This window comes from Nocardia sp. PE-7 (assembly GCF_030486425.1).
GTDB classification, from domain to species: domain Bacteria; phylum Actinomycetota; class Actinomycetes; order Mycobacteriales; family Mycobacteriaceae; genus Nocardia; species Nocardia salmonicida_A.
This window is the reverse complement of sequence record NZ_CP129614.1, coordinates 7,159,704-7,275,046: the sequence shown is the minus strand read 5'-3', so window position 1 is coordinate 7,275,046 and position 115,343 is coordinate 7,159,704. Positions and strand designations below refer to the sequence as shown.

The 115,343-nt window shown below is 67.5% G+C and carries 96 protein-coding genes, 2 tRNA genes and 1 pseudogene (2 of these 99 cut by a window edge); 42 read left to right on the top strand and 57 right to left on the bottom strand.

Translation table 11 applies throughout. The annotated features are described in order from the left end of the window. Nucleotides 1-143, bottom strand: partial view of a hypothetical protein gene (locus tag QX204_RS33960; protein WP_301904552.1) — the 5' portion only. The gene continues 43 nt to the left of window position 1, outside the view; the window shows 143 of its 186 coding nt (coding positions 1-143); it begins with the start codon at nucleotides 141-143; its stop codon lies off the left edge, out of view. A gap of 38 nt (nucleotides 144-181) precedes the next feature. Beyond that, nucleotides 182-646 (bottom strand): DUF2752 domain-containing protein, encoded by a 465-nt coding sequence (locus QX204_RS33955; protein ID WP_301904551.1) that lies wholly within the window; start codon nucleotides 644-646, stop codon nucleotides 182-184. Between the two features lie 224 nt (nucleotides 647-870). Here QX204_RS33955 and QX204_RS33950 point away from each other — a divergent pair, with 224 nt between their 5' ends. Next, a complete protein-coding gene (locus tag QX204_RS33950; protein WP_301904550.1) occupies nucleotides 871-1,959 on the top strand; it encodes an alpha/beta fold hydrolase in 1,089 nt (362 codons plus the stop codon). Nucleotides 1,960-2,054: 95 nt separating this feature from the next. On the opposite strand, the gene QX204_RS33945 is transcribed toward QX204_RS33950, so the two are convergent. From QX204_RS33945 to QX204_RS33920, 6 genes are all read right to left on the bottom strand, one after another. Continuing rightward, entirely contained in the window at nucleotides 2,055-3,428 is a 1,374-nt protein-coding gene (locus tag QX204_RS33945; protein WP_301904549.1) for an alpha/beta hydrolase family protein, read from the bottom strand. Between the two features lie 8 nt (nucleotides 3,429-3,436). Next, the gene (locus tag QX204_RS33940) at nucleotides 3,437-4,018 is read right to left on the bottom strand and encodes an ArsR/SmtB family transcription factor (protein ID WP_301904548.1); all 582 of its coding nucleotides are present in this window, start codon (nucleotides 4,016-4,018) and stop codon (nucleotides 3,437-3,439) included. Nucleotides 4,019-4,150: 132 nt separating this feature from the next. Then, nucleotides 4,151-4,223, bottom strand: a tRNA-Thr gene (locus tag QX204_RS33935). A gap of 58 nt (nucleotides 4,224-4,281) precedes the next feature. Further along, a complete protein-coding gene (locus QX204_RS33930; protein WP_301904546.1) occupies nucleotides 4,282-5,481 on the bottom strand; it encodes a DNA polymerase III subunit delta' in 1,200 nt (399 codons plus the stop codon). A 90-nt stretch (nucleotides 5,482-5,571) separates the two neighbouring features. Continuing rightward, on the bottom strand, nucleotides 5,572-8,508 hold the full coding sequence (gene topA, locus QX204_RS33925; RefSeq protein ID WP_301904545.1) for a type I DNA topoisomerase: 2,937 nt from the start codon (nucleotides 8,506-8,508) through the stop codon (nucleotides 5,572-5,574). Nucleotides 8,509-8,745: 237 nt separating this feature from the next. Then, nucleotides 8,746-8,952 (bottom strand): cold-shock protein, encoded by a 207-nt coding sequence (locus QX204_RS33920; protein ID WP_019044597.1) that lies wholly within the window; start codon nucleotides 8,950-8,952, stop codon nucleotides 8,746-8,748. A gap of 435 nt (nucleotides 8,953-9,387) precedes the next feature. Here QX204_RS33920 and QX204_RS33915 point away from each other — a divergent pair, with 435 nt between their 5' ends. After that, entirely contained in the window at nucleotides 9,388-11,778 is a 2,391-nt protein-coding gene (locus QX204_RS33915) for a DNA 3'-5' helicase SftH (RefSeq protein ID WP_301904543.1), read from the top strand. A 301-nt stretch (nucleotides 11,779-12,079) separates the two neighbouring features. On the opposite strand, the gene QX204_RS33910 is transcribed toward QX204_RS33915, so the two are convergent. The 7 genes from QX204_RS33910 to ssd form a co-directional block, all read right to left on the bottom strand. Further along, a complete protein-coding gene (locus QX204_RS33910; RefSeq protein WP_301904542.1) occupies nucleotides 12,080-12,460 on the bottom strand; it encodes an Rv3654c family TadE-like protein in 381 nt (126 codons plus the stop codon). Nucleotides 12,461-12,528: 68 nt separating this feature from the next. Next, nucleotides 12,529-12,843 carry a TadE family type IV pilus minor pilin gene (locus QX204_RS33905; RefSeq protein WP_301904540.1) on the bottom strand — a complete coding sequence of 105 codons (315 nt, stop codon included), beginning with the start codon at nucleotides 12,841-12,843 and terminating at the stop codon, nucleotides 12,529-12,531. Nucleotides 12,844-12,884: 41 nt separating this feature from the next. Then, nucleotides 12,885-13,094 (bottom strand): DUF4244 domain-containing protein, encoded by a 210-nt coding sequence (locus QX204_RS33900; RefSeq protein ID WP_056819118.1) that lies wholly within the window; start codon nucleotides 13,092-13,094, stop codon nucleotides 12,885-12,887. Nucleotides 13,095-13,166: 72 nt separating this feature from the next. Continuing rightward, a complete protein-coding gene (locus QX204_RS33895) occupies nucleotides 13,167-13,787 on the bottom strand; it encodes a type II secretion system F family protein (protein ID WP_301904539.1) in 621 nt (206 codons plus the stop codon). A 169-nt stretch (nucleotides 13,788-13,956) separates the two neighbouring features. After that, a complete protein-coding gene (locus QX204_RS33890; protein WP_301904538.1) occupies nucleotides 13,957-14,712 on the bottom strand; it encodes a hypothetical protein in 756 nt (251 codons plus the stop codon). Between the two features lie 94 nt (nucleotides 14,713-14,806). Then, a complete protein-coding gene (locus tag QX204_RS33885; RefSeq protein WP_301904537.1) occupies nucleotides 14,807-15,988 on the bottom strand; it encodes a TadA family conjugal transfer-associated ATPase in 1,182 nt (393 codons plus the stop codon). Nucleotides 15,989-16,007: 19 nt separating this feature from the next. Continuing rightward, a complete protein-coding gene (gene ssd / locus QX204_RS33880; RefSeq protein ID WP_301904536.1) occupies nucleotides 16,008-17,177 on the bottom strand; it encodes a septum site-determining protein Ssd in 1,170 nt (389 codons plus the stop codon). A gap of 426 nt (nucleotides 17,178-17,603) precedes the next feature. Between ssd and QX204_RS33875 the strand changes: the two are divergent. Beyond that, a pseudogene (locus QX204_RS33875) lies at nucleotides 17,604-18,386 on the top strand (HAD-IB family hydrolase); the annotation flags it as partial. Between the two features lie 422 nt (nucleotides 18,387-18,808). Here QX204_RS33875 and QX204_RS33870 read toward each other — a convergent pair. The 6 genes from QX204_RS33870 to QX204_RS33845 form a co-directional block, all read right to left on the bottom strand. Continuing rightward, nucleotides 18,809-19,555, bottom strand: coding sequence for a Fic family protein (locus tag QX204_RS33870; protein ID WP_301904535.1), 747 nt, complete (start codon nucleotides 19,553-19,555; stop codon nucleotides 18,809-18,811). A gap of 10 nt (nucleotides 19,556-19,565) precedes the next feature. Next, complete coding sequence (locus tag QX204_RS33865) at nucleotides 19,566-19,781, bottom strand: hypothetical protein (protein WP_301904534.1); 216 nt, start codon at nucleotides 19,779-19,781, stop codon at nucleotides 19,566-19,568. 184 nt (nucleotides 19,782-19,965) lie between these two features. After that, nucleotides 19,966-21,633: an ABC transporter ATP-binding protein gene (locus tag QX204_RS33860; protein ID WP_301904533.1), complete on the bottom strand. Its 1,668-nt coding sequence runs from the start codon at nucleotides 21,631-21,633 to the stop codon at nucleotides 19,966-19,968. Continuing rightward, complete coding sequence (locus QX204_RS33855) at nucleotides 21,630-22,559, bottom strand: ABC transporter permease (RefSeq protein WP_301904532.1); 930 nt, start codon at nucleotides 22,557-22,559, stop codon at nucleotides 21,630-21,632. Before QX204_RS33855 ends, QX204_RS33860 begins: the two co-directional genes overlap by 4 nt. Further along, nucleotides 22,552-23,478 (bottom strand): ABC transporter permease, encoded by a 927-nt coding sequence (locus tag QX204_RS33850; protein WP_301904531.1) that lies wholly within the window; start codon nucleotides 23,476-23,478, stop codon nucleotides 22,552-22,554. Before QX204_RS33850 ends, QX204_RS33855 begins: the two co-directional genes overlap by 8 nt. Before the next feature lie 63 nt (nucleotides 23,479-23,541). After that, on the bottom strand, nucleotides 23,542-25,140 hold the full coding sequence (locus tag QX204_RS33845) for a peptide ABC transporter substrate-binding protein (RefSeq protein WP_301904529.1): 1,599 nt from the start codon (nucleotides 25,138-25,140) through the stop codon (nucleotides 23,542-23,544). Nucleotides 25,141-25,527: 387 nt separating this feature from the next. On the opposite strand from QX204_RS33845, the gene acs reads away from it, so the two are divergent. The 4 genes from acs to QX204_RS33825 all read left to right on the top strand — a co-directional run bounded on the left by acs (nucleotide 25,528) and on the right by QX204_RS33825 (nucleotide 30,429). Continuing rightward, the gene (gene acs / locus QX204_RS33840) at nucleotides 25,528-27,486 is read left to right on the top strand and encodes an acetate--CoA ligase (protein WP_301904528.1); all 1,959 of its coding nucleotides are present in this window, start codon (nucleotides 25,528-25,530) and stop codon (nucleotides 27,484-27,486) included. Between the two features lie 147 nt (nucleotides 27,487-27,633). Continuing rightward, entirely contained in the window at nucleotides 27,634-28,863 is a 1,230-nt protein-coding gene (gene nhaA, locus QX204_RS33835; protein ID WP_301904527.1) for a Na+/H+ antiporter NhaA, read from the top strand. Further along, nucleotides 28,860-29,387: a phage holin family protein gene (locus tag QX204_RS33830; protein WP_301904526.1), complete on the top strand. Its 528-nt coding sequence runs from the start codon at nucleotides 28,860-28,862 to the stop codon at nucleotides 29,385-29,387. The genes nhaA and QX204_RS33830 overlap by 4 nt, the downstream gene beginning before the upstream one ends. Before the next feature lie 55 nt (nucleotides 29,388-29,442). Beyond that, nucleotides 29,443-30,429 carry an alpha/beta fold hydrolase gene (locus QX204_RS33825; RefSeq protein WP_301904524.1) on the top strand — a complete coding sequence of 329 codons (987 nt, stop codon included), beginning with the start codon at nucleotides 29,443-29,445 and terminating at the stop codon, nucleotides 30,427-30,429. 237 nt (nucleotides 30,430-30,666) lie between these two features. On the opposite strand, the gene QX204_RS33820 is transcribed toward QX204_RS33825, so the two are convergent. From QX204_RS33820 to nth, 4 genes are read right to left on the bottom strand one after another with little or no spacing between them, the layout of a single operon-like run. Next, complete coding sequence (locus QX204_RS33820; protein ID WP_301904523.1) at nucleotides 30,667-31,860, bottom strand: MarP family serine protease; 1,194 nt, start codon at nucleotides 31,858-31,860, stop codon at nucleotides 30,667-30,669. Next, nucleotides 31,857-32,585, bottom strand: coding sequence for an NUDIX hydrolase (locus QX204_RS33815; RefSeq protein ID WP_301904522.1), 729 nt, complete (start codon nucleotides 32,583-32,585; stop codon nucleotides 31,857-31,859). The genes QX204_RS33820 and QX204_RS33815 overlap by 4 nt, the downstream gene beginning before the upstream one ends. Nucleotides 32,586-32,625: 40 nt before the next feature. Further along, nucleotides 32,626-33,285, bottom strand: coding sequence for a TlpA family protein disulfide reductase (locus tag QX204_RS33810; protein ID WP_301904521.1), 660 nt, complete (start codon nucleotides 33,283-33,285; stop codon nucleotides 32,626-32,628). Beyond that, nucleotides 33,282-34,007 carry an endonuclease III gene (gene nth, locus QX204_RS33805; RefSeq protein WP_301908205.1) on the bottom strand — a complete coding sequence of 242 codons (726 nt, stop codon included), beginning with the start codon at nucleotides 34,005-34,007 and terminating at the stop codon, nucleotides 33,282-33,284. The genes QX204_RS33810 and nth overlap by 4 nt, the downstream gene beginning before the upstream one ends. A 200-nt stretch (nucleotides 34,008-34,207) precedes the next feature. On the opposite strand from nth, the gene QX204_RS33800 reads away from it, so the two are divergent. Both QX204_RS33800 and QX204_RS33795 read left to right on the top strand, forming a co-directional pair. Continuing rightward, nucleotides 34,208-34,450 carry a hypothetical protein gene (locus QX204_RS33800; protein WP_056821920.1) on the top strand — a complete coding sequence of 81 codons (243 nt, stop codon included), beginning with the start codon at nucleotides 34,208-34,210 and terminating at the stop codon, nucleotides 34,448-34,450. Between the two features lie 145 nt (nucleotides 34,451-34,595). Then, nucleotides 34,596-35,270 carry a Crp/Fnr family transcriptional regulator gene (locus tag QX204_RS33795; RefSeq protein WP_040703546.1) on the top strand — a complete coding sequence of 225 codons (675 nt, stop codon included), beginning with the start codon at nucleotides 34,596-34,598 and terminating at the stop codon, nucleotides 35,268-35,270. Between the two features lie 170 nt (nucleotides 35,271-35,440). On the opposite strand, the gene QX204_RS33790 is transcribed toward QX204_RS33795, so the two are convergent. From QX204_RS33790 to QX204_RS33780, 3 genes are read right to left on the bottom strand one after another with little or no spacing between them, the layout of a single operon-like run. Next, complete coding sequence (locus QX204_RS33790; RefSeq protein ID WP_301904519.1) at nucleotides 35,441-36,235, bottom strand: MBL fold metallo-hydrolase; 795 nt, start codon at nucleotides 36,233-36,235, stop codon at nucleotides 35,441-35,443. A gap of 9 nt (nucleotides 36,236-36,244) precedes the next feature. After that, nucleotides 36,245-36,706: a RidA family protein gene (locus tag QX204_RS33785; RefSeq protein ID WP_301904518.1), complete on the bottom strand. Its 462-nt coding sequence runs from the start codon at nucleotides 36,704-36,706 to the stop codon at nucleotides 36,245-36,247. Between the two features lie 2 nt (nucleotides 36,707-36,708). Further along, nucleotides 36,709-36,870, bottom strand: a complete 162-nt coding sequence (locus QX204_RS33780; protein WP_301904517.1) for a Sp36 family protein — start codon at nucleotides 36,868-36,870, stop codon at nucleotides 36,709-36,711. A gap of 59 nt (nucleotides 36,871-36,929) precedes the next feature. Between QX204_RS33780 and QX204_RS33775 the strand changes: the two genes are divergently transcribed. Both QX204_RS33775 and QX204_RS33770 read left to right on the top strand, forming a co-directional pair. Continuing rightward, nucleotides 36,930-37,967, top strand: coding sequence for an ATPase BagA (locus QX204_RS33775; protein WP_301904515.1), 1,038 nt, complete (start codon nucleotides 36,930-36,932; stop codon nucleotides 37,965-37,967). After that, entirely contained in the window at nucleotides 37,964-39,097 is a 1,134-nt protein-coding gene (locus tag QX204_RS33770; RefSeq protein ID WP_301904514.1) for an ATPase BagB, read from the top strand. The genes QX204_RS33775 and QX204_RS33770 overlap by 4 nt, the downstream gene beginning before the upstream one ends. A gap of 113 nt (nucleotides 39,098-39,210) precedes the next feature. Here QX204_RS33770 and QX204_RS33765 read toward each other — a convergent pair whose 3' ends face one another. Next, nucleotides 39,211-39,534, bottom strand: coding sequence for a WhiB family transcriptional regulator (locus QX204_RS33765; RefSeq protein ID WP_056821932.1), 324 nt, complete (start codon nucleotides 39,532-39,534; stop codon nucleotides 39,211-39,213). Nucleotides 39,535-39,906: 372 nt separating this feature from the next. Between QX204_RS33765 and QX204_RS33760 the strand changes: the two genes are divergently transcribed. After that, nucleotides 39,907-42,285 carry a penicillin-binding protein gene (locus tag QX204_RS33760; RefSeq protein WP_301904512.1) on the top strand — a complete coding sequence of 793 codons (2,379 nt, stop codon included), beginning with the start codon at nucleotides 39,907-39,909 and terminating at the stop codon, nucleotides 42,283-42,285. A gap of 49 nt (nucleotides 42,286-42,334) precedes the next feature. Here the strand turns inward: QX204_RS33760 and QX204_RS33755 are convergent, their stop codons facing one another. Next, nucleotides 42,335-42,799 (bottom strand): GatB/YqeY domain-containing protein, encoded by a 465-nt coding sequence (locus tag QX204_RS33755; protein ID WP_056821934.1) that lies wholly within the window; start codon nucleotides 42,797-42,799, stop codon nucleotides 42,335-42,337. A 122-nt stretch (nucleotides 42,800-42,921) separates the two neighbouring features. Here QX204_RS33755 and QX204_RS33750 point away from each other — a divergent pair, with 122 nt between their 5' ends. From QX204_RS33750 to atzF, 6 genes are all read left to right on the top strand, one after another. Beyond that, nucleotides 42,922-43,884 carry a metallophosphoesterase gene (locus tag QX204_RS33750; RefSeq protein ID WP_056821935.1) on the top strand — a complete coding sequence of 321 codons (963 nt, stop codon included), beginning with the start codon at nucleotides 42,922-42,924 and terminating at the stop codon, nucleotides 43,882-43,884. 49 nt (nucleotides 43,885-43,933) lie between these two features. Beyond that, nucleotides 43,934-45,478, top strand: coding sequence for a DUF8017 domain-containing protein (locus tag QX204_RS33745; RefSeq protein WP_301904511.1), 1,545 nt, complete (start codon nucleotides 43,934-43,936; stop codon nucleotides 45,476-45,478). A gap of 67 nt (nucleotides 45,479-45,545) precedes the next feature. Beyond that, a tRNA-Pro gene (locus tag QX204_RS33740) sits at nucleotides 45,546-45,619 on the top strand. A 226-nt stretch (nucleotides 45,620-45,845) separates the two neighbouring features. Beyond that, nucleotides 45,846-46,544: a YrhK family protein gene (locus tag QX204_RS33735; protein WP_301904509.1), complete on the top strand. Its 699-nt coding sequence runs from the start codon at nucleotides 45,846-45,848 to the stop codon at nucleotides 46,542-46,544. Between the two features lie 434 nt (nucleotides 46,545-46,978). Continuing rightward, nucleotides 46,979-47,683 (top strand): GntR family transcriptional regulator, encoded by a 705-nt coding sequence (locus QX204_RS33730; protein ID WP_301904508.1) that lies wholly within the window; start codon nucleotides 46,979-46,981, stop codon nucleotides 47,681-47,683. A gap of 26 nt (nucleotides 47,684-47,709) precedes the next feature. Continuing rightward, the gene (atzF, locus tag QX204_RS33725) at nucleotides 47,710-49,407 is read left to right on the top strand and encodes an allophanate hydrolase (protein WP_301904507.1); all 1,698 of its coding nucleotides are present in this window, start codon (nucleotides 47,710-47,712) and stop codon (nucleotides 49,405-49,407) included. On the opposite strand, the gene QX204_RS33720 is transcribed toward atzF, so the two are convergent. Then, on the bottom strand, nucleotides 49,364-50,032 hold the full coding sequence (locus tag QX204_RS33720) for an arsenate reductase ArsC (RefSeq protein WP_301904506.1): 669 nt from the start codon (nucleotides 50,030-50,032) through the stop codon (nucleotides 49,364-49,366). The two genes, atzF and QX204_RS33720, sit on opposite strands and share 44 nt — an antisense overlap. 729 nt (nucleotides 50,033-50,761) lie before the next feature. Here QX204_RS33720 and QX204_RS33715 point away from each other — a divergent pair. Continuing rightward, the gene (locus tag QX204_RS33715) at nucleotides 50,762-52,000 is read left to right on the top strand and encodes an APC family permease (protein WP_301904505.1); all 1,239 of its coding nucleotides are present in this window, start codon (nucleotides 50,762-50,764) and stop codon (nucleotides 51,998-52,000) included. A 75-nt stretch (nucleotides 52,001-52,075) separates the two neighbouring features. Further along, nucleotides 52,076-53,419, top strand: a complete 1,344-nt coding sequence (locus tag QX204_RS33710) for a serine hydrolase domain-containing protein (protein WP_301904503.1) — start codon at nucleotides 52,076-52,078, stop codon at nucleotides 53,417-53,419. A gap of 77 nt (nucleotides 53,420-53,496) precedes the next feature. On the opposite strand, the gene QX204_RS33705 is transcribed toward QX204_RS33710, so the two are convergent. From QX204_RS33705 to QX204_RS33695, 3 genes are all read right to left on the bottom strand, one after another. Then, nucleotides 53,497-54,531 (bottom strand): aspartate-semialdehyde dehydrogenase, encoded by a 1,035-nt coding sequence (locus tag QX204_RS33705; protein ID WP_301904502.1) that lies wholly within the window; start codon nucleotides 54,529-54,531, stop codon nucleotides 53,497-53,499. A 3-nt stretch (nucleotides 54,532-54,534) separates the two neighbouring features. After that, complete coding sequence (locus QX204_RS33700) at nucleotides 54,535-55,800, bottom strand: aspartate kinase (protein ID WP_301904500.1); 1,266 nt, start codon at nucleotides 55,798-55,800, stop codon at nucleotides 54,535-54,537. A 135-nt stretch (nucleotides 55,801-55,935) separates the two neighbouring features. After that, nucleotides 55,936-56,511 (bottom strand): dihydrofolate reductase family protein, encoded by a 576-nt coding sequence (locus QX204_RS33695; RefSeq protein ID WP_301904499.1) that lies wholly within the window; start codon nucleotides 56,509-56,511, stop codon nucleotides 55,936-55,938. A gap of 71 nt (nucleotides 56,512-56,582) precedes the next feature. Between QX204_RS33695 and QX204_RS33690 the strand changes: the two genes are divergently transcribed. The 3 genes from QX204_RS33690 (at nucleotide 56,583) to QX204_RS33680 (ending at nucleotide 59,022) form a co-directional block, all read left to right on the top strand. Further along, on the top strand, nucleotides 56,583-57,155 hold the full coding sequence (locus QX204_RS33690; protein WP_301904498.1) for a TetR/AcrR family transcriptional regulator: 573 nt from the start codon (nucleotides 56,583-56,585) through the stop codon (nucleotides 57,153-57,155). A gap of 98 nt (nucleotides 57,156-57,253) precedes the next feature. Beyond that, entirely contained in the window at nucleotides 57,254-57,712 is a 459-nt protein-coding gene (locus QX204_RS33685; RefSeq protein ID WP_301904496.1) for an SRPBCC family protein, read from the top strand. Between the two features lie 107 nt (nucleotides 57,713-57,819). Then, entirely contained in the window at nucleotides 57,820-59,022 is a 1,203-nt protein-coding gene (locus QX204_RS33680; protein WP_301904495.1) for a low temperature requirement protein A, read from the top strand. On the opposite strand, the gene QX204_RS33675 is transcribed toward QX204_RS33680, so the two are convergent. The 3 genes from QX204_RS33675 to QX204_RS33665 all read right to left on the bottom strand — a co-directional run bounded on the left by QX204_RS33675 (nucleotide 59,009) and on the right by QX204_RS33665 (nucleotide 62,453). Then, nucleotides 59,009-59,842: an ion transporter gene (locus QX204_RS33675; RefSeq protein WP_301904494.1), complete on the bottom strand. Its 834-nt coding sequence runs from the start codon at nucleotides 59,840-59,842 to the stop codon at nucleotides 59,009-59,011. The two genes, QX204_RS33680 and QX204_RS33675, sit on opposite strands and share 14 nt — an antisense overlap. A 114-nt stretch (nucleotides 59,843-59,956) precedes the next feature. Then, nucleotides 59,957-61,567 (bottom strand): GMC oxidoreductase, encoded by a 1,611-nt coding sequence (locus QX204_RS33670; RefSeq protein WP_301904492.1) that lies wholly within the window; start codon nucleotides 61,565-61,567, stop codon nucleotides 59,957-59,959. A 118-nt stretch (nucleotides 61,568-61,685) separates the two neighbouring features. Continuing rightward, nucleotides 61,686-62,453: a sulfite exporter TauE/SafE family protein gene (locus tag QX204_RS33665; RefSeq protein WP_301904491.1), complete on the bottom strand. Its 768-nt coding sequence runs from the start codon at nucleotides 62,451-62,453 to the stop codon at nucleotides 61,686-61,688. 299 nt (nucleotides 62,454-62,752) lie between these two features. On the opposite strand from QX204_RS33665, the gene leuA reads away from it, so the two are divergent. Both leuA and QX204_RS33655 read left to right on the top strand, forming a co-directional pair. Further along, nucleotides 62,753-64,549, top strand: a complete 1,797-nt coding sequence (leuA, locus tag QX204_RS33660) for a 2-isopropylmalate synthase (RefSeq protein ID WP_301904490.1) — start codon at nucleotides 62,753-62,755, stop codon at nucleotides 64,547-64,549. 345 nt (nucleotides 64,550-64,894) lie between these two features. After that, nucleotides 64,895-66,556, top strand: a complete 1,662-nt coding sequence (locus QX204_RS33655) for a MinD/ParA family ATP-binding protein (protein ID WP_301908204.1) — start codon at nucleotides 64,895-64,897, stop codon at nucleotides 66,554-66,556. A gap of 30 nt (nucleotides 66,557-66,586) precedes the next feature. Here the strand turns inward: QX204_RS33655 and QX204_RS33650 are convergent, their stop codons facing one another. Continuing rightward, nucleotides 66,587-67,486, bottom strand: a complete 900-nt coding sequence (locus tag QX204_RS33650) for a LysR family transcriptional regulator (protein WP_301904489.1) — start codon at nucleotides 67,484-67,486, stop codon at nucleotides 66,587-66,589. A gap of 71 nt (nucleotides 67,487-67,557) precedes the next feature. Between QX204_RS33650 and QX204_RS33645 the strand changes: the two genes are divergently transcribed. The 7 genes from QX204_RS33645 to QX204_RS33615 all read left to right on the top strand — a co-directional run bounded on the left by QX204_RS33645 (nucleotide 67,558) and on the right by QX204_RS33615 (nucleotide 75,278). After that, nucleotides 67,558-68,484: an EamA family transporter gene (locus tag QX204_RS33645; RefSeq protein ID WP_301904488.1), complete on the top strand. Its 927-nt coding sequence runs from the start codon at nucleotides 67,558-67,560 to the stop codon at nucleotides 68,482-68,484. Nucleotides 68,485-68,670: 186 nt separating this feature from the next. Beyond that, on the top strand, nucleotides 68,671-70,425 hold the full coding sequence (locus QX204_RS33640) for a hydroxysqualene dehydroxylase (RefSeq protein WP_301904486.1): 1,755 nt from the start codon (nucleotides 68,671-68,673) through the stop codon (nucleotides 70,423-70,425). A 63-nt stretch (nucleotides 70,426-70,488) separates the two neighbouring features. Beyond that, on the top strand, nucleotides 70,489-71,724 hold the full coding sequence (locus QX204_RS33635) for a MurT ligase domain-containing protein (protein ID WP_301904485.1): 1,236 nt from the start codon (nucleotides 70,489-70,491) through the stop codon (nucleotides 71,722-71,724). After that, complete coding sequence (locus tag QX204_RS33630) at nucleotides 71,721-72,437, top strand: type 1 glutamine amidotransferase (protein WP_301904484.1); 717 nt, start codon at nucleotides 71,721-71,723, stop codon at nucleotides 72,435-72,437. Before QX204_RS33635 ends, QX204_RS33630 begins: the two co-directional genes overlap by 4 nt. Nucleotides 72,438-72,649: 212 nt before the next feature. Next, nucleotides 72,650-73,435, top strand: a complete 786-nt coding sequence (locus QX204_RS33625; RefSeq protein WP_301908203.1) for an ABC transporter permease — start codon at nucleotides 72,650-72,652, stop codon at nucleotides 73,433-73,435. After that, nucleotides 73,432-74,490 carry a taurine ABC transporter substrate-binding protein gene (locus QX204_RS33620; protein WP_301904483.1) on the top strand — a complete coding sequence of 353 codons (1,059 nt, stop codon included), beginning with the start codon at nucleotides 73,432-73,434 and terminating at the stop codon, nucleotides 74,488-74,490. The genes QX204_RS33625 and QX204_RS33620 overlap by 4 nt, the downstream gene beginning before the upstream one ends. Beyond that, nucleotides 74,487-75,278 (top strand): ABC transporter ATP-binding protein, encoded by a 792-nt coding sequence (locus QX204_RS33615; protein ID WP_301904482.1) that lies wholly within the window; start codon nucleotides 74,487-74,489, stop codon nucleotides 75,276-75,278. The genes QX204_RS33620 and QX204_RS33615 overlap by 4 nt, the downstream gene beginning before the upstream one ends. A 1-nt stretch (nucleotide 75,279) precedes the next feature. On the opposite strand, the gene QX204_RS33610 is transcribed toward QX204_RS33615, so the two are convergent. The 5 genes from QX204_RS33610 to QX204_RS33590 form a co-directional block, all read right to left on the bottom strand. Then, the gene (locus tag QX204_RS33610; protein ID WP_301904481.1) at nucleotides 75,280-76,161 is read right to left on the bottom strand and encodes a bile acid:sodium symporter family protein; all 882 of its coding nucleotides are present in this window, start codon (nucleotides 76,159-76,161) and stop codon (nucleotides 75,280-75,282) included. 127 nt (nucleotides 76,162-76,288) lie between these two features. After that, entirely contained in the window at nucleotides 76,289-77,347 is a 1,059-nt protein-coding gene (locus tag QX204_RS33605) for a zinc-binding metallopeptidase family protein (protein ID WP_301904480.1), read from the bottom strand. 3 nt (nucleotides 77,348-77,350) lie between these two features. After that, entirely contained in the window at nucleotides 77,351-78,247 is an 897-nt protein-coding gene (locus QX204_RS33600) for a transglutaminase family protein (protein WP_301904478.1), read from the bottom strand. Beyond that, a complete protein-coding gene (locus QX204_RS33595) occupies nucleotides 78,244-81,369 on the bottom strand; it encodes a circularly permuted type 2 ATP-grasp protein (RefSeq protein WP_301904477.1) in 3,126 nt (1,041 codons plus the stop codon). The genes QX204_RS33600 and QX204_RS33595 overlap by 4 nt, the downstream gene beginning before the upstream one ends. A gap of 42 nt (nucleotides 81,370-81,411) precedes the next feature. Next, complete coding sequence (locus QX204_RS33590) at nucleotides 81,412-85,509, bottom strand: transglutaminase family protein (RefSeq protein ID WP_301904476.1); 4,098 nt, start codon at nucleotides 85,507-85,509, stop codon at nucleotides 81,412-81,414. Between the two features lie 131 nt (nucleotides 85,510-85,640). Here QX204_RS33590 and QX204_RS33585 point away from each other — a divergent pair, with 131 nt between their 5' ends. Beyond that, a complete protein-coding gene (locus tag QX204_RS33585; protein WP_301904475.1) occupies nucleotides 85,641-86,282 on the top strand; it encodes a hypothetical protein in 642 nt (213 codons plus the stop codon). Between the two features lie 6 nt (nucleotides 86,283-86,288). Here the strand turns inward: QX204_RS33585 and recR are convergent, their stop codons facing one another. Both recR and QX204_RS33575 read right to left on the bottom strand, forming a co-directional pair. Then, on the bottom strand, nucleotides 86,289-86,897 hold the full coding sequence (gene recR / locus QX204_RS33580; protein WP_056822003.1) for a recombination mediator RecR: 609 nt from the start codon (nucleotides 86,895-86,897) through the stop codon (nucleotides 86,289-86,291). After that, nucleotides 86,897-87,241, bottom strand: coding sequence for a YbaB/EbfC family nucleoid-associated protein (locus QX204_RS33575; protein ID WP_194825477.1), 345 nt, complete (start codon nucleotides 87,239-87,241; stop codon nucleotides 86,897-86,899). Before QX204_RS33575 ends, recR begins: the two co-directional genes overlap by 1 nt. 272 nt (nucleotides 87,242-87,513) lie before the next feature. On the opposite strand from QX204_RS33575, the gene QX204_RS33570 reads away from it, so the two are divergent. The 3 genes from QX204_RS33570 to QX204_RS33560 are packed head-to-tail and all read left to right on the top strand — an operon-like array spanning nucleotide 87,514 to nucleotide 89,311. After that, complete coding sequence (locus QX204_RS33570) at nucleotides 87,514-88,089, top strand: hypothetical protein (RefSeq protein ID WP_301904472.1); 576 nt, start codon at nucleotides 87,514-87,516, stop codon at nucleotides 88,087-88,089. A 44-nt stretch (nucleotides 88,090-88,133) separates the two neighbouring features. After that, complete coding sequence (locus QX204_RS33565; RefSeq protein ID WP_301904471.1) at nucleotides 88,134-88,961, top strand: MerR family transcriptional regulator; 828 nt, start codon at nucleotides 88,134-88,136, stop codon at nucleotides 88,959-88,961. Beyond that, nucleotides 88,961-89,311, top strand: coding sequence for a VOC family protein (locus QX204_RS33560; RefSeq protein WP_301904470.1), 351 nt, complete (start codon nucleotides 88,961-88,963; stop codon nucleotides 89,309-89,311). Before QX204_RS33565 ends, QX204_RS33560 begins: the two co-directional genes overlap by 1 nt. A 15-nt stretch (nucleotides 89,312-89,326) precedes the next feature. Here the strand turns inward: QX204_RS33560 and QX204_RS33555 are convergent, their stop codons facing one another. Further along, on the bottom strand, nucleotides 89,327-89,761 hold the full coding sequence (locus QX204_RS33555; RefSeq protein ID WP_301904469.1) for an SRPBCC family protein: 435 nt from the start codon (nucleotides 89,759-89,761) through the stop codon (nucleotides 89,327-89,329). A 180-nt stretch (nucleotides 89,762-89,941) separates the two neighbouring features. Here QX204_RS33555 and QX204_RS33550 point away from each other — a divergent pair, with 180 nt between their 5' ends. Both QX204_RS33550 and QX204_RS33545 read left to right on the top strand, forming a co-directional pair. Then, complete coding sequence (locus tag QX204_RS33550) at nucleotides 89,942-91,384, top strand: FAD-binding oxidoreductase (protein ID WP_301908202.1); 1,443 nt, start codon at nucleotides 89,942-89,944, stop codon at nucleotides 91,382-91,384. After that, nucleotides 91,381-92,697 carry a class I SAM-dependent methyltransferase gene (locus QX204_RS33545; RefSeq protein ID WP_301904468.1) on the top strand — a complete coding sequence of 439 codons (1,317 nt, stop codon included), beginning with the start codon at nucleotides 91,381-91,383 and terminating at the stop codon, nucleotides 92,695-92,697. Before QX204_RS33550 ends, QX204_RS33545 begins: the two co-directional genes overlap by 4 nt. Before the next feature lie 32 nt (nucleotides 92,698-92,729). Here QX204_RS33545 and QX204_RS33540 read toward each other — a convergent pair whose 3' ends face one another. The 5 genes from QX204_RS33540 to QX204_RS33520 all read right to left on the bottom strand — a co-directional run bounded on the left by QX204_RS33540 (nucleotide 92,730) and on the right by QX204_RS33520 (nucleotide 103,906). After that, nucleotides 92,730-96,266, bottom strand: coding sequence for a serine/threonine-protein kinase (locus tag QX204_RS33540; protein WP_301904467.1), 3,537 nt, complete (start codon nucleotides 96,264-96,266; stop codon nucleotides 92,730-92,732). Between the two features lie 149 nt (nucleotides 96,267-96,415). Continuing rightward, nucleotides 96,416-97,501, bottom strand: coding sequence for an esterase-like activity of phytase family protein (locus tag QX204_RS33535; RefSeq protein ID WP_301904466.1), 1,086 nt, complete (start codon nucleotides 97,499-97,501; stop codon nucleotides 96,416-96,418). Nucleotides 97,502-97,657: 156 nt separating this feature from the next. Then, nucleotides 97,658-99,814: a 3-hydroxyacyl-CoA dehydrogenase NAD-binding domain-containing protein gene (locus QX204_RS33530; protein WP_301904465.1), complete on the bottom strand. Its 2,157-nt coding sequence runs from the start codon at nucleotides 99,812-99,814 to the stop codon at nucleotides 97,658-97,660. Between the two features lie 39 nt (nucleotides 99,815-99,853). Next, on the bottom strand, nucleotides 99,854-101,068 hold the full coding sequence (locus QX204_RS33525) for an acetyl-CoA C-acetyltransferase (protein ID WP_301904464.1): 1,215 nt from the start codon (nucleotides 101,066-101,068) through the stop codon (nucleotides 99,854-99,856). A 189-nt stretch (nucleotides 101,069-101,257) separates the two neighbouring features. Continuing rightward, the gene (locus QX204_RS33520) at nucleotides 101,258-103,906 is read right to left on the bottom strand and encodes a DNA polymerase III subunit gamma and tau (RefSeq protein ID WP_301904463.1); all 2,649 of its coding nucleotides are present in this window, start codon (nucleotides 103,904-103,906) and stop codon (nucleotides 101,258-101,260) included. Between the two features lie 445 nt (nucleotides 103,907-104,351). Here QX204_RS33520 and QX204_RS33515 point away from each other — a divergent pair, with 445 nt between their 5' ends. Then, nucleotides 104,352-105,176: a hypothetical protein gene (locus tag QX204_RS33515; RefSeq protein ID WP_301904462.1), complete on the top strand. Its 825-nt coding sequence runs from the start codon at nucleotides 104,352-104,354 to the stop codon at nucleotides 105,174-105,176. 156 nt (nucleotides 105,177-105,332) lie between these two features. Then, complete coding sequence (locus QX204_RS33510; protein WP_301908201.1) at nucleotides 105,333-106,556, top strand: ammonium transporter; 1,224 nt, start codon at nucleotides 105,333-105,335, stop codon at nucleotides 106,554-106,556. Here QX204_RS33510 and QX204_RS33505 read toward each other — a convergent pair. Further along, on the bottom strand, nucleotides 106,553-107,602 hold the full coding sequence (locus QX204_RS33505; RefSeq protein ID WP_301904461.1) for a neutral zinc metallopeptidase: 1,050 nt from the start codon (nucleotides 107,600-107,602) through the stop codon (nucleotides 106,553-106,555). The two genes, QX204_RS33510 and QX204_RS33505, sit on opposite strands and share 4 nt — an antisense overlap. Nucleotides 107,603-107,830: 228 nt before the next feature. Beyond that, the gene (locus QX204_RS33500) at nucleotides 107,831-108,742 is read right to left on the bottom strand and encodes a neutral zinc metallopeptidase (RefSeq protein ID WP_301904460.1); all 912 of its coding nucleotides are present in this window, start codon (nucleotides 108,740-108,742) and stop codon (nucleotides 107,831-107,833) included. Between the two features lie 279 nt (nucleotides 108,743-109,021). On the opposite strand from QX204_RS33500, the gene QX204_RS33495 reads away from it, so the two are divergent. Further along, nucleotides 109,022-110,644, top strand: a complete 1,623-nt coding sequence (locus tag QX204_RS33495; RefSeq protein WP_301904459.1) for a DUF2207 family protein — start codon at nucleotides 109,022-109,024, stop codon at nucleotides 110,642-110,644. 64 nt (nucleotides 110,645-110,708) lie between these two features. Here the strand turns inward: QX204_RS33495 and QX204_RS33490 are convergent, their stop codons facing one another. From QX204_RS33490 to QX204_RS33480, 3 genes are all read right to left on the bottom strand, one after another. Next, a complete protein-coding gene (locus tag QX204_RS33490) occupies nucleotides 110,709-111,989 on the bottom strand; it encodes an ROK family transcriptional regulator (RefSeq protein ID WP_301904458.1) in 1,281 nt (426 codons plus the stop codon). A 366-nt stretch (nucleotides 111,990-112,355) separates the two neighbouring features. Further along, on the bottom strand, nucleotides 112,356-113,060 hold the full coding sequence (locus QX204_RS33485) for a DUF8020 domain-containing protein (RefSeq protein WP_301904457.1): 705 nt from the start codon (nucleotides 113,058-113,060) through the stop codon (nucleotides 112,356-112,358). Between the two features lie 105 nt (nucleotides 113,061-113,165). Beyond that, a complete protein-coding gene (locus QX204_RS33480; RefSeq protein ID WP_062990223.1) occupies nucleotides 113,166-113,744 on the bottom strand; it encodes an HhH-GPD-type base excision DNA repair protein in 579 nt (192 codons plus the stop codon). A 76-nt stretch (nucleotides 113,745-113,820) separates the two neighbouring features. Between QX204_RS33480 and QX204_RS33475 the strand changes: the two genes are divergently transcribed. After that, on the top strand, nucleotides 113,821-114,627 hold the full coding sequence (locus tag QX204_RS33475; RefSeq protein WP_301904454.1) for a methyltransferase domain-containing protein: 807 nt from the start codon (nucleotides 113,821-113,823) through the stop codon (nucleotides 114,625-114,627). A gap of 167 nt (nucleotides 114,628-114,794) precedes the next feature. On the opposite strand, the gene QX204_RS33470 is transcribed toward QX204_RS33475, so the two are convergent. Then, on the bottom strand, nucleotides 114,795-115,343 hold the 3' portion of the coding sequence (locus tag QX204_RS33470; RefSeq protein ID WP_062990227.1) for an aspartate aminotransferase type Ic. It continues 738 nt past the right edge of the window; only the last 549 of its 1,287 coding nucleotides appear in the window; its start codon lies off the right edge, out of view; it ends in the stop codon at nucleotides 114,795-114,797.

The window sequence follows — 115,343 nt, the reverse complement described above, 5'->3', positions numbered from 1 at the left end:
TCCTCGGCCTGCACCATCTCCAGTGCCTCGAGGTCGTCGGCCACCGAAATGGTCCTGGCGTCGTCGTGCTCGGGATCCGGCCCGTCCTGGGCGAGCTGGCGTTGCAATTTCGCTCGGACTCTGTCTTTCAGTGAATCGCCCATAGGTCCAGCTTGCCCGGTATTCGGGTCACGAACCACTCTCAGACGGGCGTGAGCCAGGTTCCCCACGGCGTGTTACGGAGCACGGAATAGACGGCGAGCAGCCCGAAGAAGGACCACACGGTCACCGGGCTCAGGCTGGGCAGACGCCACCGTTGGCCGCGGCGAGCGCGCAGGATCCAGTCGATGACGAAGACCGCGAACGCGACGGTCAGCGGCACGGCGAGCAGATTGCTGTGCAGCGAGTCGATGATGTTGCCGTCGGTGAGGTTGTGCATCGCGCGCATGCCGCCGCAGCCGGGGCAGTACACCCCGAACAGCACGTAGACCGGGCACAGGCCGTAGGAACCCTCGACGTGCGGGTCACGGAAATGCAGCAGGGCCAGCGTGCCGATGCCGAGACCGGCGGCGATCACCGGGGGCGTCATCCGCTGCCAGGTCGAGCGCGGGGCACCCCGGTTCGGGTCTGCGCCGGAAAACTCGGCCGTGACGTGCGTTTTGTCCACTCCCCTACGGTAGCGGCGGCCGATCACCGCCGCCAGCAGACGCCTGGCGCGAACGATGCCTGATCGTGCTCTTTCCGTGTAATTTTTCGCCGATTTCTGGCGATTTCACAATGCCGACACACCCGGTGACTCAGTTCACAACAAGTGGGACACTGTGACCCGCTAACACTAGCTAGCACCCCAGCTCGCACTGTACGGTGGCCTACGACACAAAGGAGTGCCACATGCTTGCGAAGTCGATGATGACGCTCGCGGCAGCGCGAACCATGGTCTCTCACCTCGAGACCGGCGCACTGACCGCACAGTTCCGTGCCGGGCTGCGTACCCGCAGTTTCGCCACCGCGAAACTCAACGCTCCCACCGCCGAGCACCGGGTCGTCCCGGTGACCACCGCGGACGGCGCGCAGCTCCGGGTCCACGTCTACGGTCCCGATACCGCCCCCACCCTGGTCCTCATCCATGGCTGGGCCTGCAGTATCGAATACTGGAACCCGCAGATCACCGCCTTCGCCGGCGAGTACCGCGTGGTCAGCTACGACCAGCGCGGCCACGGCGAGTCCACCCTCGGCACCGCCGTCCCCAGCGAGCACACCCTCGCCGACGATCTGTCCACCGTCCTCGACGCGACGCTGCGCGGGGACGAGAAGGCCGTCCTGGCCGGGCACAGCATGGGCGGGCTCACCATTCAGGCCTGGGCCAAGCATCACCCCGAGCAGGTCTCGCAGCGCGCGTCCGCCGTGCTGCTGGCCAACACCGCCAATGCCGCGATCCGCTGGGAAACCGACATGGTGCCGGTGCTGAACAAGCAGCTCACCGTCGGTCAGTACCCGGTCACCCTGCTCGGCGCGCCGGTGCGGATGCCGCAGCCGGTGAGCGAGTCGCTGCTGTTCGCGCCGCTGCCGATCCCCGGCGGCTGGCTCACCCAGCAGATTCTCCGCAGTCGCGTGCTCACCGCCGAGGCCACCGCCGACGAGGTCGACTTCGCGATGGGCATCGTCCGCTCCTGCCGTCCGATCGCGCGTGCCCGCCACGCCGCCGCCATGGCCGACATGGATCTGTCCGCAGGCACCGCCAACCTGACCGTGCCGACCACCGTGATCGCCAGCGCCAGGGACCGGCTGCTCCCGCAGCGCCTTTCGCGCCCGATCGTCGACATCCTGCGCCGCACCGGCCACCTGGCCGATTTCCATGTGCTGCCGCATGGTCACCTCAGCAATGTCGAAGACACCGACGCCTTCGACGCCGTGGTGCACCAGATCCTGCGCAGCTCCTCGAACTCTCGGGCCACCCGCCGCAACGTCGCTGCCCGCTGACCCGAGCCAGTTCTCCTGAGACCGATCAACGGCGATCGGCTCAGGAGTAACCGCGAAGAAGGCCCCCGACCTCGTCGGGGGCCTTTGTCGTCGGGTCAGGGGAGCAGCAGACCCCAATACAGTGCCCAGAGCACGAAACCTGTTCCACCGCAGACCAACAGGGCCCATCGGATCCGCGCACCAGCGCTTGCTTCGCCCAGGGTGTGCCGGGCGCGGACGAGCACGACCCCGAGGGCGACCACCGCACCGAGCGCGACCAGCTGCAATGCCAGCCACGGCAGGGTGCGGCCGAACAACAGGGGGCCGAACGAGGTCGCGCGGGTGGTGAGAATGTAGCCGAGCTGGACCACAGTGCCCACGATGCCGATCGCTGTCGCGCACACCAATACTCGGGCGGGTCGCGGATCGGGCAGCCGCCAACGCCCGACCAACCCGGTGAACGCGTAGCCGCTCAGTGCCAGGATCGTGCCGAACAACAGGGTCAGTTGCACCGCGGTCGATTCCCACCAGGAGGCCGGGGTCAACGCTCGCACCGGATGCCCCTGTGCCGCAGGCTGATCCGCGGCCGGAGGTGTTGCCGAACCGGGAAGACCGTTGACCCAATCACCCATGAGCTCGCCGTATCCCGGCGCCAACCCGGGAAGTTTGTCGAAGCCGTCGGTGGTCGGCTGTCCGGCGTGCTGAGCGTTCGGGAGAGTGCGCAGCGTGTAGTTCGTTTTTCCGATGTGGTCGAAGGCGGCCTGGAAGCCGCGCAGACTGTCGCCGGGCGGGGTGAGACGGTCCTGGTCACCCCAGATCGCGAGGACCGGCTGCGTGATCTTCTTCAGGACCGGGATCGGGTCGTAGTCGGCCTGTGCGAATTGATCGGCGGCTACCAGCTGGCGAATACCGTTGCGGGCCAATACATCCACCATCGACCCGCGGACGCCTGCCGCACCGAACCTGGTCTCGTTGGCCCACGCCTGTTGCGCGGCGGGCTGTGCCGAGTTGGCGGCGACCGTGATCAAGAAGGCGGCCTCGGTGGATCGTGAAGCAGCCAGTGGCGCGACCCATCCGCCCTCCGACAGTCCCCACAGACCGACTCGAGCCGGATCGACTTCGGGCCGATTCCGCAGCGCGGCAAGCCCTGCCAGCGCATCGTCGGCCAGGAGCGCATAGTCGCGGTGCGCAGGCGTGTATCCCTCGGTGCGCTTGTCGTAGCGCAACGCGACGACACCCGCTCGGGCGAACGCCTCGGCGATCAGGTCGTAGTGCTCACCGCTGCCGTTGCCCGAGCCGTGGACGAGCACGACGCCCGGCCTACCGGTCGCTCCCGCCGGGGCGTGCACTGTGCCGGAGGTGGTTGTGCCGTCTGTGCGGGTGAACGTGATGTCGACGGCGACGGTGTTCTGCGCGTGCGCCGCCGGAAATCCGGCGACGGCGGCGATCATGACGGTGAGCAGGATGATTCGTCGGAGGGTCGAGAGCACGCCATGTCCTAGTCTGCGGTGTTCGTGCGAGGTGCGGGAAAGGCGAGAAAGCGCGTCAGCACGCGGCGGGCGCCGGGGCGATCCTGCGGGTGAGACTGCTGAAAACGCTTGAGCAGCACCATGTAGTCCTCGAAGAATTCCTCGAGTTCGGCAGGCGTCGCGTAGATCGCGCCGCGCGAGAAGGGCATCATGTCGGCCCACTCACCCAACTCGGCACGCTCGGCCTGAAAACGCTGGAACATCTCGATGTCCTCGGTGATGTGCTGGGCGACAAGACCTTCCATCAGCTCACGCAACTCCGGCGACTGTTCGCGATCCATCCGGTAGCGCAGATCTTTCGGCGGCGAACGCCACCACCGTTCCTTACCCTTGGCCAGTTCGGGCGCCTCTTCGATGAAGCCGTGTTCGGCGAGCTGACGCAGGTGATAACTGGTCGCGCCGGTGTTCTCGCCCAGCCGAGTCCCCAGCGCTGTCGCGGTCGCCGGCCCGTTCTCGGCGAGCGCGCGCAGGATGCGCTGACGCAAGGGATGCGCGAGCGCCCGCAGCGCCGCGGGATCGGTGATCTCTCTGGGCGGTACCTCGTCGACCATAGTTACAACGTACTCTTTGCACAGACTTGTTTGCAAAGAACTTTATGCAACATGGAACCGCCCGAGGCACGATCGTCCCTGAATACAGCAAAAGACCCTCCCCGGTTTCCCGGAAAGGGTCTTCGACCTCAGAGCCGCCTGGGGGAATCGAACCCCCGACCTTTTCATTACGAGTGAAGCGCTCTACCGACTGAGCTAAGGCGGCGTGCCATTTAGGCGACGCGAGTCTATCGCGGGAACCGGTAGAACGCGAAAACGGGTGGTCAGGTGGTGCGGACGGCGATGAGGGTGGCGACCATGGCGGCGATGGCGAAGCGGGGTTTGACGTTGAGGTCGAGGGCTTCGCGGCAGGCCAGGACGGCGTCGATGCTGCGCAGGAGGCCTTCGGGGCGGACATGGGTGGCGAGGTCGGTGATCTCGCTTGCCATGTCGGGGTGGGTGAGGGTGATGGGGGTGCCGCGACCCGCGAAACGCATGGCCAGGGCGTCGCGGTACATGCCCGCGATGTCGATGAGGGCGCGGTCGAGTGCGTCGCGGCCGGTGCGGGTGGCACGGGATTTCTGGCGGCGCTCCAGGTCTTTGAGGACACCGGCCGAACCGCGGGTGGCCGAGGCGGAGCCCTTGCCGGTACCGCCTGCGCCGAGGGCGGTGGCGAGTTCGTCGCGTTCGCGGTCGTCGCGGTCGGCGCTCATCAACTTGGCTTCGTCGTCGGCGGATTTCACCAGTTCGTCGGCGGCGGCGTAGGCGGCGCCGGGGCGCTCGGTCGCGATGACCAGGGCGAGGGCGCGCTTGCGTCGCTGGCGGGAATCTTCGTCGGTGGCGAGGCGGCGAGCGCGGCCGACGTGGCCGCCGCTGACCGAAGCCGCCCAGTCGGCGGTCTTCGCGTCGAGTTGGTCGCGCTCGCGCAGGACCTGTGCGATAGCGGGGACGGTCGGGGTCACCAGGTGGACGTGTCTGCAGCGCGAGCGCAGGGTGACGGAGATGTCCTCGGGGTCGACGGTGGGGGCGCACAGCAGGAAGACGGTGCGGTCCGGTGGTTCTTCGACGACCTTGAGCAAGGCATTGGCGGCGCCCTCGGTCAGGCGGTCGGCGTCTTCGACGACCACGACCTGCCATCGACCGGTACTCGGGCGACGGGCCGCGATCTGCACGATCGCCCGCATCTCCTTGGTACTGATGCTCAGACCCTCGGGGATGATGCGCCGCACGTCGCCGTGGGTACCGGCCACCGTGGTGGTGCAGGCGTGGCACTTCCCGCAGCCGACGATGTCGGGATCGGTGCACTCCAGCGCCGCCGCGAAACACAGCGCCGCGACCGACCGCCCCGACCCGGGCGGCCCGGTGAACAGCCACGAATGCGTCATCGCCCCGGTGACCACCCCGGCCCGCGCCGCCTTCGCGGCAGCGGCCAGCTCGGCCTCGACCACGTCCTGGCCGACCAGTCGATCGAAGACACCTGCCACGCGCTACACCCTAGCCACGGGGTCCGACAGCCTTCCGGACGCCTGGTTCATCGACAATCAGCGGATGCGGTAGCCGGCTTCGCCGATAGCTCAACCGTCTTCTGTCCCAGCGGATTTCGCTGTGGCCTTCTTCGCCGGAGCCTTCTTGGCGGCGGTCTTCTTCGCGGTCGTCTTCTTGGCCGTGGTCTTGGTGGCCGTCTTGGTGGCGGTCGACTTCGCCGCGGCCTTCTTGGCCGGCGCCTTCTTGGCCGCCTTCTTCGCGGTGGTCTTCTTCGCCGCCTTCTTCACCGGACCACGCGCCCGGCGATCGGCGAGCAGTTCGGAGGCGCGCTCGTCGGTGATCGACTCGACCTCGTCGCCCTTGCGCAGGCTGGCGTTGGTCTCGCCGTCGGTGACGTACGGACCGAAGCGGCCGTCTTTGATCACCATCGGCTTGTCGGTGGCGGAGTCGTTGCCCAGCTCACGCAGCGGTGCCGCGGCCGAGGCCTGACGCCCGCGACGCTTGGGCTCGGCGTAGAGCTTCAGCGCCTCCTCGAGGGTGACCGAGAACAGCTGATCCTCGGTCGCCAGCGAACGGGAATCGGTGCCCTTCTTCAGATACGGGCCGTAGCGGCCGTTCTGCGCGGTGATCTCCTCGCCCGAGGTGGGGTCGTTGCCGACCACGCGGGGCAACGACAGCAGCATCAGCGCGTCGTCGAGGGTGATCTCGGCCAGGTCCATCGACTTGAACAGCGAACCGGTGCGCGGCTTGACCTCCGCGGCCTTCTTGGTCTTCTTCGCGGGCGCGGCGTCCGGGTCGGGTGCGGGCGGTTCCGGCAGTACCTCGGTGACGTACGGGCCGAAACGTCCTTCCTTGGCGACGATTTCGTGCCCCGACACCGGGTCGACGCCGAGCGAACGCCCCTCCTGCGGCGTCGAGAACAGCTTCTCGGCGACCTCGGGAGTCAGCTCGTCGGGCGGCAGATCGTCGGGCAGGTTCGCCCGCTGCGAGATCCGATCACCTTCGGGGTCATCGGGATTGATGATCATCCGCTCGAGATACGGACCGAAGCGGCCGACGCGGACCACGACATCGCGGCCCTCTTCGTCGACGAACATCTTGATCGAGTTCACTTCGCGCGCGTCGATGTCGTCGAGCTGCACGGAGACCATCTTCTTCAGGCCACCCGAGCGCGCGACCGAACCCTCGGCGCCGGATTCGCCGCCGAAGTAGAAGCTGGACAACCAGTTTCCGCGCTGCTCGCGTCCACCGGCGATCGCGTCGAGGTCGTCTTCCATCGCGGCGGTGAAGTCGAAGTCCACGAGCCGACCGAAGTAGGCCTCGAGCAGTCCCACCACCGCGAACGCCACCCAGGCCGGGGCCAGCGCGCTACCGCGCTTGTAGACGTATCCGCGATCGAGGATCGTCTTGATGATCGAGGAGTAGGTCGACGGGCGGCCGATGCCGAGGTCTTCCAGCGTCTTGATCAGCGAGGCTTCGGTGTAGCGGGCGGGCGGGTTGGTGCTGTGGCCGTCGGGGGTGAGTTCGACGGCGGTGACGCTCTGGCCCTCTTCCAGTGCGGGCAAACGAGATTCGGCGTCGTCGGACTGGCCGCCCGCCTCCTCGTCCACACTCTCGACGTAGGCCTTGAGGAACCCGGCGAAGGTGATGGTGCGACCCGAGGACGAGAACACGCACTCCTCGCCGGTTCGCGCGGTGCCGGTGATGCGCAGCGTCAGCGTGGTGCCGCGGGCGTCGACCATCTGCGAGGCGACCGTGCGCTGCCAGATCATCTCGTAGAGCTTGAACTCGTCGTTGTCGACCTTGGAGGCCAGCTGACCGGGCGTCATGAACGTGTCACCCGAGGGACGAATCGCCTCGTGTGCCTCCTGCGCGTTCTTGACCTTGCGGGTGTACTGACGCGGCGACGGCGAGACATACTCCGCGCCGTAGAGCTGGGTCGCCTGCGAGCGTGCTGCCGCGATGGCCGACTCCGACAGCGTCGTGGAGTCGGTACGCATATAGGTGATGTAGCCGTTTTCATACAGCCGCTGCGCGACCCGCATCGTGCGCTCGGAGGTGAACCGCAGCTTGCGACCCGCTTCCTGCTGCAACGTGGAGGTCATGAACGGCGGATACGGCTTGCGCGTGTAGGGCTTGGCCTCGGCCGAGCTGACTTCGAGCGCGGCGCCGTCGAGCGCCTCGGCCAGCCTGCGGGCGTAGGCCTCGTCGAGCACGACGACACCGGTGGCCGACTTGAGCTGACCGTCGGAGCCGAAATCGCGACCGGAGGCGACGCGGTCGCCGGAGACCTGAACCAGGCGCGCGCCGAACGTGCGCGGGTTGGTCGAATCGGACTTCTCGTCGGGACCCGCGTCGAGCTTTGCGGCGATATCCCAGTACCCGGCGGAGCGGAACGCGATGCGCTCACGCTCACGCTGGACGATCACCCGGGTGGCGACGGACTGCACGCGACCGGCGGAAAGCCGCGGCATGACCTTCTTCCACAGCACCGGAGAGACCTCGTAGCCGTAGAGGCGGTCCAGGATGCGGCGGGTCTCCTGGGCGTCTACCAGGTCGTTATCGAGCTCGCGCGTGTCGGCGGCGGCGGCGAGGATGGCCGGCTCGGTGATCTCGTGGAAGACCATCCGGCGAACCGGGACCTTCGGCTTGAGCGTTTCGAGCAGGTGCCAGGCGATCGCCTCGCCCTCACGGTCGGGGTCGGTGGCGAGATAGAGCTCGTCGGCGTCGGCCAGCAAGCTCTTGAGCTCGGCGACCTTGGCCTTCTTATCCGGGTTCACCACATAGATCGGCTCGAAGTCGTGGTCGACGTCGACACCGAGGCGAGCCCACGGTTGCCCTTTATATTTGGCAGGCACGTCGGCGGCACCGCGCGGCAAGTCACGGATGTGGCCCACCGAGGCCTCGACCGTGTAGTTGCGACCCAGATAGGGCGCGATCTTGCGGGCCTTGGTCGGCGACTCGACGATCACGAGACGACGCAGGGGTCGGCCCTGATCGGCTGAACTGCGGTCTCGTGTTGCCACCGGCGAACACCTTCCTTCTAGATCCGCGCGTCGGGAGGTCCGCTCGGTGCGCGGCTGGGGCAGACGGCGACGTTCGGACATCACCACCAGTGACGTTTATACCCTGCGCACTTGGGGTAGAGGCATTTGCGGCGTTTCACGTCGCGGGCGCTGTCCTGGGCGATGCTACCCGGAAATGACTCGTCCCCCTCCTCCGCATGCGGAGGAGGGGGACGAGGCGTTGTTGTGTTTCGCAGCTCAGGAGAGCGCGCGAACGCCGGTGGCCTGCGGGCCCTTGGTGCCCTGGCCGACCTCGAACTCGACCTTCTGGTTTTCCTCGAGGGTACGGAAGCCCGTGCCCTGGATCTCCGAGTAGTGGACGAAGACGTCAGCTGAGCCGTCCTCGGGCGCGATGAAGCCGAACCCCTTCTCCGCGTTGAACCACTTCACAGTTCCCTGTGCCATTCTGTTTCCTTCTCTTTCTACCGGAAACGGCGGACAACTGGGTTCGTCCACCGGGCCCGTTCCGACCGCTGTACCGTTGGTCCCCCTGCAAGGAAATCCTGAGCACGGCGTTCGCAACAACGATCCTGCTGATGGTTTGGACCTTGGATCCGTCCCTCGAACACAGAAGCTTGCGACCGAGACCCAGTGAACCATGTCTCTGAGCAATTCGACAGTCGAGTTACCGAGTATTTGCAAAATTCATGATCTTGCGAATGTGCAGGTAAGGGAGAGATTGGGTGTATCCGTACTTTTGGTCTGTTTGCTTCTTGATAACCGAGTGAGCTTCCAGCAAACATGCTGTGACCCAGATCGCTACTGGGTTACGAAATACCAGGTAGTGGTTGTCGCACACACACGTTTCACACTTCGCGTGTCGCGTGAGAGGAGGACTGGATGAATCCGGCAGACCGGACCGGCGTTCGGGAGCGCGATACGAGCGATAGCTACGGGCGATCGTTGCTGAATCGTGTCCTGACCGAAGCGGCCGCCGGCGGCGACCCGCTCACCCACGTGGCGGAGCTGCCCGCACAGCGCGCCGACACCACAGCGTGGCCGGACTGGGTGCCATCGGAGCTGGTCACAGCTCTGGACGCACAGGGAATCGAACTGCCGTGGGCACACCAGACCCGCACGGCCGACCTCGCGGCGACCGGAAACCACGTGGTGGTGAGCACCGGAACCGCGTCAGGGAAATCGCTCGGCTACCAGTTGCCGGTGCTCACCGCGCTGCTCGACGAGCCGCGCGCCACCGCGCTCTACCTCTCCCCCACCAAGGCGCTCGGCGCCGATCAGCTCCGCGCCGTCGGCAGCCTGATCCACGACAATCCCCTGCGTGAGGCCCACCCGGCGAGCTACGACGGCGACACTCCCGCCGAGGTCAGGCAGTGGGTACGGGCCAACGCACGCTGGATCTTCACCAATCCCGACATGCTGCACGTCGGGATTCTCCGCTCGCATCAGCGCTGGGCACGGGTGCTTCGCAACCTGCGGTATGTGGTCGTCGACGAATGCCATGCGTATAGAGGAGTGTTCGGTTCGCATGTCGCGCTGGTGCTGCGCAGGCTGCGTCGCCTCGCCCGGTTCTACGGCGCCGATCCGGTGTTCATCCTGTGCTCGGCCACCAGCGCCGATCCGGCCGCGGCGGCGAGCAGGCTGATCGGCGCGCAGGTCGTGGCTGTCACCGAGGACGGGTCGCCGCGCGGCGCCCGGACCGTCGCGCTCTGGGAGCCACCGCTGAGCGCCTCCCTGACCGGGGAGAACGGGGCGCCGGTGCGGCGGACCGCGACCAGCGAGGCAGCCAAGATCATGGCGGCGCTGGTGGCCGAGGGCGCTCGGACTCTCACCTTTGTCCGCTCGCGGCGCGGTGCTGAACTGATCGCGCTCGACACTCGTCGCGTTCTTGCCGAAACTGCCCCTGAGCTGCAAGAAAGAGTTGCCGCCTATCGGGCTGGCTATCTGGCCGAAGACCGGCGCGAACTCGAGCAGTCGCTGTCGCAGGGGACCTTGCTCGGCGCCGCCAGTACCAACGCGCTCGAACTCGGTGTCGACATCGCGGGCCTCGATGCCGTGGTCATCGCCGGTTTTCCCGGGACGGTCGCCTCGTTCTGGCAGCAGGCCGGGCGGGCGGGTAGGCGGTCACAAGGTTCGCTGGTGGTGCTCGTGGCTACCGACGACCCGCTCGACACCTACCTGGTTCACCACCCGGAAGCGCTGCTCGACCGGCCGATCGAGGCCACCATCACCGACCCGTACAACCCCTATATCCTCGGCCCCCAGCTGCTGTGCGCCGCGATGGAGCTGCCGCTCACCGACGAAGAGGTGAGCGAGCTCAGAGCCGATGAAGTGCTTGCTGACCTGGCTGAACAGGGGTTGATCCGGCGCAGGCCGAGTATCCGTGGCGTGGGTGCGCGCTGGCATGTCACCGCGCACACCCACCCACACGACGACGTGGATGTGCGCGGCGGGCTCGGTTCGCCGGTCGCGATCGTCGACGCCGAAACCGGACGACTGCTCGGCACCGCCGACGCGGGCCGAGCACCGGCCACCCTGCACACGGGGGCTGTATATCTGCACCAGGGCGAGACCTATCTCGTCGACGAGCTCGACCTCGAGGGCGGGGTCGCGTTCGTCAACGAGGTGGATCCCGGCTTCACCACCAGTTCCCGGCAGATCACCTCGATCACCGTCGAAGGGGTGATCGAGGAACGCGTGTTCGGCGCGGTGACCGCGGCGTCCGCGCAGGTCGCGGTCACCAATCAGGTCGTCGGTTACCTGCGGACGCTGGTGACCGGTGAGGTGCTCGACCAGGTGGAGCTCGATCTGCCCGCGCACACGCTGCACACCAAGGCTGTCCTCTATACCGTCACGCCCCGGCTGCTCGCCGCCGCGAACATCTCCGACGAGCAGCTACCCGGCGCGCTACACGCGGCCGAGCATGCCGCCATCGGCATGTTGCCGCTGGTCGCGGGCTGCGACCGCTGGGATATCGGCGGTGTCTCCATCGCCGAACATCCCGATACAGGCGCGCCGACGGTGTTCGTCTACGACGGGCAGCCCGGCGGCGCCGGCTTCGCCGAGCGGGGATTCGCCCAGCTCACGGACTGGTTGGCCGCCACCGCGAGTGTGATCGGCAGCTGTGCGTGCCAGGACGGGTGTCCCTCGTGCGTGCAGTCGCCCAAGTGCGGCAACGGCAACAACCCCCTGGACAAGGACGCTGCCGAACGCTTGCTGGCCGCTGTTCTCAGCGAACTTCGGACCCACCGCGACGGGCCTGCCGACACATGATGTGCACCAACCCACTACGTGACCGGCGATACACCTCACCCAAAGAATGTTGGTCACTCGTCCGAATTGGTGTTGACCAGCGAAGATATAGCGACAGGCACCCGGCCGCTGATTAAAAAGGACCACTCTTCTATTAACTGGTCCATAGCCAACCGGGATCACCGGGTGGGGCTACATCGTTCTTTTCATTTTTTTCAGGCCCAGATCAAAGAATGCGCATGAAATAGCGCAAATGCGCTTCCTGCAAATTCAGAATTGGTTCGGGGCGGAACAACCACCGACCAGTGATAACCCTTCCGAGTCACTCATTCTCTTCCACCGGACCCGCGCGTGCCGAAGCCCGCACAGTGCGCAAGCCGAACACTCCCGCCGATACATTCGCCTCGACCTCGACAACAACATCCCACTGCGCGACCGCGCACCGCCGCACCCGAACCCCCATCCGCCGAGCAATCTCCCCGGCCTCTCCACAACCCGACTCGGCGCCCTCCGCCAGCATCCCCGCCGCGGCCAACGCCCCCAGATCAGCGGCTCCCTGCGCCCGGTGCCGTGCCACCACCACCGCGCCCACTTGCCCCACCGACAATGTCAGGCAGATCAATCCCGCCAACGCCACGCAGACGAACACCGTCGCCCCGCCGGCATCCCCAGCCAGCCCACGCCACACCGAGCTCCGGGACACCGACCCGGACTCGTGCGTCAGCTTCGCCGCCCGGATCTGCGCATTTCCCGATCTATCGTGGCTTGCCGTCACGGTTCCACTCCCGGCTCGGTGACGGCTACGGCTTCGGCGCGCAGCCGCAGGCCGGGCAGGAGCGGAGTGCTCGCGGTGACGGTGGCTATTACTCGCTCTCCTTCGATCCGGAGTTCGACGCTCGCCCCGGACGGGGCTACGGTCTTGCCCGCGGTGATCGCGCGCGAAGTGTCGCCGCGAGCGGCCAGGCGGGCGGTCTCGCGGGCCGCGTCGGTGCAGCGCACCTGGGTGGATCCCGCGAGGAGGGCACCGACGCACAGGGCTACGGCGCACACCAGAGCCGCGAGGGCGATGGCGGCCTCGACCGTCACCGCACCCGCATCGGCACCGAGAGTGCTTGTGTCGCGGTGGTTTACACGCTCGTGTTGAGCGCCTTGTCGATGATGCCGGTCAGCGCGTTGACGATGCTGTCCCCGGTGACGACCCCATAGAGCACGGCCCCGAAGGCTGCGGCGGCGATCGTGCCGATTGCGTATTCCGCGGTGGACATGCCGTCGTCGTCGAGCAGCAGACGCGTGAATCGAGTGCGGGCCCCCAGGTATACGGCGTGGACGAACGTCATCGTGATCCCCTCTCTGGTTGCACCGCGCGGCTGGTCCGCGCGGTGAAGCGTCGGTGGCCTCGTCGAGGCCGGTCACAGCAGTCCTCCGTCGCCGAGCACGCTGTCCGCGAGGCCGATGACGACCGGGACGATGCCGAGACAGACGAAAGCGGGCAGGAAGCACAGGCCGAGCGGGCCGCCGATCAGCACGCCCGCGCGTTCGGCGCGTGCGACGGCAGCGTCCTCCACGGCCTCTCGGCGCTGGGTGGCCAGTTCGCCGACCGCCGTCGCCAGCGAGGCACCGGAGCGAGCCGAACGGCGGGCCATCCTGGCCAGCGACTCCACGTCATCGGCGCCGACAGACCCGGCGGCGTCGGTGGCCGCCCGCTCCCATGCCGTCGCCGGATCGGCGCCCAGCGCGAGAAGGTCTGCGGCCCTGAGCAATGCGGCCCGAAGAATCGGCGGTGCGGTCGGGGCGCTCGCTCGCGCGGCCGCGGCCATCGGCAGTCCCGCTCGTAGACACGCGGCCAGCAGATCGAATGCGGAGGCAGACCCGAGGGGGTCGACCTTCACAGCGTTTCCCTGTGCACCGGCAATGCCAACTGACGCCGGTCCGAGCGCACGTACCCGTCGACTGACGGCAACGCGCCCTGGTAACACCACGATCGCTAGCGCCGCGATCAGCAACGCCTCCGGTGAAGCAACTCCAGCCATCCCCTGCACTAGCAATCCCTCCTCGAAGTTTGATCCACACTTGTCCCCACCTGATCCGAGCCGACCTCCCGAACACCATGCGGTCAGCTCGCGGTCTGGTGGGACGCACATCTGTCCACAGGCATTCGAGTCCGCCACCTCCGCCAACCGTTCGGCAGCGATGGGCGAGTCAGGCTGTGCTCTTGCGGGTGATGACATCTGTCCACAGGAGTCCACAGCAGGCGAGGGCAGCACCCAGTGGAAGAAGTAGTTCGCCGGCTGAGGATGTGAACAGGATGGTGAGTGGAGCGGCGCCCATCAGCTGACCCAGGCCGATGCCGACCACCGGGAGGCCCGCGAGGACGGTGGCCGAGGCTCGGGCGCCGGCCAGTGCGGCTTCGGTGCGGTCTCGAAAGCGGATGCGACCGAGTAGGTCCGATCTGGCGGCCGAGAGCAGTTCCGCCAGGGCAAGGCCGTGGTCTTCGGCCACTCGCCAAGCGGCGGCGACCCTCGACAGTTCCTCGGCGACAACCGAATCCGGTTGAACCCAGCCGTCGGCGCCGGACCCGCCGAGGCGGCTGCGGCCCGCGCTGATCGCCAGTACGCGCGCGGCTTCGCCCCGCGATTCCCCTGCGGCGGATTCGGCCGCCGCGCTCGGGTGCGCACCGACACGGAGCTCGCCGACCACGGCTTCGAGTCCGGCCAGTAGATATCCACATTCGCGGCGTCGCTCGCGGTCACCTCGACCGCGCCGCCTCCGCACGGCCACAGTGGCTCCCAGCATGAGAGCCGCGAGGCCGACACCGGGGCCGAACGCGAATGCCGTACAACCGATTCCGATTCCTGCACACCACTCCACAGGCACCCGCTTCGGTGCACCGCGCCCGCCCGCGCCGAACAACCGCGTGAACCGCCGTTGCCCGCCCGCCACGGGAAGAACCAGCATCGCCACCGCACAACAGAGCAACGCGCTACCCACGAACTCACCCCCTTCTTTACGAAACCTGCTGTTCGGTCACCGATCCCCCGCTGCCGACTTCTCATCCGAGTCGCACCTCGAGTAGTCGCTGGAGTTCACCGACCGCGGGAGTCGGGTGGTTGTCCGATCGCCAGGCGGGGGCGATGTGGACGCCGTCGGAATCTCGTTGCAGGACCCCGATTTCGCGAAGCGCGCGGGTACCGTCTGATCGCCGGTGGACGTGCAGGACCACCTGAACCGCAGCCGCCAGTTGGCTGTGGAGGGCTGCGCGGTCCATACCGCCCAGGGCTGCCAGCGCTTCCAGCCGAGCGGGGACCTCCTGGGGCGAGTTGGCATGGACCGTCCCCGCGCCGCCGTCGTGACCGGTGTTGAGTGCGGTCAGCAGGTCGACGACTTCGGCGCCGCGCACCTCGCCGACGACTATGCGGTCCGGGCGCATGCGCAATGCCTGGCGGACCAGATCGCGGACCGTAACAGCGCCCACCCCTTCGACATTGGCGGTCCGAGCGACCAGGCGTACGACATGGGGATGGACCGGAGCGAGTTCGGCGGCGTCTTCGACGCACACGATTCGTTCCGCGGGATCTACGGCGGCGAGCAACGCCGAGAGCAGGGTGGTCTTCCCTGCGCCGGTACCGCCTACGACGAGGAAGGCGAGGCGGGCGCGGACGATGTCGCCGAGTAGTCGGCGGGCGTCCGGGGGAATCGAACCGGCGGCGGCGAGCGCGTCGAGGCCCTGGGTGGCCGGACGGAGTATGCGCAGGGAGAGGCAGGTGCCGTCATGGGCGACCGGTGCCAGCACCGCGTGCAGTCGCACGCCGAACGCGTCGCCGAGGGCCGCTTCGGTTCCGGCGAGTTTGCCGTCGACCCAGGGTTGGGCGTCGTCGAGTCGGCGGCCCGCTGCCAGAGCCAGGCGCTGGGCGAGGCGGCGAACAGCGGCTTCGTCGGCGAAGCGGACATCGGTCAGCTCCAGCCCGCGCCCACGGTCTACCCAGACCGAATCCGGCGCTGTGACAAGCACATCGGCGACCCGAGGATCGTGCAGCAACGGTTCGAGCAGCCCCGCCCCGGTCATCTCGGTTTGCAGCAGACGCAGAGCTCGGAGCAGGTCGGTGTCGGCGAGCACACCGCCCGCTTCGGTACGGATCGCGGCCGCGAGTTGTGCGGCGTCAGGAACACCCGGATGTTCGGCAAGTCGCTCACGGACGCGTTCGAGGAGATCGACGGTGACGAAGGTGGTCATAGCGCGCTCGCGGAAGTAATCACGAGGCCTCAGCTCCGACCATCGCCAGGACGGCGTCGGCGGCGTCGCGTAGCGGGCCACGACGACGCACACTCAGCCCTCCGCGTTCGAGGCGCGATGCCAGCCCGGCTTGTCCGCGAACCGCGGCCAGGAGCGGCAACCCGAGCAGCTCCGCCACTTCCGTGCCACGCAGACCGCCCGGCGCCGGCCCACGAACAATCAAGCCTCGGTTGGGGTTTCGTTCGCCCAGATATGCCGAGACGACTTCCGCCGCGGCGATGGAGCGCAGCCGCGCCGGCACGATGAGGACGACCAGGTCGGCGGCGTCGAGCATCGCGTCGGCCGCGGGGCCGCGCTCGGACGAGACATCGCAGACGACGAGATCGCCCGCATCCCTGCCGGATTCGATGACCGCGCGCACTGCCGCCGGCGACAGCTCGGTCGATGAGCTGCCGATCCGCGAGTGCTCGGCCGCGGCAGCAGAGACAGTCGGTGACCTACCCTGGCCTGCGACATCGGGGCGCGCTCGCCCGCAGGACAGCACCGCCAAGCCCGCAGACGCGGCGGGCAACGCATTGTGCAGTGCCGCGGCCGACACCCGGCCGTCCTCGATGATCAGGTCGGGCCATCGCAGCCCTGGCACGTTCTCCATGCCCAACACCAGATCTATCCCGCCGTCGAGCGGGGCGCCGTCGATCAGCACCGTGTCGCGACGGATCCGGCGGGCGGCCCCGCGCAGCGCGGTGGCCGCGGCGAGCGTGGATGCCCCGGCGCCGCCACCCGCGCCTACCACCGCGACGACTATCCCTTCCCCCGTGCGGGATTCAGCGTGTTCGGCGAACTGTTCGACCAGTGCGACAGCGCCCGAGGGCAACGCGACGACACGCTCGGCGCCCACCGCGGTCGCCGCCTGCCAGTCGGGCACGGCGGGCTCCCCCTCGGTGACCAGGACCACGCCCGACCGGCGCGGACAGCCGGCGACTGTGGCCGAAACAGCGGCGGCGGTATCGAGGATCACCATCCCGGCCCCTGCCCACGCGTGTCTGCCGACCGGCATCACCCGTTCGTCGGTGACACGCTCGGCGGCCGCCGCGACTCGGCGTACCTCCGCACGCAACCGATCGTCACGCACGAGCACGAGAGCGGGCGCGATGGGTGGGGAGCCACTGCGTATCGGGGCTGGGTTCATGCGACTCAGCGTCGCCGAGCGAGGAGGTTATCAACACCCCGAAAAGGGCGATTGTGGATAACTCGGGGGTGTGGAGAACTTTGACGATCGTCCCGGAAATAGAGGACGGCCCCAGCCGGGGGGGAGGAGGCTGGGGCCGTCGGGTTCAGCCCCGGGGGGTCGGGCTGAACGCGCCTGGACTAAGTCCAGGTGCCAGCAATACTACACCCACCCCCTGCTTCGGGCGCAAGTAGCATTCGCCGACATTCTTCGGCGATTCGCGCCGCCGGGCGTCCTCGGGGCAAACCCTTTTCCACGGTGCGGACAGTCGAATCTGCGGTGAGCGCAGGTCGTGCCTATTCTGTTGACGTGACGCCAGAACGCGACCAGACCTCGCCTACGGACACAAGACTCGGCAAATCGGGCTCGGGCCCGGTGCCGGGTGGGCGGGTGGCCGCGTTCTTCGATCTCGACAAAACGGTGATCGCGAAGTCGAGCGCGTTCGTGTTCAGCAAACCCTTCTACGCACAGGGTCTGCTCAACCGCAGAGCCGTGCTGGAGAGCAGCTACGCACACTTTTTGTTCCTCCTTTCCGGTGCCGATCACGACCAGATGGAACGGATGCGGGCAAACCTCGCGAACATGTGCGCGGGGTGGGATGTGGAGCAGGTGAAAAGCATTGTCGCCGAGACACTTCACGATCTGGTCGACCCGCTGATCTACGCCGAGGCCGCCGATCTGATCGCCGATCACAAGATCCGCGGACATGATGTGGTGATCGTCTCGGCCTCCGGCGAGGAGATCGTCGGGCCGATCGCGGAGGTGCTCGGCGCCTCGCACACCGAGGCGACCCGGATGGTGGTCGAGGACGGCAAGTACACCGGCGACATCGAGTTCTACTGCTACGGCGAGGGCAAGGTCGCCGCGATCGAGAAACTCGCCGCCGAACAGGGCTACGACCTGTCGCGGTGCTACGCCTACTCCGACTCCGTGACCGATGTCCCGATGCTGAGCGCCGTCGGGCATCCGACCGCGGTGAACCCCGATCGCGCGCTGCGCAAGGAAGCGGCGAGCCGTGGCTGGCCGGTGCTCACGTTCTCCAATCCGGTCTCGCTGTGGTCGCGATTCCAGGCGCCGTCGACCACCACCGTCGCCGCGACGGCCGCCGTCGGACTGAGCGCGATCATCGCCGGAGCGATCAGCTACCGATTGCTCCGCAAACGGCGCTGACCGGCTCTCGCCAGCATGAATCTCCGAGCGACACGCCGAATTCACCGGGATTCGGTAATGCTCTCGAAACCCTTGATGTGAGTGCCGTCACAGTGTAAGAATGGAGGCACGGAAGGACGGAAGGCCAAGACGGAGCCGGAAGAGAAGGTTTCGCCTCCCATCCCACCCTTCCCAGCACGGACACCAGGCACCCACGCGGAGCGCGCCGCGACAAGGCCGAAAGAGTTGTGGGCCTGCGAAATTCGAGCCGACGTCGGCGAAGGCCTCGCACAGGTTGCGGGGATGAACCGGCGGGGTTGGGATGATCGCCGAGGCCACCGAACACAACCCACCCTGCACGCTTGGTAACCGGGTGTTCCGTGCTAGCGGGCGGTGAGGTCGAGCAATCGACAACGCCGCCCGTTTCGATGTGTGCGGCCGGCTCAGCCCGCCGCCGCGTCGGCGATCGAGTTCGCTTCGCGGGCACCGTCTTCCAGCGCCCCCGCGCAGAACAGCACCCAGCCGCCGACGCCCTCCGCGGTGCCCATGCCGAATCCGGCGGCCGCGTCGAGGTAGGCCTGACGGCGGCGCAACCAGAACACCTCGGGCACGCCGAGGCTGTGCGGATCCAATCCGCTGGCCACCGCGACCAGGCGCGAGGCAGCGCGCGCGACCACACCGTCGCCGGTGCCGAACGGACGCAGCGACAGCAGCTCGCCGTGCACGATCGCGGCGACCACCGGGGCGGGCGCCTTACTCGACTGGACGGTTTGTGCGAGCATGTCCAGCCGTTCGGCGACGCCGGGAGCCGAACGCGGGCGGCCGAGCTCCTGCTCATCGGTCACCATGTCGGCGGCGGCGAGCAGGTGCAGCCGTGCCAGCGCTTGCAGCGGCGCGCGCCGCCAGGTCCCGACGAGGTTGGTGAGCGCGTCACCGTCGAGCGCCTGACCCACCCGCAACGCGCCGGCCAGCACCGGATCGCTGACCTGGCCGTCGGCGGGCAGGTCGGTGCTCGCGCCTTCGATGGCCGCCGAGGAACGGGCGGCCCGGACGGCGGCTTCGGCGGCGGTGGTCGCCCAGCCGCGTCGGTTCGACTTGTGCCGATGCACGGCCGCGAGCGCGTCGCGCGCCTTGTCGGCGGCCTCGCGCACGCCGGGCAGGTCGACCAGGGGCTGCAGCGGATCAGTCACGGCATGGAGGTTACCGCTCGTACAGTGCGGCCCCCACGGTCACGTATAGCCCGCGCACCGTCGGCCAGCTGCGATCGGGCCACGGCACCTCGGCGAGCCGCTTGGCCGCCGGGGTCACCGCCCTGCGCCGCCGCGCTTCCCGCTCGGCCAGCCGTTCCGCGTCGATCCGATCCACCGGCGTCTCCAACCCCTGCGATCCACACCGCACCACCTCGGACGAGCCCACGGTACGCCGCCGTGTGGGCTCTCGAAGAGGTTTCAAGAGCCCGACTACCCCCACCGTCTAGAACTCGGCGAACAACGCGCACATGTCGGTGTCGAGCAGGTCGACCCGACCGATGGCCACCAGACTGTCCCGACTTCTCCACACCCCGGCCACCGCACTCCTGACCCCCAAGGGCCGAACACCTCTACCCCGTGAGCAGCTCCCGCCCCGGAATCGCCTCGAGCAACGCCCGCGTGTACTCCTCGCGCGGCGACGCGAACACCTCGTCGGTCGTCGCCGCCTCGACCACTTTCCCTTCCCGCATGACCAGTACGTTGTCCGCGATCTGCCGCACGACCGCGAGGTCGTGGGTGATGAACAGGTACGTCAGCCCCAGCTCGGCCTGCAGGTCGTTGAGCAACGTGAGGATCTGAGCCTGGACCAGCACGTCCAGGGCCGAGACCGCCTCGTCACAGACCACCATTTCCGGCGAGAGGGCCAGTGCGCGGGCGATCGCCACCCGCTGACGTTGCCCACCCGACAACTCGTTGGGATAGCGCCGCAGCACCGTCGTCGGCAGCGACACCTTGTCGAGCAGATCGCGCACCACCGCTTCGCGCTCGGCGGCGGTCCCGATCTTGTGCACCCGCAGCGGTTCCTCGATCGTGCGGAAGATCGAGTACATCGGGTCGAGCGAGCCGTACGGGTTCTGGAAGATCGGCTGTACCCGGCGACGGAAAGCGAACGCGCCCTTGCTGTCCAGCTTCGCGACGTCCTTGCCATCGAAAGCCACGGTGCCCGAGGTCGGTTCGAGCAGGCCGAGCACCATCTGCGCGATGGTCGACTTGCCCGAGCCCGACTCGCCGACGATCGCGGTGGTGGTACCTCGGTCGACGGTGAAACTCACGTCGTCGACGGCCACGAAGTCGGCCGACTGCCACGGCCGCTTGCCGCGAATCTTGAACGCCTTGGACAGGTTTCGCACCTCGAGCACGGCGTCGGAACGATCGTCGGAGACCTTCTCCGCGACCTCGACGGCTCGAGTACGCACTGCGGCCCGCTGCCGCGACGACGACATTCGCGATGCCGCCAGCGACGGCGCGGAATTCACCAGCTTCTTGGTGTAGGCATGCTGCGGATCGCGCAGAATCTGCAGCGCGGGACCGGATTCCACCACCTTGCCGCGATACATCACCACCAGGTGCTCGGCCCGTTCCGCGGCGAGGCCGAGGTCGTGGGTGATCAGCAGCACCGCGGTACCGAGCTCGGTGGTGAGCTTTTCGAGATGACCGAGGATCTGGCGCTGCACCGTGACGTCGAGTGCCGAGGTCGGCTCGTCGGCGATCAGCAGTTTCGGCCTGCACGACAGGCCGATCGCGATGAGCGCGCGCTGGCGCATACCGCCGGAGAACTCGTGCGGGTACTGGTTCACCCTGCGTTCGGCATCGGACATCCCCGCCTCGGCCAGCAGTTCCACCGCGCGTTTGCGGGCGCCGTCGCCGGTGGCGATGCCGTTGGCCACCAGGGTTTCCCTGATCTGGAAGCCGATCTTCCACACCGGATTCAGGTTCGACATCGGATCCTGCGGGACCAGGCCGATGCCGTTGCCGCGAATCGCGACGATCTCCTTCTCCGACGCCTCGGTCAGGTCCTTGCCGTCGAACAGGATGGAACCGCCGGTCACCTTGCCGGTGCCGGGCAGCAGGTTGATGATCGCGTGCGCGGTCGTCGACTTGCCGGAGCCGGATTCGCCGACGATGGCGACGGTCTGGCCGGGATAGACGGTGAGGTTCACCCCGCGCACGGCGGGAATCCGGTTGCCGTCGGAGGTGAAACTGACGTCCAGGTCGCGGATTTCGAGCAGCGGCTTCATCGGGTGCGCTCCTTCGGATCGAGCGCGTCGCGTACCGCGTCGCCGAGCATGATGAAGCTCAGCACCGTGATGGCCAGCGCGGTCGCCGGATAGAACAGGATCGGCGAGGTACGGATCTCGGTCTTGGCGCGGTCGATATCGGCGCCCCACGACACGATGCTCGGCGGCAGTCCGACGCCGAGGTAGGACAGCGTCGCCTCGGTGACGATGAAGACGCCGAGCCAGATCGTGGCGACCACGATCAGCGGACTCGCCGAGTTCGGCAGCACGTGCTTCATCAGTTGGCCGAGCCGTGAGACACCCAGCGCCTTGGCCGCGGTGACATATTCGCTGTTCTTGGCCTCGATCACCGCGCCACGCGTGATACGCGCGGCCTGCGGCCAGGTGAAGGCCACCAGGATCGCGACGACCGTCATGATCCCCGCGGGCCGCAGCAGCTGCAGCAGCACGATCGCGGCCAGCACCATCGGAATGGCGTAGAAGATCTCGGCGATGCGCGAGACGATCGTGTCGAGCAGACCGCCGTAGAAGCCGGAAACCGCGCCGAGGATGCCGCCCACCAGCAGAAACAGCATCGCCGATGCGATGCCGACGCTCACCGACGCACGCGCGCCGTAGATGGTGCGGGCGTAGACGTCGCAGCCCTGCTTGTCGAAGCCGAACGGATGACCCTCGCGCGGGCCGTCCATGCCGAACTCGCCGAGGCACAACCGCGGGTCCTGATCGGTGAACAGCGCGGGCCACACCACCACGAGCATGACGAACACGATCAACACCACCGAGACCGCGAACACCGGGTTGCGGCGCAGTCGCCGCCACGCGTCGCCCCAGATGCTGGTCGGGGTGCCCTTGTCCAGGACACGGTCGGTGGCGAGCACCTCCACCTCTTCGGCAGGGGCCACGAAATGCTGTTGTTTGTCATGCATAGCGGATCCTCGGGTCCAGGACGGCGTAGAGCAGGTCGATCACGAGGTTGACGATCAGGAACACCACCACCAGCACCGTCACGAACGACACCACGGTGGGCGGCTCGCCACGGATGATCGCCTGGTACATGGTGCCGCCGACGCCGGGGATGTTGAAGATGCCCTCGGTGACGATCGCCCCCGCCATCAGCGCACCGAAATCGGCGCCGAGAAAGGTGACGACCGGGATCATCGAATTCCGCAGAATGTGCACCGACACCACGCGGCGACGGCCGAGCCCCTTGGCCGTCGCCGTGCGAACGAAATCGGCGGTTTTGTTCTCCGCCACCGAGTTCCGGGTCAATCGCAGCACATAGGCGAAGGACAGCGACCCGAGCACGAACGCGGGGACGATCAACTCGCTCAGGCTCGCTTTACCCGTGACCGTGACCGGGGCGATCCCCCATTTGACGCCGAGAAAGAATTGCGCGAGATAACCGACGACGAACACCGGCAGCGCGATGATGATCAGGCTCGCGATGAGCATCGTCGAATCGAAGAGCTTGCCCTTGCGCAGCCCGGCGATCATGCCGAAGACGATGCCGAACAAACCTTCGATGAATACGGCGAGAAACGCCAGTCTGATAGTGATCGGAAAGGCGCGTTCGAGTTCTTCGCGGACCGGCCTGCCCGAGAACGAGGTGCCGAAATCTAAAGTGAGAATCCCTTTCAAATAATGCAGATATTGCACGATAAAGGGCTGATCGAGGTGATATCGGGCGCGCAGTACCGCCTCGGCCGCCGGCGTCAACTGTTTCTCGCCGGCCAACGCCTTGATGGGGTCGCCCGGAATCAGAAAGACCATTGCATAGATGAGCAGCGTCGCGCCCAGGAATACCGGGATCATCTGGAGCAGACGCCGAACTACGTACCAAGCCATCGCTTCCTCCGAAAACGACTGGGGCCGAGCCACCTCGCAGTGACCCGGCCCAGCTGTCGAGTTCTATTTCTCGATGTTCTCGAAGTCGAACAGGCCGTTCCAGGTGAGCTCGGCCTTGGTGACCTTGTCCGAGCGGCCCGCGTTGGCGACGTAGTCGAACACTGGGATGTCTGCCATCTCCTTGATCATGATCGCCTGCGCCTGCGCGATCAGCTTGTAGGAATCCGCCTGTGTGGGGGCGGCGAGGGCGGCGTCGAACAGCCGGTCCACCTCGGGATTGTTGTAGTCGACGTTGTTGGTCTCGGAGAAGCTGTAGTACTGCGAACTGAGGAACTGCATCATCGTCGGGTAGTCGCCCTGCCAGCCGTAGCGGAACGCGGTACCGATCGTCTTGGCGTTCACCGCGTCACGGATGTTCTTGAACGTCGGCATCGGGTTGGCGACCGCGTCGATGCCGAGGGTGTTCTTCACGCTGTTGGCGACCGCTTCGATCCAGGCCTGGTGACCGCCGTCGCTGTTGTAGGTGATCTGGTACTGACCCGACCACGGCGCGATCGCGTCGGCCTGCGCCCACAGCTTCTTGGCCTGATCGGGGTTGTAATCGAACACTTCCGCACCGGGCAGGTTCGCGTCGTAGCCGGGCAGGGTCGCGGCGGTGAAGTCACGCGACGGCGTGCGCGTGCCGTTGAAGATCTTGTCGATGATCTGCGGGCGGTTGATCGCCATCGAGATGGCCTTGCGCCGCAGAATGCCTTCCTCGCCACCGAAATGCGGCACGGTGGTCTGGATACCGATGTGCTGGTTCTGCGCGGTCGGCTTGGTGATCGCGCGGTCACCGAGGTCGCTCTGGTACGTGGTGATCGCGCTGTCGGGAATGGTGTCGAGGGTGTCGAGATTTCCGGCCTGCAGGTCCGCGTACGCGGTATCGAAGGACTGGTACATCACGAACCGGAGGCCCTTGTTCTTGGCAGGCCTGCCACCGGGATAGTCCGGGTTGGGCGTGAGATCGATCTTGACGTTGTGCTCCCACGAACCGAATGCGTAGGGGCCGTTGCCGATCGGCTTCTCACCGAACGCCTTCATATCCTTGAAGGCGGCATCGGGCAGCGGATAGAACGGCGCGTAGCCGAGCGCGCTCTCGAAGTCGATCGAGGGCGACTTCAACTCGACGGTGAACGTGCGGTCGTCGACGACTTTCAAGCCCGACATCGTCTTGACGGTGGGCTTCTCGGCGCTTACGTCGTCGAATCCGACAATCGGGCTGTACACATAACTTTGCAGCTGCGCGTTGTCGGCGAGTGCGCCGTAGTTCCACGCGTCGACGAACGATTTCGCGGTCACCGTGGTGCCGTCGGTGAACTTCCAATTCGGCTTGATGGTGATCTTGTACGATTTCCGATCAGCCGTCTCGATCTTCTCGGCCACCTCGTCGTGGGCCACACCGTTGGCGTCGTAGTACTTCAGCCCGGCGAACAAGCGATCGACAACGCGACCACCCATGTTCTCGTTGGTATTACTCGGTACCAACGGATTCTGCGGCTCGCCGGCATTGGTGGTGACAATGCTCGAATCAACACTGTCCTCGGACGAGCACGCGGTGAGACCGAGGCTTGTGGCCACCAGTCCCGCCGCGACCAGCGCGGTCGCTTTGATGAATCTCAACGCTCTCTCCCGGTTCGATTCCGTGGCTAACGGTCGGAGGTTAGCGGCTCCGGCTGGATTTTTCAGCGATCCGAGCCATTTTCACTTCACATGTATCAGTACGGTTACTCGCTGGAAACTCAGGAAGAATTGCCGAGCCCCTCGCCCTCGGCAGAAAAATATGAACAATAATCGGAAACCATCAGCTGAACCGTTGAGTAAAAACGATAGCCCGCGACCGGCCGGTCTGTCCGCGAAGTCATCGGATGAACCAGCCCTGTTGACCACCGCGAAACATCGCCGGGGACAACGGTCCACCTCGGTGGGGTCAGTTGACTAGTGTCGAGACAGCCGGGCCGCACCCCGGCGACCGACCCGACCGCACCAGGCATGTGAGGCTGAAACGACGTGACCGAAACCGCTGCAGGACACCAGGATTCGTTTCCGCCGAGTGCGGAATTCGCCGCCGCCGCCAACGCGGACGCCGCGCTCTACCAGCGAGGCGAGACCGACCGCGACGGCTTCTGGGCCGAACAGGCCAACCGGTTGCACTGGCACAAGCCCTTCACCGAGGTGCTCGACTGGACCGACGCGCCGGTCGCGCGCTGGTTCGGCGACGGCGAGCTCAACGTCTCCTACAACTGCGTCGACCGCCACGTCATCGACGGACACGGCGACCAGGTCGCCATCCACTGGGAAGGCGAACCGGGCGACTCGCGCGACATCACCTACGCCGAACTGCTGGCGGAAGTCTCGCGGGCGGCGAACTACCTGACCGAACTCGGGCTGGAGGCAGGCGATCGCGTTGCCGTCTACATGCCGATGGTGCCCGAGGCCATCGTGGCGATGCTGGCGTGCGCGCGGCTGGGGCTCACGCACTCGGTGGTGTTCGCGGGATTCTCGCCCAGCGCGCTGCGTCAGCGGGTCGACGATGCCGAAGCCCGGTTGATCATCACCACCGACGGCCAGTGGCGGCGGGGCAAGCCCGCACCGCTCAAGGAGGCCGTCGACGAGGCGCTGGCGGCCAAGGGTGACGTGCCGTCGTCGGTGGAGCACGTGCTCGTGGTGCGCCGGGTCGGCACGGAGGTGCCGTGGACCGACGGGCGCGATCTGTGGTGGCACGAGACCGTCGCGGTCGCTTCGCCTTCGCACGAGGCACAACCCTTCCCCGCCGAACACCCACTGTTCATCCTCTACACCTCCGGCACCACCGGAAAGCCCAAGGGAATCCTGCACACCACCGGCGGCTACCTCACCCAAACCGCCTACACCCACCACAACGTCTTCGACCACAAACCAGGAAACGACGTCTACTGGTGCACCGCCGACATCGGCTGGGTCACCGGCCACAGCTACATCGTCTACGGACCACTCGCCAACCGCGCCACCCAGGTCGTCTACGAAGGCACCCCCAACTCCCCCGACGAACACCGACACTTCCAGATCATCGAAAAATACGGCGTCACCATCTACTACACCGCACCCACCCTGATCCGCACCTTCATGAAATGGGGCCGCGAAATCCCCGACGCACACGATCTGAGCACCCTGCGCGTACTCGGCTCCGTCGGCGAACCGATCAACCCCGAAGCATGGCGCTGGTACCGAGAAGTATTCGGCGCGAACAAGACCCCGATCGTCGATACCTGGTGGCAGACCGAGACCGGCGCCATCATGATCTCCCCGCTGCCGGGCGTCACCGCGACCAAGCCCGGCGCGGCGATGGGTCCGTTGCCCGGGATCTCCGCGACGGTCGTCGACGAAGAGGGCAACCCGGTGCAGCTCGGGGAGACCGAGGCCAACGGATACCTCGTGCTGGACAAGCCGTGGCCGTCGATGCTGCGCGGCATCTGGGGCGACATGGATCGCTACCGGGCCACCTACTGGGAGCGCTACGCCGAGCAGGGGTGGTACTTCGCGGGCGACGGCGCCAAGCTCGACGCCGACGGTGACCTGTGGGTGCTCGGCCGGGTCGACGACGTCATGAACGTCTCCGGGCATCGCATCTCCACCGCCGAGGTCGAATCCGCGCTGGTGGGGCATCCGGCCGTCGCCGAGGCCGCGGTGGTCGGCGCCACGGACGCGACCACCGGGCAGGGGATCGTCGCGTTCGTCATCCTCACCGGTGAGGCGTCGGGGTCGGCCGGGCCCGACCTGGTCGCCGAACTGAAGGCACAGGTGTCCAAGGAGATCAGCCCCATCGCCAGGCCGCGTGAGATCCACATCGTGCCGGAGCTGCCGAAAACTCGCAGCGGCAAGATCATGCGCAGGCTGCTGCGCGATGTGGCCGAGGGGCGCGAGCTCGGCGACACCTCGACCCTGGTCGATCCGGGCGTCTTCGAGGCCATCCGCGCCGAGAGCAAGTGACGTGCGCCCGGCCGGCGACACCCGATGTCGCCGGCCGGGTCCGTTAGGATCACATCAAGGTGTGCCGGGAAGTCTGGTCGGCATGCGGTCGTGCATCGAGTTGATGAGCGTCCGCAGCTCAGTCGACCCCTGCCGGAAGGCTTGCCCTTGATCACGCGCGTTCGCTCGGAGCTCACCCGCTATCTCCGCACCGAGACGGTCGGCGGTGCGCTACTCCTCGTGGCCGCCGCGGTGGCCCTGATCTGGGTGAACTCGCCGTGGGGCGCGAGCTATCAGACGATGATCGACACCCAGCTCGACATTCCCGCGCTGCACCTGGACCTCACCCTGGCCGACTGGTCCAAGGACGGGTTGCTCGCGATCTTCTTCTTCGTCGCCGGGCTCGAGCTCAAACGCGAGTTCGCCGTCGGTGAGCTGGCCGACCCGAAACGGGCCGCGCTGCCGATCGTCGCCGCGGTGGGCGGTGTGATCACCCCGGCCCTGATCGCGCTGGTGGTGGGCCACGGCGTGCCCGGTATGGACAAGGGCTGGGCCATTCCCGTCGCCACCGATATCGCCTTCGCCCTCGCGATCCTCGCGATGACCGGTTCGCGGATTCCCGCCAGCGCGCGGGTGTTCCTGCTGAGCCTGGCCGTGGTCGACGACCTGCTCGCCATCATTCTCATCGCGGTGCTGTTCACCGCCTCGCTGTCGCTGCTGTGGCTGGTCGCCGCCATCGCCTGCTGCGGTGCCTGGGCGCTGGCCCAGAAGCTGCGACTGCACACGCCGCTGTTCTACCTTCCGGTCGCGCTGGTGTGCTGGTACTCGCTACACGAGGCGGGCATCCATCCGACGCTGGCCGGTGTCGCGCTGGGGCTGCTCACCAGGGTCCGCAAGGATCCCGGCGAGAAAACCGCGCCCGCGACGCATCTCGAGCATGTGGTGCAACCGATCTCGGCCGGGTTCTGTGTGCCGGTGTTCGCACTGTTCGCCTCCGGTGTGCCACTCGACAGCGCGGTGTTCGGATCACTGTTCACCGACCGGCTCTCACTGGCGATCATCCTCGGGCTGTTGTTCGGCAAGACAATCGGGATCTTCGGTGTGAGCTGGGTGGTTATCAAGCTCGGCTGGGCGAAACGCCCAGGCGGACTGGAGTATCGCGACATGTTCGCCCTGTCGGTACTCGGCGCGATCGGGTTCACCGTTAGCCTTCTCGTGGCGGAACTCGCGCTCGCCGACGTCGGCACCGATGCAGTCGATCTTGCCAAGGCCGCCGTTCTGGTGACCTCGATGGCAGCATCGCTGATCGGATCGGCGCTACTGTTGCGCCGAGGACGTGTGCACCAGGCGCGCCGCGATGCAGACCAGTTACCACAGGGAGAAGGGTCGACGAAGTGAGTTACACCCAAGGCGGAAATGACGGTCGGACGGTCACTTCGATCCCGTTGACCGACGCCAATCCGCCCGGATCGGCGAGCATCGGCAGCCTCGTGCGCGATGCCACCGAGCAGATGTCGACACTGGTTCGCGCCGAGGTGGCGCTGGCCAAGGCCGAGGTCACCGGTGAGATCAAGAAGGGCCTCACCGGCAGCGTCTTCTTCATCCTCGCGCTGACAGTGCTGCTGTTCAGCTCGTTCTTTTTCTTCTTCTTCCTCGCCGAGCTGCTCGACATGTGGCTGTGGCGCTGGGCCGCGTTCCTGATCGTGTTCCTGCTGATGGTGCTCACCACTGTCTTGCTGGCATTGCTCGGGTGGCTCAAGGTACGGAAGGTACGCGCGCCGGAGAAGACGATCGGCTCGCTCAAGCAGGCCGCCGAGGTGCTGCCTGCGGCGTTCACTCACCGCGATCCGGCCGACGCGCATGCGGCCATCGGATCTCGTGGTGCGGGCGCCACTTCGCTGGACAAGTCGAGCAACCGATGACGCGCCGGGCGGGCCCGGTCGCAACAGCCGGACCCGCCCACTAGGCTCGATCGGCGTGTCGGCTAACTCATTCCCGGATCCCTCCAGCGTCCGTTTCGACGGACCGTGGACCCACCGGGACGTGCACGCCAACGGAATCAGATTCCATGTCGTCGAAGCCGACGGTACGGACCGCTCCGAGGCGCCCCTGGTGCTGCTGCTGCACGGTTTCGCCGACTTCTGGTGGTCGTGGCGGCATCAGCTGACCGCGCTCGCCGACCACGGGTATCGCACCGTCGCGGTGGACCTGCGCGGCTACGGCGACACCGACAAACCACCGCGCGGCTACGACGGGTGGACCCTCGCCGGCGACATCGCCGGACTGATCCGGGCACTCGGACACACCGAGGCCACGCTCGTCGGGCACGCCGAAGGCGGACTGGTCTGCTGGGCCACCGCGGTGCTGCATCCGCGGCTGGTCCGCTCGATCGCACTCGTCAGCTCGCCGCATCCCGCCGCGCTGAAGAGCGCTGTCCTGCGCGATCCGGCGCAACGCGCCACCTGGCTCCCCGATTTCCTGCGGTATCAGCTGCCCCGCTATCCCGAGAACCTGCTCACCCGGCGTGGCGGAGCCGAGGTCGAACGGCTGCTGCACGATCGGGTCGGTGAGCCCTGGTCACGCACTGCCGAATTCGTCGAGACCGCGTCTCGGATGCGCCATGCCATCCGGATCCCGGGGGCGGCGCACAGTGCGCTGGAATATCAGCGCTGGGCGTTTCGCAGTCAGTGGCGGCCCGACGGTAAGCGGTTCATGGCCACGATGCGCACGCCGATCGACATTCCGGTACTGATGCTGCGCGGCGAGCACGATCGGTATCTGCTCGACGCCACGTTCCAGCGTGGGGAGCAGTGGTCTCCTCATCGGACGCTGGTGTCGATTCCCGATGCCGGGCATTACGCGCACCAGGAGAACCCGGGCAGGGTGAACGAGGTGCTGACGACGCGCTGGCGCGAACAGAATGGGGTGAACGGGTCGCCGCACGACGACCTGGTCTCTCCGTAATTTGGAGCTGACGGGCTCGGAGTCGCTCAAAGGCATATCGGGTTCGACCGGGTCCGGGTTGCTGGGGGCTGTGTTTTTGGAGCGCTGGCGCGCTCGAGCGGGGCCCTGGAGGCCCCGATCTTCCCTCCCTACAGGTACTCCTTCGTCGCACCCTTCGGTCAGTCCAGATCGGGGCGGGCCCCTTTGGGTAGGGACATACGGGGTGAACCCTGGCCCCGGGGGGAAGGGAGGGGGTGGTCAGCTCAGGACGCAGGCGCCGGTGTTCACCGGGGCGCGGCTCGGGGCTGCTGCGGTCAGTTCCGAGGCGACTTCGTTCAGGGTGAGCACGTAGCCCGTGTCGTCGTCGGTGACGGCCGCGCCGAAGACCACGCCGAGTAGCTGTCCCTCGGCGTCGACCAGTGGTCCGCCCGAGTTGCCCGCGCGGACCTGGCCGCGGACGGTGTACACCTCACGCTCGACGGTGCCGTCGCGGTGGATGGTCGGGCCGGTGAGGTCGAGGGTCTCGCGGACGCGGGCGGCGCTGGCCGTGTACGGCCCGCCACCGGGGTAACCGAGCACGATCGCGCTCTCGCCCGAACTCGCGGGCTCGGGGGCCTGTTTCAGGACCGGAGCGGTGAGCCCCGGTACCGCGAGGACCGCGATGTCCTTGGACGGATCGAACAGCACCACGGTGGCATCGAGCGGGCCACGGGCGGTATCGACCGACACGGTGTTGGTGCCGGCGACGACGTGCGCGTTGGTCATCACACGTTCCGGCGCGACCACGAAGCCCGAGCCCTCGAGCGCCCGCTGGCAACTCGGCGCCGTGCCGCGGATGCGCAGCACGCTCTGCTGCAACGAGGCCGCTACCGGGCTCGCCAGTACGGAAGGATCCGGCGGTTCGACGGCGGCGATCGGCGCACGGCCGAACGGGCCGATCACATCGGGCAGCCCCGACGTGTCGAGCAGCCTGGAGAATTCGTTGGGTACCTTGCGCAACCAGTCCGGCGCGACGGAGTTCACGTCGGCGAGAACCTTCGACCCGTTGATCGCGGCGGCGACCGCGGGTTGGGACGCGGTAGCCAGCGGCAACGCGAGCAGCCAGGCCGCGACCAGCACGGTCACCGCCTGCAACATCGCGCCGACGACGCTGTCCACACTGCGCGCGACCGGCTGACGGATGCTGGTGCGCGCGGCCCGGCCGAGCACCATGCCCGCGACCTCGCCCACGATCACCAGCAGCACGATCAGCAGGATGCCGCCGAGTACCCGACTGCGGCCCTCACTGAGGTGTTTGAGGATGTGCGGCGCGATCAGGATGCCCGCGACCGCGCCCAACGCGACGCCGAAGAACGCCAGCGCCGACGCCACCGCGCCTTGCCGCCAGCCGGTGGACGCCGCGACCAGCGCGATCAACACCACCACGATATCGAGCCATACCGAGGCGCTCACAGGGTCATTCCGACCGCAGCCAGCGAGCTCTCCAGGTCACGCACGTCGCCCCGATCCCAGTTTCTTTCCCACCCAGCGGATTTGATGATGCCGGCGAGGATACCGCCGGTGAGTCCCCACACCAGCATGCCGTCGACCTGGAACGCGGGGCTCTGGTAGCCGAGACTGCCACGCACCATGAATCTGTGTGCTGGATCGAGCAATTCGGCGAGCGGCACACGCACGACACGCTCGGTTTCGCCCTGATCGACGACGCGGACCGGGCTGGGTGCTCGCCAGTAGCCGAGCACCGGGGTGACGTCGAATTTCGACGGCGGCACGAACAGTTTCGGCAGCAGCGCGAACGGCTCGACGCCCGAGGGGTCGAGACCGGTTTCCTCGGCTGCCTCGCGCAACGCGGTGCCGACCGGGCCGTCGTCGCCGGGATCCTCGGCGCCGCCGGGGAAGGCGATCTGGCCGCGGTGCTGTCGCATGGTGGAAGCGCGCTGGGTGAGCAGGACGTCGGCGTCGGCGGGCACCCCGCCGGGCATCGACTCGTCGGCGTCGGGCGAACCGCCGAACAGCACGAGGACGGCGGCCTGGCGCGGTTTGCCGGTGATGGACATGGCCCGGCGCAGTGCGCGGGAGGTAGCGAGGGTGTCGTCGGCATCGGGGCCGCCGGTTCTGGTCGCGGTGCGCAACCAGGGCGGAATGCTGGAATCGTCGAGCCTCGCTACATCGTTCACGCCATCGCCTTCGATCCGCACGCCACCATTACGTCCTCTGTCATACCGTTACACCGAGCTTCGCGGCTACCGTATCCGCGATGTCGGCCACGTCGGCAAAGGTACGCACCTCCACGCTCGCGATGGTGCCATCGGCTCGCACCAGAACCGAAACGGGCAGGACCGCGGGCGCACCCACCGCGCTGCGGACGGCGGCCTGCGGATCCTCGACACCGGGCAGGGTGATGCCGAGTCCGCTCAGCCGCGACAGCGCCTTCGCCTCGTCGGGATCGCTGTGCACGGTCATGACCGTGAGTTGCGAGCCTGCCCGCTGCGCGAATTCCTGCAGGTGGGGCAGTTCGACGGCGCAGGGGCCACACCAGTAGGCCCAGAGATTGAGCAGCGCGGGCTTTCCGGCAAGGACGGCCGCGAGATCGATGGGCTTGCCATCGGCCAGACAGCTCAGCGTGAGACCGGCCAAGGGACCCGACCCGGTCGCCACCGCGGTCGCCGGTGCCGGGCACGGCGCCGACCCCGCCGCTGCTCGTTCCTCGGCCGACACGCCCGACGTCTGTGGCGATGTCTGCGAAACGGTGCCGGCGGTCTCGGCGGTCTCGGCGCTCTCACGTGGCCACAGCGCCACCGTGGCCGCCGCGAGCAAGATCACCGCGGCGAGCACCCAGCGCAACGCGGGCCGCCGCAGCAGCGAGGGTTCGCTCACAGGCCGACCATGTTCAGCAGGTGTTCACGCTCTGGCCCCTTCACCAACTCCGCGGCCACCGCGGGATCGGTCGGGCCGAGCCCGAACGACGGGCAGTCGTCAGCGAGCACACACGCGCCACAGGCCGGTTTGCGCGCATGGCACACCCGACGCCCCTGGAAGATCACCCGGTGCGAGAGCATCGTCCAGTCCTTGCGCTCGAACAGCGCGCCGACCGCATGCTCGACCTTGACCGGATCTTCCTCGTCGGTCCACTTCCAGCGGCGCACCAACCGGCCGAAGTGGGTGTCGACGGTGATGCCGGGAACATCGAACGCGTTGCCGAGGATGACGTTGGCGGTCTTGCGCCCGATCCCGGGCAATTTCACCAATTCGTCCAGAGTGTGAGGCAACTCACCGTCGTATTTTTCGATCAGCGCCTGACCGAGGCCGATCAGCGAACTGGTCTTGTTCCGGTAGAAGCCGGTGGGCCTGATGTATTCCTCCAGCTCCACCCGGTTGGCCTGCGCGTAGTCGTAGGCGCTGCGGTACTTCGCGAACAGGGCCGGAGTGGTGAGGTTCACCCGGACGTCGGTGCACTGGGCGGACAGGATCGTCGCGACGGCCAGTTCCAACGGAGTGGTGAAGTCGAGCTCGCAGTGCGCGTCGGGGAACGCCGCGGCGAGCGTGCGGTTGATCCGACGTGCGCGACGAACGAGTCCGATCCGCGTTTCCGCAGCTATCGCACGGTTCTTGCGCTTGCGCGCGGCGGTGAGACCGGTGGGCGCGGCGGCCGTTTCCACGGCCGGATCGGCATCGCCCGCGGCGGCGGGGGCAGGGGAAACGGGCACTGCTTCACCATACGGAACCACTACGACAACATTGCCCGGCCAGTTTGCCCGCTGTGTTCCATCTGAGACCTGGACCGTGTTTACTGCCAGTCATGCAAGGACTCGCTGTGGTGCTCTTCCCAGTGCTGTTGATGCTGTTCGCGCTGGGGATGGAGCGGGTCGAGAATCGGCTCCGAAAGCTTCTCGAACCCGACGAAGAGGTTCAGCAGTACCTGGACAACGCAAGCAACGCCGAAGTGAAAGAGCTGACGAAGCTCGGCCTGCCCGCCGCCGTGGCGCGCGTGCGCAAGCGCCGTTCCCGCACCTCCGAATTGGATGTGGCCAGGGCAAGCTGACCGATAGCTAAACGATAGATTCTCAACGCGCAATCCACTCTTTACGTGGTGTCTGTCACTGCGGTGCCGGAATGCCGCGTAGACTGCGCGGTTGGTCGATTCGCTCGACCAGGTTCGCAAGCCATATCCCATAAGGAGCACATTCGTGGACGAGGCCCTCGCCAGAGCAGGCATCTTCCAAGGCGTCGAGCCCACCGCGGTGGCCGCGCTCGCCAAGCAGCTGCAGCCGGTAGATTTTCCGCGCGGCCACGTCATCTTCAACGAGGGCGAACCCGGCGATCGGCTGTACATCATCACGACGGGCAAGGTGAAGATCGGCCGACGGTCCCCGGACGGCAGGGAGAACCTGCTGACCATCATGGGTCCGTCCGACATGTTCGGTGAACTGTCGATCTTCGACCCGGGCCCGCGTACCTCGACCGCCACCACGGTCACCGAGGTCCGCGCCGTGACGATGGACCGCGACGCTCTCAAGTCGTGGATCGATCAGCGCCCCGAGATCGCTGAGCAGCTGCTGCGCGTGCTGGCACGACGCCTTCGCCGCACCAACAACAACCTCGCCGACCTGATCTTCACCGACGTGCCAGGTCGCGTCGCCAAGGCGCTGCTGCAGCTCGCACAGCGTTTCGGCACCCAGGAAGCGGGCGCGCTGCGCGTGACCCACGACCTGACCCAGGAAGAGATCGCCCAGCTGGTCGGCGCTTCCCGGGAAACCGTCAACAAGGCGCTCGCCGACTTCGCTCATCGCGGGTGGCTGCGGCTCGAGGGCAAGAGCGTGCTGATCTCGGATTCCGAGCGTTTGGCACGTCGCGCTCGCTGACGTTCGAACACTAGGCCGTCCCGGTACGACGGGGCCGCGTCTGTGTGTGGGCTCATGAGGAGAGGGCCTCGTCCACACCAGCGCGGACTTGTCGTGCCGGGACGTCTGCGTTGTCGCCGTGATACGACTCGATCGCCGACGGAGCAAGCGCGTCGGCGATCGAGTCGGTATCAGTTCTGTTCGGCTCGCAGATATTCCAGCTGTGCCTGCACCGAACTGCGGGCAGCGGGCCACAGCCGTTTGTCCACATCGGCGTACACCTTGCGGACCACCGCGAGGGCGCCCGCGTCGGAACCCAGTTCCACCAGCGCGGCCCGCACCTGATCGAGCCGCTCACGCCGGTGGTCGAGGTAGTACTGCACCACCGGTACCGCATCGGGATGATCGGGCCCGTGCGCGGGCAGCAATGCCTTGCCCTCGCCCAGCTCACGGAGCTTTTCCAGGGACGCGAGGAAACTCGCCAGCGCACCCGGCGCGGATTCGAGCACGGTGGTGCCACGGCCGAGGACCGTGTCACCGGTGAGCACCGCGTCGTCGAGCAGCAGGCTCACCGAATCGGTGGTGTGCCCCGGCGTGCCGAGCACCGTGACCCGCAGGCCGGCGACCTCGATGACCTCGCCGTCGGCCAACGGCACGACCGCACCGCGCAGATACGCCGGATCCACCGAACGCACCGGCGTCCCGGTGGCCTTCACCAGGTGATCGATACCGCCGGTGTGATCGTGGTGGTGATGGGTGATCAGGGTCAGCGCGATCCGGCCGCCGGTGGCCTCGACGATGCCGGCGGTGTGTTTCTTGTCCTTCGGTCCCGGATCGACGACCACATAGGAATCGCTGTCCGGGCCGCGCAGCAGCCAGGTGTTGGTTCCGTCGAGCGTCATCTGACCGGGGTTGTCGGCCAGAAGTACCGATGCTGTCGGGGTGACCTGCCTGACCTGGCCGTACGCGGGATGTTCTGATGCCATGACGGCTACCTATCCGACCTCGACGATCAATTCCACCTCGACCGGCGTGTTCTTGGGCAGTTCCGAGACGCCGACCGCCGAGCGCGCGTGCACGCCCGCCTCGCCGAACACCTCACCGAGGAACTCCGACGCGCCGTTGATCACGATCGGCTGATCGCCGAATCCCGGCGCCGAGGCGACGAATCCGACGACCTTCACGACCCGCACCACCTGGTCGAGCCCGACCAGGTCGTGCACGGCGGCGAGCGCGTTCAACGCGCACAGCCGAGCTGCCTCCTTGGCCTGCTCCACATCCACCTCGGCCCCGACCTTGCCGACCGCCGACAATTCACCGTCGACGAAGGGCAACTGGCCGGAGGTGTACACCAGTGAACCGGTGCGCACAGCGGGGATGTAGGCCGCGACAGGAGGGGCGACCGGCGGCAGCGTGACACCGAGCCGGTCGAGCGCGTCCTTCCACGCGGTGGCCACGGTTACTTCTGCCGCTTCAGGTAGGCGACGTGCTGTTCTCCGGTCGGTCCCGGCAGCACCGAAACCAGCTCCCAGCCGTCGGACCCCCACTGGTCGAGGATCTGCTTTGTCGCGTGCGTCAACAGCGGCACGGTCGCGTACTCCCATTGGGTGACTTCACTCATGGGGTGAGTTTAGGGCTCACCCCGAACGTCTGGGAGAAACGGGTTATAGGCTCGGCGACGTGGGAGCACCAACAGTAGAGCCGGTTTCGTCGGTTCCCGGACCGTCGACCGGATGGCCACAGCGCGCGGCCAAGGCCCGCTTGCACTACGTGACCGGCAAGGGAGGCACCGGCAAGTCGACCGTTTCGGCCGCACTCGCACTCGCGCTCGCCGCAGGGGGGCGCAAAGTGCTGCTGGTCGAGGTCGAGAGTCGCCAGTCCATCGCGCAACTCTTCGACCGGCCACCGTTGCCGCCCACCGAGACCCTGATCGCCAGCGCCGACGGCGGTGGCGAAGTGACGGCCCTGGCGCTCGACATCGAGTACGCGTTCCTCGAATACCTCGACATGTTCTACAACCTCGGCTTCGCGGGGCGGGCGATGCGCCGGATGGGCGCCATCGAGTTCGTCACCACCATCGCGCCAGGTCTGCGCGACGTGATCCTCACCGGCAAGATCAAAGAGTGCGTGGTGCGGGTCGGCAAGGACGGCAAGCCCGCCTATGACGACATCGTCGTCGACGCGCCGCCGACCGGCCGGATCGCCGGTTTCCTCGACGTCACCACGGCCATGGCCGAGATCGCCAAGGGCGGTCCGATCGCCTCGCAGGCCGAGGGCGTGTCCAAGCTGCTGCACTCCGATCAGACGATGATCCACCTGGTGACGCTGCTCGAGGCGCTGCCGGTGCAGGAGACCGCCGACGCGATCGCCGAACTCACCGCCGACGATCTGCGGATCGGCACGGTGATCGTCAACCGAGCGGCCACCGCCGAACTCACCCCGGCCCAGCGTGACGCGGTCGTGGCGGGCGAACTCGACACCGCCGCCATCGCCGCCGACCTGGCGAAGGCAGGCATCGTCCTGTCCGAGTCGGACTTCGACGGCCTGATCGCCGAAACGGTCGACCACGCGACGGTGCTCACGGCACAGAACGTGAGTGCCGCCGAACTGGCGCAGATCGATGTCCCCCAGCTGTCACTGCCCGCCCTCGGCGACGGCATCGACCTGGGCGGCCTCTACGAACTGGCCGAACAGCTATCCGCGCAGGGAGTCCGATGAGCGAGCACGTTTCCACCCCGCCCTTATTGGACGTTTCGAAGATCATCGCCGATCCGAACGCCAAGGTGATCGTGTGCTGCGGGTCCGGCGGGGTCGGCAAGACCACCACCGCGGCCTCGATCGCGCTGCGCGCGGCGGAATCGGGTCGCAAGGTGGTGGTGCTGACCATCGATCCGGCACGCAGGCTGGCGCAGTCGCTCGGCGTGGCCGAGCTGGACAACAACCCGCAGCGCGTGGAACTCGGTCCCGAGGTGCCCGGCGAGCTGCACGCGATGATGCTGAACATGCGCCGCACCTTCGACGACATGGTGCTCGAGCACACCAGCCCGGACAAGGCCGAGCAGATCTTCGCCAATCCGATCTATCAGACGGTGGCGTCCTCGTTCGGCGGCACACAGGAATACATGGCGATGGAGAAGCTCGGCCAGCTGGCCGCGCGCAAGGAGTGGGACCTGATCGTGGTCGACACTCCGCCCTCGCGCAACGCGCTGGATTTCCTCGACGCGCCCAAGCGGCTCGGCACCTTCCTCAACGGCAAGATGATCCGGTTGATCATGGCGCCGGGGCGTGGCGTGGGCCGGCTCGTCACCGGGGCGATGAGCCTGGCGATGCGTGGCGTCTCGACCATCGTCGGTGGGCAGTTGCTCAAGGACGCCTCGACGTTCCTGCAGTCGCTGGAGTCGCTGTTCGGTGGGTTCCAGGATCGGGCCGAACGCACCTTCGCGATGCTGTCCAAGCCGGGCACCCATTTCCTGGTGGTCGCCGCGCCGGAGCCGGACGCGCTGCGCGAGGCGTCGTTCTTCGTCGACCGGCTGTCGACCGAGAAGATGCCGCTGGCCGGTCTGGTGCTGAACCGGACCCATCCCGCGCTGTCGGAGCTGTCCGGTGATCACGCGCTGACCGCTGCGGACCAGGTGGCCGATTCGGACCCGCTGATCGCCTCGGTGCTGCGCATCCACGCCGATCGGGTGTCGACAGCAGCACGGGAGCGGCGGCTGCTGCATCGGTTCACCGGAGCGCATCCGCACGTGCAGATCGTCTCCGTGACGGCGCTGCCGTTCGAGGTCTCGGACCTCGAAGCGTTGCGTGCGGTGGGCGATCAACTGACAGGTACTCCGGCTTCGGCCTGACTGATTCAGACAAATCCGCTATAGCTGACAATCCGGTAACACTCACGAACGGCGCCGATTCCGCAAACCATGCGGTCTCGGCGCCGTTTGTGATAACGGTCCGGTCTCGTCGGCTAGATGGCCACCTGGTGCTGCCGCTGGGCGTTGAAGAACTCCGCCCACGACGTCACGTCGGGATGCTGTTTGAGCAGCGCACGCCGCTGCCGCTCGGTCATCCCGCCCCACACTCCGAACTCGACCCGATTGTCGAGCGCGTCGGCACCACACTGCATCAGCACCGGGCAGTGACGGCAGATCGTTGCCGCCTTGCGCTGTGCCGCACCGCGAACGAACAGCTGATCAGGGTCCACTTCCTTGCATCGCGCCTGGGCAACCCAAGCGATCCTTGCCTCGGCCTGCTCTACATCCAGTCGAGCGATGGGGGTTGTGATGTGCATTTGATGTGCCCCTTTGCAGTCCGAACACCGTTGTGCGGCGCTCCAGAATCGCGAGCGCGGATCACAGCAACCCAACTACCGCTGCGTCCCGCACCACATTCCACTTTGAGTGTTAGCTCTATCACACTGGGTTCTCAATCTAGGTAAAGGTATGGCGGTTACGCAAGACCGCCCCCCGATTTTTTGGTACGGGCGTCCATTCAAATCGGGTCAGAACCGCGCAGTAGTGCTGATCACCGGCGTGGCCGGTCGCGACACGCCGATGTGATCATTTTGTTGACACGCCCGAGCAACCCCCCTGGCACCGCCCGGACATTCCCCGTCGAGCAGCACAGCCGTGAACCTCACCACCCCACCCTCTAGTCTGGGATCGTGCCGATCACTCAAACGCTCGCGAGGCTGGCCGGCAGCTGCGCGCTGGCCGCCGTGCTTGTCGCTGGGCTGTTGTTCCCCATGGCCGGTGGGTTCGGATTCATCTCCAACCGCGCCGCCGATGCCGTCGACAATGTCTCAGCCGAACTGGTGGAGGGCACCGTCCCCGCCGTTTCGACCATGGTCGACGCGAACGGGTCGCCCCTCGCGTGGCTCTACGAGCAACGCCGCTTCGAGGTGCCGAGCGATCGCATCTCCAACAACATGAAGCTGGCGATCGTGTCCATCGAGGACAAGCGCTTCGCCGACCACAAGGGCGTGGACTGGCAGGGCACGCTGCGCGCGTTCCTCACCAACACCTCCTCGGGTGCGGTGCAGCAGGGCGCGTCGACCCTGGACCAGCAGTACGTGAAGAACTTCAACCTGCTCGTGGTCGCCAAGACCGACGCCGAGCGTCGCGCCGCGATCGAGACGACACCGGCGCGCAAGCTGCGCGAGATCCGGATGGCGCTCACGCTCGACCGCGAACTGTCCAAGGACGAGATCCTCACCCGCTACCTGAACCTGGTGCCCTTCGGCAACGGCTCCTACGGCATCCAGGACGCCGCCCAGACCTACTTCGGCGTCGACGCGTCCGAGCTCACCATCACCCAGTCGGCGATGCTGGCGGGCATGGTGCAGTCCAGCTCCAAGCTGAACCCCTACACCAACGTCACCGGCGTCACCGACCGCCGCAACACCGTGCTCGACACGCTGATTCAGAACATCCCGCACCGCGCCGAGGAGTTCCGCAAGGCCAAGGCCGAACCGCTCGGCGTGCTGTCCGAGCCCAAGGGTCTGCCGCGCGGTTGCATCTCCGCCAACGACAAGGGCTTCTTCTGCGATTACGCGCTGCAGTACCTGGCCGAGGCCGGGATCAGCCGCGAGCAGATCGACAAGGGCGGCTATCTGATCAAGACCACGCTCGATCCGGTGCTGCAGGAATCGGTGAAGCGTTCGGTGAACGAGCAGGCCGACCCCAACCTCGACAACATCGCCGAGGTCATGTCGGTGGTCGCGCCCGGTCAGGATTCGCACCCTGTGCTCGCCATGGCCTCCAGCCGCACCTACGGCCTCAACCGCGACGCCAACGAGACGCTGCTCGGCCAGCCGTACTCGATGGCCGGTGACGGCGCGGGCTCGATCTTCAAGCTGTTCACCACCGCCGCCGCGATGGAGAAGGGTCTCGGTATCGCCGCCCAGGTGGATGTGCCGGGCACCTACGCCGCCAGGGGCATGGGCTACTCGAACTCGCCGGGTTGTCCGGCCGACTCGTGGTGTGTCAAGAACGCGGGCAACTACCCGGGGTCGATGTCGGTGACCGACGCGCTCGCGACCTCGCCCAACACCACGTTCGTGAAGATGATCCAGGACGTCGGCGTCTCCGCCGCGGTGGACATGGCGGTGCGCCTCGGCATGCGGTCCTACACCGATCCCGGCACCTCGGGGCACGGCAACGCGAGCCTGGCCGACCACATCAAGAACAACAACATGGGCTCGTTCACCCTCGGCCCGTTCGCGATCAACCCGCTCGAACTGTCGAATGTGGCCGCCACGCTCGGCTCCGGCGGCAAGTGGTGCCCGCCCTCGCCGATCAAGGAGGTCGTCGACCGCAGCGGCAAGGCCGTTCCGCTCACCCAGCAGGCCTGCGAGCAGGTCGTGGATCCGGGTCTGGCCAATACCCTCGCCAACGCGATGAGCAAGGACGACGTCAGCGGTACCGCCGCGGGCGCGGCGCGGGCCGCCGGGTGGGCGGCGCCGATGTCGGGCAAGACGGGTACCACCGAGAGCCACCGTTCCTCGGCGTTCCTCGGGTTCACCAACGCGCTGGCGTCGGCGGTCTACGTCTACGGCGACAGCCCGACCCCCGGCGAGATCTGCTCGTTCCCGCTGCGCAACTGTGGCGCCAGTGATGCCTCCGGCCTGTTCGGCGGTAACGAACCGGCCCGCACCTGGTTCAACGCCATCAAGCCGTTGATGGACCGGTTCCCGCCGCCGGGGCTGCCGCCGGTGGACGACAAGTACGTCCGTGGCGCGAACAACTCCCAGGTCCCCGATGTCGCGGGCAAGTCGCAGGGCGAGGCCACCTCGATCCTGTCCGGCGCGGGCTTCCAGGTCTCCGCGGTGACAGGCGCCGGCTCGCAGCCAAAGGGCACGGTGATGGGCAGTTCGCCGAACGGCTCGGCCATTCCGGGCTCGGTGGTCACGATCTACATCAGTGACGGGTCCGTGCGGGTGCCCGCGCCGACCACTCCCCCGCCCGCGGCGCCCGCACCGGTGCTTCCGGGGCTGCCGCAGATTCCGCGCCTGCCACCGATCCCCATCCCGGTGCCGCGCTAGTCACACGACGAAGGCCGCCGTCCGATTCGGACGGCGGCCTTCACGTTTCTCAGAGCCTGGCTTTGACCGCGGCGGACAGTCGCGAACCGTCGGCCTTGCCGTCGGCGAGCGCGGTGGCGGCCTTCATGACCTGGCCCATCTGCTTCATCCTCGGGCGCTCGCCGAGTTGCTCGGCGACCTCGGCGATCGCGGTGTCGGCGATCTGCGCCACCTCGGCGTCGTCGAGCTGAGTCGGCAGGTACTCCTCGATGATCTGTTCCTCGGCGCGCTCGTTCGCGGCCAGTTCACCGCGACCGTTCTGCTCGTAGATCACGGCCGCTTCGTTGCGCTTCTTCGCTTCCTTCTGCAACAGCGATACGACATCGGCATCGGAGAGTTCGTGCGCCTCCGTACCGGAGACCTCGGAAGTCTGGATAGCGGCGAGCAGCATCCGCAGGGTCGCGAGACGCAGTTTGTCCTTGGCTTTCATCGCGGTGGTCATATCCGCGCGCAGCTTGGCTTTCAGTTCCGACATGCGGTTTACCGTAGTCGTTCGCTGTGTGGAGTCCCATCACATTTTCGTCGCGACGGAAATTCCAGACCGTTTGTGCGGAAACACACGCGCCGATCCGGGAGGGGGTCGCCTATGCTGGGCAAATGCCCGTTATCTCGACGTCCGCTGTCCGCCGAACCGCGTTGGGAGCCGCAGGGGCCGCCGTCGCAGGCATCGGCTACGCCACGCTGATCGAACGGAACGCGTTCGTCCTGCGCGAAGCCACGATGCCGGTGCTCGCGCCCGGTTCGCCGACGTTGCGCATTCTGCACGTCAGCGACTTGCACATGATGCCGGGCCAGCAGCTCAAACAACAGTGGCTGCGCGAACTCGACCGCCTCGAACCCGACCTGGTCGTGAATACCGGCGACAATCTTTCCCATCCCAAGGCCGTGCCCGCCGTGGTGCAATCCCTCGGCGCACTGCTGGCTCGACCAGGCTTGTTCGTGTTCGGTTCGAATGACTATTTCGCGCCGGTGCCGAAGAATCCGCTGAAGTATTTCAAGAAAGATCACCGTCGCGTCTACGGCGATCCGCTGCCGTGGAAGGACCTGCGCGCGGCATTCACCGAACGCGGCTGGCTCGACCTGACCCACACCCGGCGCGACCTCGAGGTGGCAGGCATCCGCATCGCCAGCGCCGGAGTCGACGACCCGCACCTGCAGCGCGACCGCTACGACACCGTCGCGGGCGCACCGAACCAGCTGGCCCAGCTCAGCATCGGTGTCACGCACTCGCCCGAGCCGCGCGTGCTCGATCGCTTCGCCGAAGACGGCTACGACCTGGTGCTGGCCGGTCACACCCACGGTGGGCAGCTCGTCGTTCCCGGTTACGGCGCGCTGGTCACCAACTGCGGCATCGACAAGTCGCGTGTGAAGGGCGCCTCCCAGTGGGGCGCGCACACCCAGCTGCACGTCTCGGCGGGCATCGGTACCTCCCCGTGGGCGCCCTACCGCTTCTGCTGCCGCCCCGAGGCCACGCTGCTGACGTTGGTCGGCTCCCAGCCCAAGCGGCCCTCCGCCGATACCGGCTTCGGCATTTCCACCTCGGAGGCCGTAGCCCGCTAGGGTCTGGCTCCGAACGACATTGTCATTGAGGTGTCATCAGGAGACGACCGTGAGCAGTGGATCCGACGACAGGCGCGACGACCCGACCGTATTCGGCGGCCCCGGCGCAGCGAGCCAGCCCGATCAGCAGTGGCAGCGGCCCGGTTCGCCGGATCCGGCTACGGGACAGCCGAATCCGGGTACGCCCGATCCCACCGCGGTCTGGACGCCGGGCAGCACCGGCCTCCCGCCGACCCTGCGGTGGGACGGTTCCGGCCCGCCGCCCGGGCTCCCCGAACCGACGCAATGGGCACCGGCGGGTCCACAGGATTGGCAGGACTCCGGTAACCCCGCTGCGGGACAGCAGGTTCCGCAGCAAGGACAGGCCGATCCCACCCAGCTACGTCAGCCGATACCCTGGCCGGGCACGAATCCGCCTGTTGGGCAGCCGGGTTCGAATCACTCGTGGCAGCCCGGCATCAATCAACCCGGCCAGCAGTGGCCCCCCGGGGGCCCGCAATCGGGCGGTCCGGCAGCTCCCGGCGCCAATCTTCCAGGCGGACAACCTGTCTCGAACCAGCCGTGGCAATTGGGTATGAATCCGCCTGCCGGACAACAACCTCCGGGCCAGTGGGGCGTACCGGTACCTCCTGGTCAGCAGTGGGGTGCGCCCGCCGCCAGTGGACAGCAACCATGGGGTGCCGGCGGTCCGGCGAATCCGCCCGGTCAGCAGCAGTTCGGCGCACCGAGTTGGCAACAGCAGGCGCCGCAGCAATATGGCGAAATCCCCCCGCTCGATCACCGTGGCGTCCAGTCGTACGGCCAGCCCTTCCCGCCCGAGCGGAAATCCGGCAGCAAGGCGGCGATCTGGGCCGCGGCAGGCGTGGCGGCGCTGCTCCTGGTCGGCGGCACGATCACCGCGGTCGCGCTGACCCGAGGCGACGACGCACCGAACACCACCGCGGGCGCCACCCCGTCGATGGTCAGCGCCCTGTCCACCACCCCGGGACCGACCTCGTCGAGCAAGCCCAAACCCAGCACCACCACCCCCGCCCCCTCGGGCGCCGCGTCGAACCGCAAACCACTCATCGACGGCTACCAGGTCGTCGCCTCCCCCGACCGTGGCGCCGCCTACGACGTCCCGGCGGGCTGGAAGGTCGCCACCGAAACCACCATCGGCGGCGTCGGCGAGCCCCCCGGCGACTCCGTGGTCGGCAAGGGCTACGCCTCCGACGGCCGCGACTACTGCCCCAACTCCACCCGCACCATGTCGCTGCTCACCGGCTCCAAGAACGCCGACAACGCCGCAGCGGGCGCCGAACTCGGCACCAAGGCCGCCCCCCTCGCCTACCAGGGCTCCAAGGGAACCCCTGGCCCCGCCCAGCCTTTGAAGTCGATCGACGGCAGAACCGAGGGCATGTTCACCGAGACCACCGGCACCGTCCCCGCTCCCAAACCCGGCTGCGCCTCCACCTACTCCGTCTACACCTACGCCTTCAAAGGCGCCAAGGACGGCAGCTTCGTCATGGTGATGATCGCCGACACCGGCGTCCCCGGAGCCATCGACGCAGCCGAAGCCAAGCGCATCTTCAGCACCATCAGATCCCTCGACTAGCCCCCGCCTGACCAGCCAATTTAACGTTTCCCGACCCCGCGTTGTAAGCTACTTCAGGTTCGCCTCACGGGGTGTGGCGCAGCTTGGTAGCGCGCTTCGTTCGGGACGAAGAGGTCGCAGGTTCAAATCCTGTCACCCCGACGTGTTGGTTGAGACACAAAAGAACCCCTGACCTGGGATTCCTGGGTCAGGGGTTCTTTGCTATCCGCCCTCGGCGGCTGAATGTGTACGCAGTCGGTACGCAGCGCGTTTCCGAGGGGTTCGCGTACCTATCAGGGGTAGCGCCGCCGACCAATTCAGAAGTCCTGCCCGGCCTCACGCTGTGTACATGACGTTCCCCGGCCTCGGCCGGTCGTACGCTCGAAACATGACGCCAGAGCGCCGGGTGCGCCTCCGCCGGGAAGCGTGGGGCTTCGCGATCGGATCCGTGTTCTTCGCCGTCGGAGCGGTGCCGTTCTACGCCGACGCCGTGGGCGCCGTCGTCACCAACGCCACGTTCTTCGTCGGGGCGATCTTCTTCACGCTGGCAGCGTTCATCCAGCTGGCGCTCAGTGGTCGGCGGCCGGCTCGCCGAGGCTCCGATCGGGCGGTTCGGGCTGATTGGTGGGCAGCCGTGGTGCAGTTCGTCGGGACGCTGTTCTTCAACCTCAGCACGAGTGCGGCGCTCATCAGCGTGGTGAACGAGAACGCGCGCGTGGGATCGGGCTGGCGCCCGGACGCACGGGGATCGGTCTGCTTCCTGGTGGCCAGTGCGCTCGCGGTCGTCGCGACGACCGAGCGGGACCGCCTGTGGGACCCGAAAGCGCGGACGTGGCGCTGTACCTGGCTGAACATGGTGGGATCGGTGTACTTCGGGGTGTCCGCGGTCGGGGCGTACGTTGTCCCGACCACCTCCGATTTCGTCAGCCTGTTGTGGGCGAACCTCGGAACCTTCCTCGGCGCACTGTGCTTTCTCGCGGCGGCGCTGCTGAGCCGACGTGATATCCCCGCGGGTTACGCGCCTACCCCGACCGGGGCGAATTCCAGACTCCTCGACTATGTGCGACGGCGAGGTCCTCGTCGGTGAAGATCCGCGGGAGAGCTCCCGTGGTCGGTCGCAGGTTCAGATCCTGTCATCCCGACGTGCCGGTCGCGACGCAGAAGAGCCCCCGACCAGTTCACCGGTCAGGGGCTCCTCGCTGGTCTGTGAGGGTTTGCGGTCGAGAGGGTTCGGCCAGCAGATGGTGAGGGCCGTGAGGGAGAGCAAGCCGAGGATGAGGGCCAGAATGGTGGGGCACATAGGGGTCGCCCTTCCGGGATGAGCGCAGGTGGGAGGGTGGGCTCGTGGATCGAGTGTGGCCGTATCCATGGCAAGTGGGGTTGCCTGCGTGTTCGGGGTTGGTTGAAAAGTTCTCCCCACGCCGGGCTCCGCGTGGTGAGGACGCTGGTGTGAGCAAGGGATAACCTGGCGCTTACTTTCTGTCACTTGATAGAAATTCGCGGTCGATAGCGTATACACCCATGTCGACAAGGGTGGATGCACCGGGCGATGCCTCGGGAAGGCCGTTGCGCGACGTCGTCTATACGACGTTGCGTGGGGAGTTGATGAACGGCGACATCCGGTTCGGGGAGCGACTCACCGAGCCGAAGCTGTCGACCAGATTCGGGATCTCCCGCACACCCGTTCGGGAGGCGCTCACGATGCTCTGCTCGGACGGGCTGTTGCAGCGTGAGGAGTTCGGGTTCAGTCCGGTGCGGCCGAGTGTGTCGCGGATTCGCGATCTCTACGAGCTGCGGCTGACCCTGGAACTGGGCGGGATGACCCGGGTGCGGGTAGATCCGCGGATCACCCACGACACCGCGCTGCTGCGTGCCGAGCGACAGAAGTGGCTGACCCTGCAGGCCGACCCGCCTGCCCAGGAGCCGGGTTTCGTCGTCGTCGACGAGGAGTTCCATGTCGCGTTGCTCACCGCGGCGGGCAATGCCGAGATGGTGCGCGCCCTGGTGGCGGTGAACTCCCGGATCCGGCATGTGCGCATGTACGACTTCATGATCAACAACCGCATCGAGACCACGATCAGCGAGCACCTCGGCATCCTCGACGCCGTCCTCGCCGGTGACCTCACGCTGGCTCAGCAGCTCTTGCACACCCACATCGGCGATTCGCTGGATGTGGTGCTCGAGCGGATCTCGCGTGCCGTCGCCGCCATGTCTCTCAGCGAGTAGAGCCCGTAGTAATCAGAGGAGCGTCAATGTCTGTAACCCCGACCGCGCGGGTCGCCGCCGCCTACGCACGGATCGCCGAGGTGGATCGGCCGGAGGTCTGGATCACGCTGCGTTCGCAGGAGGTTCTGACGACCGAAGCCGTCGAGCTGGAACGCCGGGTCGCGGCGGGCGAGAAACTCCCGCTGGCGGGTCTGCTCCTCGCGGTGAAGGACAACGTCGACGTGGCGGGGTTGCCCACCACCGCCGCCTGCCCCGAATTCGCCTATGAGGCAACCGAAACCGCCGCCGCGGCACAGCGGCTGGTCGCGGCGGGCGCACTGGTACTCGGCAAGACCAACCTCGACCAGTTCGCCACCGGCCTCGTGGGCACTCGCAGCCCCTATGGCGCCGTGCGCAACGCACTGCATCCCGCGTTGATCTCGGGCGGTTCGAGTTCGGGCTCGGCGGCAGCTGTGGCGCTCGGCATCGTCGACCTCGCCATCGGCACCGATACAGCGGGCTCGGGCCGTGTGCCCGCCGCGCTGCACGGGATCGTCGGCGTCAAGGCCACCCTCGGCGTGATCCCCACCCATGGCGTCGTCGCCGCCTGCGCCGACTATGACGCGGTCACCATTTTCGCCGCCGACCTGGAGCTGGCCGTCACTGCCACAAAGACGATGGCGGGCAAGGATTCTCGAGACCCGCGCAGCCGCGAATGGCCCGCCGACGTCCGCCTCTCGGCATCCGCCGAGCCCGAGATCGCCATCCCCCGATCCGAAGACCTCGAACCGCTGAGCCCGGCCTACCGTGCTGCCTTCACCGAAACCGTTGCCGCCCTGCATGATCAGGGCCTGCGCGTCACCGAGGTCGACATCTCGCCGCTTCTGGACGCGGCCCGCCTGCTCTACGACGGCGCGATTGTCGCCGAGCGATACGCGGCGGTCGGCGAATTCGTCGACAAAGGCGCGCCGGGACTCGACGACACCGTCGCCGGAATAATCAGCGCCGCAAAGGAACTCGACGCGCACTCTTTCGCCCACGACCTGGACACCCTGGCCCGCGCCCGCACCACCGCGACAGCACTGCTCGCCGGTTTCGACGGTCTGCTGCTTCCCACCACCACCGAGCACCCTTCGATCGCCGAAGTCGAAGCCGAGCCTCTCGCGATCAACCGCCGACTCGGTACCTACACGAACTTCTGCAATCTGCTCGACCTCGCCGCCGTCGCGATCCCCGGCAAACCCACCGCCGACGGTCTCCCGTTCGGCGTGACGGTCGTAGTCCCCGCCTTCGCCGACCAACTCGCCGTCGACCTCGCCGCCCGCGTCACCGGCACCCCGGCGCCGCTTCTCGTGGAAACCGGTGTGCCCCTTGCCGTTTTCGGCGCACACCTGCGCGGCCAACCCCTGCACTGGCAACTCGAACAGCTGGGCGCGCGCTTCGCGGGCGAGATCACGACCACCGACGCCTACCGCCTCACCGCCCTCGACACCACCCCGCCCAAACCCGGGCTGGTCCGCCACGGTGACGGACAGGGCGCACCGATCCTCGGCGAACTGTTCCTGGTCTCCCCCGCCGGCCTCGGCCGATTCCTCGCCGAACTGCCGCCGCCGATGGCTCTGACCAGCATCGATCTATCCGATGGCCGCGCGGTGGTCGGTTTCGCCTGCAGCTACGACGCCGCCGTCGCGGCCACCGACATCACACGATTCGGGAGTTGGGTGGGGTATCTACGGGATCGGTGACGTCGATGCCGAGCTCGGCGAGCAGGCCCGTCACGCGATGGCCGATGTCGTCGCGGATGGGCCGCACCAGCTCGGCATCGAGCCCGGCCGGATCCTCGATGATCCACTCCTCGTAGCGCACCCCCGGCACCAGCGGACACGTATCGCCGCAGCCCATCGTGACGATCACGTCGGCGGCGCGGATGATCTCATCGGTCCACGGCTTCGGATACTCGCGCGAGATATCGACGCCCACCTCCGCCATCACCGCCACCGCGGCCGGATTCAGCTGCCCGCCCGGCACCGACCCGCCCGACCAGGCCACCGCCCGCCCCAGCGCCAAATCTTCGAAGAAGCCGAGCGCCATCTGCGACCGGCCCGCGTTGTGCGTACACAGGAACAGCACCGTGGGGCGCGGCCGGGCCACTTTGCCTTCGATCTTGGCCAGCGCCTGCAACCGTTGCCGCCCGAATCGCTCGGCCAGCAGCGGTAAGTACAGGGTCACCGTCGCGCGGGCGGCGAAATTCTCATAGGAGGCATGCAGGAAACGATGGATCGTCTCCAGCTCGAACATCGTCGCGAATTCTTCGCGTAGCCGCGCCTCGGCACGGTCGAGCGCGTCGGAGTGCTCGGCAATATCGACCACCCCCCAACACTTACCCGAATTCGAGTCATACGCAAACGCCCGGGCCGATCAACCCCTCGACCGACCGGCCCGGCACGCGTACTCGCCGACACGACGTGGAACATCTTCGGCCCAGCCCGTCGGTGTGGTTACCGTCGGCAGTGCGTCTTCAGCGTCTGGAAGAGCCACCTTCTGGTCTGCACCGCCGGGTCCGACCGATCACCCCTCGAGACCGATCGGACCCGGTTGCTCCGGTGTCTGAAGCAACAATGCGGTGTCGGTCTCTAGAGCTTCTTAAGAACAACTTGTCGGCGGAGAGGGGTTTTCGGCGATGATGGATGCACCGACGCAAGGAGATCGATTATGGAAACCGCGATCGTCTGGTTGCTGGCAAGCCTGCTGTACTGGTTCAGCAACCTCTGACCCCTGACATCGACCATGGAAGAGCCCGCAAACCGGGCCCTTCGCCCGCCTAGGAGATGAGGCGTAGCGCGGGTCACATCGAGCCGTCGGAATAGTTCTCCGACGGCCGCGGTTGGACACACTGTCGACGTCCGAACAGCCCCGGGCCTCACCCCTTTGTCGCTACGAGCGACCACCCGCCGAGAGGCGCTTGTGGGGCGTCGACACCCTGACGGACCGTCCTCGAGGCGGCCCATCGACTCGACGCCGCCAGGTCACCCTCATCGACCTGGCGGCGTTTGTCGTCTCCGGGTCGCGGGTGCCGCACCCATGCTCGAGGATGGGTCCATGACTTCGGATGGGCAGTTGCGGCGGGGGCTGGGTCTGGGGGATTCGGTGGTCGTGGGGTTGGGGGCGATGGTGGGGGCCGGGGTTTTCGCGGCGTTGGGACCCGCGGCGGGGGTGGGCGGGTCTTGGTTGTTGGTGGCTTTGGGGGTGGCCGCGGTGATCGCCTATTGCAATGCGATGTCTTCGGCCCGGCTGGCTGCGTTGTATCCGGTGTCCGGGGGGACCTATGTGTACGGGCGGGAGCGGCTCGGGGCGTTCTGGGGGTATCTGGCGGGCTGGGGATTCGTGGTGGGGAAGACGGCGTCGTGTGCGGCGATGGCGTTGACGGTGGGGAGCTACGCGTGGCCGGGGCAGGCGCACGCGGTGGCGGTCGGGGCCGTGGTGGTGGTGACGGGGATCAACTATGTGGGGGTGCAGAAGTCGGCATCGGCTTCGCGGGTGATCGTGGCGGTGGTGTTGCTCGTGCTGCTCGCGGTCGTCGTGGTGGGCGTCGGCGGGAATCATTCGGGGGCAGCGGTGCTCGACGCGGAGATCGGGCCGTACGGGGTGTTACAGGCGGCGGGACTGTTGTTCTTCGCCTTCGCGGGGTACGCCCGGATCGCCACGCTCGGCGAAGAGGTGCGTGAGCCGGAGCGAACGATTCCGCGGGCGATCATGCTCACATTGGCAGTTGCCTTGGTGGTGTACGCACTGGTGGCGGTGGCCGCGTTGCTGACATTGGGGTCGGGTGGGCTCGCGGCGGCGCGTGATCCGCTCGCGCAGGTCGTCGAGGCGGCGGGGGCTGCCTGGTTGACGCCGGTGGTGCGGATCGGTGCGGTACTGGCGGCGGCGGGTTCGCTGATGGCGTTGATCCTCGGGGTCTCGCGGACCACGCTGGCGATGGCGCGTGACGGCCATCTGCCCCAGAGCCTGGCCCGGATCCATCCGAAGTACGCCGTCCCGCATCGAGCCGAGCTGGCGGTGGGTGTGGTGGTGGCGGTGCTCGCGGCGACGATGGATCTGCGGGCGGCGATCGGGTTCTCGTCGTTCGCGGTGCTCGCGTACTACCTCGTCGCCAATCTGTCGGCGGCCACCCTGACCGCCGCGGAGGGACGGCCGCGGCGCTGGGTGCCGGTGCTCGGCGCGGTGGGATGTGTGGTGCTCGGGTTCGCGTTGCCGATCGGGTCGGTGCTGGCCGGGCTCGGGGTGCTCGCGATCGGTGCGGGGGTGTACGGGATTCGCCGCGTTACCAGGAGGTGAACATGCCTGTGATCAGTGGGTTCGGCGGCCACGCTATACGGGTTACGGTGCGTGACAAGGGCTACTCTCGGCCGCATGCGGCCCATCACGAGCGTTTTCGCAGGAACGATCGCTACGGTGCTGGCCTCGGCGAGCCTATTCGCCGTCCCGGCCCACGCCGCGCCGAGCACGACCTGTGAGGTGACGTCGGCTCGCGAGCTGGAACGTGCCCAACCCGAACAGGTCGGGCTCGATTCGGTGAAACTCGAAGCGGCACTACAGTTCGCCGCCACGCGCAACCGGCTCAACGTCCAGATCTTCCGGCACAACTGCCTCGTCGGTGAAGGGCTGCGCAACGAGGAGACCGGCAATACCCCGTGGAACATCTGGAGCGTCACCAAATCGGTGGTGTCGATGCTGGCCGGAATCGCTTCCGACGAAGGCAAAATCGATATCGCCGCGCCCATCGATCGCTATCTGCCGCCCGGCCTCGGCGACGCGGTGCACCGGTCGATCACCGTCGAGAACCTGCTCACCGAGACCTCGGGCATGCAGGTCGGAGTGCTGTCGGAGGGCGTCACCGCGGTGATCCCGATCGACCCGCACTCGGCGGTGCAGGCGCTGTCGGTGCAGCTGACCAACCCGCCCGGCACCACGTTCAGCTACAGCCAGCGCAATGTGGACCTGCTGTCCTATGTGATCGAACTGGCCGTCGGTGAACCGCTGCAGCAGTTCGCGCAGCGCGAATTGTTCGACCCGTTGGGCATTCCGCGCAGCGACTACTACTGGGCCAGTGACCGATCCGGCCACACCTACGGCTACGCCCATCTCATGTTGCCGCCCAATGACCTGTCCAAGATCGGGCTGCTCGTCGCGAACGACGGCCGCTGGGGCGCCGACCGCGTGGTCTCCTCGGACTATCTGCGCCAAGCTCGCACACCGTCGAAGGCGAACAGCTGCTACGGCTATCTGTTCTGGCTCGGCGCCGATTGCAGCGAATCCCCCGACTTCATGCCCCCGGACAGCTACTTCATGTCCGGGCTCGGCCTGCAGAACGTCTTCTTCCTGCCGAGCCTCGACCTGACGGTGATGTGGACCGGCCCCTTCGGCAACCAGACCGCCTACGGCCCGAGCGGCATCCTCGCCCACGCCGAAGAACTGCCCCACGAGTTCTTCCGCCGCCTGTTCGCCGCCTTCACCGACACCCAGGTGCCGGTCCCCGCACCCTATGTGGAGCCCCCGCTCGAATTCGACGCGGCCAAGCTCATCGACGCCAACATCCTGCTGGCCGTCTTCGGCATCGGCCCCGGCGCCTACCCCGGCTGCACCGTCTTCAACTGCCTCAACCAACCGCTGGCCGCCCCCTTCGCCAGCATCCCACCGGGCTGCGCCATCCTGGCCTGCGTCGGCCACGATCCGCGCACCCCGGGCATCCGCTAGCGGTTCGCCGCCGCGGCGAGCCCTGACAACGACGAAGGCCGGGCGCACCCGAAGGTGGCCCGGCCGTCGACGGGTGATCAGCGGTTCTCGAGCAGAACTTCCGCGATCTGAATCGTGTTGAGGGCAGCGCCCTTTCGCAGGTTGTCACCCGAGATGAACAGCGCGAGACCGCGACCGCTCGGCACGCCCGGATCCTGGCGGATGCGGCCGACGAGCGAGTCGTCCTGGCCCGCAGCGGCCAGCGGGGTCGGCACGTCGACCAGACGCACGCCCGCGGCCTTGGCCAACAGTTCCTGTGCCTGCTGCACCGAGATCGGTTCGGCGAATTCGGCATTGATCGACAGCGAGTGCCCGGTGAAGACCGGAACCCGCACGCAGGTGCCGCTCACCAGCAGGTCGGGCAGGCCGAGGATCTTGCGACTCTCGTTGCGCAGCTTCTGATCTTCGTCGGTCTCGAAGGAGCCGTCGTCGACCAGCGCGCCTGCGAGCGGGATCACGTTGAAACCGATAGGCGCGACGTACTTGTTCGGCGCGGGGAAGTCCACGGCCGAACCGTCGTGCACCAGCTGCTCCGCATCGGCGGCCACCGCGCGGATCTGCGTGGCGAGTTCCTCCACACCGGCCAGCCCGCTACCCGAAACAGCCTGGTAGCTCGACACGATCAGGCGCTGCAAGCCGGCCACATCGTGTAGCGGCTTGAGCACCGGCATCGCGGCCATGGTGGTGCAGTTCGGGTTCGCGATGATGCCCTTGGGCAGGTTGCGTGTGGCCTCGGGGTTGACCTCCGACACCACCAGCGGCACATCGGGGTCCTTGCGCCAGGCCGAGGAATTGTCGATCACGGTGACGCCGGCCGCGGCGAAGCGCGGGGCCTGCACTCGCGACATGGTGGCGCCCGCCGAGAACAGCGCGATGTCCAGACCGGCGGGATCAGCGGTCTCGGTGTCCTCGACGACGATCTCGCCGCCGCGCCACGGCAGCGTCTTGCCCGCGGACCGAGCGGAGGCGAAGAACCGCACCTCGTCGGCCGGGAAGTTGCGCTCTTCGAGCAGCTTGCGCATGACGGCGCCGACCTGACCGGTCGCACCGACAACACCTACACGTACACCCATTGCCTAACGCCCCGTTCCGCCGTGGACGACAGCGGCCTCTTCGCCGCCGAGATCGAATGCCTTGTGCAACACCTGCACCGCTTCATCGAGTTCGGTGTCGCGCACCAGCACCGAGATCCGGATCTCCGAGGTGGAGATCAGGTCGATGTTGACGCCCGCGTTGGCCAGCGCCTCACAGAAGGTGGCGGTGACGCCCGGGTGCGACTTCATCCCGGCGCCGACCAGGGAAACCTTGCCGATGTGATCGTCGGAGAGGATCTCGGCGAAGCCGATCTCGGCCTGACGCTCGGTGAGCTTCTGCACCGCGCGGACCAGGTCGGTCTTGGGGCAGGTGAAGGTGATGTCGGTCTTACCCGTGTCGACCTTGGAGATGTTCTGCAGCACCATGTCGATGTTGATCTCGGCGTCGGCCACCGCGCGGAACACCTTGGCCGCGTAGCCCGGCTCGTCCGGTAGGGCGACGACGGTCACCTTGGCTTCGCTGCGGTCGTGCGCGACGCCGGTCAGGATTGCCTGCTCCACGGGAATGTCCTCCATCGATCCGAAAACAGTGGTGCCGATCTTGTCGGTGTAGGACGACCGAACATGAACGGGAACGTTGTAGCGGCGCGCGTACTCCACGCAGCGCAGCATGAGCACCTTCGAGCCACAGGCGGCCATCTCGAGCATCTCCTCGTAGGAGATGTTGTCGAGCTTCTGGGCGTCGGACACGATGCGCGGGTCGGCGGAGAAGATGCCGTCGACATCGGTGTAGATCTCGCAGACATCGGCTTTCAACGCCGCGGCCAGCGCGACGGCGGTGGTGTCGGAGCCGCCGCGGCCCAGGGTGGTGACGTCCTTGCTGTCCTGGCTCACGCCCTGGAAGCCGGCCACCAGCACGATCTGGCCCTCGGCCAGCGCCTCCTGCAGACGGCCGGGGGTCACGTCGATGATCTTGGCGTTGCCGTGCGCGCCGGTGGTGATCACGCCTGCCTGCGAACCGGTGAACGAGCGAGCCTCGGCACCGAGAGTGTGAATAGCCATGGCCACCAAGGCATTCGAGATGCGCTCGCCCGAGGTGAGTAGCATGTCCATCTCGCGAGCAGGCGGCGACGGGGCCACCTGCTCCGCGAGATCGAGCAACTCATCGGTCGTGTCGCCCATGGCAGAGCACACGACAACCACGTCGTGCCCCTGCTTCTTGGTCTCCACGATCCGTTCAGCGACGCGCCGGATCCGCTCGGCGGTAGCCACCGAGGATCCTCCGTACTTCTGAACTACGAGAGCCACAGCAGGTCCTTCACGATCGAGTGTCAGATTGGTATCAGCGACCAAGAGTACCGGGCCCCGGCCACCGGTTTTGCTGCTACCTGCCCTGCCTGTGGAAAACGACACAGGCTTGTCACCTGTGGATAACCGCCGGATTCAGCTCCGATCCAACCAGGTGACCTGCGCGCCGCTGTCGAATTCCTTGCGTCGGGTCGGCGTGAAAAGTGTCGGTTCGAAGACGCCGGTGAAGGCGGGAATGCCCTCGCCCGCGATGACCGGGTAGCTCTTGACGATCAGCTGATCGATCTCGTCGAGGAGCTGTCCCGCGAGTTTCCCGCCACCACAGAGCCAGATGTCGAGACCGTCCTGCTGCTTGAGCTCGCGTACCAGCTCGACCGGATCGCCGTCGACGATCTCGATGTTGGGGGCGTCGACCGGGCCGAGCGAGGAGGAGAAGACGTACTGCTTCATGTGGACGAACGGACTGAGGACGCCCGCGTCGTAGGCGGCCGCGTAGGTGCCGCGACCCATGAGTGTGGTGTCCCAGTTCTTGTTCGGCGTATCGACGTCGATGCCGAAATGCGGGCGGAGGTGCACCGGGATCGCCTCGGGGAATTCGCTGTTGAGCCAGTCCGAGTATTCCGGCGGGGTCGGGTAGAACTCGAATTCACCGCCGGGACCTGCGATGTAGCCGTCGAGGGAGACGCCGATGTAGTAGACAAGCTTTCGCATGGTTACCGCCTCAGTTGTTGTACTATGCTTGAAGTGGCTTAAAGGTAGTACTACAGATGGAGTGGTGTCAAGTGCGTACCAACCCCGAACGACGACAAGCTCTGCTCGACGCGGCCATCGAAGTCCTCGCCGACGAAGGCGCCCGCGGCCTCACTTTCCGTGCGGTGGACAAACAAGCGGCCGTCCCCCTGGGCACGGCCTCGAACTACTTCGCCAATCGCGACGAGCTCCTGACCCAGGCAGGGGTGCGCTTCTACGAGGTGGTGCAGCCGAGCGAGGAGACGATGGCGCTGGTCAGCGACGGCCCGAAGGACATCGACAACATCACCACGCTGATGAAAGAGGTGGTCGGACGCATCGAATCGCATCGCAAGGCCTATCTCGCGCTGCTGGAACTCCGCCTCGAGGCCACCCGCCGCCCCGAGCTACGCACGGTGCTCACCGAACGCGTCCGCGCCGACATCGATTTCAACGTGCGCAACCATCTGGCATCCGGCCTGCCGGGCGACGCGGAGTCGGTGCTACTGCTCTACCTGGCGCTCAACTGGCTCATCGTCGAACACCTCACACTGCCCGGAATCTTCACCGAGCAACAGAGCGCGGCACTGATAGAAACAGCCGTCGAGCGTGTGATACGCACCTGACCCGGTCATTTGTCCAGACCATAGACGTGTTGACGATCACTAGTACGACTGTGCACAATCGGGCGCGAAAGCTGCGGGGGTTCGGAGGATAGACACAGATGCGCTCGAAGATCGACATCCGATTCACCGTTGACGCCGAGATCGACCAAGTGATGGACGCACTATTGGCCGTTGACCTGATGTCGGAGTGGTCGACCTCGCTCAGTGATGTCCGGGTAGGCCCGCGCGATGCCGACGGCAGGCCGCGGCGGGTCTTCGCCACCGCCCACTTCATGGGAAACTCCGACGCCCAGGTGCTCGAATACACCTGGGAGCAGTACCGGTCGTCGTGGCGGGTGGTCGACAGCAGTCGCGGTTCCAAGGGCGGGGGCTGGATCGAGCTGCTCGAGACTCCCGAGGGCACCGAGGTCGACTACCACGTGGAGCTCTCGCTTCCGCTGCCCATTCCGGGCATCCTGTTCAACCGCACACTGCGCAAGCTGCACGACGAGACGGTCGCGAACTTCATCGAATTCGCCGAGCGGTATCCCGAGATCGGGGGCTACGCGGCCGGCTGATCGCGCCGTCCGCGAAACCGCCGCCGCCTGGCCGGGGGCGACGATCGACCGCGGTGACCGTCCTGCTCGTCCCTCGAATCGCGGCTCGGGGTGCGAATATTGACCCCATGATCGGAAATCGACGGGTCCGGTTCCGTCCGGTCACCGCGGACAGCTCGGTGACCCAGCTCGAATTGTTCTTCGACCTGGTGATCGTCTTCGCCTTCACGATGGTCACCGACCTGGCGGCAGACGAGACCACGGCGGCGAACATGCTGCGGGCCACGCTGGTCCTCGCCCTGATGTGGTGGCTGTGGATCGCCTACTCGTGGCTGGGCAATGTGGTGCGCGCCGACGAGGGCATCGTGCGGGTGGGCATCTTCGTCGCGATGGGCGGCGCGTTCATCGCCGCGCTCACCATTCCCGAGGCCTTCACCGATCTGCCCGGCGGCTGGTTCGGTCCGCTGGTCTTCGCCATCGCCTATCTGGTGGTGCGGCTGGTGCACGTCGCCATCTTCTGGGCGGTCAGCGCCGAGGACTCCCAGCTGCGCGGGCAATTGCTGCGCTGGGCGCTCGGTTCGATCACCATCGGCACCACGCTGCTGGTGGTCGCCGCGATGACCACCGGCCTCACCCAGATCCTGCTGTGGATCGCCGCGATCGTCGGCGACATGGCGTGGACCTTCGTCGCGGGCACCGACTGGCGGCTCAATTCGGCCAAACACTTCGCCGAACGCTACGGGCTGATCGTCATCGTGGCGCTGGGCGAATCGATCGTCTCGATCGGGATCGGGGTGGCCGGACTGCCGATCTCCTGGCCGATCGCGCTCGGCTCGATGCTCGGGCTCGCGGTCTCGGGTCTGCTGTGGTGGCTCTACTTCGACGTCGCCGCGCTCTCGATCGAACACAGTCTGGCCCATGCCAAGGGCACCGAGCAGATCAAGATCGCGCAGAACAGCTACACCTACTGGCATTTTCCGATGATCGTCGGCGTGATCGCGCTCTCGCTCGGGTTGAAGAAGGTGCTGTACTACGTGGGCGACTCCTCGCACCACAAGCTCACCGACCCGCTCTACGGCATCCCGCTCGGTGCGCTCTACGCGGGACCAGCGCTGTTCATCCTCGGCGTCGTCGTGGCGAAATACTATGCCTCGAAATCGGTGTCGATCGCCCGCGTGATCACCGTGGTCCTACTGCTGGCGCTGATCCCGGCCGCCGCGCACCTGCCCGCGCTCGCCTCGCTCGCCGTGCTGTGCACCGTGCTGGCCGCGCTGGTGATCTTCGAGACCTTGCGCTTCGCGCAGCCGCGGGACCGGATCAGGCACGCTTGATCTGACCGATGTGGTGGCGCACGCCGTGCTCGGCGGGCGTCGCCCCACGGTGCGAGGGCGGGACGTTCACCCCGGCCCGCACCGCGTCGTTGATCTGGTCGAGGTTCTCGCGCAGCATGTCGGCGACGAGTTCGTCGGTGCGCGGGTCGTCGAGCAGCTGACGCAGCATGCGGTAGACCGTGTCGGCGACGAGCCGGATGATGTCATCGTGGAACGGGAGGTAGCGCAGCTTGCCGGTCTGCGGGTCGTTCTTGATCAGGTCCATGATCAGCCGGTCGACCTCGGCGTGGTTCTCCTCCAGCGCGGCGGCGATGTTCTGGGTGTAGTGGCCCGCGCGCAGCACCTTGGAGACCTCATCGAGGATCGCGATCGTCATCGGGCGCTTGATGGCGTCGACGATCGTGCCGACGAATCGGTTGACGATCGTCGCGGTGACCCGCTCCCCCAGCGCCCGGTCGGCGACCCGGCCCAGCCGGATCAAGATCACCACGATGCGCAACAACCGGAACCCGCGGAACAGCGGGGTGGTCACCGGGATCATGCCGACGACCTCGTACCAGTAGATGAACGGGAACGACCACGGCCAGCCAGCCCGGCGCCAGCGCCACAGGAACTCGACGAGGAAGATCGCGCAGATCGACGTGTCGACGATGACGATCGCGTGGTAGGTCGGCCCGCTGACCTCGAAGAAGGTGATCCACACGACCAGCACCACCGAGATCACGGCGAGGATCAGCATGAAGATGTCGGTGCGCAGGCTGGGCGTCTTCGAGCGCACGTCCGGCAGGGCCTCGACCCGTTCGATCCCCGGTGAAGCCACTGTTGCTCCTGAATATCTGGCGGTCGGCGCCGCGTAGGTCGGCCTTGACGTTGCCCACGCTAATTGGTGGACCGGCGCCGCGAGGGGAGATGCGGACGCCGGTCGGTGGTGTGTTCAGCCGCGCAGGACGGCCTCGATATTGCGTTCGGCCAGGGCGGTGATGGTCAGCGACGGGTTGACGGTCGCGGTGCTGCCGGGGATCGCGGCGCCGTCCATCACGTAGAGGCCGGGGTGGCCGTGGACGCGACCGTAGGCGTCGGTGGCCTTGCCGAGGACCGCGCCGCCGAGCGGGTGCGCGGTGAACTGGGCGTTGGCGTCGTAACCGAGCGCGCCGTATTCGGCGACCGCGCCCGCGCGCTCGGCGATCCGGTGGTCGACCACGCGCGCCGCCGCGGCGACCGCGTGCTGCGTGGCCGGCGACCAGTTCAGGCCGACACCGCCCGTCGCGGCGTGGTAGCCGAAGCGAGCGCGGGTCGGATCGAGGACCATGCCGAGCGAGGCCAGCGCGCCGGTCTCGAACGGAATGCCGGGGATGTACCAGTTCTCCAGGGTGACCGGCACGTTGGATTCGTCGTGGATCCGGCTGGCGCTCGGCACACCTTGGCCCTGGCCCGCGATGGCGCTCGCGCCGCGGGCCAGCACCACGTCACCGTTGGTGCCGAAGCCGTCGCCGATGTGTTCGTTGAGGTTGGGCAGCGTGCCGGTGGCCTGGGCGCGGACCAGCAGCTCCGAGGTGCCGATCGAACCGGCGCCGAGGAACAGCTTGTCGCAGGTGAGGTTGCGAGTGCTCAGCACCTGGCCGCTCGGCGCGAGCTTCGACACGGCGACGACGAACCTGCCGCTCGCCTCCTGGGCGATGGCGTCGACGCGGTGGCCGGGGAACACCTGGGACTTGCCGGTCTCGCGGGCATAGCGCAGGTAGTTCTGATTGAGGTCGAACTTGGCGCCGTTGGAGTTGCCGAGATTGGAGCGGGCCGAGGTGGCCGAGGCACGCGAACTGCCCGCGAGCTCGCTGCGCAGCACATCCCAGGTGAAGATCGAATCGTTGGGCAGCGGCTGGTAGCCGGCGGCACGTACCTGCTCGTCCCAGGCGCGCGAGTGCGCGAACGGCGAGGAGTGGTAGATGTCGGCGGGCATATGGTCGAGCCGCAGCATCTGACGCACCCGCGGGTAGTAGACGCTGTCGAGCTCGCCGTAATCGACCACACCACCGAAGACCTGGTCGAAGAGCCTGCGTTCCGGCGCCACCATCGCCCCGGTGAAGATCACCGATCCGCCGCCGACAGCGGCGGCCCGCCACACATCGAGGCCGGAATATTCGGTCACATCCAGCACCCCGCCGAACGCGCTGAAACTCATCGGCACCTTGGTGACGCCGGTGAAGCTGGTGCGATGCCAGAACCCGCGGCCGTCGGGCAGATCGTCGCCGGTGAAGATCTCGCGCCACGGGTCGTTGGGCCAGTGCGAGCCACGCTCCAGCACCGTGTTGGCGATCCCGGCCTCGGCCAGGCGCAGCGCCGTGACGGCGGCGCCGAAGCCGGATCCGATGACGATGGCCTCCGTATGCGCCGGTGCGTCCGGGATCGGGGCGAAGATCTCGGGTACCCAGGACTGGAACATCGTCTCGCGCGGATCCGCCGAAGCGGGCACGCTCGTCAGCGTCGTTCCCACGGCACCGGCGACAGCCGCCAGTCCCGCCGCCTTGAAAAAGGCACGTCTGTGCACCAGGCCACCTCCCTCATCACGCATGGCCGAGGCGAAGAATACCCGCAAACACGACGAATCGCCCGCTAGCACCCACATTTGTCCCAAGTCACGACGCCCGAGGGACGCCGTGGGGAACTCAGCTGGTGAGCAGGCGCACCACTGCGATGGTTCCGACCACCACGATCACCCCGCGCAGCACATTCGGCGGTAACTTACGACCCACCTTCGCCCCCAGCTGCCCGCCGATGATCGAGCCGACCGCGATCAACGCCACCGCCTGCCAATCCACCTCGGCGACCACGATGAAGATCAGCGCCGACACCGCGTTGACGATCAGGGCCAGCACGTTCTTCACGCCGTTGAGCCGCTGGATGTCCTCGTGCACGAACACCCCGAGCAGACCGAGCAGCAGCACGCCCTGCGCCGCCCCGAAGTACCCGCCGTAGATGCCGGTGGCGAACACCGCGATCAGCAGAATCGGACCGCCGTGCTCCGGTGCCGACGATTCGCCGCCCTCCCTGCGCTTCCTCACCCACGCGGCCAGCCGCGGCTGCACCACCACCAGCACGAGCGCCGCGATGATGAGGACCGGGACGATCGCCTTGAACGCCTCCGCGGGCATCGTCAACAGCAGGATCGCGCCCGTGATGCCGCCCAGCAGCGACGCGGTGCCCAGCTGCAGCAGTCGCGACCGCTGCCCCTGCAGTTCGCGCCGATAACCGATCACCCCGCTCACCGAGCCGGGGACGAGCCCGATGGTGTTGGACACATTCGCCGTCACCGGCGGCAACCCGAACGCGAGCAGCGCGGGAAAGGTGATCAGCGTGCCCGATCCGACGATCGTATTGATGCCGCCCGCCGCGATACCCGCGGCGAAGACAGCCAGCTGTTGCAACCAAGTCATTTCGAATTCCTTTGGTACGTCTCGTCGGACGCGCAGGTCCGTACAAGCGTGCGTTATGGGGAAAACCGTACTGGTCAACCGGTGAGCGAATGGCAGCGGAGCTGATCCACTGAATTGTTCCGGGCCGCTTACAACCAGGGGTGGGCACGCGGTAAGCTCGGAGGATCATGCTGCAGCGGGCTCTTCTTCTCGGCCGCCGCGACGGGTCCTGATACGGACCGGCTCCCGTCGCGGGGTTCCAACGCGCCGGTCGACCCGCTCCCATTCAGGGAATCCATCACACCCACGGAGAAACTTGCATGTCCTCGGCTGACGCATTCGTATCCGCTTCGCGCACCATTTCGGCCCCCGGCAAACCCGCACCGGCCGACCAGCCCGCCTGGAACACCCAGAAGAACTCCTCGATGCCCGCGTTCCGGTATCGCCCCTTCGCCGAAGAGGTCGAGCCGATCACGGTGCCCGACCGCACCTGGCCGGACAAGATCATCGATCGCGCGCCCGCGTGGTGTGCCGTCGACCTGCGCGACGGCAACCAGGCCCTCATCGACCCGATGAGCCCCGCCCGTAAGCGCCGCATGTTCGACCTGCTGGTGCGGATGGGCTACAAGGAGATCGAGGTCGGTTTCCCGGCCGCGAGCCAGACCGACTTCGATTTCGTCCGCGAGATCATCGAAGACGGCGCTGTCCCCGACGACGTCACCATCCAGGTCCTCACCCAGTGCCGCGCCGAGCTGATCGAGCGCACCTTCGAGGCCTGCGCGGGCGCGCCGAACGTGATCGTGCACTTCTACAACTCCACCTCGATCCTGCAGCGCCGGGTGGTCTTCCGCGCCGACCGCGACGCGGTGAAGAAGATCGCCACCGATGCCGCGTCGCTGTGCCTGGAGATCGAGAAGCGCTACCCCGACACCGAGTGGCGCTACGAGTACAGCCCGGAGTCCTACACCGGCACCGAGCTGGACTACGCCCGTGAGGTGTGTGACGCGGTCTCCGAGATCATCGCGCCCACCCCGGCCAAGCCGCTGATCATCAACCTGCCCGCGACCGTCGAGATGGCCACCCCGAACGTGTACGCCGACTCGATCGAGTGGATGCACCGCAACCTGGCCCGACGCGACTCGATCGTGCTGTCGCTGCACCCGCACAACGACCGTGGCACCGCCGTCGCGGCCGCCGAGCTGGGCTACCAGGCCGGCGCCGACCGCATCGAAGGCTGCCTGTTCGGCAACGGTGAGCGCACCGGCAATGTCTGCCTGGTGACGCTGGGCATGAACCTGTTCTCGCGCGGCATCGACCCGCAGATCAACTTCTCCGATATCGACGAGGTCCGTCGCACGGTGGAGTACTGCAACCAGCTGGCCGTCGCCGAGCGTCACCCCTACGGCGGCGACCTGGTCTACACCGCGTTCTCCGGCAGCCACCAGGACGCCATCAACAAGGGCCTGGACGCGATGAAGGCCACCGCCGACGCGCGCGACGCCGATGTGTCCGACATCGTCTGGGAGGTTCCGTACCTGCCGATCGACCCCAAGGATGTCGGCCGCACCTACGAGGCCGTGATCCGGGTGAACTCGCAGTCCGGCAAGGGCGGCGTGGCCTACATCATGAAGACCGATCACGGGCTGGTGCTGCCGCGTCGCCTGCAGATCGAGTTCTCGCAGGCGATCCAGGCGATCACCGACGGTGAGGGCGGCGAGGTGACGCCCAAGGAGATGTGGGACGTCTTCGCCAGCGAGTACCTGAACCCGATCCTGCCGCTCGAACGGATCAAGCAGAAGGTCACCGCGGCCGAGACCGACGGTGGCGTGGACTCGATCGTGGTGACCGTCAAGGTCGAGGGCGTCGAGCAGGAGATCAGCGGTTCGGGCAACGGCCCGCTGGCCGCGTTCGTCGACGCGATCGCGACCGTCGGCTTCGACGTGCGCGTGCTCGACTACAGCGAGCACGCGATGTCCGCCGGTGACGACGCGCAGGCCGCCGCCTACGTGGAGGTCGCGATCGGCGACAAGGTCGTGTGGGGCGTCGGCATCGCCACCTCGATCACCACCGCCTCGCTGCGCGCGGTCGTCTCGGCCGTGAACCGCGCCGCGCAATAGGTTGTTCCATGGTGGCCGGGACTCCGAGTCCCGGCCACCATGCTGACCTGTGGATAGTTTTACGATCCTGTGGATAACCGCGGTCCAGCTGGTCGGCCTCGCGCCGGATATACCGGTTGAGCTGGGCGCATTCGATTCCCGTCCGCCCGTGCGTGGCAGCTGCCACCGGCGCGCGAAATTTGGCTCCGTGTTAGCGTTTTAGGGCATATTCAGCGCCGAGCTTTCCTGCTCGTTCAGCGAGCAAGTGGGGGAACTGTGACCAACAACGACCATAATCCGACCTCGCCGCCGTGGCTGCAGAGTCCGTCGGCTGACGCGTCCGAAGCTGCGTCCGGTCCCTCCGGTGTGCAGACCGCGACCGAGGACGACATCGAGCCCGCCGAAACCGCCGCCGACCCGGTCGGTGAAGTCAGCGATCCGTCGACCGGTGATCAGCCCGTCGCCGAGCCCGGCCAGGCCGGCCTCGCCGACCAAACCGTGTATCAGCCCGCGGGTTTCGCGCCGCCGGGTCAGTTCGCGCAGGGCGCTCCCTACTCGGTGCCCGATCCGTATCAGAACAGCGGCGTGCCGCCGATCAACGGCCCCGAGCAGCAGCCGTGGCCGAGCCAGCCGGGCGAGCAACCGTGGCTGCCGGGCCAGCCGGGCGCCGAACAGCCCTACCCCGGCCCGCAGGCGACCGGCGAGCAACCGCAACCGGGCCTGCCGCCGCAGTACCCCGGCGCCGAACAGCCGCCGCAGTATCCGGGCGCCGAGGGCCAGCCCTACCCCGGTCCCGAACAGCAGCAACAGTTCCCCGCGCAGGAGCAGGGGCCGCAGTCCGAGCCCATCTACAGCTGGGCTCCGCCGCCGCCGCCGATGTACCAGCAGCCGATGCAGGGCGGGATGCCGCCCGGCCAGCAGTTCCCCGGCCAGCTCGGCCAGCCGGGTCCGGCGGGTCCGCCGCCCGGCCAGCAGTGGCAGGGCGGGCCGCCCCCACAGCAGCAACCGTTCCAGCCGCAGCACATGCAGGCACCGAACCAACCGGGTCATTCGGTCAACGATCTGAACCTGCTCAAGCGGGCGCGCAAGTCACCGCGTAGCGGATGGCGCAAGGCCGTGCACAAGGTGTCCGGCGGTGTGATCAACCCCGGTGAGTCGGCGGCCGATGTCGTCTACCGCGACCTCGGCGAGCGGGTGAACCAGCCCGTGCGCGGCGATTACCGGATCGCGATCCTCTCGCTCAAGGGCGGCGTCGGCAAGACCACCACCACGGTCGGTCTCGGCTCCACCTTCGCCTCCCAGCGCGGCGACCGCGTGATCGCCATCGACGCCAACCCCGACCTGGGCACCCTCGCCCACCGGGTGCCGCGCCAGACCCGCTCGACGGTGCGCAACCTGCTCGAAGACCAGCAGATCACCCGTTACTCCGATGTTCGCGCGCACACCTCGCAGGCCCCCAGCCGACTGGAAGTGCTTGCCTCCGAACAGGATCCGGCCGTGTCGGAAGCCTTCAGCGAGGCCGACTACCGCAAGGCCATCGGCATCCTGCAGTCGTTCTACAACATCATCCTCACCGACTGCGGCACCGGACTGATGCACTCGGCGATGTCGGGCGTGCTGGATATGGCGAGCTCGCTGGTGCTGGTCACCTCCCCCGCCATCGACGGTGCGCGCAGCGCCTCGGCGACGCTGGACTGGCTCGATCACCACGGCTACAGCAAGCTGGTCGAACGCACTGTCGTCGTCGTGAACGCCTCGCGCCGTGGCGCGTCCACGGTCGACCTGGACCAGCTACGCAAGCTGTTCCTCGACCGCACCCGCGCCGTGCAGATCGTCCCGTTCGACGATCACCTGGCCGAGGGCGCCGAGATCGACCTCGAGCTGGTCAGCAAGCCGACGAGGCGGGCCCTGCTCGAACTGGCCGCGATGGTCGCCGACGACTTCAGCTACCACGGTCAGCCGCAGCAACAGCAGTATCAGCCGGGCCAGCCCTACCCGGGTCAGCAGTACCAGCCGGGCCAGTTCTGACGGAGAACGGATTCTCGGTGCGCGGATCCGTCACCGCGCGACGACTTCGCGCGCCGCGGCCTCGAACGCGTCGAGCACCGTGGCGACGGCCGGGCTGCGGTGCGCCTGCGGGCGGGTGATGATCTCGTAGATCCGGGCCGCCCGGACCCCGGCCAGCGGTAGTACCGACAGGTCGGGGTGGGCTACGGCGTACCGCGGCATCAGCGCGACACCGTAGCCGGAGGCCACGAGCGTCTCGATCACCCGGAACTCGTTGAGCCGCTGCGCGATGCGTGGCCGCACCCCGGTGACGGTGGCGATGGATTCGAGCACATCGTCGACCGGGAACCCACCGCGCACGCTCACCCAGGTCTCGTCGGCGAGTTCTTCCGGACGCACCGAAGACCGCCCGGCCAGCGGATGATTTGGCGCGACAACGACATCGATCGGCTCGCGCATCAGCACCCGCGCCGCCAGCCGCGGCGCGGACAGCGAGGGCGCGCGTTCGTCGCGATGGGTGAGCACGATGTCGTAGTCGGCCAGCAGTTTCGACGCCTCGCTCGGCGGCAGGTCCTCGTCGCCCGCCACCAGCTCGACCCCGCCGGCGGCCAGCGTGGCCAGCACGGGCGGCAGCAGCAGCGCGGCACCGGACGGGAACGACGCCACCCGCACCTGCCCGCGCGGCGAGCCCCGATAGTGGGCCATCTCCGCGGTGGCCCGCTCCATCGCGGCGAGCACGTCGTCGGCCCGCAACACCAGCGCCTGCCCCGCGTCGGTGAGCCGCACCCGCCGCCCATCCGGTTCGAGCAGCGCGACCCCGGCCTCCCTGGCCAGCACCTTCAACTGCTGCGAGACCGCCGACGGCGTCATCGACAGCACCTCGGCGACGGCGGCGACCGTGCCACGGTCGGCCAGCTCGCGCAGAATCCGCAATCGCTCGATCGAGAACATGAAGTAAAACTACGTTATCCATCCATATTTATTCGATTGTGCTGATCTTTAGCGGCCCGCACGATAAGGGCGTGACCTCCCGTGACCGCCTGCTCGGACTGACCGTCGTCGTGCTCTGGGGCCTGAACTTCCTGGCCATCCGCATCGGCCTCGACCACTTCCCGCCCTTCTTCTTCGTCGCACTGCGCTTCGCCGTGATCGCGATCCCCGTGCTGATCTTCATCCCGCGCCCCGCCGTGCGCACCCGCTGGCTGCTGCTCTACGGCACCGGCTTCGGCATCCTGCAGTTCGCTTTCCTGTTCACCGCGATGCGCACCGGGATGCCGACCGGTCTCGCGTCGCTGGTGCTGCAGTCGTCGGCGCCGTTCACGGTGGTGCTCGGCGCGGTCCTGCTGCGCGAGCGGTTGCGGCCCGTGCAGATGGCGGGCCTCGCCGTCGCCGTGCTCGGCATGGTGGTGATCGGCGCCGATCGGATGGCCCATGCCACCCTGCTGCCCGTCCTGTTGACCCTGGCAGGCGGCCTCGGCTGGGCGTTCGGCAATATCGGCGCCCGCCAGGCCGGCGCCGATTCCCCCGGCTACAACCCGATGCACCTGACGCTGTGGATGTCGGTGGTCCCGGTGCTGCCGATGCTGGCGCTGTCGATGGTTGTCGAGGGCCCTGGAACCGGTTTCCGCGCGATCGGCACCGCGTTCTCCGCCGACGGCCTGCCCGCGTTGGCCGCGCTCACCTACATCGCCGTCCTCGCCACCGTCTGCGGATCCGGCCTGTGGACCTACCTGATGAGCCGCTACCCCGCGGGGACGGTCGCGCCGTTGTCGCTGCTCGTGCCGGTGGTCGGCATCGCGGCCGCCTGGGCGGTTCTCGACGAGCAGCCGTCGGTGGCCGCGCTGGTCGGCGGGGCGATCGTGATCGCGGGGGCCTTCGCGGCCACTACCGGCCGGGGGCTCACGAAGGTAGCGTCGCCCGCCCCCACTCCCGAATTCGCCCGAGCCTGAACCCGAATTCGACCCACGATCACTCGGGCTCTGGCTAGCATGTGACCGGTCGCCGATGCGGTTGTCGTGCGACCGGTCGGTTTCGAGCTCGCGAACGACGCACAGGTCGATACAGCCAGGTCTTCGCCGCGCTCTAGAGTGATAGCAAATCCCAGGCAATACTCGAGCAAGGCAGCTGAACAGCGTATGGCGGAACAGCGGTGGTCCGTTTCGCGGAGGAACCTACTTCGCGGCACGGTCGCAGCGGGGGTGATATCGGCGGGGGCCGTAGCGGGAGCGCCGGGATTCGCCGCGCCGCCCGGTCGACGGGTCGCCGTCCTCGGCGGCGGTGTCGCCGGGCTGACCGCCGCCCACGAATTGGCCGAGCGCGGGTTCGAGGTCACCGTGTACGAGGCGCGCGCGCTGGGCGGCAAGGCGCGCAGCATGGGCGTGCCCGGCACCGGCCGCGACGGCAGACCCGATCTGCCCGGCGAGCACGGGTTCCGCTTCTTCCCCGGCTTCTATCAGAACCTGCCCGACACGATGCGCCGAATTCCGTTCGCCGGCAATGCCGACGGCGTGTGGAACAACCTCGTCTCGGTGCCGGAGGCCAGGTTCTCGCGTCGCGACGGCGACGACATCCTGCTCGCCCTGCCCGACGGCATCACCGCCGCGCAGGCCACCCCGGATTCGATCAGGGAAACGCTGGCCGCCACCATCGCCACGACCGCCAGGATGTCGGCGGCGGAGGGCATGTTCTTCGCCAACCGGCTGATGGTGTTCAACACCAGCTGCGATGCCCGCCGGTTCGGGCAGTGGGAGCACACCTCCTGGTACGACTTCGTGCGCGGGCACGAGCGCTCGCACGAGTTCCGCGCGGTCGTGTCCAGATCGCTCACCTCCATCATGGTCGCCGCCAAGGAGAACCTGGCCAGTACCCGCACCATCGGCAGCATGGGCGAACAGTTCCTCGGCAATCCGCTCGGCCTCGGCAACGACGGCGGCCTCGACCGCGTGCTCGACAACGCGACCAACACCGCCTGGATCGACCCGTGGGTACGCCGCCTACGCGACCTCGGCGTTCGGTTCGAACTCGGCGCGCGGGTGAGCGAACTCGAGGTACACGACCGACGAATCCGCGCTGCTCGCATCACCGATGCCACGGGGGCGCGCACTGTCGAGGCCGACTATTTCGTGGTGGCGCTGCCGGTGGAACAGGCCAGAAAATTGTGGTCGTCGCAAGTGCTCGCCGTGGCGCCCGAGCTCGCCGTGACGGATCGGCTCTTCGTCGACTGGATGAACGGAATGCAGATCTATTTCCGTGCGCCACTGCGTATTTCGCGCGGACACACGGCCTATGTGGATTCGCCGTGGTCACTCACTTCGATCAGCCAGAACCAGCTGTGGACCGACAAACTCCCGTCCTTCGGCGACGGGTCGGTGGCCGATTGTCTTTCCGTCGATATCTCCGATTGGAATTCGCCCGGAATGCTCTACGGCAAACCCGCCGTCGAATGCACCCACGAGGAGATCTTCCGCGAAGTCTGGGAGCAGCTGAGTAGCCATCTCAACGATCGCGAACAACTGCTCCGCCCCGCCGACGTGCATTCCTGGTTTCTCGATCCGGGAATCACCTGGCAGGGCAGTCGCAACGCGAATGCCGACCCCTTGCTCATCAATACCGCGGGCTCGTGGGATGCCCGGCCGGAGCCGCACGGATCGATCGAGAACCTTTTCCTCGCCGGTGATTACGTGCGCACCGACATCGACCTGGCGACCATGGAGGGCGCCAACGAGTCGGCCCGCGCCGCGGTGAACGCGCTGCTCGACGTGGCGGGCTCATCGGCGCAGCGCTGCCGCATTTTCCGCCTGCGCCGCACCCCCGAACTCGAGCCGCTGCGGCTCCTCGACATCGACCGCTACGCCAAGGGTCTGCCCAACCTTTTCGACGACCCGGCCTGACCCGGACGCAGCTCACACCGCTCCCGCACGCGCGCCCGGACGGTACGCACATAGACTCGCGGCGTGGCAGACATCTCGGTGCGTGGGCGATTGGCCTTGCGAGCAGCGGCGGCAGCGTCGTGGGCGTCGCAGAAGGCCGGTCGCGGCAAGGGTTCGATGATCGGCGGCCTGATCGCGTTGAAGATCGATCCGTCGATCATGACGCAGCTCGGACGCGGTCGGCGAACAGTGCTGATCACCGGTACGAACGGCAAGTCGACCACCACCAGGATGACGACGGCCGCGCTTGGCACGCTCGGCGATGTCGCCACCCAGGCCGACGGCGCGAATATGGACGCGGGCATCGTGGCCGCGCTCAGCCTGCACCCCGGAGTGGCGCTGGCCGCGATCGAGGTCGACGAGCTGCACCTGCCGCACGTGAGCGACGCGCTCGACCCCGCCGCCGTGGTGCTGCTCAATCTCAGCCGCGACCAGCTCGACCGGGTCGGCGAGATCAACATGATCGAGCGCAAGCTGCGCGCCGGGCTCTTGCGGCATCCGAACGCGGTCGTCATCGCCAACTGTGACGACGTGCTGGTGGCCTCCATCGCCTACGACCACCCGAATGTGGTGTGGGTGTCGGCGGGCAGCGGCTGGGCCGTCGACGCCACGAGTTGTCCGCGCAGCGGCGAGCCGATCGTCTGGGAGGGCGAGAACTGGCGCTCGACCGGCGCCGATTTCCACCGCCCGCAACCGGTGTGGTGGCTCGAGGGCGAAGACCTGTGCGGCCCCGACGGCTTCCGCGCTCCGCTGCATCTGGCCCTGCCCGGTCGCGCGAATCGCGGCAATGCGGCCCAGGCCGTGGCCGCCGCGGTCGCGATGGGCGCCGAGCCCGCGAAGGCGACCGATGCCACCGGCACCGTGCGCGAGATCGCGGGCCGCTACCGCACGGTCACCGTCGGCGAACACGATGCCCGGCTGCTGCTGGCCAAGAACCCCGCGGGCTGGCAGGAAGCGCTGTCGATGATCGAGCCGACCTCGGCCGGTCTGGTGATCGCGGTGAACGGTCAGGTGCCCGACGGCGAGGACCTGTCGTGGCTGTGGGACGTGCGGTTCGAGCACTTCGAAGGCGTGCAGGTGGTCGCCTCGGGCGAGCGCGCCACCGACCTCGCGGTGCGCCTGACCTATGCCGGCGTCGAACACACGCTCATTCCGGATCCGGTGCGCGCCATCGCGTCCTGTCCCGCCGGGCACGTCGAGGTGCTGGCCAACTACACCGCGTTCCGCGATCTCAACCGTGACCTGGAGGCCCGCAAGTGAGCGAGTCAACCATTCGTATCGGCCTCGTCCTGCCCGACGTGATGGGCACCTACGGCGACGGCGGCAATGCGCTGGTCCTGCGCCAACGCCTGCGCATGCGCGGCTACGACGCGGAGATCATCGACATCACCCTCGCCGATCCCGTTCCCGACTCCTTCGACATCTACACCCTCGGCGGCGCCGAGGACTCCGCCCAGCGGCTGGCCACCCGCCATCTCCAGAAGTACCCCGGCCTCCAGCAGGCCGCCGCCAAGGGCGCTCCGGTCCTGGCCATCTGCGCCGCCATCCAGGTGCTCGGCAACTGGTACGAGACCTCGGCGGGCGAAAAGGTCGACGGCGTGAGCCTTTTCGACGTCACCACCTCCCCCCAGAAGATTCGCGCCATCGGCGAAGTGACCACCACTCCCCTCGTTCCCGGGCTGGCGGCACCCCTCACCGGGTTCGAAAACCACCGGGGCGGAACGACTCTGGGTGCCGACGCCACCCCGCTCGCCCGCGTCACCCGTGGGGTCGGCAACGGTGTCGGTGACGGCACCGAGGGCGTGGTCCAGGGTTCGGTCTTCGGCACCTACCTGCACGGCCCCGCGCTGGCCCGCAACCCCGAGCTGGCCGACCTCCTCATCGCCATGGCCCTCGGCATCCCGGCCGCCGAGCTGGCCCCCCTCGACCTCCCCGAGGTGGACCGACTCCGCAAGGAGCGCCTGCGCGCCTGACCGCCGAGCCGACTTTCGCTCAGCGCGACTTTTAACCTCCCTGGACGGCTAGCTGCGCCGATAGCGTCTCCCCTCGCAGTGCTCGGCGCATCCGCCGCGGCACCGGAGGTGAGGAGCGCTGGGTGACCGCAGTGGTGTCGACCGTGGACGCCGACGAGGCGGCCGGTCCGAAACCCACCTCTGCGAAGACGCCGCGGCGGGGTGGTTCGGCGCTGGCCGCGGTGGTGGCCCTCAGCGGCGTGCTGGTCGCGTGGACAGTGGTGACGGCGGCCGGGTTGGTCGACCCGCTGTATCTGCCCTCGCCGCGCGCGGTCTGGGATGCCTTCGTACGGGCCAATTCCACGCATCGGATCGCCGACGGCGTCGACCGGTTCGTTGTCGGTGAGCAGAACTACTACCTCTGGGAACACCTGCTGGCCAGTCTGCAGCGGATCGCGATCGGGGTGGGTGCGGCGATCATCGTCGGGCCGCTGGTCGGGTTCGTGATGGGCATGGTCGCGCCGGTGCGGTGGGTCACCGAGCCGATCCTGAATTTTCTGCGCGCCCTGCCGCCGCTGGGTTACATCGGTCTGCTCATCGTGTGGTTCGGCATCGGCGACACCGCCAAGATCTGGCTGCTGTTCCTCGCCGCGTTCCCGCCGATCGTCATCGCGACGCTCGACGGCGTACTCGGCGTCAAACAGGACTACCTCAACGCGGCGCGCTCACTGGGCGCCGGTCGCGCGCAGGTCATTTCACTCGTCGTACTGCCCGCGACCCTGCCCGATGTGATCAGCGGCATCCGCATCGCGACGGCTTTCGCCTGGACCACGGTCGTCGCCGCCGAACTCAACAACGGCATCCCCGGTATCGGCGGACTCGCGTATATCGCGGGCACGCAACTGAATACGCCGCTCACCATCGCCTGCATCATCGTGATCGGCGTGGCGGCGATGCTGCTGGACGCGGTGATCGTGTTCATCGGCGCCCGAGCTGTTCCATGGAAAGGCAAAGTATGAAAACCGCACTGCGCAGGGTCGTCGCGACCTCGGCCGCGCTCTCCGCCGTTGTCGCTGTCACCGCGGGCTGCGTGGAATCGGGGCGTGCGGACACCGGCGCCGCCGCGAGCTGCCCGTTCGCCGCCGATCCGGGCGTGACCAGCACCGTTCGCCTCGGCTTCCAAGCCATCCCCAACGGCGATCTGGTGGTGAAGGACCGCAACCTGCTGCAGGCGTGCCTGCCGAACGCGAAGATCACCTGGAGCCAGTTCTCCTCCGGCGCCGATGTGGTGCAGGCCTTCGGCGCGGGCGGACTCGACATCGGCACGCTCGGTTCGAGCCCGGCGACCAAGGCACTGTCGGCGCCGCTGAACCTGCCCGTGCAGGTGGTGTGGATCCACGATGTGATCGGCACCTCGGAATCGCTTGTCGTGCGCGACAAGTCGATCACCACGCTGGCCGGGCTGGCAGGCAAGAAGGTGGCCACGCCCTTCGGCTCCACCTCGCACTACAGCTTGCTCGCCGCACTGGACAAGGCCGGACTCACCGGCAAGGTGGAGCTGATCAACCTCGCTCCGGACGCGATTCCCGGTGCGTGGCAGGGTAATCAGATCGACGCGGCCTGGGTCTGGGACCCGACGCTGTCCAAGCTCACCGCGGCGGGCGGCACCGTGCTCACCAGCAGTGCCGAGACCGCGGCGGGCGGTGCGCCGACCTTCGACGTCGCCATCGCCGACAAGAAGTTCCTCGCCGACAATGCCGCGTTCGTGAAGACCTGGGCCAAGGTGCAGGACTACGCCGTCGGTCAGCTGAAGAATCAGCAGGCCGAGGCCGCGGTGTCGATCGGCGCGCAGCTCGGTATCGCCCCCGACAAGGTCGTTCCGCAGCTGGCGGGCTACCAGTACCTGCCCGCCGCCGAGCAGGCAGGCGCGAAGTACCTGGGCGGCGGCTTCAGCGCGGACCTCGCCGGTACCGCGCGATTCCTGTTGAGCCAGGGCGGCATCGCCGCGGTCGGCACCGATCAGCAGTACCGCGACGGCATCTCCGCCACCGCCGCGGCGGGCGCGGGCTCGTGACCGCGGGGCCGGTGGCCGCCGACGCCGAGCGGGTGACGTTGACCGGGGTGAGCAAGAGCTACCCCGGTCCCGACGGCGATGTCGTGGTGCTCGCGCCGACCGACCTCACCATCGAACCCGGCGAATTCGTCTGCGTCATCGGCCCTTCCGGATGCGGCAAGTCCACCCTGCTGAACATCCTCGCCGGATTCCTCCCACCCACCTCGGGTGCGGTGCGGGTCGGCGATCGGGTGGTCGACGGGCCCGATCCCGACCGCGGCGTGGTCTTCCAGCAGGCGAATCTCTACCCCTGGCTCTCGGTCCGCGGCAATGTCGAGTTCGGTCCCAGAGTCCGTGGGGTGTCGAAGCAGACGCGGCGGGCCGAGGCGCAGCGACTGCTGGAGCTGGTCGGACTCGACCAGCTCGGCGACCGCAAGCCCTACGAGCTCTCCGGCGGCCAGCAGCAGCGCGCGCAGATCGCCCGCGTACTGATCAACGATCCCGGCATCGTGCTCATGGACGAGCCCTTCGGCGCCCTCGACGCGTTGACCAGGGAACGACTCCAGCGCGAGCTGCTCACCCTGTGGCGCGATCGCCGCAAGACGGTGCTGTTCGTCACCCACGGCATCGAGGAAGCGATTCTGCTCGGCACCCGAATCCTGGTGATGGGCACCGAGCCCGGCCGGATCGTGCACGACGTCACGCCCACCTTCGAGGCGGGCGCCGACTTCGCTACGATCCGTGCCGACCCCGAGTTCAGTGCCCTCCGAGACGAATTGGCCCGCCACATCTACGCGGCGCACGCCTGACTCACTCGGCGGCGACCGCTGACCGCACCTGTCCACGGGTGATGAGCCAGCCGACGAGCCCGGCGAGCGGGAACATCAGCACGCCGTACACCGCGGCGGGAACGGCCATTTCGGTGCTGTCGAGCACACTGATCGCGATGGTGATGGCGATCGTGCTGTTGTGGATGCCGACCTCGAACGAGCAGGCGATGGCCTGGCGGTCGGCGACGCCGAGCAGGCGCGGCAGGTAGTAGCCGACCGTCAGGCTGATCAGGCAGAACACGACGGTGATGGCGCCGACGTCGGCGAGCGAGTCAGCCAGCGTCTCGTGCTCGCTGACGATGGTGCCGACGATCACCAGCAGCAGCGTGATCGCCGACCCGATGCGCACCGGTTTGTCCATCCGATCCGCGAACTCCGTCGACCAGCGGCGCACCAGCATGCCGAGGCCGACCGGAACCAGCACGATGGCGAACACCTGGACGACCTTGCTCAGCTGCAGACCGACCGAGCCGTCCTCACCGCTCGGCTCGAAGTAGCCGATGGCGAAGTTCGTCACCAGCGGCACCGTGACGACCGCGATGATCGAATTGACCGCGGTGAGCGACACATTGAGCGCCACGTCGCCACGGAACAGGTGACTGAACAGGTTCGCTGTCGTCCCGCCGGGCGAGGCGGCGAGCAGCATCATGCCGACCGCCAGAATCGGCGTCAGGTCGAACAGCAGCACCAGGCCGAACGCGACCACCGGGAGCACCAGCAATTGGCAGACCAGCGCGATGGCGACGATGCGCGGCGTCTTCGCGATGCGGGCGAAGTCGGCGCCGGTGAGCGAGAGCCCGAGGCCGAACATGATCACCGCCAGCGCCAACGGCAGTCCGACTGATACCAGTGGAGAGTTCATAGCCACACACTTCTCGTCGAGCAGTCCGAGTCGAGGTACCGACCGGATTGAGACGCTTCGGTCTCAATCTCGCAGCGTAGCCAGTTGTGACGTTCGTCGCAGCGAAATCGACGATGCGTTGCCGCGTCTACACGACGGCCTCCAGCACAGTGGTCTGACTGCCGTTGCACAGCTCGTGGACGAACCGCATCTTCTCCAACACCTGCTCGGGCAGCACGAAGGGGTAGAGATCGTCGCGGCCCATCGAGCGGTTGACCATGTTCAGCGACCAGGTCAGTGGCAACCAGAGCTCGATGATCTTGTCGAACCCGGCCCGACCGACCTGCGGACGGTCCAGCGTCGCGCCCGCGGGCGCGATACCGAACGCCGCCGCGGTATCGAGGGTGTCGCGGATATGCAGGTAGTGAGCGAAGGTCTCGGCCCAGTCCTCGGCGGCGTGCATCGTGGCGTAGGAGGAGACGTAGTCGCTCTTCCAGCCCTTGGGCGCGCCCTGCGAGTAATGGCGGTCGAGCGCTTCCTGATAGTCGGCGAAGGGGTCGCCGAACAGCTCGCGAAAGCGTTGTAGCGCCGCGTCCTCGGCGACGAGCACGGGGAAGTAGTAGTGCCCGATCTCGTGCCGGAAGTGACCGAGCAGCGTGCGATACGGCTCGGCCATCTCGACGCGCAACTGCTCGCGGTGCGGATCGTCGGCTTCGGCCAGGTCGAGGGTGATCACACCGTTCATATGGCCGGTGATCACATCGTCGGCGCGGCTGGACAACAGATCGAAGGCCAGTCCCTGCTCGGGGTCTTCCTCCCGGCCGACGATCGGCAGACCCAGCTCGACCAGTTCGAAGATCAATCGCCGTTTGGCCTTCTCGGCTTCGGCGAACTCGGCGAGCCCGACTTTGTCGGAATTGTTGGGCCGCGTCCTGGTGAGCTTGCACGACACGCACAGACCGGGGCCGGACGCGTCGCCGTCGACCAGCCAGTTGCACTGCGCCACATGCAGGTTGTCGCACAGGCGGAAGCGGTCGCTGTCGACGACGCCCGCCACGTGGTCGATCGCCTCGTCACCGGGCGGGTCGCCGATCACCACCAGCGCACGCTCGCCGAGGCTGAAACCCAGTGCGCTGCGGCACGACAGGCAGACCGAGTTCTCGAAAGCCAGCTGCTGCCCACAATTCGGACAAACGAAGTCACGCACGAACTACACCTCCACCGGAGCTACATCGACCGACACCTTGATTGTGGACTGCTTGGCATCGGTGTAGATGATGCCACGTAGCGGCGGAACGTCCTGGTAATCGCGGCCCCACGCCACCGTCACGTACCGCTCGTCGGCGAACTGGTCGTTGGTGGGGTCGAAGGCGATCCAGCGGCCGGTGCGATCGGCGTCGTCGGTTCCGGGCAACCACACCGCCGCCCAGGCGTGCGTGGCGTCCACGCCGACCATGCGCTCCTTGCCCGGCGGCGGGTCGGTGGCGAGGTAGCCGGAGACGTAGCGGGCGGCCAGGCCCTGCGAGCGCAGGCAGGCCGCGCCGATCCGGGCGAAGTCCTGGCAGACGCCTTCACGGGCGGCGAACACATCGGCCACGCTGGTGCTCACCGTGGTGGAGCCCGAGCGGTACTGGAAGTCGTGGTGGATGCGTGTGTTCAGCTCGGTGACGGCTTCGAGCAGCGGCCTGCCCGGCGGGAAACTCTGCGCCGCGTAGACGATCACGTCGGGGGTGATCTCGGGCGGGAGCAGGTCGAGGGTGAACTCGACGGCGAGCGGTCCGGTGGCGGTGCTCGGACGCGCTGCCTCCCACGCCATATCGACGCCCGGCAAGCTCTCCGGGTGCTCGCCGTCGACATCGACCAGGGACTCGCCGGTGACCTCGAGATTGCGATGCTCGGAGGTCACATGGAAGTACGTGGTGGTGTTGCCGTAGACGTCGGTGCCCACCGAGCGGTCCGAGGGGACGGGGTCGATGTAGATCTCGTGCTCGAGCAAGCGCTGGCCCGGGTACTCGCGCGGGGTGAGGTACGCGCGACCGTAGGAGCTGGTCACCTCGTCGGAGTAGCTGTAGGTGGTGCGGTGCACCACCATGTATCGCCGGGTCATCCGACCATCCTGGTGTTACCCCAGAGGGGCTGGATACCCGCCGGGACAGCGAGTTTGGTGGTTTCGAACGATTCGGCCAGCTTGCGCAGTCGCAAGTGCACCCCCTCCAGCAGGTCCACCAGCTCGGTCCGTACGCCGTCGTCGTCGGTGTTCTCCAGGTCTGCCGGGTCGACGCGGCGCAGCATGCGCTGGGCGTCGGCGAGCAGCCGCTGCGGACGCGAGACGCCCGAACCACCCGGCAGTGCCTGGAAATCGGCCTCGAGACGGTCGAGCTGATAGATCAGCGAACGCGGATTGCCCGCATCGAACAGCAGCAATCCCGCCAGCGCGGCCACGCGCGGCGCACCGCGATGGCGGCGACGGTAACTCACCGCCGACTCGGTCGCGATGAGCACTGCCTCGGCGACCACGCCTTGCGCCTCGGCCGAACTCCGCCGTCCCAGTGCGGCATTGATCAACGACGTCACGGCGAGCCCACGCTCGATCCGCTTGCCGATATCCATGACGTACCAGCCGGTGTCGCGCACCATCGACTCCGCCCCGATCCCCGACAGCGACAGCAACGCCGACAGCGTCAGCGAATGCACCGCCGACAGCGCTGTCTCCTGTTCGGTACTGGCACTGCGGAATTCGGCCAGCGCGCGATCGACGGCACCGACGATCATCCAGGTGTCACCGGAGAGCTGATCGCGCACCGCCCGCGCGGCGGACCCGTAGTGATCCACCGCGTACGACAACGACCCGGCCAGCTCACGGTCGCCGGTCACCGAGGCCAGGTACTGGAATCCCTCGGCCGAGGCCCCCGCGACCGCCCGTCGCGCGGCTACGCCTTCTTGACCGCTGGAATCCATCGCGCGATGGGTGAACTGGCCCTGCGCCTGCCGCGACCGAGCGAGAACCGGCTCTGGCTCGGGGTCGGGAACCGGCTCCGGACCACGTTCGGGCGTGACACCGGTGGTGCGCAACGCGCGCGCCAACGCACTGGTTCCCGCCCGCTCCCACGGCGCTTCCGCCTCATCGACCCCGGAATCGGCTTCCGGCTCACCAGCTGTGGATCGATCTCGGCCGACGCTCTGGCTCTGCTCCGACGACTGCGCTGCCATCGGCTGGGACGGAGCGTCGTCACGCGCTACGTCCGTTGCGTCGGCGTCGCTCGATGACGGAGCGTCGTGTGCGGGCTCTTCGACATCTACCGAATCATCTGGCGCAGCATCGGTATTCGAATCTTCCGCAGCAGCGGCAGCATCGGACCGCACCGCTGTCAACTGACCGATTCCGTTGGGCAGCACCGACTGTGGAGCGACGGTGCCCGTGGTGATCGACAGGGCGCGCATGAGGATCGGCAACGCTTCGGCGCCGTCCAGCCAGGGTCGGTAGCGGTAGTCCTGGTAGACGTCATGGGTGGCGGCGAGCAAACGGACCACCGACTCGGCGCGTTCGCTGTAGCGGCCCATCCAGAACAGGTCGTTGAGCACACGCGGTGAACTGACCGCCTCGACGACCGGCATCGCCCTGCGCAACCGTTCCTCCGGCGGCGCCTCGGAACCCACCGCGGGCACGGCGGCCGGAGCCGCGCGGACCCACACGTCCTTGGCCGCCACCTTGATCACGCTGCGGGTCGGTTCGAGCCGCATGCGTTGCTGGCCGAGTCCGCCCGACATCGCTGTGTAGCCGCCCCGCCTTGCCAGCGAGAACAACCGCATGCCGACCGGTGCGGGCGCCAATCCCGCCGGACCGTCGACCGCGGGCGCGACCGAGAACTCGGCGGGTTCCTGCCCCACCCACTTCCATCGTTCGACCTCGATCCGGGCGGCGAGGTCGGCGCGTTCGGCCGCCGACAGGCTCGGTCCGAAGATCGTGGAGCCGTCGACGGCGGAGCGCAGCACCAGATCACCGACGTGCGACACCAGATGCGCGCGCTCGGTGTCGTCGCCGCCCCAGTAGGCCGGGGTGGCGTCGAGCAGCAGATCCTCGCCGAGTACCGAGCGGGCGATGCGCGGCAGGAACGGGCTCAGCGCGGGCGATTCCAGCAGCCCGCTGCCGAGGGTGTTCACCACCGTCACCGCACCGCGGCGCAGCACCTCGACCAAACCCACCACACCCAGCCGCGAATCGGGTCGCAGATCCAGCGGGTCGGAGAATTCGGCGTCGACGCGCCGCAGCACCACGTCGACGCGTTCCAAGCTGCCGAGCGAGCGCATCCAGAGCGCGCCGTCGCGCACCACCAGATCAGAGCTCTCGACCAGCGGAAAACCGAGCATCTGGGCGAGATAGGCCTGGTCGAAAGCGGTTTCGGAATGCGAACCCGGGCTGAGCACGACGACGACCGGCTCTTCCTCGTCGGCCAGCTCGGGCGCGGCCTCCTCGAGCATCAACCGCATGGCCCTGGCGAACGGGCTGAGCGGACGCGGCCCCGCGTGCTCGAAAGCCTCGGGAATCGCCGAGGCCACCACGCGCCGATCGGCCAGTGCGTACCCGGCGCCCGACGGAGCCTGCGCCCAGTCGGCCAGCACCCGGAACTGCCCGTCACTCCACCGGCTGATGTCACAGGCATGCAGGAACAGTTGGTGGGTGCCGGGGATCGTGATGCCGTGCGCTGCCCGTACGTACCCGGTATTGCCGAACACCACCTCCGGCGGTAACAGACCCGAGCTCAGCAGTCGGCGCGGGCCGTACACATCGGTGAGCACCTCGTCGAGCACCAGCGAGCGCTGCACCAGCCCGGTTTCCAGGCGGGTCCAGTCCTCGGCCGAGACCAGCAGCGGGATCGGGTCGAGGCGCCACGGTTGCGGTATCGCGGTGTCGTCCTCGCCGCCGAGACCGACCTCGGTGTAGGTGACGCCGTCGTCCTCGATCTGCCTGCGCACCCGGTGATCGATCCGATCGATCCCGCCGATCCCCTGATCGATGAAGTCGGCGGACAGCTCCGACCACATCGATCGCACCCGCCCGCGCCCGTCGACCAACTCGTCGTAATAGCCCGTGGTCGGCCTGCCGCACTCGTCGAAGCGCGAATCCGCCGAACTGTCGGCCCGATACCGCGCGAACTGCTCGGCGACCTGGGCGCGTACGCCCGATCCCTGCCGATTCCCACCCCGTTGCGCTTCGTCGCGCTGAGCCACCGAGCCTCCTGTGTTGATTGCGGCTGGCGCCAAATGACCGACTTAGGTACCCCACACGGTTCGCGCGCGGCGTAGGTCAAGGATGCCTGGTGCTCCGACATCGGTCGACTGTGCCGAGATCTTCGCACGGAGTTCGGCGGGATCCATCGGGTTCACCGTATGGCCGGCGGCCTCGAAACGGCGATTGCGGCGCGACTGAGCCGCGACGGCGTTGACCGGAGCGTCGTCGTAGGCCCGGCCGCCGGGGTGCACGACGTGGTAGGTGCAGCCACCGCGGGAGATGCCCGTCGCGACGTCGACCAGGTCGAACACCAGGGGTGCGTCGACGGTGATCGAGGGGTGCAGGGAGTTCGGCGGCTGCCAGGCGCGGTAGCGCACGCCCGCCACCTGCACATCGGATTTGTCGGTGGCCAGCAGCGGTACCGGCATGCCGTTGCAGGTCAGGACGTAGCGGCCGCGGTCGGCGCCGACCAACCGCACCTGCAACCGTTCCACCGAGGAGTCGACGTAGCGAGCGGTGCCCTGGCCGGTGGTCTGCTCGCCGAGGGTGAGCCACGGTTCGATCGCGCCGCGCAGTTCCAGCTCCGCCTCACCGATCATGGCGGTGCCGATGCGGGGGAAGCGGAACTCGGTGAACGGGTCGAGCCAGGCGGTGTCGAAGTCCACGCCCGCCGCGCGCAGGTCGGCGGCCACCTCGGCGATGTCGTTCATCAGGAAGTGCGGCAGCAGATAGCGACCGTGCAGGTTGGACCCGTGGCGGATCAGCGGCGCGCGCAGCGGCTTGTCCCAGAACATCGCGACCAGGCCGCGTACCAGCAGCGACTGCACCATCGCCATCTGGAAATGCGGCGGCATCTCGAAGCCGCGCAGCTCCAGCAGTCCGAGTCGGCCGCGGGCCGAGTCGGGGCTGTACAGCTTGTCGATGCAGAACTCTGCGCGGTGGGTGTTGCCGGTGAGATCGGTGAGCAGATGCCGCAGCGCGCGATCGATATGCCAAGGGGCCGACTGGATTTCGTAGGGCGTCGGACCGGGGGCTTGCTCGGCGGTGAGCCGGGCGACCTCGGCGAAGGCGATCTCGAGTTCGTAGAGCGCGCCTTCACGACCCTCGTCCGCGCGGGGCGCCTGCGAGGTGGGACCGACGAAACGACCCGCGAACAGGTACGACAGCGCCGGATGGCGCTGCCAGTAGGTGAGCATGGAAACCAGCAGGTCGGGGCGGCGCAGCAGCGGCGAACGCGCCGGGGTGACCCCGCCGAGGGTGATGTGGTTGCCGCCGCCGGTACCGCCGTGCGTGCCGTCCACATCGAAGGATTCGGTGCTCAGCCGGGCGAGCCTGGCCTGCTCGTAGAGGGTGTTCAGCACCTCGGCCTGCTCGGCGAACGAGCTGGTGGGCATGATGTTCACCTCGATCACGCCGGGGTCGGGCGTCACCGAGAACGTCTGCAGCCGGGCGTCACTCGGCGGCGCGTAGCCCTCGAGCACCACCGGCTGCCCGATCGCCACCGCCGCCGCCTCGACCTTGGCGATCAGATCGAGGAAGTCGTCGAGCTCGGTGACCGGCGGCAGGAACACATGCAGCCGCCCCTGCCTGACCTCGGCGACCAGCGCGGTCGTCGGCGTGAAATCGGCGGACTCCACCGCGGCGGGCGGCTCGACCCGTTCCGCGCGCAGCGGTTGCTGGTAGAGCGGGTCGCTGTCGGGCAGGATCGGCGGGGCGTGCCAGGACACCGACCCGATCGGAAGACGAAGTCCGGCAGGCGAATCGCCATCGGCCAACACGATCCGACCGCGACCGCCCTCCTCGCGTCCACGACGCAGCTGCCAGTCGGCACTGGCCCAGCCCGCGCCGTCGGCCCGCCGATGAATCGGCAGCACATACGCCGCCGGCTGATCGACCGACTCCTCCAAACTCTCGAGCAATACCCGCCGCACCTCCGGCGAGTCCTCGGTCGGGTCGATATCGGCGGGCGGCGGGTCGCCGTACGGCGCGCTCACGGTCGCCGCCAACCGCGCCAACGGATCCTCGAACGCGGGCCGCACCTGCGCATCGGGCAAGCCGAGGGTGCCCGCGATCTCGGCGATCAAGGCCTTGGCCGCACCGATCTCGGCGGCGGGCGCCCGGTCGTGGATCACTCCGGCGGCCGAGTTGCTCGGCTGGGAGCGGGTCAGCTGGATGTGCGGGTGGGCCGTCTGCGGCGCATTCCCGGATCTCCTGTCCTTGTTGCCGCGAGCCTTCTTTATCCCCAGGATCCTTCGCAGTTCGTCCGTGGCCTTCTCGGCGGCCTCGGCCGACTCTTTCGCTTCCTGCTTCGGCACCTCGGCCTTCGTCGCCTGGCGATCTTTGCCACCGGCGTCGGCGCAGGCCTGCTGGCTTTCCGCGGTGCGGCGATGCTCGGCGGCGACCAACTCGACGGGCTCGTCGATCAGCACCGGTCCGTCGTCGGACTCCACCTCTTCGAGACCCTCGACGGCAGGTTCTGCCTCCTGCGCGAAATCGCCCGGGTCGGCATCGTCGTCGAGCAGACCGGCACCACCCGTCTCGCCGTCGCGTCGGAAGTCGTCATCGTCGGCGAGGCCGAGCGCGACGACAGCGGCAGCGAGTTCGTCACCACCGACCCGACGACGCGGGTCGAAGACCGGGACCATGTCGACAGGGCCGACCGTGGACGGGCGCTCGTCGAGCACCGATGCCGCGTCGACCGACGCGGGCACGTCATCGGCCGAGATCGGGCCGGACTCGTCCGCCAGGCCGAGCGCGACCACGGCGGTCGCGACCTCGGCACCGGCCGGTGCGTATCCGTTCGAGGGGTTGGCGCCCGCCGTTTCGGTGGCGCCCCGCGAGGCCGGTGTCTGCTGCGAAACCGGCGTCCACGGATCAGTGAGCAGGTCCTGCCGCTGCCAGATCGGCACCCCATCGGCCCGCCAGGCGATCGCGATCTCCCAGCGGGGCAACGGTTCTCCGGGATACCACTTGCCCTGTCGGTACTGCACGATGCCGGTCGGCGCGTAGATCGAGCGGAGGCGGTCGGCGAGGTCGACGGCGCGCTCACGCTTGTGCCTGCCGTCGGCGTCGGTGGTCCACTGGGCACTGACCTGGTCGTCGATGGAGACGAAGGTCGGCTCGCCGCCCATGGTGAGGCCGACATCGGCCCCGGCCATCCGCGCGTCGATCGCGGCACCGGAGGCGACGATGCGGTCCCACTGAGAATCGGTGTAGGGCAGCGTGACTCGCGGGTCCTCGTGGATCCGGCGAACCACATTGCTGAAGTCGAGGCTGGCCTCGGTGATCCCGGTCGCCCCGGTGATCGGGGCGGCGGCGCCGGGATGCGGGGTGGCGGCGAGCGGAATGTGGCCTTCACCCGCGAACAGGCCGGAGGTGGGATCCATCCCGACCCAACCCGCGCCGGGCAGGTACACCTCGGTCCAGGCGTGCAGGTCGGTGAAGTCCGCGGTCGGGCCGGACGGACCGTCCAGCGACGGCACGTCGGAGGTGAGCTGGACCAGGTAGCCGGACACGAAACGGGCGGCCAAACCCAGCTCACGCAGCACGCCCACCAGCAACCAGGCCGAATCCCGGCAGGATCCGAGCGCGGTGCGCAGCGTGTGGTCGGGCGTCTGCACGCCGGCTTCCATGCGCACGGTGTAGTCGACCGCATTGCGCAGCGCGTAGTTGAGTTCGACGAGATAGTCGATGGCACGAGTCGGGCCCTGCGGCCGGTGCGCCTGCGCCCAGTCGCGCAGCAACTTCCCCGGCCCGCTACCCGGTTCCGCCTCGTCGACGCGCCGCAGATAGGGCCCGAGATCCTCGGCGAGTGCGGTGTCGTACTCGAACGGGAAGAACTCGGCGTAATCCTCGATGAAGAAGTCGAACGGGTTGACCACCTCGAGGTCGGCGATCAACCCGACGGTGATCGACAACTCCTTCGTCGGATTCGGAAACACCAGGCGCGCAACAAAATTGCCGAACGCGTCCTGCTGCCAGTTGACGAAGTGCTCAGCCGGTGACACCTCGAGCGAATACGCCTCGATCGGTGTGCGCGAATGCGGTGCGGGGCGCAACCGCACCTCGTGCGGATGCACCTCGACGAGACGATCGAAGGAATATGCCGTGCGGTGTTCGAGTGACACCTTGATGCCCATTCACCAAGTTGACCACATACCCCCGGCACCGCGCGGGCCGACGAAACCGGAGTTTCCCGACCGGCCCCCCTTTCGAAACACCGCGGTAATAGCCGACCGGGGCCTGAGACGCCAGCCGCTAGAGTGACAGCGTGAGCTACGACCACATCCTTCTGCCGTCCGGCGTCGCCAGCTCTGTCGACGAGATCGACGCCTACCTGGCCGCCCAGGAAGGCCTGACCGAGTCCGAACCGATCGCCGAGATCGCGGCCGAGTTGAACGCGCGCAACGCCGAACTGCCGGTGGACGACTCGTTCCTCAGCGTCGAATCCGTCGGCGGCCCCAGCGGCGACACGCTCTACATCCCCTCGCCGTACGACGCCATCGGCTTCGTCCGCAACCTGCTCTTCGACCTCGCCACCCCGCGCGGCTACGCCGTCTACGATCCGCAGCTGACCTGGATCATCGACCCGGCCGACCACATCGCGATCAATGTCACGCACGGCGGCGCGGGCGAATTCCCTTATCTCACCGAGGAATTGGCGCACCAGTGGGTCGCCGGGCTCGCCGCCCCCAACCCGTACCTCATCGTCGAACAGGGCGAACAGCGCTACATCCAGACCTACCGCGATGCGAGCGGCCCCTACACCCTCGAATACCGCGACGGCGCTCCCGACCGGCATTTCGGCACGACCCTCGACGACCCGGCGGAGGTCGCCCGCATCATCTGGGACTGGGCCAACGGCAAGCCAGCCACCAGCGAGGGCGTCACCTGGACCCGCGTCGAGCTCTGATCGGCCCTACAACGTCCGCCTGCCCGACAGCGCCCGGCCGAGCGTCAGTTCGTCGGCGAATTCCAGATCGCCACCCATCGGCAGCCCGGAGGCCAACCGGGTGACGGTGAGTCCGGGGAAATCGCGCAGCATCCGCACGAGATAGGTGGCCGTCGCCTCGCCCTCGGTATTCGGGTCGGTCGCGATGATCACCTCGCTCACATCGATGCCGTCTTCCTGATTACCGATGCGGGTCAGCAACTCCCTGATCCGCAACTGATCGGGCCCGACGCCGCTGAGCGGATCGAGCGCACCGCCGAGCACGTGGTAGCGACCACGGAACTCGCGGGTGCGCTCGATGGCCTGCACATCCTTGGGTTCCTCGACCACACAGATCATCGTGCGGTCGCGGCGTGGGTCGGCACAGATGCGGCACAGCTCACCATCGGCGACGGTGCCGCACGAGACGCAGAACTGGACGCCGTCGCGCACCTTCTGCAGGGCGGCCTGCAGACGGTCGATATCCGGCGGCTCCACCTGCAGCAGATGAAAAGCGATGCGCTGTGCGCTCTTCGGACCGACGCCGGGCAGTTTGCCCAGCTCGTCGATCAGATCCTGAACCGGCCCCTCATACATCAGAAGTCGGGCAGACCGGGCATCGAACCGCCGCCGAGGCCCTGTGACAGCGGGCCGAGGCGCTCGGCCGCGAGCTGCTGCGCGTTGGCCATCGCGTCGTTGATCGCGCCGATGACCAGATCCTGCAGCCCGTCGACGTCCTCCGGATCGACCACCTTCGGGTCGATCGTCAGTGCGATCACCTCGCCGCTGACCTTGATCGTGGCCTGCACCAGACCGCCGCCGGCCTGACCGGCCACCTCGGTCTCGGCGAGCTCGGCCTGCGCCTGCATCACTGCCTGCTGCATCTGCTGAGCCTGGGCGAGCAGTGCCTGCATATCGAACTGACCATCACCGGGTTGCACAACGCTCCTGTATTTTCGGCGGCTGGCGCCGCGGGGTTTTCGGCCCTGGGGGCCTCACACCCGAGGGACGATACTGCGCCTTCGGCGTTCCGTCTCGCCCCTCGGGTGCGAGGCGGCCGAAAACCGTGGGGGTACGTCGGGTGCGGGGCATGGCCGCGTGCCGTTGCCAGTTTAGTCGTGGGAAATGGGGGCTGAATGAATGGCTCGGCCGGGACTTCGGGCATACGATCAGCGCCGATAGGGCAATGATTCAGCAATCTCTAGGAGAGTCGATGAATGCATCCCGTGCGCGCCTGGCATCGATCGTGGCCTCGAGCGCATCCATCTTTAGCCTGCTCCTTCTCTCGCCCGCCGTCGTATCGGCCGATCCAGGGGACGGGATCACCAACTACGGCAACGGCTGCGTACTCGATCCCGGCAATCGTGCGGCGACCGTCGATTCGCTGCGCTTTCGCTGCAGTGTCACCCAGCAGGACCAGATCTACCGCGACGCGCAGGCAGGCGCGGTGGCGAACGGCGTCACCAACGGCTGGGTGACGCGCCCACCGCAACTCGGAGCGGCCGCACCGGCGCTGTGGATCGGCAAAGTGTTCCGCACCGGGCCCGACGGCGGCACACTGACCAACCGGGTCACCGGCGCCGGGATCGAGGCGTTCCCGGCCGATGTCTATCGGGCACCGTCGATCCTCGACGGCGCCCCCACCTGGGCACTGAACTACGCGCCCTCACCCACCCCACAGGTCTACGACGAGATCCGCGAGGTCACCCCGGGCGTCTGGTTCGGCTATTCGTGGTGGCGCGAGGGCGAGTGGCCGTTGCTCGCCGCCTTCGTCCTGACGCCTGCCTGATCGTTGTTGACCCTCCACCCGCTGGAGGGTGTTGTCTGGACGTCATGACAGCAACCGTGGCGATCGGAGAGTTCGCCCGCCTCACCCATCTGAGCGTCAAGACGCTGCGGTACTACCACGAGATCGAGCTACTCGAGCCGGTCGAGGTAGACGCGGGTACCGGCTATCGCCGATATTCCACCGACCAGGTGGAGCAGGCCCATCTGATCCGCCGCCTGCGCGACCTGGACATGCCGCTCCCGGAGATCCGCACCGTGCTCGCCACCGCGGATCCCGGCGAGCGGGACACCGCCCTGCGGGCGCACCTGATCAGGATGGAGGCCGCGCTCGAACGCACCCGCGAGGTGGTGGTCTCGCTGCGTGCCCTGCTCACCGCACCCGCGTCACCGATCGAGGTCGACTACCGGATCGAGCCCGCGTTCACGGCGCTCACGGTCACCGACCGGATCGAGCGCGTCGACATCGCCGACTGGTGCGCCACCGCGTTCGAGCAGCTGTACACGACCCTGCTCGCGTCGGGCATCGACCCGGGAGGTGTTGCGGGAGCGACCTATTCGAACGAGTTCTTCACCGACGACAACGGTGCGGTCACCGCGTTCGTGCCGTTACCGCCCGGCGCGGAGCTGGTCCCCACCGGCGCCTTCGCCGTCGTCGAATTCCCGGCCCGCCGCTTCGCCGTGGCCGTCCACGACGGCCCGTTCGAAGACTTCGACCGCACCTATGGCGCGCTCGGCAGCCACGTCGCCGAGCACGGCGCCGCACTGCCGGACGAACCGGTCCGCGAGCGCTACCTCGTCGGACCGGACAGCACCGATAACCAGGCCGACTACCGCACCGAGGTGTGCTGGCCGATCACCGAAGGAGAAATCTGATGCCCATCGCCCTGGCGAACATCACCATGGACTGCCACGACGCCACCGCCCAGGCCGAGTTCTACGCGCAACTGCTCGACGTGCCCGTCGACCCGGAGGCATCGCCGTTCTTCGCCACCGTCGGCAGATCCGCCGGCCTCGCCCCGATCCTGATGTTCATCCAGGTCCCCGACAAGACCCCCGGCAAGAATGTGGTCCACCTCGATTTCCACACAGCCGAGTGGGCCGACTACATCGAGCGCGCAGTCAGCCTGGGCGGCAAGCACATCGGCGACTTCGACGAGTACGGCATCCAGTGGACCACCCTCGCCGACCCCGAGGGAAACCTCTTCGACATCGGCAAGGACTGACCCGTGAACTGAGCCTCAGGCCAGTTCGCGCGAGAGGTTGCCCAGCACCTCGGCCTGGATCTTCTTCAGGCCGAGCGGGGCGAAGATGCCCTCGAAGATGCCCGAGATGCCGCCCGCGCCCTTCCAGGTGGTCTCGACGGTGACCTTCGAGCCGGTGCCGTCGGGGGTGACGGTCCAGGTGTTGACCATGGTGGAATTGGCGTCGCGTTCGGTGAGCACCGAATCCGCCACCGTCACGGTCGCGCGCACGTTGCGCGTGCGCTTCTCGGTGGCCTGCAGCGTCCACTCCACCACGGTGCCCGCGCCGTTGCCGCCTTCGACAACCTTGTAGTCGCGGTAGTGCGAGGAAAGAATGCGCGGCCGGATCGTCTCGTAATCGCCGATCGCTGCGAGCGTGCGCTGCGGATCCGCGGCGACGACGATCGAACTGCTGGCGCTGACCTGTCCCACTGTTGACTCCTTGCTGGGGGGTGTGGCGATATCTCGACCGTGTTACATCCTGCCCTGTCCCCGACCGGTTCACCCGACCAGGTCGGGGCGGTGCGGGAACATGTGCGTGACATTTTGTCGCGGCGCGCAAGTATCCGGTGGCCCGGCGGACACGGTCGTACTAGCGTCAATGGGGTGGCAGTGAGTCTTTTGGGTAGGGCTGGTCACGAACCGGCCACACGCGAGTCCGGATATGCCGCGCATCGGGCGGGTGTGGAGCGACTGCTGGAAAGCTATCGCGCCATTCCACCCGGTGCCGTAGTCAGACTGGCGAAGAAGACATCGAACTTGTTCCGGGCCAGGGCGGCAACCACCGCGCCCGGTCTCGACGTGTCCGGCCTCGGGCGGGTGATCGCGGTGGACCCGCAAGCCCGCACGGCCGACGTCGCGGGCATGACCACCTACGAGGACCTGGTGGCGGCCACCCTCCCCTACGGCCTGGCGCCGCTGGTGGTGCCCCAGCTCAAGACCATCACCCTGGGCGGCGCGGTGACCGGCCTCGGCATCGAATCGACCTCGTTCCGCAACGGTCTGCCCCACGAATCCGTCCTGGAGATGGACATTTTGACCGGCTCCGGCGAGATCGTCACCGCGACGCCCACCGGCGAACACGCCGACCTGTTCCACGGGTTCCCCAACTCCTACGGCACTCTCGGCTACTCCGTCCGGCTGAAGATCGAGCTCGAACCCGTCCTGCCGTTCGTGGAACTGCGGCACGTGCGCTTCCACGACCTGCGCGAACTGGAAGCCGAACTCGACCGGATCGTCATCGAACGCCGCTTCGAGGGCGAAGACGTCGACTACATCGACGGCGTGGTGTTCAGCGCGGACGAGAGCTATCTGACGCTGGGTCGCCAGACCGAGGAACCGGGCCCGGTCAGCGATTACACCGGGATGGACATCTTCTACCGCTCCCTGCAGCACCCCGACGGCGTCACCCGCGACCGGCTCACCATCCACGACTACCTGTGGCGCTGGGACACCGACTGGTTCTGGTGCTCACGCGCGTTCGGCGCCCAGAATCCGAAGATCCGCCGACTCTGGCCGAAGTCGAAGCGCCGCAGCAGTTTCTACTGGAAGCTGGTCGCGCTCGATCGCAAGTACCACATCGATGATCGGCGGCAGGCCCGCAAGGGCAATCCCCCGCAGGAACGCGTCGTGCAGGACATCGAGGTACCGGTGCAACACACCGCCGACTTCGTCGAATGGTTCCTGCGGGAAATACCGATCGAGCCGATCTGGTTGTGCCCATTGCGCTTGCGTGCGCTCGACGACGCGCCGGCCACGGACGGCGCGCGTCCGTGGCCGCTGTATCCGCTCGAGCCACAGCGCACCTACGTCAATGTCGGATTCTGGTCGGCGGTGCCGACCGAGCGAGGTCAACCGGAAGGGGCGGCCAACCGCGCCATCGAGAAGATCGTGTCCGCGTTCGACGGACACAAATCGCTCTACTCGGACTCCTACTACGACGAGGCCGAGTTCGCCGAGCTCTACGGCGGCGACACCTATATCGAACTGAAGACCCGTTACGACCCGGACCAACGACTGCTGAATCTGTATTCGAAGGCGGTGCAACGCAAGTGACGACATTCAAGGACCGATCCGAGGTATTGGCAGAGCTGGGGACCCGGCTCAACATCGCCGAGGTCGTCGAAAGCCTCGTAGACGGCGAGATCCCCGTGCGCGTGACCGCCTACGACGGCAGCGCGACCGGCCCGGAGAACGCGCCCTACACCCTCGACATCAAGACCCCACGCGGCATCAACTACCTGGCGGGCGCCCCCGGCGACCTCGGGATGGCGCGGGCCTACATCGCCGGGGACATGATCGCCGAGGGGGTGCATCCGGGCGACCCGTACGACATCTTGAAAGCCATGCAGGACATGAAGTTCCATCGTCCTTCGGCATTGTCACTGGTGACCATCGCCCGCTCGCTGGGGTGGGAGCGGCTCAAGCCGATCGCGCCTCCGCCGCAGGAGACGCTGCCGCGCTGGCGCCGGATCGCGCTGGAAGGCTTGCGCCACTCCAAGACTCGCGATGCCGAGGCGATCCACCACCATTACGACGTCTCCAACAAGTTCTACGAGTACGTCCTGGGCTCGTCGATGACCTACACCTGTGCGGTGTACGGCGACGAGAACTGGACGCTCGAGCAGGCACAGGAGAACAAGTACCGCCTGATCTTCGAGAAGCTGCGCCTGAAGGAAGGCGACCGGCTGCTCGACATCGGCTGCGGCTGGGGCGGCATGGTCCGCTACGCGGCACGCCGCGGCGTGAAGGTGATCGGGGCGACCCTGTCGGCCGAACAGGCCGCCTGGGCGCAGCAGAAGATCGCCGAGGAAGGTCTGGGCGAGCTCGCCGAGGTCAGGCACAGCGACTACCGCGACATCCCCGAGGGCGAATTCGACGCCGTCTCCTCGATCGGCCTCACCGAACACATCGGCGTGCACAACTACCCGTTCTACTTCGGCTACATCAAGGACAAGCTGCGGGTGGGCGGGCTGTTCCTCAATCACTGCATCACCCGCCACGACAACACCCGCACCACCAAGGCGGGCGACTTCATCGACCGCTACGTCTTCCCCGACGGGGAGCTGATCGGTTCCGGCCGCATCATCTCCGATATCCAGAACGTCGGCCTCGAAGTGCTGCACGAGGAGAACCTGCGCGAGCACTACGCGCTGACGCTGCACGAATGGTGCAAGAACCTCGTCACCAATTGGGACGCGGCCGTCGCCGAGGTCGGCGAGGGCACCGCGAAGGTGTGGGGGCTGTACATGGCGGGCTGTCGACTCGGCTTCCAGCGCAATGTGATCCAGCTGCACCATGTGCTCGGTGTGAAGCTCGACGCGAACGGCACCTGGGATGTCCCGTTGCGTCCGTGGTGGCAGCCGTAGCGTTTGCCGAACCGCGGCGCCGGCCGCCAGTATTACAGCAGTTCGTCGAGGAAGTGACCGGGCAGGTTCTGCAGGATCGGATGGTCCTGCCCGTCATGGGATTGCGTGCGCAACACGTGCAGCAGGCCGACCACTCCCGGGCCCGCGTCCAGCAGTGGTCTGCTCCAGCCCAGTTCGGCGCAGGTGCGCAGGACCGGCAGCACCAGCCCGGTCGCCTCCCCGACCCATCCCGCCGACGCGAGGCATTCGGCGAGCAGCAAGGTCGCGTCCAATTCCGCGCGGGGACGGCCTTGTTCGAGCGTTCTCGCGTAGATCACCCTGGCATGGCGAGCGGCTCGATCATCGGCGCGCAACCGTTGTTCGGCCAGCAGGATCCGGATGTCGGCGATGGCGCGCGCCTCGGTGATCAGCGCGGCAGCGCCCTTCTTGCGCCGCGCACCGTTACCGGAGGCGTCGGGAACGAAGGCGTCGTCGCCGGTGGGGAAGCCGAGCCTGGACCGTTCGGCCCGCACCTGGGCATCCAGGCGGGCCAACCCGTTCTCCGCGGCCACCCGCGCGCCCTCGTCGAGCCGCGCCGAGGCCGTGTACTGGTCGCCGAGCGCGGCCTTCACCCTGGCCCCGGTCACGAAGGTCGCGATCAGGAAGTCGACGGGACCGACCCGGGTGACCAGCTCGTGGCTCTCGTCGAGGAGCCGATCGGCCAGCGCCAGATCGCCTCGGCGATAGGCCAGATCGCCGAGCAGCGCGGCCGCGATGCGTGCGGCGTCCGAGCGCGGACCCGCCCTGGTGCGGGCGGTCTCGTAGGCCTGCTCGAAAGCGGTGGTAGCGGCGGCGATGTCGAGTTGCTCGTAGGCGGCGTCGCCCAACGCGCAGAGACCGAAGACCGGACCGAGCGGGTCCTTCGACTGCGTGTGATAGTCGGCGGCCCAGTTCTGGAGGTCGGTCACCGCGTCGAAGTCGAACTCGCACAGCCGCACGAACGACATCAGATTGGCGGCGGTCGACACCGTCCAGGCGGGCAGGTCTCCGGGCTCTTCCAGAATGCCGGCCAGGCTGTCGGCCACCTCGGCGATGTCATCGTGGGCCACCCGATCGGCGGCGTCGAGCACCGTTGCCACACAACGCTGTTCGGTCAGTTCCGGCGCACCGGGCGCGCCGCGGGCCAGCAGGTTCGAGAGCCTGCCGAGCGCGCTGCGGGCGGTCCCGGTCTGCTGCATGTTCATATTCGCCCTCGCCACCGCCATCAACAGCTTCGACCGTGACGTCACCTGCTGCACGGGCAGTTTCGAGACGGTGCCGAGCAGGGTGCCGAGCCGGGACCCGTCGATCAGGTCCATGCCGCCGCTTTCGAGCAGGTCGGCGGCGAGCTTGAGATCGGTCGCGGCCAGTGCGTGGTCCACCGACTTGCGCAACAGTTGATGCTCGGCGTACCAGCGCGCGGCCTTGCGGTGCAGTGTTTTCGAACGCCCGGGATGTTCGCGATCGAGCCGGGCGCGTAGATGCTCGGCGAACAGCGGCTGCATGCGATACCACTCCGGATCGTGCTGGATCCGATGCAGGAACAGTTCACGCTGTTCGGCCTGGGCCAGCATCGCGGCGCCGTCGGCGACGTCGGCGAGCACGCCGGCCAGGGAGCCGTTCACCCGCTCGACCACCGAGATCGCCATCAGGAACTCCAGTTGCTCCGGCGCCAGCGCGTCGAGCACGTTCTCGGCCAGGTACTCCCGCATCCCGTGCCCGCCCTCGGCGAGCGAGGCGAGCAGCTGCGTGGGATCGGCCTTACCGCGCAGCGTCAGGCTCACCAGCTGGATCGCGGCGGGCCAGCCGTCGGTCGCGAGGTGGATCTGCTCGATCTGCTCGTCGGTGAGCGCGAACCCGTTGCGTTCCACCAGGATCTGACGAGTCTCCGATTCGGTGAGCCGCAGGGCGGCGGCGTCCAGCTCCACCAGTTCGTCGCGCACCCGCAACCTGCTGATCGGCAGGCCGGACTGATCGCGACTGGTGATGACGAACCGCACGTGGTGGCAGCCGTTGTCGAGCAGGGTCGCCATCGCCCGTTGCACGCCGGGATCGCGCACCCGGTGCCAGTCGTCGACCACCACGACCACCGGTTGCCCGCTGGCGTGGATCTCATCGATCAGCGTGGCGATCACGTAGGCGACGGCGTCGGCGGGACGCTCCTCCAGCACCTGTTCCAGGCCCGCGCCGACGTCGGGGCGCACGCGGCGGATCGCATGGATGAGGTGGGCCAGGAACCAGATCTCGCTGTCGTCGTCCTGGTCGACGCCGAGCCAGGCCACCGGGATATCGCGGGTGGCCAGGTCAGCGCGCCACTGCGTGGCGATGGTGCTCTTGCCGAAACCGGCGGGCGCGTGGATCAGGGCGAGTCGGCGCGCGCCGCCCTCACGCAGCACGTCGAGCAGACGCTGGCGGGGGAAGGGCTCGCGCGCAGGCGTGGGCGGGCGGAATTTGGTGGCGGCGGTCGGCGGAAAGGTGCCGGTCGTCGAGCTCGGCATGGGTACCGAGGCGCCCGCGGGCTGCAGGGTCAGCGGCCAGCTGCGGCGGCCGGTGACCGACTTCAGCACCTCCGGGGCGTCGTCGGTGGTCTCCTCGGAGTCGAGCAACGCCATTTCGTCGGGCATCTGGCCATGCGCGCGCTGGACGTCGCGCAGCATCTCGCCGAACTCGTAGGCCGAGGCCGGACGGTCGGCGGGCTCGGGGGACATGGCCCGTTCGATCACCTCCGCCACGTCACCGGGGATGTCCTGGGCACGCAGGTCGGGGACGTTCTGGGTGGTGATGCGCAAGAACTGGGCGACCACCTTCTCCCCCGCGTGGCGCTCGAACGCGGCATGGCCGGTGAGCAGGGCGAACAGGGTCGCGCCGAGGCCGTAGATATCCGACCGCACGGTCGGTTCGTTGCCTTTGAGTACCTCCGGCGCGGTGAACGCGGGCGAGCCGGTGATCAGGCTGCTCGACGTCTGGAAACCGCCGGGGATGCGGGCGATGCCGAAGTCGGTGAGTTGCGGTTCGCCGTAGCCACTGATCAGCACGTTCGCCGGTTTCACATCCCGGTGCAGGATGCCCGCCCGATGCGCCGACTCGATCGCCGCCGCCAGTTTCACCCCGGCGCGCAGGGTATCCGACCAGGTCAGCGGGCCGCGATCGTGGATGAGCCGTTCGAGTGAGCCACGCGAGCAGTACGGCATCACGATCAGCGGCAGCCCGGTCTCGGTCACGTCCACCTGCAGGATGTCGACGATATTCGGGTGACCCGACAGCCTGCCCATCGCCTGTTCCTCGCGCAGGAACCGCTCCCGGCTCTCCACGTCGATCTCCGAGGACAGCACCTTCACCGCGACCACGCGATCCAGCGCAGGCTGCAATGCCCGGTACACCACACCGAACCCGCCGCGCCCGATCTCCTTGGCGCCCGTGAGCCCCATGGCATCGAGTTCGGCGATCACGGCTTCGTCGGGCACCCCCGGCGCCAACGTCCGCTGCGTATTCAGCCCCACCGGCGCCGCCTCGGCAGGCCCGCGCTGCATACGCGTCTGCTCCGGATCCATGTGACCACCTCTCACCATCGGCGTCACCGGCGTTTCGGTCGGTATGCGGGCCGTCACCGGCAACACCGCACATATCCAAGCTAGCGCGATCCGGCATCTATCGGGTGGAGATTCGACGCTGTGGCGGCAACGGTTGTCCGAACCGGAATTCAGCGCACAGCGAGCGCGATCAACTGGGTGCGCTGTTCCGACGCGAAGTTGTTGTCCGCGACCAGCACCAACGTGCGTTCACCCGAAGGCAGGCGCGGGCCCCACGTCATCGCCTCGATGTTGTCGACCGCCTCGATCCCGAGATCGGCGAGGTCGGCGACCAGCCGCTTCGTGACCGGGCGAGCACCCGAGATCGGTGCGTCGAGCACAGTGCTCGCGGAGGCGGTGTTGATCTCGAAGATCCGCACCCGATTTCCCACACCCTTGGCGAAAGCCCGTTCGACCACCAGGAATCGAGTCGGATCGAGCGTGTCGTCGGCGAGAATCGCGGTCACACCGTTGCTGGCCTGCCCCGCCTCGGGCCGGGACTCGGCGAATACCGGCTCCAGCGGATAGGCGTACTGGGCCAGCACCGGCCCGAACCTGGCCTGCACGGTGATGCGCGTCGTCGCCCCCGCCGTCGTGGTCGCGCCGGGCCCGTCCTGGAGCAGCGGCCCCTCCATCGCGGTCACGAACAACGCGCCGCCCGCCGCGAACGTCGCCCCTTCGAGCGCCTGATTCTGCCGCGGCCCCGAATCGGGGCGCATCCGTTCGTTTTCCGGAATCGGCAACTCCGCGACGAACCCCCCGTCCGCGCGAGCTACCCGCACCGACGGATCGGCGAGCACCCCACCGGCGCGCTCTCCCTCCTGCGTCCAGAAATAGTCCCCCGTCCACGGATCGACCCGAATATCCTCCGGATCCACCGATTTCGGGGGATACACACTCCCGTCGGGCCGCAGCAGCGGCTTCGTACCGACGAAGTTCACGGGACCGATCCCGTTCTCCCCCAACGGAATTCGAGCCGTGTACAGCCGCGCAGGTCCCTTCTCCGACCGGTCGTCGCTGATCAAGACGAATTCCCCACTGCCGGGCAGGTAATCGATGCCCGACAGCCCCCCGACCACCGTGGCGTCGAATTCGAGATCGTGCCCGACCACCTGCTCCCCCAATACCCGCACCCCACCGGCCTCAGCACCCGCATCCGGCACCACGCCCCCCGCGACGACGATTCCCAGCACCACTGCGGCCACGCGATGTCCCATGAACGACAAGCTATCCACCCCAGCACACCCCCAGGTGAACGCCATCCGAACTGTCGGACCTCCGCAGGGCTACGCCGAGCCGCTGTCAACGGCGAACGCCCGCCACCTCAGCGAGGTGACGGGCGTCCGGATCCGGCCGAAACCGGAACTACCGACTTACTTGCGCAGCGAGGCCGGAACCTCGAAACGCGGGCCGAACTTCGCGGCCAGCTCGTCGGCGCGGGCCACGAAGGCCTCCTGGCCACCGGGGTAGCCGACGATGAACTGGTGCGAGCCACCCGACCAGGCCGGGAAGCCGATGCCGAAGATCGAGCCGATGTTCGCGTCGGCGGTGCTGGTGAGCACGCCTTCGTCGAAGCACTTCTGGGTCTCGATGGACTCGGCGAACATCATCCGGTCCTTGAGGTCCTGGAAGGTGACACCCTCCGGGAGCTCACGGCTCGAGCTGAAGATCTCGCGCAGCTCGTCCCACAGGCCGGTGGCCTTGCCGTCGACGTACTCGTAGAAGCCCGCGCCGCCCAGCTTGCCCTTGCGGTCGTACTTGTCGATCAGGGTGTTGAGGACCTCGGCGGTCTTCGCGGACGCGGCATTGAGCTCGCCACCGGCAGCGAGGATGGCCTCGGAGGTCTCCTTGTAGATCTTCTGCATGGTGGTGAAGTTCAGCTCGTCGCTGAGCTTCAGCGGCGCGGCCGGGTAGCCCGCCTGCAGACCGGCCTGCTCGACCGTGGCCGGGTCGATACCCTCGGCGACCATCGAGATGGCCTCGTTGATGAAGGTGCCGATCACGCGCGAGGTGAAGAAGCCGCGGCTGTCGTTGACGACGATCGGGGTCTTCTTGATGGCGAGGGTGTAGTCGTACACCCGGGCCAGCGCCTCGTCGGAGGTCTTCTCGCCCTTGATGATCTCCACCAGCGGCATCTTGTCCACGGGGGAGAAGAAGTGGATACCGATGAAGTCCTCGGAGCGCTTCACACCGTCGGCGAGCAGGGTGATCGGCAGGGTGGAGGTGTTCGAGCCGAGCAGGGCATCGGCGTCGACGATGTCCTCGATCTCCTGGAAGACCTTGTTCTTGAGGTCCGGGTTCTCGAACACGGCCTCGATGACGAAGTCGACACCCTTGAAGTCGGCCGCGTCGGCGGACGGGGTGATACGGGCCAGCAGCGCGTCGGACTTCTCCTGGGTGGTCTTGCCACGCGAGAGTGCCTTGGCCTCGATGGCCTCGGCGTAGCCCTTGCCCTTGACGGCGTTGGCGAGCTCGACGTCCTTGAGCACGACCTCGTAGCCGGCCTTGGCCGAGACGTAGGCGATGCCCGCGCCCATCATGCCCGCGCCGATGACGCCGATCTTCTTGATCTCACGCTTGGGCACATCCGCGACGGACGGACGCGAGCCGCCACCGTTGATGTGGTTGAGGTCGAAGAAGAACGCCTGGATCATGTTCTTCGCGACCGGACCGGTCAGCAGACCGGTGAAGTAGCGCGACTCGATCAGCGACGCGTTGTCGATGTCGACCTGCGCGCCCTCGACCGCCACGGACATGATGGCGCGCGGGGCGGGCATGTTGGCGCCCTTGATCTGCTTGCGCAGGTTGGCCGGGAACGCGGGCAGGTTCGCCGCGATCGCCGGAGACGCCGGGGCGCCACCGGGGATCTTGAAGCCCTTCTTGTCCCACGGCTGCGCGGCATCGGGGTTGGCCGCGATCCACGCCTTGGCGGCGGGAACCAGCTCCTCGATCGAGCCGACGACCTCGTTGATCAGGCCGATTTCCTTGGCCTTGGACACGCGGTGACGCTGGCCCTGCAGCAGCACCTGCATCAGCGCGTTCTGCAGGCCGAGCATGCGCACGGTGCGGATCACACCGCCGCCGGCGGGCAGCAGGCCGAGGCTGACCTCGGGCAGGCCGATGACGACGCCCTTCACATCCGCGGCGACGCGGTAGTGGGTGGCCAGCGCGATCTCCAGGCCACCACCGAGGGCGGCACCGTTGATGGCGGCGACGACGGGCTTGCCGAGCTGCTCGAGGCGGCGCAGCGGGCCCTTGACGTCGTCGAGCATCTTCATGACGTCGGCCGCGTTGTCCGGGCCGACCTGCATCATGTTCTTCAGATCGCCGCCGGCGAAGAAGGTCTTCTTGCCGGAGGTGAGCACGACACCGGTGATGTCGTCCTTCTCGGCCTCCAGGCGGTCCACGGTCGCGGCCATCGAGGTGATGTACGCGTCGTTCATGGTGTTGGCGCCCTGGCTGGGGTCGTCGATGGTGAGGACGACCACGCCGTCGGCGTCCTTCTCCCAGCCGATGATGTTGTCAGTCATAGTTTTTCGTTCTCTCCTATGAGAAGTTTCGGCCGGGGATCAGACGCGCTCGATGATGGTGGCAACGCCCATGCCGCCACCGATGCACAGAGTGATCAGCGCGTAGCGCGCGTTGCGACGCTCGAGTTCGTCGATCATGGTGCCGGTGATCATCGCGCCGGTGGCACCCAGCGGGTGGCCCATCGCGATCGCGCCACCGTTGACGTTCAGCTTCTCGTCCGGGACGTTCAGGTCCTTCTGGAACTTCAGCACCACGGAGGCGAAGGCCTCGTTGATCTCGACGAGGTCCATGTCCTCGATCGTCAGACCGGCCTTGGCCAGCGCCTTCTTGGCGGCGGGGGTCGGGCCGGTCAGCATGATCGTGGAGTCCGCGCCGGAGGTGGCGGTCGCGACGACGCGGGCACGCGGGGTCAGACCCGAGTTCTTGCCCGCTTCCTCGGAGCCGACCAGCACCAGGGCGGCGCCGTCGACGATGCCCGAGCTGTTGCCGCCGTGGTGGACGTGGTTGATCTTCTCGATGTAGGTGAACTTCTGCAGCGCGACGGCGTCGAAGCCACCCATCTCGCCGATGCCGGCGAAGGAGGGGTTGAGCTTGCCGAGGTCGGCGGCGGTGGTGCCGGGACGCATGTGCTCGTCGTTGTCGAGCACGATGAGGCCGTTCTGGTCCTTGACCGGAACGATCGACTTGGCGAAGTACCCACCGGTGGTCGCGGCGGCGGCCAGCTCCTGCGAGCGCACGGCGTAGGCGTCGACATCGTCGCGGGAGAAGCCCTCGATGGTGGCGATCAGGTCGGCCGAGACACCCTGGGGCACGAAGTAGGAGTCGTAGTTGGTCGCCGGGTCCATCGCCCAGGCGCCGCCGTCGGAGCCCATCGGGACGCGCGACATCGACTCGACGCCGCCGGCGATGACGAGATCGTCGAAGCCGGAGCGAACCTTCTGCGCAGCCAGGTTCACGGCCTCGAGACCGGAGGCACAGAACCGGTTGAGCTGGAAGCCGCCGACGGTGTCGGGCAGGCCCGCCACGGTCACGGCGGTGCGGGCGATATCGGCGCCCTGGTCACCCACCGGCGCGACGACGCCGAGGATCAGGTCCGAGATCTGGTCCTCGTCGAGGTTCGGGAAGCGGCCACGCAGCTCCTGGATCAGACCAACAGTCAGATCGATCGGCTTGACCGAGTGCAGCGAGCCGTTCTTCTTGCCGCGGCCGCGCGGAGTGCGGATGGCCTCGTAGATGTAGGCCTCTGTGGTCATATCGGAGTGTTTCCTTCCTTGGGGTGCGGTGGCCGCACGAACGCCACGACCAATCGTCTCGACGCCGTACAAATCCCGGCAAGCACCAGCGGAGCATAGAACCATGCTCATCCGGCGATCCCGGCCACCCGTTCATACTACCGTGGTGTGCGAACTCCGGTTAACTTAACGCGGTGAGGACGGTGGCTGTCAACCATCCAGACTCTTTGCTCCGAACTGTTCACGTAGCAACGCCAGAGCGACCTCGTCCGGGTCCTGGCGGTCACCAGGGGCCACCGGCACCGCGGCGGCGGCCAGCATCTCCCGTTCTTCTTCGGGGGTCGGCGGGGCGAGAACAGCGGCGCTGCGCGCGGAATCCGAGCCCGACCGGGACTCCGGCCCGTCGTCCGGGCCTGGATCGTCGGGCAAGTCGGGGAAATCGGGCGGCGGAATGTCATCGTCGGGCGGTCGGTTCGCCCGGTTCGACGACTGGTTGCCCCCGGCCTGGCTCGGCCGGGAGAACTTCGGCCGACCCGCGGGCTTGCTCTCGGGGGTTCCCGTCCCCCGTGCCGCCCCGGCCTTGGCTGCGGGCGCGGGGCGCGGCGCGGGAGCTCCGGTCTCCCAGCGCACATCCAGTTCACGCCCGAGCACGGCCCGTACCGCCGAACGCACCGCGTCGATATTGCGCGGATCGGACAGTCGCTGCGCCAACGGCGGGCTCTGATGCGCGAACACGATCACGTCACCGTCGACCCGCGACACCGCCGCACCCGACAACAACGCCTGCAAGGTGGCCCCGAACTCCCGCACTCGGCCCTTGATCTCCGGCCACGCGGCATCGACGATGGCGACCAGATCCTCGGCCACCGCCGGCGGCTTGGCTGCGCTGACCTGCGGCTCCGTCTGCGCCGGGGCATTCTCGACCGGCGCCGTTGCCGGAGCGGGATCGGGCTGAACCGGCGAATCCGCCTGCGGTGCTACCGCTTCCGGAACCGGCGTCGATTCGGTGGCGCGGCGCGGCGCGGCGGCTTCGGTCGGCGGCGCGGATTGCTGCTCCGCGCCGACGCTTGCCGGTCGTGCGCCGAGGTCGGACCGCTCGGTGTTGCCACCTTCGGTCGGCGAGTTCTCTGGCGTAAGCGGTTCGGGTGCAACCTCGTTCGACGACGAACTGGCAACACCTCGGGCGGAATCGACTGGGGGCACCGCGCCCGCGGATTGCCCAGCGGGTGCTGCGGTCTGCGTGGATTCGGCGAGCGACTCGGACTCCGCTGATTGCACCGGCGGTGCAGCTTGCCCGCGTGGGGCGGCCGCCGGGGTCGAGTCGGAGGTCACGGCCGCCGGGATCACTGTCGATTCCGCGGCCGGAGCAGTCGGCGCCACGGTCGATTCCGAAGTCGCCGCCGGCGTCACGGTCGATTCCGAGGTGACGGCCGCCGAAGGCGTGGTCGACGCGGGAGCCGGGGGCGCTGTCGGGACAGATGTCGCGGGCGCGGCAGGCGCGGCGGTCTTCTGTTCCGCGACAACAGGGCTCGCGGCGCCAGGCGCCGACGAACCACCGGTCGCCGCTTCCTTCTCAGCGCGGGCGGCCGCGAGCAGTTCGGCGCCGCGACGGCGGCTTTCCCCGCTCGGCGTAGGCGCGGACGGTCGTTCCGCAGGCGCCTCACCCGCGGCGGGGCCCGGACGGGCAGGCGCGGGGACCGATCCACCGGCGAACCCGCGTTCCAAGCGTTCCAGCCGTTGCAGGGTCGCCGACTCGGTGTCGGACACCGACGGCAGGAGCATGCGGGCGCAGATCACCTCGAGCAGCAGGCGCGGAGCGGTGGCGCCGCGCATTTCGCCGAGACCCTCGTGCAGGAGTTCGGCGTAGCGGGTGAGGGTGGCGGGGCCGAGGCGTTCGGCCTGGTCGCGCATCCGTTCCATGACATCGCCGGGACCGGAGACCAGACCGCGATCGGCGGCGTCGGGGACCGCGCGCAGCAGGATCAGATCGCGCAGCCGCTCGAGCAGGTCGACGGCGAAACGGCGCGGGTCGTGACCCGCCTCCATCACCTGATCGACGGTATTGAACAGGGCGGCACCGTCATCGGCGGCCAGCGCGTCGATGGCGTCGTCGATCAGCGCCACATCGGTGACGCCGAGCAGCGAGACCGCACGCGGGTAGGTGACACCGTCCGGTCCGGCACCGGCGAGCAGCTGGTCGAGCACGCTCAGGCTGTCGCGCGGTGAACCGCCACCGGCGCGGATGACCAGCGGATACACCGCCTCCTCCACCGGCACGTTCTCCTGCTCGCAGATCTTGCCGAGCAGCCCGCGCATGGTGGCGGGCGGCAGCAGGCGGAACGGATAGTGGTGCGTGCGTGAGCGAATCGTCGGCAGCACCTTGTCGGGCTCGGTGGTGGCGAAGATGAAGATCAGGTGCGCAGGCGGCTCCTCGACGATCTTGAGCAGCGCGTTGAAACCGGCCGTGGTGACCATGTGCGCCTCGTCGACGATGAACACGCGATAACGCGACTCCGCGGGTGCGTAGAAAGCGCGATCACGCAGCTCACGAGTGTCGTCGACACCGCCGTGGCTGGCCGCGTCGAGCTCGATGACGTCGAGATTGCCCGACCCGCCGGGCCCGAGCGCCACACACGACGAGCACGTTCCGCACGGCGTCGAGGTCGGCCCGTCCACGCAGTTCAACGAGCGCGCGAGGATGCGAGCCGACGAAGTCTTACCGCAGCCACGCGGCCCGGAGAACAGATACGCGTGACTGATCCGGCCGGTATCCAGCGCCGTACTCAGCGGGTCGGTGACGTGCTCCTGACCCACTACTTCCGCGAATGTCGCCGGTCGATACTTCCGGTACAGAGCCACGACCCACAGGCTACCGAGCGTGTCCGACAGGCTTTATCGGCGGCTGGCACTGTGCGGTCGCGCGGTAACGAAGCGACGACCATGTTGTGATGTAAATCACATTGAAATGCGCGGTCTGAAGCGTAGGAGCAAAGCGGTCCCCCATCCGCAACGGTAGAGCTATCCACTCCCATCCGCGCGGCGAATCCGCGTTCGAACAATTCGTCGATCCTGGTTGCAGCGGAAATACATACCCATTCCCCGGTTGACAGCCTCTTACTAGATGTAACGAAACAATGAACGGTCGTGACAGCAGCGCAAGTGCCTGGCTACCGTGGGTCTCGGCAACTTCGGTGGCCAAACCTTCATCAGGTTGGTGACCCCGGCCGGTCCCTCATCCCGACCGGGGCACAACCTTCGCGCACCGATCGCTCCCCCACCGCACCGACCGGAGGAACGTTTCACCGTGCTGTCGTGTGATGACATCGCAACCGCCTGGCTCGCCCACACCGACTTCGCCGGCGACAACGCCGCGGTCGGGCTACTGAGTCGGGCGATCAGCCCACAAGACTTCGACATAAAACGCGACTCGTTACCGGTCGCGGCCGCAGCCGACCCGGCAACCGCCGACGCCATCCTGCAACTGCTCGAACGCGGGCAGGTACCCACGATGGCGGCCATCCGCACGCTCACCGCGCAGAACGAGATGCGCCGCGAGGCCGAGCGGATCGAGCGGCTCGGCCGTCGCGCCCAGCGCAGCATCGACGAGTTCGGTCGCATCCTCGCCCGCCTCGCCGCCGCGCACTGGACCGACCACAATATCGGTCCGACCAGGCGCGACATCCTCGCCGATACCGAGGTCTGCGAACTCATCGCCGAACGGGTGGGTGAGATCGCGCCGTCGGCGGTCAAGCATCTGTGGCTGATCGAGCGGGCGCAGCGCGCCGGCTGGATCGCCTCTAACGCGAGCCCCGGTTCGCTGTGCCCGGCGCGGCGCTGGCACACCACGAAATACGGCAACCGGGTCTCGCAGAAGCCGGTCAACATGGTCGGCAAGCTGGTCGCGGGCTTCGTCGTGGAACACACCGCCGAACGGGGCAAGCCGCCCAGTTGGGCCGTGCTCGCCCGCGACGCGCGCGACGATCGCGGTCGACGCCTGTTCTTCGACGTGGCCGACGCGCATGCTCAGCGCCGCTGGCTCACCACCGCCGAATGGCTCGCCGACGGCGATGACCTGCCAGTTCCCGGCAAACGCGGCCTGCGGGCGCTGGCCAAGGAGAACCGGGCCTAGCGCCCGTGTGACCGCGCTGGTCGGACGACAGGACTGACGGGTTTTATCCTGTGCGCGTTCGGTAACTTCCTTGCAACGCATTCACGCGTGAAAGGAGTTCCCGTGCCCGCAACGATCGACCCGGCGGCCACCGCCTGGCTACTCGCGGCCACCGCCATGGTGCTGTTGATGACGCCGGCGCTGGCCGTGTTCTACGGCGGGATGGTGCGCTCGACCGGCGTGCTGAACATGCTGATGATGAGCTTCATCGCGATCCCGCTGGTCACCGTCGTCTGGCTGGTCGCCGGCTACAGCCTCGCGTTCGGCGACGACGCGGGCGGTGGCCTGATCGGCAATCTCGAGCACTTCGGGCTGGCCGGGATCACCCCCGACTCCGTGCGCGGGACCATTCCGGAGCTGCTGTTCGTCACCTTCCAGCTGACGTTCGCCATCCTGACCGCCGCACTGGTCTCCGGCGCCATCGCCGACCGCGCCAAGTTCGCGGGGTGGATGGTGTTCGTTCCGCTGTGGACGCTGGCGGTGTACGCGCCGATCGCGCACTGGGTGTGGGGACCCGACGGCTGGCTGCTGGACTTCGGCGCGCTCGACTACGCGGGCGGCCTGGTGGTCGAGATCGCCTCCGGCGCTTCGGCCTTGGCGTTGGCGCTGGTCCTCGGGCCGCGGATCGGATTCAACATCGATGCGATGCGTCCGCACAACCTGCCGTTCGTGCTGCTCGGCGCCGGTCTGCTGTGGTTCGGCTGGTTCGGTTTCAACGCGGGCTCCGCACTCGGCGCCACCGGGACCGCGGCGGCGGTATTCCTGAACACCCTGGTCGCGGGCAGCCTCGGCATGCTCGGCTGGCTCATCGTCGAACAGGTCCGCGACGGCCGGCCGACCACCTTCGGCGCGGCATCGGGTGCGGTGGCCGGTCTGGTCGCGATCACCCCGTCCTGCGGCGTGGTGAACACCCTCGGCGCGGTCATCGTCGGTCTGACCGCCGGCGTGGTGTGTTCGTTCGCGGTCGGCTGGAAACACAAAGCGGGCTATGACGACTCGCTCGACGTGGTCGGCGTGCACTTCGTCGGCGGCATCGTCGGCACCGTCCTGATCGGTCTGCTGGCCACCCAGGTGATGACCGGCGGCGTGAACGGCCTGCTCTACGGCGGCGGCTTCGCCCAGCTCGGCAAGCAGCTCGTCGCGATTCTGGTGGTCGCCGCCTACGCCTTCGTGGTCTCGTGGGTACTCGGCAAGGGGATCGACAAGGTCATCGGCTTCCGCGTGAGCAAGGAAGACGAAACCGCGGGCATCGACTTCGCCCTCCACGCCGAAACCGCCTATGCCGAAGGCGTGCACGGTTCCTCCCCCCGCCGCTTCGGCGAGGGCCACTACGGGACCTAGCTCACTTCGTCGGACGGGGCCAGCCAGGTGTTGCACTGGAAGTTGCGATTCTTCGAGTAGCCCTGGTTGTACCAATTGCCGTTGTGGTTCGGGGTGCCGTGATCTCGGTGGCGGCCGCTGCCGTCACCGAGGTCGTAGTTGTGCTTCACGGCGGCGTAGCCCTCCTGCGAGGTCCATGAGCCGCCCGCTTCCGAAGAACCGATGTACATGCCACCGAAACAGCTGGCCTGCAACTCCATTCGACGCGACGTCTCCAGCCCGCCCGCCGACATCGTGCCCTGCTCGCGACGCTGATTCGACGAGGCCTGCATCACTCCGGTGAGCCCCTGGACGTGGTGACCGTACTCATGCGCGTAGATCGACAGCGCTTCCATCGGTGGATACGGCGTGTTGTGCAGGACCAGCCCCGTTGTCGACATGTAGATGGTGCTCGAAGCGCTGCAGTAGAACGCGCCGCTGGAGGAGCCACCGCAAGGCGATGACAGCTCCGAAGACTGTTCGGCGACAACCAGACCCGGGCTCTTGAACGGCAGATTCGCGGCAGCCAGATTCGACCGCCACATCTGATCGAGGCAGCCCTGCGCCGCCGCGAAGAAGGCCTTGGCCACCGCCGCGTCGGTCGACCAGCGCGGCAGATCGCAGTCCATGTTCGTCAGGCCGGCGTCGTCGTTCTTGAACAGCGGATGCTGACCGAGGGCGATAACAGGTTGCGGGCCTGCGGGTTTGGTCGTCGTCGGCGCGGTGGTACGCGCGGTGGTGGTGGTTCGCGCTGACGTCGGATTCGTGGTCGGCACCGGCGAATTCGAGCTGTAGGTGAAACTCGGCGGCGTCGTCTTGGCGACCGAACCGGGCGAGCTCTGATCCGACACGGTCACCGCGACCAACAGCAGCCCGATGACGCCGAACACGGTCAACACCGTCAGCACCGCACCGACCGCGCCTGATCCGCCACGACGCGGCGGCGGATACCCCTGCGGCGCATAGCCGTACGGGGGCGGCAGCGGCCTCCCGTACGGCGGCATCGCGGGCCGACCATACGGCGGCATCTGTCCACCGTATGGCGGCATCTGCTGCCCGTACGGGGGCGGCATCGGCCTGCCATAGGGCGGCTGCGGAGGAGGCGGGGGATACATCAATCACCTGACAACTGATCACGCACGGACATGGGTAACTCACCGGGAACGGGCCAACTCACCCCGCACCACACCGTCTGCCGCCAACGCTACTGTGCGACATACAAGTCCGGCTAGCAGGCCCGGCGAGGCGGGACAGCCTCAGTTCACTTCGCTGGCCGACACCGTGAAGGTGTTGCACTGGGCCGTGAGGTTGCGGTTCAAGCCGGTTTCGAACCACTGGCCGCCGTGCTCCGCGGTGCCGTGGTCGCGCATGTCGCCGGGACCGTCACCGCGGCCGTAGGAATCCTTGGTCGCGACGGTGACCTGGGAGGACGTCAGCGAGCCGCCGCCCTTCGAGGAGGCGATGAACATGCCGTCGAAGCAGTTGGCCTGCAACTCGACTCGGCGCGAGAGCTCGAGCCCCTTGGCCGAGCGGGCCCCCGCGTCGACGCGCTCGCTGTTGGCCTTGCGCAGGATGCCCGACTGGGCCTGCACGTGGTGGCCGTACTCGTGCGCGAACACCGACAGGTACACGACCCAGTTGTCGCGGAACTGCTCGGTCTGCAGCTGGCTGATCGGCATGTAGATGGTCTTGTTCGCCGGGCAGTAGAAGGCGGCGAAGTTGCTCGTCGATCCGGTGCACGGGGTGGTGATGCCGTCGGTGGTCGCGGTGACGCTGAGCGTCGGCGACTCGAAGGGCAGATTGTTCTCCGCCAGCAGTGGTTTCCACGCCGATTCGAGGCACTTCGCGGCCGATTCGAAGAAGGCGCGGGCCTTGTCCACCTGGGTGCCCCACGGCGCGTAGTTGCACGACGCCGGGACCAGGGTGCCGTCGGAGTCGGTGAGCAGCGGGTTGTCGCCGGTCGCGGCGGGCGCGGTGCCGGGCTGGGGGGTGTAGGTGGTGGTCGGTTTCGGGCCGATCGCGCCGATGCCGAGGTCGACGCCGGTGTTGACGGCGTACTTCACCAGGCCACCGACCAGCAGGAAGATGACCACGAGGATTACCGAGGTGAAGCCGCCACCGCGTTTACGTGGCGGCGGAGTCGGCCTGCCCGGCGGTCCGTAGGGCATGGGCGGTGGGCGATATCCCGGCGGCGGCCCGTACGCCGGACGCTGCCCGTAACCCTGTGGATAACCCTGAGGCTGTGGATAACCTGGCTGCCCATATCCCGGTTGTGGCCGGTATCCCGGGGGCGGTCCATAGCCGGGGGGTGGTGGAACCGGTCGTCCACCTGGGCCGTTCCGCCCATAACCGTACGGTGGTTGAGTCACTCCCCCGTACCCCCCCTCGTCTCATGAGTCATCGACAGCCGCTGACGCAGAATAGCAAGCTGTCTAGAGTAAGCACCCATGCTGACTTTTCGGGGGGGCGCCGCGGGCGCGCTGCTGCTCGCTGCGGCGGGGTTGCTCATGGCCGCGCCGGTAGCCCACACGCAGCCCGCTACCACCGGTGTTTCGATCACCGCCGACCTCACGCTCACCGAAACCGGTGTGCTCGAGGTCATCGAAACTGTCGCGGTGCCCGCCGACGGAAATTTCACGATGTCGCTGCCCTTGCGCCTCAAGGTCGGTGACGATGTCGAACGGGTCTTCAAGGTCACCGATGTGACCGCGAGCGGTTCCGGCACGGCCACCACTGTCAACGACCAGTTCGTCGTCGAAGCCAAGCCTGGCGAATCGAAGTTCACGTATACGGTGCACAACACCGTCTCCGACATGCCGGGCACCCAGGTGTTCCACTGGCTGGGCGTGCTCAACGCCGATATCGCCGTGCTCGACGTCTCGGTGATCAGCCCGAGCTTCCAAATGGGCATCGTGGACTGCAAACTCGGCTCCGCGGGCAATGCCAAGCCGTGCGCCGATGTCCACACCGAACCCGACGGCGTGCTGTACCTGCACCAGACCGACCTGCGCAAGGGCGATGCCATCGACCTCACCTTGCAGATGCCCCCCGGCACCGTGCCCGCGAATGCCGATGTGCGCGGCGGCGGTACGGGCCCCTTCGCCTTCACCACGCCCGTGCTCGCCGCGTTCGGCGCCCTGCTGCTGGCATTGGCGGGCATGATCGCCTACGTGCTGCTGGCACGGAAGCGGGCCGCTGCCGCGGTGAGGGGCAGCGACGACTTCGATCCGCTGATCCAGCAGGGCGGCCGGGTCGAGTTCGTCTCCCCTGACGGCGTGCTCCCCGGCGAGGCAGGTCTGATCATCGACGAGCACGCCGATCCGGTCGACATCGCCGCCACCGTCGTCGATCTCGCCGTCCGGCGCTACCTGTGGATCACGCCGGTGAACGCGCGCGGCGAAGACGACTGGCGCATCAGCCGCGTCAACGCCCCCGACGACCAGTTGCGCGACTACGAACGCACCGTCTACGACATGCTGCTCCCCGAGGGCACCGACACCGTCGCCGTCCGCGAACTGCGCGCCCCGGGCCGTCTGCAGCTGGACCCGATCCGCGCCGCCATGCGCAACGACGCGGTCGCCACCGGCGCCTTCGCCGACCCGAAGCAGCGGGCGCTGCCCCGCTGGATCGGCGCCGCCCTGATCGCCCTCGGCGTGATCATCACGGTCACGCTCGCCCTGACCTCCGGCCACGCCCTGGTAGGCGTAGCCATTGCCCTCGCGGGCGGCGCGGCGCTGCTGCTCCCCAACTACCTCCCCACCCGAACCCCACTGGGCGACACCGTCGCAGGCCGAATCCGTGCCATGCACCGCGGCCTCGACACCGTCACCCGCGACCGGATTCCCCCCATCGACCAGGAGACGATCTTCTCCCGCGCCCTGCCCTACACGGTGATCAGCGGCCGCGCGGACAACTGGATCCGCACCTTCCGCGACATGAACCCCGCCGACGACTCACAACCGGGCATCTACTGGTTCGCCGGCTACGACCGAGACCCCAACCTGCACCGCTTCGCCGCGCAGTTCCCGTTCTTCATCACGGCCTTGGAAGGCGCGTTCAACCCGCGTTGATCCGTCTACGCGAAACGCCCCGCGACTCTTGACGAGTCGCGGGGCGCTTCTTTGTCCCGGTTTCCTAGACCCGACGAATAGCCGCCAGCGGGTCGGCGTACAGCGCGCTCAGCGACGTGACCACCGCGGCGAATTCCTGTACCTTGCCGCCGAATCCACTGATCCGGATATCCGTGGCCGCCAACTGCGTACTCTGCGAGAACGCCCTGGCCACATGCCCCAGCGCGGGTCGGTAACCCGTAAATGCCTGTCCGCCCAAGACGACTCGGTCCGGGTTGAGCATGTCCCGAACCAGCGCGACGGTCTGCCCGAGCATCGTCGCCCGCTCGGCGAGCAATTCCCGCGCCGATTCGGACCCGGACTCAGCGGCCCGATACAGATCGTTGATCGTGGTGCCCGCGGTCCCGTTGTGCGCCGGGATGATTCCGCGACCGACAGCCCGAGCTTGCAGCGCCCGGTCGCCGACGGTCACTTCCAAGCACCCACGCCGGCCGCACGTGCACTGCACATCGGACCCCGTCGGCAGGTGCGCGATCGACCCAGGCCCGTTGCTCGGCGTATGCACCCGACCGTCGAGAGTCACGGCGATGCCCGCGGTCTCACGGACATAGAAGTAGAGGCTGCTGCCGTGCTGAACAGCGGGAAGTTCGGTATCGGGCTCGGGCCGACGAGCATCGAAGGTCGGCAGCAGCAGCTCCGAAGCCGCCATCGCCTCGACGTGCGGTGCGACGGAAACCGGCAGCTCGAGCACATCACCGAGGACCTGCCCGATCGGCGCGCCCTTCCATTCCAGCTTCGGATGGTCGACCACACCGCTCTGCGGATCCACCCGGCCACCGATGGCGACACCGGCCCACAGCGGGGTTCGCCGGTGCCAGCGCTGCAGGAACGCCTTGGCGCTGCGAGCGACGGTGGTGACCGCGAAATCCTGCCCGGTCTGCGGCGTCGCGATGGCGAGCCCACCGAGGATGCGCCCACGCAGATCAGCGGCGACGATCTTCGTCGCCTCGGCACCGATATGGATGCCGAGCGTCAGATAGGCGTCGTGATCGATCTCGAACGGCACCCGCGGCCTGCCGACGGCACCCGCGGCGGTCAGATCGGGCCGCTCACGCAGCAGCCCCGCCGAAAGCAGCGACGCCACTTGACGATTCACGGTGGCGATACTCAACCCCGTTGCTCGCGCGGCGTTGTCACGCGAGACGGGACCCGAAGCGGCGGTGCGCAGCACAGCGGCGGCGGGGTTGTCGCTACGACGCAGCTCCGGCGGCACAACGGGGCGGGATACACGAGGACGAGCGGCGCCCGTCCGGGAGGCGGGGCGATCGATGATGGGAGCAGACATATGAAGTTCCTTGCCAAAAAATCCCGTTATCTCAACGGAATTGCCTACACGTGGGGCGTGGCAGCTCGCGAACCTGAGGGGATCAGCTGCAGTAGCAGGAACGACACAGTTCGCGCGTCAACGGCAACCGCAAGCCCAGAGCGGCGGTCACGTAGGTGACCCGCTGGGCGGACAGACGGTTGCTGGACATAACAATCAAGTTAACACCGAATCCCGACCCATCCAACCCAAACCGGCGAATTGTGCGCTGCGGCACATCATCGCCGCAGGTCAGCGGGACCCATGACAGGCGCAATGGGTATCAACGGTAAAACCCCCCGCGGGAAACCGAAGTTCCCGCAGGGGGTTTCGACGATCCGGTCGGATCTACTTGGCCGGCGCGTTGAAGGGCGCGGAGATCGTGGAGAAGTACTGGATCGCAGCACCGATCGCCACCGGGGCGGTGATGAAGATCTGGCCCAGGATGACGCCGAGGGCACCGATCGTGGTGGCGCCGACGACGCAGCCGCCGATGCCGCCGGGGAGGGCGCCGAAGATCGCGCCGAGCACGCCACCGGCGACAAGGCCGCCCGCGGCACCCGCGACGCAACCGATCGCGGCGCCACCGAGGCCACCGGCCAGCGTGCCGATAGCAGCACCGAGCGAGATGGTGGAGGTCAGACGGCTCCAGGCAGCCTGCTCACGCTCGTACTCGGTCTTCCAGGGAGCCTTGTCCTCGTAGGGGAGGGCGACCGGCTTGTAGACAGCCTTGGCCGGGTCCAGCTGCGGGGTCAGGGTCGCGGTGTTGCCCGAGATCTCGGCCGCGATCGGCAGCTCGAACTCGTCGAGGCGGAAGCTCAGGGCCGTGCCCGCGACCGTCGCGCCGTTCGTGGCCTTGATCTTGAAGACGCCGTCTTCGACGACCAGCGAGCCGGCATCGGTGGTGATGACGGCCTTGGATTCGTCGACGACCTCGGCGGTGTAGTTGATCGGGGCGGCTTCCTCGGCCGGCGCGGCGTTCACGGTGCCTGCCGTGATGCCGGTGGCCACGGTCAGGAGCGCCGCGACAACAGCGAACTTCCTCATCTTCATAAAACTGCCAATCCCTCATCCGTTGTGGAGCTGTTCGAGAAACAAGCTTCGAGCAGATCCACCCCGGTGACGAGGGATAAAAGCAACCGGATCGTAACTAGTAATTCACCCCGCGGTTTTCGCCGCCGCTTTGGCCTGCTTCTTGAATTCCCTTACTTCCGATAACGTTTCGGCATCGACGACATCGGCGACCGAACGGCGCGATCCGTCGTCGCCGTAGGATCCGGCCGCTTTTCGCCAGCCGTCCGGTTGCACTCCACGTTGTTTGCCGAGCAGCGCGAGAAAAATCTTCGCCTTCTGCGCCCCGAACCCCGGCAGGTCCTGCAATCGGCGCAGCACCTCTTTGCCGTCGGGGTCGCCCGCGGTCCATATCTGCGCAGGTACACCGTCATAATGCTCGATCACGTACTGGGCGAGCGCCTGCGCCCGCCGCGCCATCGACCGCCCATAGCGGTGAATCGCGGGCGGGGTGGCCGCGAGTTCCTCGAATTCGGCCGGATCCGCTTCGGCGATCCGGTGCAGATCGAATCCGCCCATACGCTCGGCGAGTTTGCGCGGCCCACGAAACGCGTGCTCCATCGGGTACTGCTGGTCGAGCAACATCCCCACCAGCAGCGCGAAATCGTCGGTGCTGAGTAGTTCGTCGGCCTCGGATTCCTGCGCGAGGCACAGCGTGCGAGTCATACATTCATCGTGACACATTTCACCAGTAGCCTCTGAGTCCATGCTCCCGAGGACTGCTCCCACACTGGCGGTGCGTATGACCGACTACACCCCACGCCCGGCCCGCTTCGACCAAGCGGGCCAGGATCAGCTGATCGACGCCCATGATCTGGAAGTCACCCGACCCGGAATGCGCGCGCTGGGCGCCTGGAGTCACAGCGCGCTGGCGCTGCGGCCCGGTGAGAGCGCTCTCGATGTCGGGTCGGGCACCGGATCGGAGGTATTCACCTTCGCCGAGGAACTCGGGCCCAACGGCACCGCGGTCGGCGTCGAGCCGGACCCGCACCTGCTGGCCGCAGCGCAGCGCCGCGCGGTCGAGTCCGGGTCGAGGGCGGCGTTCGTCTCCGGTGACGCCTACGGCCTGCCGTTCGGCAGCGACACCTTCGACGCGGTGCTGTGCGAGCGGGTGTTCCAGCATCTCACCGCACCCGCGCGAGCGGCGGCCGAGATCGCCAGGGTGCTGCGACCCGGCGGGCGCGCGGTGGTGGTGGACTGCGATTGGGCGACCGCGATCGTCCATCCCGGCAACCCGCGGGTGGTGAGCGCGGTAATCGACACCCTGATCTCCTCGACCACCAATCCGCTGTCGGGTCGCCGCCTCGCCGGGCTGCTCACCGGGACCGGACTGGTGGTCGACGAGATCGGCTCGCACGCGCTGGTGCAGGACCGCGCGGTCGGCGCGGGCGCGCTGGTGCGCCGGATCGCGGACCTCGCGGTCCTGCGCGGCGTGATCACCGCGACCGAACGCGACCAACTCCTCGCCGACCTACGAACAGGCGCGGACCGCGGCGACATCCACATCTCCGTCACCCTGTTCGGCGCCTTGGTCCACAAACCGACCTGAGTCCGGCCCGTACACCTTCCCTGGAAGGTCCCACCTATGTGTCCTTATCAAGAGCGGGGCCCGCCCTGATCTGGACTGAGTGGAGGGTGCGACGAAGGAGTGCCCGGAGGGAGGGAAGATCAGGGGCCCGAAGGGCCCCGCCTCGAGCGCGCCAGCGCTCCTACAGTTCAGCTCTCGAGCAGCTTTTCGGTCGCTGCGAGCAGCACGCAGGTCGCCAATCCGTCCATCGCCTTCTCCAGCTCCGGCAGCCGCGGGAAGCTGGGGGCGATGCGGATGTTCTTGTCCTCGGGATCCTTGCTGTACGGGAAGGCCGAGCCCGCGGCGGTGAGCGCGATGCCGGCTTCCTTGGCCAGCGCGATCACCCGAGCCGCGGTGCCGTCGAGCACATCGAGGCTGATGAAGTAGCCGCCCTTGGGTTCGGTCCACGACGCCACCTTCGAGGCGCCGAGGCGGTCTTCCAGAATGCGGCGCACGAGCGCGAACTTGGGTTCGAGCAGCGCGCGGTGCTTCTGCATGTGTTCACGCACGCCTTCGGCATCGGTGAAGAAGCGCAGGTGCCGCAGCTGGTTGAGCTTGTCGGGGCCGATGCTCTTCTTCGAGGCATGCGACAGGTACCAGTCGATATTGGCCTGCGACGCTCCGAAGAAGCTCACGCCCGCACCGGCGAAGGTGATCTTGGAGGTCGACGCGAACACCAGCGGCCGGTTCGGGTTGCC

What these genes read in the sequence shown, in the direction of transcription:
- QX204_RS33915 (WP_301904543.1), top strand. Translation starts at nt 9,388, where the DNA reads ATGAATCCGGCAGACCGGACCGGCGTTCGGGAGCGCGATACGAGCGAT.
- QX204_RS33640 (WP_301904486.1), top strand. Translation starts at nt 68,671, where the DNA reads ATGGCGGAACAGCGGTGGTCCGTTTCGCGGAGGAACCTACTTCGCGGC.
- QX204_RS33780 (WP_301904517.1), bottom strand. Translation starts at nt 36,870, where the DNA reads ATGAGTGAAGTCACCCAATGGGAGTACGCGACCGTGCCGCTGTTGACG.
- QX204_RS33570 (WP_301904472.1), top strand. Translation starts at nt 87,514, where the DNA reads ATGAATGCATCCCGTGCGCGCCTGGCATCGATCGTGGCCTCGAGCGCA.
- QX204_RS33705 (WP_301904502.1), bottom strand. Translation starts at nt 54,531, where the DNA reads ATGGGTGTACGTGTAGGTGTTGTCGGTGCGACCGGTCAGGTCGGCGCC.
- ssd (WP_301904536.1), bottom strand. Translation starts at nt 17,177, where the DNA reads ATGAACCCAGCCCCGATACGCAGTGGCTCCCCACCCATCGCGCCCGCT.
- QX204_RS33505 (WP_301904461.1), bottom strand. Translation starts at nt 107,602, where the DNA reads ATGCCGCCGTATGGTCGGCCCGCGATGCCGCCGTACGGGAGGCCGCTG.
- QX204_RS33685 (WP_301904496.1), top strand. Translation starts at nt 57,254, where the DNA reads ATGCGCTCGAAGATCGACATCCGATTCACCGTTGACGCCGAGATCGAC.
- QX204_RS33495 (WP_301904459.1), top strand. Translation starts at nt 109,022, where the DNA reads ATGCTGACTTTTCGGGGGGGCGCCGCGGGCGCGCTGCTGCTCGCTGCG.
- QX204_RS33485 (WP_301904457.1), bottom strand. Translation starts at nt 113,060, where the DNA reads ATGAAGATGAGGAAGTTCGCTGTTGTCGCGGCGCTCCTGACCGTGGCC.
- QX204_RS33510 (WP_301908201.1), top strand. Translation starts at nt 105,333, where the DNA reads ATGGTGCTGTTGATGACGCCGGCGCTGGCCGTGTTCTACGGCGGGATG.
- QX204_RS33770 (WP_301904514.1), top strand. Translation starts at nt 37,964, where the DNA reads ATGAGCGAGCACGTTTCCACCCCGCCCTTATTGGACGTTTCGAAGATC.
- QX204_RS33665 (WP_301904491.1), bottom strand. Translation starts at nt 62,453, where the DNA reads ATGACTTGGTTGCAACAGCTGGCTGTCTTCGCCGCGGGTATCGCGGCG.
- QX204_RS33480 (WP_062990223.1), bottom strand. Translation starts at nt 113,744, where the DNA reads ATGACTCGCACGCTGTGCCTCGCGCAGGAATCCGAGGCCGACGAACTA.
- QX204_RS33855 (WP_301904532.1), bottom strand. Translation starts at nt 22,559, where the DNA reads ATGCATGACAAACAACAGCATTTCGTGGCCCCTGCCGAAGAGGTGGAG.
- QX204_RS33535 (WP_301904466.1), bottom strand. Translation starts at nt 97,501, where the DNA reads ATGGGACATCGCGTGGCCGCAGTGGTGCTGGGAATCGTCGTCGCGGGG.
- QX204_RS33895 (WP_301904539.1), bottom strand. Translation starts at nt 13,787, where the DNA reads ATGGCTGGAGTTGCTTCACCGGAGGCGTTGCTGATCGCGGCGCTAGCG.
- QX204_RS33730 (WP_301904508.1), top strand. Translation starts at nt 46,979, where the DNA reads ATGTCGACAAGGGTGGATGCACCGGGCGATGCCTCGGGAAGGCCGTTG.
- QX204_RS33600 (WP_301904478.1), bottom strand. Translation starts at nt 78,247, where the DNA reads ATGACCCGGCGATACATGGTGGTGCACCGCACCACCTACAGCTACTCC.
- QX204_RS33715 (WP_301904505.1), top strand. Translation starts at nt 50,762, where the DNA reads ATGACTTCGGATGGGCAGTTGCGGCGGGGGCTGGGTCTGGGGGATTCG.
- QX204_RS33560 (WP_301904470.1), top strand. Translation starts at nt 88,961, where the DNA reads ATGCCCATCGCCCTGGCGAACATCACCATGGACTGCCACGACGCCACC.
- QX204_RS33695 (WP_301904499.1), bottom strand. Translation starts at nt 56,511, where the DNA reads ATGCGAAAGCTTGTCTACTACATCGGCGTCTCCCTCGACGGCTACATC.
- QX204_RS33860 (WP_301904533.1), bottom strand. Translation starts at nt 21,633, where the DNA reads ATGAAGCCGCTGCTCGAAATCCGCGACCTGGACGTCAGTTTCACCTCC.
- QX204_RS33565 (WP_301904471.1), top strand. Translation starts at nt 88,134, where the DNA reads ATGACAGCAACCGTGGCGATCGGAGAGTTCGCCCGCCTCACCCATCTG.
- recR (WP_056822003.1), bottom strand. Translation starts at nt 86,897, where the DNA reads ATGTATGAGGGGCCGGTTCAGGATCTGATCGACGAGCTGGGCAAACTG.
- QX204_RS33735 (WP_301904509.1), top strand. Translation starts at nt 45,846, where the DNA reads ATGACGCCAGAGCGCCGGGTGCGCCTCCGCCGGGAAGCGTGGGGCTTC.
- QX204_RS33750 (WP_056821935.1), top strand. Translation starts at nt 42,922, where the DNA reads ATGCCCGTTATCTCGACGTCCGCTGTCCGCCGAACCGCGTTGGGAGCC.
- QX204_RS33590 (WP_301904476.1), bottom strand. Translation starts at nt 85,509, where the DNA reads ATGGGCATCAAGGTGTCACTCGAACACCGCACGGCATATTCCTTCGAT.
- QX204_RS33525 (WP_301904464.1), bottom strand. Translation starts at nt 101,068, where the DNA reads ATGACCACAGAGGCCTACATCTACGAGGCCATCCGCACTCCGCGCGGC.
- QX204_RS33620 (WP_301904483.1), top strand. Translation starts at nt 73,432, where the DNA reads ATGAAAACCGCACTGCGCAGGGTCGTCGCGACCTCGGCCGCGCTCTCC.
- QX204_RS33920 (WP_019044597.1), bottom strand. Translation starts at nt 8,952, where the DNA reads ATGGCACAGGGAACTGTGAAGTGGTTCAACGCGGAGAAGGGGTTCGGC.
- QX204_RS33530 (WP_301904465.1), bottom strand. Translation starts at nt 99,814, where the DNA reads ATGACTGACAACATCATCGGCTGGGAGAAGGACGCCGACGGCGTGGTC.
- QX204_RS33765 (WP_056821932.1), bottom strand. Translation starts at nt 39,534, where the DNA reads ATGCACATCACAACCCCCATCGCTCGACTGGATGTAGAGCAGGCCGAG.
- QX204_RS33800 (WP_056821920.1), top strand. Translation starts at nt 34,208, where the DNA reads ATGCAAGGACTCGCTGTGGTGCTCTTCCCAGTGCTGTTGATGCTGTTC.
- QX204_RS33790 (WP_301904519.1), bottom strand. Translation starts at nt 36,235, where the DNA reads ATGGCATCAGAACATCCCGCGTACGGCCAGGTCAGGCAGGTCACCCCG.
- QX204_RS33890 (WP_301904538.1), bottom strand. Translation starts at nt 14,712, where the DNA reads ATGCTGGTTCTTCCCGTGGCGGGCGGGCAACGGCGGTTCACGCGGTTG.
- QX204_RS33490 (WP_301904458.1), bottom strand. Translation starts at nt 111,989, where the DNA reads ATGTCTGCTCCCATCATCGATCGCCCCGCCTCCCGGACGGGCGCCGCT.
- QX204_RS33950 (WP_301904550.1), top strand. Translation starts at nt 871, where the DNA reads ATGCTTGCGAAGTCGATGATGACGCTCGCGGCAGCGCGAACCATGGTC.
- QX204_RS33940 (WP_301904548.1), bottom strand. Translation starts at nt 4,018, where the DNA reads ATGGTCGACGAGGTACCGCCCAGAGAGATCACCGATCCCGCGGCGCTG.
- QX204_RS33475 (WP_301904454.1), top strand. Translation starts at nt 113,821, where the DNA reads ATGACCGACTACACCCCACGCCCGGCCCGCTTCGACCAAGCGGGCCAG.
- QX204_RS33500 (WP_301904460.1), bottom strand. Translation starts at nt 108,742, where the DNA reads ATGCCCTACGGACCGCCGGGCAGGCCGACTCCGCCGCCACGTAAACGC.
- leuA (WP_301904490.1), top strand. Translation starts at nt 62,753, where the DNA reads ATGTCCTCGGCTGACGCATTCGTATCCGCTTCGCGCACCATTTCGGCC.
- QX204_RS33650 (WP_301904489.1), bottom strand. Translation starts at nt 67,486, where the DNA reads ATGTTCTCGATCGAGCGATTGCGGATTCTGCGCGAGCTGGCCGACCGT.
- QX204_RS33850 (WP_301904531.1), bottom strand. Translation starts at nt 23,478, where the DNA reads ATGGCTTGGTACGTAGTTCGGCGTCTGCTCCAGATGATCCCGGTATTC.
- QX204_RS33900 (WP_056819118.1), bottom strand. Translation starts at nt 13,094, where the DNA reads ATGACGTTCGTCCACGCCGTATACCTGGGGGCCCGCACTCGATTCACG.
- QX204_RS33710 (WP_301904503.1), top strand. Translation starts at nt 52,076, where the DNA reads ATGCGGCCCATCACGAGCGTTTTCGCAGGAACGATCGCTACGGTGCTG.
- QX204_RS33540 (WP_301904467.1), bottom strand. Translation starts at nt 96,266, where the DNA reads ATGGATCCGGAGCAGACGCGTATGCAGCGCGGGCCTGCCGAGGCGGCG.
- QX204_RS33680 (WP_301904495.1), top strand. Translation starts at nt 57,820, where the DNA reads ATGATCGGAAATCGACGGGTCCGGTTCCGTCCGGTCACCGCGGACAGC.
- atzF (WP_301904507.1), top strand. Translation starts at nt 47,710, where the DNA reads ATGTCTGTAACCCCGACCGCGCGGGTCGCCGCCGCCTACGCACGGATC.
- QX204_RS33755 (WP_056821934.1), bottom strand. Translation starts at nt 42,799, where the DNA reads ATGTCGGAACTGAAAGCCAAGCTGCGCGCGGATATGACCACCGCGATG.
- QX204_RS33885 (WP_301904537.1), bottom strand. Translation starts at nt 15,988, where the DNA reads ATGACCACCTTCGTCACCGTCGATCTCCTCGAACGCGTCCGTGAGCGA.
- QX204_RS33610 (WP_301904481.1), bottom strand. Translation starts at nt 76,161, where the DNA reads ATGAACTCTCCACTGGTATCAGTCGGACTGCCGTTGGCGCTGGCGGTG.